Here is a 115343-nt window from a genome sequence, read left to right as displayed (position 1 = left end):
GGCCGATCTGCTCGCGGAGGTGGGACTCCTGCGCATCCAGCCGCTCGCGGTGCAGTGCATCCTGCGTCTGCGCGCGCTCCGCGTACTGCGCCGTGGTCTGGGCAACCTGCTCCTCGGCGAGCCGCTCCGTGCGATCCAGCTGCTCGCGCAGCGCCGTGACCGTGGCCTCCGCGGCGGCGAGGCGCGCGGCCTCGCCAGCGCGACCCGGCGCATCCACCCCGGAACGGGCGCGCGACACGGCGAGCCCGACCACCGCGCCCACGACCAGGCCGATGACGAGGCCGACGAGCAGGGCGATGACGGGATCCATGCGTGCAGTGTGCCAGCGGCCCCCGACACGGCAGGGACGCGCGTCGGCGGGTGGCCGAGCGGAGGATCAGGCCCAGTCGATGGGCGGCGTCGCGGCGGCGGACGCCTGCGTGACGGTCTGCGTGCGCGGCGCGCCGATGCGACCGAGGCCGACGCCCGCGGCCTCCGCCAGTCCGGCGATCGAGGCGGCCCCGTGGCGGCTGGCCGCGTGCACGACGATCGCGGCGCACGCCCGCGCATCCGCCAGCGCCTCGTGGTGCGAGAAGTCCTCGAAGCCCGCGGCCCGCGCGGCGACCGGCAGCCGGTACGAGTCCAGCTCGTAGGTGCGGCGCGCGACCTGGAGGCTGCAGAGGTAGGAGTACGGCGGCGGGATGAGCGCGGTGGCCTTGCAGGCGCCCTGGATCACGCCCATGTCGAATCGCGCGTTGTGGGCCACGAGGCAGTCGTCGCCCGCGAAGGCCATGAGGCGCGGCAGCTGGTCGGCCCAGCCGTCGGCGTCGGCCACGTCGTCCTCGACGATGCCGTGGATCCGCGTGTTCCAGACCGAGAAGGAGTCGTGCCCCGCGGGCGGCCGGATGAGCCAGGAGGCGGTCTCGACGACGACGCCGTCGCGGACCTTCACGAGACCCACCGAGCACGCGCTCGCCGACGAGTTGTTGGCGGTCTCGAAGTCGATCGCGGTGAAGTCCAACGGCATGGGCTCGATCGTCGCACGGACGACCGACGCCCGATCTCGGGACAGCCCAGCCCGGCGCGGGCGGGGGAGGAGCCGGAGGGCCCCGTACGATGGACTCCCGTGGCTCTCACTATCGCGATCGTCGGTCTCCCCAACGTCGGCAAGTCGACGCTCTTCAACGCCCTGACCAAGAACCAGGTGCTCGCCGCGAACTACCCGTTCGCGACGATCGAGCCGAACGTGGGCGTGGTGAACCTGCCGGACCCGCGCCTCGAGGTGCTCGCCGGCCTCTTCGGCAGCGAGAAGATCCTCCCCGCGCCCGTCTCCTTCGTCGACATCGCGGGCATCGTCCGCGGCGCGAGCGAGGGCGAGGGCCTCGGCAACCAATTCCTCGCGAACATCCGCGAGGCCGACGCGATCGCGCAGGTCGTGCGCGGCTTCGAGGACGAGGACGTCGTGCACGTCGACGGCCGCGTGGACGCCGCGAGCGACATGGAGACCATCAACACCGAGCTGATCCTCGCCGACCTGCAGACCCTCGAGCGCGCCGAGCCGCGCTACGAGAAGGAGCTGAAGACGAAGCGCATCGAGCCCGTCGTGCTCGAGACCGCGAAGGCGGCGCGCGAGTGGCTCGACTCGGGCAAGCCGCTGTCGGCGTCGAAGATCGACCTGGAGCCCGTCCGCGAGCTCGGCCTGCTGACCGCGAAGCCCTTCATCTACGTGTTCAACGTCGACGAGCAGGTGCTCGGCGACAAGGCTCGCCTCGACGAGCTGGCCGCCCTGGTGGCGCCCGCGCAGGCCGTGTTCCTCGACGCGAAGATCGAGTCGGAGCTCATCGAGCTCGACCCCGAGGACGCCGCCGAGATGCTCGCGAGCACCGGCCAGGAGGAGTCGGGCCTCGACCAGCTCGCCCGCATCGGCTTCGAGACCCTCGGCCTCCAGACCTACCTGACGGCGGGCCCCAAGGAGACGCGGGCCTGGACCATCGGCAAGGGCTGGAAGGCCCCGCAGGCGGCCGGCGTGATCCACACCGACTTCGAGAAGGGCTTCATCAAGGCCGAGGTCATCTCCTACGACGACCTGGTCGAGACCGGCTCCATCGCCGAGGCGCGCTCCAAGGGCAAGGCCCGCATCGAGGGCAAGGAGTACGTCATGCAGGACGGCGACGTGGTGGAGTTCCGGTTCAACAACTGACGTGCCGGCTGGACGCGTGCGGCATGACGGCCGCCGTCGGCGCGCGCCGACAATCGTCTGAGGCATTGCCCCCCCCGAAAGGGCCCGTCGCAACCGGTGCCTGCTCGATAGGCTCTTGTTCGCAGCGATGCGCGACGAGACGGTGGACAGATGGCCCGAACATTCAGACAGACCTCACTGCGAAGCCCTGTGGAGGAGCGCGCCGGGACTATTCGCCGCGTACGGGCAGCTCAGGAGGTCGTCGGAGGGATCCGCACGGGCTTCGAGCCGATCTTGACACGCGCAGCGGCTGCCTCCTGCGGTGAGCACGGTGGGCACGAATGACGTCCGAGGCGCCCGCACAGCCGCTCAAAGCGGCCGAAATCAACCTCGGGAAGCTCTTCACCGACGACTACAACTTCGTAATTCCTGAGTATCAGCGTCCCTATACTTGGGGCCCCGAGGAGACGATGCGGCTTCTTTCCGACCTGCACGGGGCTCTGGAAAGAGATGCTGATGAACCATACTTTCTCGGTTCCGTCGTCCTGGTGAAGGATGTGGCGAATCCTCGCTCCGAGGTCATCGATGGTCAGCAACGGCTCACGACCCTCACCCTGCTGATCTCCGTGCTCCGGGATCTGGTCACGAATCAGTCGCTGCGGGGCGACATCCACAAGTTCATCGAGGAGCCAGCTGTCGAGTGGGACGACAAAGCGGCAAGTCCGCGTCTCGAGCTGCGTCCACGGGACGCGCAGTTCTTTCGTGAATACGTTCAGGTGGACGGTGCGACGGAGACGTTGGCCGGCATAAGCGACAATCTCGCGGTCACCGACTCCCAGCGTTCCCTTCGGGATAACGCCCGAGCCCTCCGGACGGAGCTGGCGACGTGGACGCAGGAAGGCCTTCAGCTTCTCTACAAGATGATGGCGAAGCGTACCTTCGTCGTCGCCGTTATCACTCCGGACCTTAATAGCGCCTATCGCATCTTCAGCGTGATGAATGCGCGAGGGCTTCCGCTCTCGCCGCCGGATATATTCAAATCACAGGTCATCGGAGCGATCGCCGAGGGTGAGCGTTCTCATTTTGCGAACGTCTGGGAGAAGCTGGAGGAAGATCTGGGACGAGAGGAGTTCGGCGACCTCTTCCTCTACATCCGCGTCGTCATGTCTCAAACGAGGGCCGTGCGCGGCCTCCTTCAGGAGTTCCCGGAGCAAGTGCTGAACGCCTACCTGCCTGATGATGGGAAGGGATTCATCCATGATGTCCTGCAGCCGTACGCGCTCGCTGACAGCAGGCTCGTGGCGCAGAATTTCACCGGTGAGCCGCGTTGGCGGGGGGTCAATGCGTGGCTGAGTAGGCTGAGTCAGCTCGATAACGACGACTGGCGACCCGTGGCATTGTGGGCGCTTCGGGAGCATGGGGATGAGGTCGAATTCTTGGACCAATTCCTCGGCAAGCTGGAGCGGCTCGCTGCGAGCATGCTGTTACGACGTGTGTACGCGACGCCTCGGGCCCAGCGATACATGGATCTCCTGAAGCAGTTGATCGCCGGCGACGGGCTCGCCAGCATGGCGTTCGAGCTCTCACCTGACGAAAAAGCGGAGACCCTGGTGCGTCTTGGCGGCGAGATCTACTTGACCCCACCGGTTCGCAAGTACGTACTGCTGCGGCTCGACTCGATCCTGGCTGACGATCCGGGGGCATCTTACGATCACAGCACGATCACCGTCGAGCATGTGCTACCGCAACATCCGGATGCTGAAAGTCGATGGCTGGCAGATTTCGACGAAGATCAATCCCGATACTGGACGCATCGCCTCGGCAACTTGCTCTTGTTGAATCGCCGGAAGAACAGTCAGGCGCAGAACTACGACTTCCAGGAGAAGAAGCGACGCTATTTCGCCTCGGACAGAGGTGTCGCTGTGTTTGCGCTCACGACGCAGGTGCTCGACGAGGGGGAGTGGACGCCCGCTGTCATCGGCCGTCGCCACGAGAAATTGATCAGCGTTCTGAGCGACGCGTGGAGACTCGCCTAGAACGGGACCGCTGAGGTGGTGGATTCCAACTCCGCGATGGTCTCGCCGACGGCGGGCGTGAGGTGATGGGCGTCGCCGCTCGGCCTCAGAAGAGGGGCCACGGCACCGCGGACTGCTGACCTGCGGGCGCCGGGAACCGAGGATCTGAGCGCAGTCGCAGACAACGCGCGCGCAGCGCCGCGACCTCCTCCGCCGTCAGCAGCCCCGCCAGCTCCCGCCCCAGCTCCGCGTCGAGCCCCGCGAGCACCCGATCAACACCCTCGAGCTCCTCAGACGACAGCGGATCCCCGACCCACCCCCACAGCACCGTGCGCAGCTTGTGGTCCTCGTGGAAGGTGAGGCCGTGGTCGATGCCGAAGCGGTGGCCGTCGGGCATGGCGAGCACGTGGAAGCCCTTGCGGTCGGCGTTGTTGACGATCACGTCGAAGACGGCCATGCGGCGCAGCGCCGGGGTGTCCTCGTGGATGAGGGCGACCGTGTTGCCCTCCTCGTCCTCGCCGCCGAGGACCGTCCGGTAGCCCGTCTCCGGGATCTCGGCCGCGGGGACCAGGTCCACGGCGTCCTGGTCGGGATCCTCGTCCTGCCAGAGCTGCACCATGCCCTCGCCCGCGGGGCCGTCGCGGAGCCACGTGCGCGGCACGACGTCCCAGCCGAGCGCCTCGGAGACGAGGTACGCGGCGACCTCGCGATGCGCGAGCACCGCGTCGGGGAAGTCCCACAACGGGTTCTCGCCGCGGATCGGCTTGTAGACGACGGCTACATCGCCGATCGTCCCGAGGAACGTCGCGTTCGACGCGGTGCGGATGCGGCCGGTGACGGTCAGCTCGCCGTCCAGCGGGTCCGTCGCCGACATCATTCGTCGGGGAAGGTGTGGACGTGCCCGTCGGGGTCGATGGGGTAGCCGCACAGCGCGCAGATCGGGCGGCCGGCGCCCACGATCTCGTGGGTGCGCTTCGCGAACGCGCGGGCCGCGCCGACGGGCATGCGCACGACGAGCATCTCGGTGTCGTCCGCGTCCACGTCGTCGTCGACGCTCGGCAGGTCGAAGTCGTCGCTGTCGTCGTCCTCCGCGAGCGGGTACGCCTCGATGACCACCTGGGCCGTCGTCGGATCCCAGCCGAGGCCCATCGCGCCGGTGCGCCAGCGCTCGTCGACGTCCTCGAGCGGGTCGTTGTCGACCAGCTCCGGGGGCGTGCTCTCCGGGATGCTGAAGGGGTTGCCCTCGACGGTGACCAGCTGGTCGAGGATCTCGTCGATCTTCTCGGCGAGGAGCGCGGACTGCTGCTTCTCGAGGGCGATGGTCACCAGCTGCGGGCCGGATCGCACCTGGAAGTAGAACGTGCGCGCGCCCGGGAGGCCGATGGTGCCGACCACGGCCCGGTCCGGCCAGTCGAATTCGAGGGCTCGTGTGGGCATGCGTCCACTCTAGGCGCGGTGGATCACGGCGTCGTGTGCCCGGCGCCGCCGCCCACCGGAGCGTCACCGGATCCGACGGCCGCGGCCAGCCACGAGAGGTCGCCCGCGTCGGTGTTGGTGGCGTGAACGGTCGGCCGTCCTGCGCCGTAGCGGACTATCGAGACGGACGCGGGGCCCACGTCGATGCGCTGGAACAGGTCGAGGTGCGTGCCGAGGGCGTCGGCGAGGATCGACTTGATGACGTCGCCGTGGCTGACCGCGACCCACACGGCGCCCGGCCCGTGCTCGGCCTCGATGGCGGCGTCGTGGCGGCGGATCGCGGCGACCGCGCGCGCCTGCATCCCGGCCATGGACTCGCCGCCGGGGAAGACGACCGACGACGGGTGCGACTGCACGCGCGACCAGAGGTCCTCCTTGGCGAGGTCGGCGAGGGCGCGGCCCTGCCAGTCGCCGTAGTCGCACTCGGTGAGGTCGGGGTCGACGGGCTGGACGGGCTTCGCCTGCTGCCGCTCGAGGATCCGCTGGGCCGTCTCCCAGCAGCGCTGCAGCGGGCTGGAGACGACGGCCGCGAGCGGCACGGCGGCGAGCCGGTCGCCAGCGCGGTCGGCCTGGTCGCGTCCGGTGTCGTCGAGGTCGACGCCGGGGGTGCGCCCCGCCAGGATCCCGGTCGCGTTCGCTGTGGTGCGTCCGTGCCGCACGAGGATCACTGTCGCCATGCGGCCAGCCTAACCAGCGGGTCGGCGCACGCCGGCGGGCGGGATCAGGCGTCGCTCGCCGCGGGGGCGGCGGCCTCCGGTGCGTCGACGAGCTCGTCCGCCACCGGATCCACCGACCCACCTCGCGCCTTCGTCACCACGTACAGCCCGAGAACGATGGCCCACGCGACGAGGCTCAGCACGAGCTGCGGGCGGATCTCGGGATCCAGCGCCATCTGCACGAGCACCGCGACGATCCCCGCGACGGTGAGGATCGAGAGGCCCGGGAACAGCCACATACGCACGACGAGACCCGAGGATCCGGTGCGGCGGCGGAGCACGATCTGCGAGATCGCGATGAGCAGGTAGACGAACAGGATGATCGCGCCGGAGGAGTTGAGCAGGAACAGGAAGACGGTGTCGGGGGAGACGGCCGCGGCGATCACGCAGAGGAAGCCGACGACCGACGAGAGCAGGATCGCCGCGCGCGGCACGCCACGGGGCGTCACCTGCACGAGCCGCGCCGGCGCCTCCCGCCGGCCGGCGAGCACGAAGAGCATGCGCGACGCCGTGTAGAGGCCGGAGTTGAGGCACGAGAGCACGGCCGTGAGCACGACCGCGTTCATCACGTCGCCCGCGAACGGGATGCCCATGCGGTCGAACGCGCTCACGAAGGGCGAGGCGCCGAGCTCGGTGGAGTCCCACGGGAGGATCACGGCGAGCAGGAACAGGGAGCCGACGAAGAAGAGCGAGATGCGGAGGATCACGGAGTTGGTGGACTTCCGGATCGCGGTCGCCGGGTCCTTCGACTCGGCCGCGGCGATGGTGGCGATCTCCGCGCCGACCATGGAGAAGATCACGACGACGACCGAGGAGAAGATCGCGCCGACGCCGTTCGGGAAGAAGCCGCCGTGCGCGGTGAGGTTCGAGAAGTCGGCGGAGCGACCCGGCCAGATGCCGAGCACGTACAGCCCGCCGAGGCCGAGGAACAGGATGATGGCGGCCACCTTGATCCCCGCGAACCAGTACTCGAACGCCCCGAAGGCGCCGACCGAGAAGAGGTTGGTGGCGGTCATCAGCGCCATGAGCGCGAGGGACAGCAGCCAGAGCGGCGCGTCGAACCAGTAGGTGAGGGCCTTCGCGCCGGCGACCGCCTCGAAGCCGACGACGATGACCCAGAAGTACCAGTAGAGCCAGCCCATCGAGAAGCCGGCCCAGCCGCCGAGGGCGTGCCGGGCGTAGTCGGCGAAGGATCCGGTGCTGGGGTTCGCGGTCGCCATCTCGCCGAGCATGCGCATCACCAGGATGATGAGCACGCCCGAGATGGCGTACGTGATGAAGGCGCCGGGACCCGCGCCGTTGATGACGACGCCGGATCCGACGAAGAGTCCGGCGCCGATCACCCCGCCGATCGCGATCATGCTGAGCTGTCTCTGCGTCAGTCCCTTGTGCAGCTGGGGTGCGGGTGCCATGAGGGCCTCCGTGCGGGTCGGCGTTCTCGGGTGGGGGATCCTCCCGCTCGGACGCGGGGCGTCGGGCGGGAGGTGCTCAGCAGGATACGCACGCTATCGATACCGCCGCGAAGTGTTCACACGGGCTTTACATTCGGACGCCGGGCGTCGCTGCCTCTGGCGCGGCCTCCGCCATGGACGACCACGATCCGTGGTCCGCGGAGGACGATGGCCGGAGGATCACACGACGAGAGGCGAGACGATGGCACAGGAGACGCAGGCCGGGTGGTACGACGACGGCTCGGGCACCATGCGCTGGTGGGACGGTACGCAGTGGACGGACACGGTGCAGCCGCCGCCTCCTCCCGGGTACGGACCGGCTGTGGCGACCACGTCTGCCGGTCCTGCGGCAGCATCGGCCTCGGGCGCGGCAGCGCGCACGCGCGGCAAGGAGTACGTCGTCCTGCAGACCATCCTCAAGGAGAAGGTGTGGGGGACCGGGTCCGGCAACCTCACGGAGCTGGAGAACGCGATCAACGCGCAGGCCGCCCGCGGTTACCGGCTGCACACCATCTCGACGGCGGTGTCGGGCAGCAAGGGGCTCGGCGGTGGCGACCGGATCCAGGCGACGATGGTGTTCGAGGCGATCGACTGACGGCTCGTAGCATGGCGGCATGATCCGCCGCCCCCTCGTCGCCTCCGCCCTCGCCCTCGCGCTTGCGGCCGCGCTGACCCTCGGCGGGTGCACCGCGACGGACCAGCTCGCGAGCGGCTTCCTCTCGGGCGACGGTGCCGGGTCGCGCGACGACCGCGTCACCGAGTTCCCGGTGGGGGAGCGGGGCGACCCCATCTCCTTCCGCGCGCCGGATGCATCCGGCGCCGAGGTGACCGCGGAGCAGTTCCGCGGGAAGGTCCTCGTCGTCAACTTCTGGTACGCCGCTTGCGGTCCGTGCCGCCTCGAGGCGAAGGACCTCCGCGAGGTCAGCGCGGCGACGACGGACACGGCGACGTTCCTCGGCGTCGACACCAGCGACTCCGCGGATACCGTCACGTCGTTCGTGGACGCCTACGACATCCCCTACGCGAACGTGCTCGACGTGGAGGACGACGCGGTGCAGCTCGCCTTCGCGGCCCGCACCGCGCCGAACGCGACGCCGTCGACGCTCGTGCTCGACCCGGAGGGCCGCGTCAGCTCGCGGATCCTGGGGCCGGTGGACCCGAGCACGCTCACGACGCTCATCGCGACGGCGGCCGCGACGCCGCAGGGCTAGTCCGCTACCCCCGCCCGCGCACCGTCGGCCGGCAGATCAGCACCGGGCACGGCGCCGAGTGCTGCACGCGCGAGGCCGTGCTGCCCAGCAGGATCGTCGCGGTGAGGCCGCGGCTGCCGGCGGCCATCGAGATCAGGCCCGCAGAGAGGTCCTCGGCGGCGCGGATGATCTCGGTGGCCGGGGAGCCGCTGCGCACGTCGCGGTGGATGGTGGGCCCCCAGCCGTCGAAGACCGCGGCGACCACGTCGACGGCGGCCTCGGCGTCGCGCCGGTAGCTGAGCTCGGTCTGGCCGGTCGCGCGGCGCGGGCCGAGGTCGTTGGCGAACGGCGCGGCGGCGTACGGGCTCACGACCGCGAGCACGGTGACCTCGGTGATCTCGCGGGAGTCCGCGATCACCTGGAACTGGCGGGCCGCCTGCAGCGACGCCTGGGACCCGTCGGTGGTGACGATGACGTGCACGGCTCAGACCTCCCTGTCGGTCGGGCCCGCCGCCGCGACGCCCGCGGCGGCCTCGAGATCCGGCTTCTTCGCGCCGAACGTGCGTTGGGCGAGGTAGAGCACGAGCCCCAGCGCGAGCAGGCCGCCGACCCAGAACAGCGCGCCGGGGTCGTCGACGAGCGTGTAGATCAGCACGGCGACGTTGCCGAGGATCCCGACGAGGAGCAGCGGCGTGTTCGCGCGGTACGTGTCGTCGGTCTCGTCGTGGCCGCGCAGCTTGAGGCACGCGACGATCACGAGCGCGTAGATGAAGAGGAGGAACACCACGGTGATCGTGGCCAGGCGGTCGACGATGTCGAGCCGCTCGTCCTCGGGGATGCCGGCCTGGCTGGAGCGGATCGCCGCGCCGATGATGAGGAGCGCGGCCACCACGGCGCCGCCGAAGATCAGCGCCACGTACGGGCTGCGACGGGCCGGGTGCACCTTGGCGAAGATCGCCGGGACGACGTTCTCGCGGGCCATGCCGAACAGGATCCGCGACTGGGCCACCACGGTCACGAGCGCCGTGTTGCTGATGGCGACCATCGCGATGACGGCGAAGACCACGAGCATCACCGCAGCGGGGATGAAGAAGAGGTCCGCGCGGATCACCTCGAGGAGCGTGTTGCCGGCGAGGTCGCCGATGGGCACGACGAGGGCCGCGGCCATGGAGACGAGCACGTAGACGACGCCGGCGGTCATCATGCCGCCGATGAGCGCGCGGGGGAAGGCGCGCGACGGGTCGATGGTCTCCTCGGCCACGTTCGCGGCGTTCTCGAACCCGGTCATGGCGAAGAACGCGAGCGAGACGCCGGCGAGCACGGCCAGCACCGCGGATCCGGGGCCGCCCTCGACCTGGAACTGGAGCAGCACGGCCGGGTCGCCGACCCCCTCGGCCAGCGCGATCACGCCGATGGCGACCACGATGATCAGGCCGCTGATCTCCACGAAGGTCATGACCACGTTCGCGACGACGGACTCGGTGATGCCGATGAGGTTGATGGCCGTGATGACGGCGACGAACGCCACCGCGATGCCGGTCGTCGCCCAGATGGCGGACTCGGGCAGGCCCACCAGGTCGGCGAGGTAGCGGACGAAGCCGGCCGCCAGGGATCCGACGGCGGCCATGTTGGCGCTCAGCATGCAGATGGTGATGAAGAACGTGAGCACGGGGCTCCGGAACGCCTTGTTGATGTAGAGCGAGGCGCCGGCGGCCTGAGGGTACTTGGTGACGAGCTCGGCGTACGCGAGGCCCGTGATGGTCGCGATGGACACCCCGACGAGGAACGCCATCCAGAACGCGCCGCCCACGGCCGCGGCCACGAGGCCCACGAGCACGTAGATGCCGGATCCGAGGACATCGCCGACCACGTAGAAGTACAGCTGCTTGACCGTGATGGAGCGCTTCAGCTCGGATCGCGGGGGTGCCTGGGCCTCGCTCGTGTTCGCCATTTCCCCACCCTAGGGGCGTGATGGCGAGGTGGTCGAGGGGGAGGGATCGGGGGAGGGCGCGTGGAAGGTCGCGGTCAGGCGCCGTCGGCGATGCGCTGCAGCGCGCCGATCGCGCGCCGGAGCTCGCCCTCGTCGACGGGCGGCTGCACGGAGGCGCAGGCCCCGCGGATCCAGCCGATGCGGGCGCGCATCACCGTCTCGAGGAGCTGCCGGCCGGGGGGCCCGACGACGAGGCGCGACCCCTCCCCATCCGACTCCTCCACGAGGATCCGCCGCTGCAGCAGCGCCGCGAGGCTCGGCACGAGGGCCGCGCGCGAGGTGCGGGTCCACATGGAGAGCGACTGGCGGTCCACCTGCATCCCGGTGGCGACGACGCGCAGCAGCTGGATCTGCAGCCCGGTGAGGCCCTCCCAGGCGTCGAGGGTGGCGGCGTCCATGAGGTCGAAGACGGTCGCCATCGAGGCGATCAGCTCCTCGTGCGTGCTCGGGTCCGACACGGCGCTCCTTCGGCGAAGCGGATGGGGGAGCAGGCCGACCGCCTGCTCGTCGGGAGGAAAGCTACCCATCAGGACCGTTCCCGGTCCAGAGGCGCGGGCGTCAGGTGACGCTGGATGGCATCAGGGGATACTGGGACGAGGTGCGCCGCCTCACGAGGGCGGACGCGGGGACGGGGAGGTCGCATGAGCGCGATGGTCGACACCGGGCGGGCGCGCGCATGACGCCCCGGATCCGCGCGCTCCTCCTCACGGGGATCATCACGGGCCTGACGATGGCGATCGTCGCGGTCGCGCGCCCCTGGACGCGCGAGGACGAGCCCGACGACTGGGTGGTGCTCCGCTTCGAGGCGGGCGAGGCGGCCTCCGCGTACGAGGCGTTCGAGTCGCTGGCCGCCACCGAGACCGCGGGCGACGATGCGCTGCAGCTGCTCGAGGCCGGATGGATCGACGGAAACGAGTTCGGCGACGGCTCCTACGACGTGTACTTCGTGGGACCCGACCGCCGCATCATGTGGGAGGTGCTCGAGCCGATCTTCGCCGAGGCGCCCGTGCCGTGGACCTCCGTCGAGCTCCGCCGCGGCCTCGAGGACCAGGCGCCCGTGGTGGTGCGGGCGGCGCGCTGAGCGGGTCCCGCCCGGCTCCCGCGGGTGACGCTGTCGGCCCTCGCGCCTAGCGTCGGGGCATGACGTCGAACGGATCCGCCCGATGCCGCGCCGAGGCGTGCGCCGCTCCCGTCGAGCCCGGCGCGCCCGTCCCGCTGTGCGCGGCGCACCTCGTGGCCGCGGCCGCGTGGGCGGAGCGCGAGCACGGAGTGGAGGACGTGCTGCCGTCGCCGTGCCCGGCCTGCGGATCCCGCCTGGGCGTGCGGCATCCGTCGGGCTGGCTGTGCGCGGTGTGCGAGTGGCGGCACGGCGACCACCCGGACGGCGAGCTCGCGCCGCCCCGGGTCGACGTCGTCTACTACATCCGCTTCGGCGACCGCATCAAGATCGGCACGAGCGCGAACCCGCGGCAGCGGCTCGTCACGCTCCGGCACGACGAGCTGCTGGCGTTCGAGCGGGGCGGGCGGGCCGTGGAGCGGGCGCGGCACGCGCTCTTCGCGCGGCAGCGGTTCGCGCGCACCGAGTGGTTCGGGCTCGACGACGAGCTGCGCGCGCACGTCGCCGCGCTCGCCGCGGGGCAGCCGGATCCGTGGGAGCTGCTCGCCCGCTGGCGGAGCGAGGCGCTGGCCCTGCGGGTCAGCTGAGGCGGGCGCGCGCGCTTCATCCGGCTGCGGCCGACGGCGGCACCTCCCGCAGGTAGGCGTCCACGAACAGCGGGCCGCGGATCTCGCGCAGCCGGTCGAGGAGCTGGTCCACCGTGCCGCGGGTGAGGCCCGAGACGCAGAGGTCGTAGGGGCCGAGGGGCGGCAGCCGGCCCGTGCGGATGCGGATCACCTCCCAGCCGGCGGCCCGCAGCGCGCGGTCCTTGCGCCGGTCGGCCTCCTCGCGGCGGCCCACGTGCTCGAGGCCGTGGCGGCCGGTGGAGTCGTACTCGATCGCGACGCGCAGCTCCGGCAGCAGGATGTCGGGCCACGCCTCCAGGTGCTCGAAGAACGGGCGCGCGAGCCGCACGGCGGTGAGGCCGGGCGTGTGATCCAGGCGCGCGGCCAGATCCTGCCGCAGCCGCTCCTCGACGGCGGACGCCGGCGGCGGCGCGCACGCGCTCGCGAACGGCTCGCCGACCGGGAAGTCGGGCGTCTTCGTGCAGACGCCGGGGGAGCGGCGGGGACGGGTGGGCGTCGTGGCCGCGGCCGACGACGGCGTCGGGCCCGGCGCGGCGGACGCGGATCCCCCCGCCACCGGCCCCGCCACGAGCGGCGACGCGCCGGGCCACCGCACCTGGTCCGCCATCGGGAGCGCGGGCGTGCGCGGCGCCGCGGCCTCCGCGCAGTCCGGGCACCACGACGAGCGTCGGCGCTCGCGGCCCGGACGCCTCCGCTGCTCCTCGGGCGTGGCGACGAAGACGTGCCCGACGTCGCACTGCCAGGTGAGGAGGACGTCGGCCGCGGGCGGCACCTGCGTGAGCGTGATGCCGCGGTTGAGCTCCGGGTGGTACTGCCGGATGAGCACGGGGAACGACGCCCACGCCTCCCGGTACGTGCCTTTCGGGTACGGCACATCGAGGCCGCGCGACCAGCGGCGCCGCGCCCACCACGCATCCACCGGCTCGGGCATGCCGTCACGCTAGGGGCGACCACCGACGTCCCCCTAGCCTGGGGCGATGCCCGATCTCGCGACCGACCGCCTGCTCCTCCGCCGCTTCACGGAGGCCGACGCGCCCTTCCTCCTCGACCTGCACGCCCGGCCCGAGGTGATGCGGTGGATCGGCACCGGCCAGGTCCACGCGGATCCCGCGCAGGCCGTGGCGCGCGCCGCCCGCTACGCCGCCCTCGACCACCCCGTGCGCGGCATCTGGGCGATCGAGGACCGCGACGGCGGCGCGCTCCTCGGCACGCTGCTGCTCAAGGACCTGCCCGCGTCGGCCGCGCCCCTCGCCGGCGACGACCCCGCCCCGCGCGACGAGCCGGAGGACGGCGAGACCGAGATCGGCTGGCACCTGCACCCGGACGCCTGGGGTCGCGGCGTCGCGACGGAGGCGGCGAAGCGGGTGCTCGCGCACGCGGCCGAGGGCGGGCTGACGCGCGTGCTCGCGGTGACGAACCCGGCGAACGCGCCGTCGCAGGCCGTGTGCCGCCGGATCGGGATGCGTCCCCTCGGCCGCACGCGCGCCTATTACGACACGGAGTGCGCGCTCTTCCGCGTCGACCTCCCCTAGGCGCCGCGCGCGCCGGCCCCGGCCGCCTCAGCTGTCGCGCTCGCGCGCCTTCCGGGTCTCGCGGTCGTTCGCCTTCCGGATCCCGTCCACCAGCTCGTCCTTCGTCATGCGGCTGCGGCCGGGCACGTCGAGGCGGCGGGCCACGTCCATGAGGTGCGCCTTCGAGGCGTTCGCGTCGACCCCGCCGGCCGTGCCCGCGCCGCGCTCCTCGGCGCCCGCGTCCGACGGGCCCGCCGACTCCTTGGGCTCCCAGTGGTCGCCGACCTTCTCGAAGCCGTGCTTGAGCGCGGCGTAGGCGGTGCGCTCGGCGCGCTCGCCGGATCCGTACTGCTCCTCGGCCGCCGCGTGCGCCGCCGCCCAGGTGGCCTGCGCGTGCTCGGGGGAGCGGCGGATGGTGCTCGGCATGTCGTCGTCGGGGGCCACGGATCCTCCTGGTGTCGCGGTGCGCCGCCTCGCGCGGCCGTCGTCCCCGCTCTGCCCGCCCCGGCCGGGGAGGGGCGGGTCAGCTCGCCCGGAGCGCGATCTCCAGCGTCGTCCACGGCAGCATCGCGCACTTCACGCGGCCGACGTAGCGCGAGACCCCGTCGAGCGCGACGGCGTCGCCGAACTCCTCCGGGTCGAGGTGGGACGCGCCGCGGCTCCGCATGACCTCGCGGAACGCGGCGATGCGGGCGTGCACCGTCTCGAGGCTCGCGTCGTCGAGCACGCCGACGAGCATCGACGCGGACGCCTGCGAGATCGCGCAGCCGTGGCCCCGCCACAGGATCTCGGCCACCCGACCGTCCTCGACGCGGATCCCGAGGGTGATCTCGTCCCCGCACGTCGGGTTCACCTGGTGCGCGTGCATCGGCCACCCGGTGGGATCGCCCGTGCCCTCGGGGGTGCGCGAGTGGTCGAGGATCAGCTCCTGGTACAGCGCGCCGCCGCCGGACGCCGGGGCGCTCACCGGCCGGCCCCGAAGAACGCGGCGGCGTCCTCGACGCCCTGCAGCAGCAGGTCGATCTCGGCGTCGGTCGTGTGCAGGGTCCCGCTCGCGCGCGTGGACGCGGTGAGGCCGAGCCTGCGGTGCAGCGGCTGCGCGCAGTGGTGCCCGACGCGCACGGCGATGCCGCGGTCGTCGAGGATCTGCCCCACGTCGTGCGCGTGCACGCCCTCGAGGTCGAACGCGGCGAGGCCGACGCGATCGCCGGCGGGGCCGAGCACGCGCACGCCCTGGATCCCGGACAGGCCCGCCACGAGCCGCGCGCCGATGCGCCGCCCGTGCTCCTGGATCCGGTCCATGCCGACCGCCTCGAGGTAGTCGACCGCGGCGCCCAGCGCGACGACCTGCGAGATGCGCTGCGTCCCGGCCTCGAAGCGCTGCGGCGGCGGCAGGAACTCGGCCGCCTCCATCGTCACGGTCGTGATCATCGACCCGCCCGTGAGGAACGGCGGCAGCGCCTCGAGCACCGCGCGGCGCCCGTAGAGCACGCCGATGCCCGTGGGCGCGAGCATCTTGTGGCCGGAGAAGACGGCGAGGTCGACGTCGAGGGCGCGCAGGTCCACGGGCAGGTGCGGCACGGACTGGCAGGCGTCGAGCACGACGAGGGCGCCCACCTCCCGCGCCCGGGCGACGACGGGACCGAGCGGCGCGATGCCGCCGAGCACGTTGGAGACGTGCGCGAGCGCGACGATGCGCGTGCGCTCCGTGATGACGTCGCCCAGGGTCTCCAACCGGAGCGCGCCCTGGTCGTCGACGGGGATGTGGCGCAGCCGGGCGCCCGTGCGGAGCGCGAGCTGCTGCCACGGGATGAGGTTCGCGTGGTGCTCCGACTCCGTGACGACGATCTCGTCGCCCTCCCGCACGCGGATCGACGCCGGCGCCGCCGCGCTCCCGAGGCCGTACGCGACGAGGTTCAGGCCCTCGGTCGCGTTGGAGGTCCACACGATCTCGCCCGCGTCGACGCCCACGAAGCGCGCGACCTTCTCCCGCGCCTCCTCGAACTCCTCGGTCGCGAGGGCCGCGAGCGTGTGCGCGCCGCGGTGGACGGCGGCGTTGCGGTGCTCCAGGTACGCGCGCTCCGCGTCCAGCACCTGGCGCGGCTTCTGGGAGGTGGCGGCCGAGTCGAGGTACACGAGCGGGTGGCCGTTCACCTCCGAGTCGAGGAGGGGGAAGTCGCGGCGGATCCGGTCGATCTCGTCGGCGGACAGGCCGGCGGATCGCGCCTGGCCGTCGCCGGGGGCGTCCTGGGGGGCGATGTTCATGTCCCGAGTCCATCGTGCCGCGGCCCCGGGCGCAACACGGGCACCGGCGCGGCGTCACGGACGTCGCCCGGCCGTCGGCCCGGGCGCGGGGGATGATGGACCCATGGCGTCTCCGCACCACCCCCGCACCCCGTCCCTCCTCCGTCGCGCCGCGCTCGCCGCGGGCGCCGCCGCGCTCGTGCTCGGCGGGGCGCTGATCCCGGCGGGCGCCGCGTCCGCGCACGACCGGCTCGTGGGATCCACCCCGGCCGCCGACGCCACCGTCACGGACGAGCCGGGCACCATCGCGCTCGACTTCAGCGAGGACCTCCTCGCGCTCGACGCGCAGAACTCGGGCTTCGCGATCCAGGTGGTCAACTCCTCCGACGGCTCCTTCCACGAGGACGGCTGCATCGCGGTCGACGGATCCACCGCCACGACCCGCATCGCGCTCGGCACGGCCGGCACCTACCAGGTCACGTGGCGCGCGGTCTCGAGCGACAGCCACCCCATCGACGGCACCTACTCCTTCACCTACGCGCCGACGGGCGACACGACGGGCACCCCGGCGATCATGGCGGCCCCGGCCTGCGGCGACGCGTGGGCGGGCAGCGCGGCCACCGCGACGCCGGAGCCCGAGGGCACCATGACGACGCAGGGCGCCGAGTCCGTCGCGCCCGCGCCCACCTCGGACGCGCAGTCCGGCGCGTCCGTGCCGCTCGCCGAGACGGCCGAGACCACGCCCGTGTGGGTCTTCGTGCTCATCGGCCTCGTGATCCTCGCCGCCGCCGTGCTCGTGGTGGTCGGCGTCGTGCGGCGCTCGTCGCGCCGGTTCCCCGGGGAGGACGGCAGCGTCGGCGGACCGTACGACGGCGCCGACGACCCGCGCTAGCGGGTCCGGCCTAGGCCCGGTCGTCCCCGCCGAGCGCGCGGCGCAGGGCCGTGAGGTCGTCTCCGTCGAGCGTGCCGGCGAAGCGCAGCAGCGCGGCCTCGCGGTCCTTCGTGGCCGCGAGCGCGCCCGACATGAGCGACGCCGCGTGGTCGGTTCGCGACCGGGCGGGCGCGAACGTGAGCGCGCGCGCTTCGTCCGAGCGCGTGACGAGGCCCTTCTGGCCGAGCCGGTCCAGCACCGTGAGCACGGTCGTGAGCGCGGGGCGCGGATCCGGGATGCGAGCCACGACGTCCTTGGCCGTCAGCGCCTCGTCGGCATCCCAGAGGGCGTCCATGATCGCGGCCTCGAGCTCGCCGCGGGGGCGCTGGCGTCCGATCGACACGGGCGTCTCCCCTCGGGACTCATGGCGGGTGGAAGAGACGATCCTAACTCCGCGCGCGGCCGCGACGGCGCCCGGGCGGGCGGCCCCGATCAGCGGCTGCCCCACCGGATCGGGCACGATGGACCCATGACCGATTCACAGGACCGAGAGCCCACCCCCCTCGAGCAGGCCATCGCGCGCGGCCAGGCGGGCGAGTCCGACATGACCGCCGTCCTCACCGAGTTCATCAACACGACGGTCGTCGTGCCCACCGCCACGCCCCTCACGCCCGAGACCGATCAGCTCCAGCCCGTCCTCTTCGACCGCGACGGCGTGCCCATGCTCGCCGCGTTCACGCACGAGGACCGGATCGACGAGAAGGTGACGAGCGTCGCCGACCACGTCGCGACGATCCCCGCCGCCGAGCTCGTGCAGGCCATCCCGGAGGGCACCGGCCTCGTCATCAACGTCGGCACCACCGACGGCTTCGAGATGATGCCCGAGGGCGTCGCGCAGCTCGCCGACGACGTGCGCCGCGTCATCGACCAGGAGGAGGACGGCGCGCCGCAGGCACCCGCCGCGCCCGCGCCCGACGCGATCTGATCCCGCCGGTCGACCCGACCACCCGACGCCGCCGCATCCACCCGGATGCGGCGGCGTCGTCGCGTCCGGGTCGGGTCGGCCGCACGGGCGGGATCGACCGGGAATCGTCACACGGCCGAAACGTCCCGCTCGATATGCTTGGCCACGAACACACGGCCGCGCACGCATCGCGGGAGAGCTCCTCCGGGAGCACCGAAGGAGCAAGCCTCCCCGCCAATCTCTCAGGTCCACGTACCGCGATGCACTGGCCACTCTGAAAAGCAGCCGTCCCGCACGGCTCGCCCACGGTGAAAGCCCCGTCCTCGGACGGCGCGAAGCTCTCAGGCACATGACAGAGGGGGAGTCCCGCACCCGGCGCCCGCGCCGGTCACGACCGGAGGACTCCATGACCGACGCACCCGCCGAGACCGCGCCCGACGCGGCGACCGCGGCCCCGCCCCGCCGATCCCCGCTGCACGCCGTGCACGAGGCGGCCGGCGCCTCCTTCACCGACTTCGCCGGCTGGCTCATGCCGGTGCGCTACACGAGCGACCTCGCCGAGCACCGCGCCGTGCGCGAGGCCGCCGGCATCTTCGACATCTCGCACATGGCCGAGATCGCGGTCGAGGGGGAGGGCGCCGCCGCGTTCCTCGACTCCGTCCTCGCCGGCAAGCTCTCCGCCATCGCCGAGTGGCAGGCGAAGTACACGCTGCTGCTGGATCCCTCCGGCGGCATCGTCGACGACCTCATCGTCTACCGCACGGGCGAGGAGTCCTTCCTCGTCGTCGCCAACGCGGGCAACCACGATCCCGTGCTCGCCGTCCTCGCCGAGGCCGCCGCGGGCAGGGACGACGTGGAGGTCGACGACGCGAGCGACGACGTCGCGCTCATCGCCGTGCAGGGCCCGGTGTCGCGCGCGATCCTCGAGGCCACCGCCGGGCTCGAGACCGAGACGCCCCTCGAGGCGCTCCGCTACTACCGCGCCACGGCGGCGCGCTTCGCCGGGCAGGACGTGCTCGTCGCCCGCACCGGGTACACGGGCGAGGACGGCTACGAGCTGTACGTCGCGACCGAGGACGCCGTCGCCCTGTGGGAGGCGCTCGTCGCCGCGGGCACCCCGCTCGGCCTCCTGAACACCGGCCTCGCCTGCCGCGACACGCTCCGCCTGGAGGCGGGCATGCCGCTCTACGGCCACGAGCTCGGGCTCCACACGCTGCCCGTGCAGGCCGGCCTCGGCAAGGTGGTCGCGCTCGGCAAGGAGGGCGACTTCCGCGGGCGCTCGGCGATCGAGAAGGGGCCGGATCCCGTCGCCCGCGTGCTCGTCGGCCTCGTCACCGAGGGCCGCCGCGCGCCCCGCGCCGACTACCCCGTCTACGCCGAGGAGGCCGCGGGCGACTCCGCCGAGGCGCTCGAGGCCGTGATGGAGGCCACCGAGGGCGCCGTCGGGCCCGTCGGCATCATCACGAGCGGCGCCCTGTCGCCCACGCTCGGCCACCCCGTCGCCATGGCGTACGTGGATCCCTCGCTCGCCGCCCCCGGCACGCGCCTCACCGTCGACGTCCGCGGCACGCGCGTGCCCGCCACCGTCGTGACCCTCCCCTTCTACTCGCGAAAGGCCCTCGCATGACCGATCAGACCAGCCTCCAGTACACCGCCGAGCACGAGTGGGTGCAGGTCGACGGCGACGTCGCGACCGTCGGCATCACGGCCTACGCCGCCGACAAGCTCGGCGACGTCGTCTTCGTCGAGCTGCCCGCCGTGGGCGACGAGCTCGCGGGCGGCGAGGTCGTCGGCGAGATCGAGTCGACCAAGTCGGTCGGCGAGCTGTTCGCGCCCATCGACGGCACGGTCACGGAGGTCAACGACGACGTCGTGGCCTCGCCCGACCTCGTCAACAGCGACCCGTTCGGCGCCGGCTGGCTCGTGAAGGTCCGCTTCGAGGCGCTCCCCGCGCTCCTCAGCCACGACGAGTACGTCGCGCTGGTGGGCGAGTGACCGCCGTCGACGCCGGCACGCGCCCGGCCACCCCGGCTCCCGCCTCCGCACCCGACATCGCCGAGGAGTCCTCCACGTTCGCGCACGGCGCGTTCGGTGCCCGCCACATCGGCATCGACTCCGAGGCCCGCGCCACCATGCTCGCCGCTCTCGGCCACGACTCGATCCCGTCTCTCCTCGCGAAGGCCGTGCCCGAGACGATCCAGGTCGACCGCTTCCGCACCGACGGCGACTCCGTGCTGCCCGAGGCCGCCACCGAGCGCGACGCCCTCGCCGAGCTCCGCCGCATCGCGAGCCGCAACCGCGTGCGCACGTCGATGATCGGCCTCGGCTACCACGACACCATCACGCCCGCCGTGATCACCCGCAACGTGCTCGAGAACCCGAGCTGGTACACGGCCTACACGCCCTACCAGCCCGAGATCTCGCAGGGCCGCCTCGAGGCCCTCATCAACTTCCAGACGATGGTCGCCGAGCTCGCCGGGCTCGCGACCGCGAACGCGTCCATGCTCGACGAGTCCACCGCCGTCGTGGAGGGCATGCTGCTCGCGCGCCGCGCGTCCAAGGCGAAGACGAGCGTGTTCCTCATCGACGCCGACGCCCTGCCGCAGACGCGCGCGCTCCTCGACAGCCGCGCCGCCGCGCTCGGCATCGAGCTGGTCGCGCACGACCTCGCCACGGTGGATCCGGCCGAGCTGCCCGACGCGTTCGGCGCCTTCATCCAGTACCCGGGCGCCTCCGGCCGCATCTTCGACCCGAGCGCCGTCATCGCGCGCGTGCACGCCGCGGGCGGCCTCGCGGTCGTCGCGGCGGACCTGCTCGCCCTCACGGTCATCACCTCGCCCGGCGAGCTCGGCGCGGACATCGCGGTCGGCACCTCGCAGCGCTTCGGCGTGCCCATGGGCTTCGGCGGTCCGCACGCGGGCTACCTCGCGGTGCGCGCCGGCCTCGAGCGGCAGATGCCCGGCCGCCTCGTCGGCGTCAGCCAGGACGCGGCCGGCCACCCCGCCTACCGCCTCTCCCTGCAGACGCGCGAGCAGCACATCCGCCGCGAGAAGGCCACCAGCAACATCTGCACGGCGCAGGTGCTCCTCGCCGTCATGGCCTCGATGTACGCGGTCTACCACGGGCCGAAGGGCCTCCGCGTGATCGCGCGCCAGGCGAACCGGGGCGCCCGCCGCCTCGTCCGCTCGCTGGCGACGGTCGGCGTCGAGCCCATCCACGCCGCGTACTTCGACACCGTGCGCGTCTCCGTGCCCGGCCGCGCCGACGAGATCCTCGCCGCCGCCGCCCGAGGCGGGGTCAACCTGCTCCGCGTGGACGCCGACACGCTCGGCTTCAGCGTCGACGAGGCCACGCGCCCCGAGGACCTCGCGGCCGTCGCGCGCGCGTTCGGCGCCGAGCTCGCGGAGGACGAGGGCGCGGCAGGTGACCTGTCGTCGATCCCCTCAGGCTCGATCCGCACGAGCGAGTACCTCACGCACGCCGTCTTCTCCACGCACCGCTCCGAGACCGGCATGATGCGCTACCTCAAGCGCCTCTCCGACAAGGACTACGCGCTCGACCGCGGCATGATCCCGCTCGGCTCCTGCACCATGAAGCTCAACGCCGCCACCGAGATGGAGGCGGTGACCTGGCCCGAGTTCCAGGCCATCCACCCGTTCGCGCCGGCCGACGACGTCGAGGGCTACCTCGAGCTGGTCCTCCAGCTGGAGACCTGGCTGGCCGACGTCACGGGCTACGACACCGTGAGCCTCCAGCCGAACGCGGGCAGCCAGGGCGAGCTCGCGGGCCTCCTCGCGATCCGCGGCTACCACCTCGCCAACGGCGACACCCAGCGCACGGTCTGCCTCATCCCGCAGAGCGCCCACGGCACGAACGCGGCCAGCGCCGTGCTCGCCGGGATGCGCGTCGTGGTCGTCGCGTGCGACGAGCTCGGCAACGTCGACCTCGACGACCTGCGCGCCAAGATCGCGGCGAACCGCGACGAGCTCGCCGGCCTGATGATCACCTACCCGTCCACCCACGGCGTCTACGAGCACGAGGTCGGCGCGATCTGCGAGGCCGTGCACGAGGCCGGCGGCCAGGTCTACGTCGACGGCGCGAACCTCAACGCGCTCCTCGGCTTCGCCCGGTTCGGCGACTTCGGCGGCGACGTCTCGCACCTCAACCTGCACAAGACGTTCTGCATCCCGCACGGCGGCGGCGGGCCCGGCGTCGGCCCGGTCGCGGCGAAGGCGCACCTCGCGCCCTTCCTGCCCGGCCACCCGCAGGCGCAGCGCAACGTGCACGCGCTCGTCCAGGACGGGGTCGTCTCCACGATCGAGCACGGCGGCGCCCCGGTGTCGGCGGCCCCGTACGGATCCCCGAGCATCCTGCCGATCAGCTGGGCCTACGTCCGCATGATGGGCGCCGAGGGCCTCAAGCAGGCGACCGGCGCCGCGGTGCTGTCGGCGAACTACATCGCCGCGCGTCTCCGCGACCACTACCCCGTGCTCTACGCGGGGGAGGACGGCCTGGTCGCGCACGAGTGCATCCTCGACCTGCGTCCGCTGACCGCCGCGACCGGGATCACGGTGGACGACGTGGCCAAGCGCCTCGTCGACTACGGCTTCCACGCGCCCACCATGAGCTTCCCGGTCCCGGGCACGCTCATGGTCGAGCCGACGGAGAGCGAGGACCTCGCCGAGGTCGAGCGCTTCATCGCCGCGATGATCGGCATCAAGCAGGAGGCCGACTCGGTCGCCGCGGGCGAGTGGCCGGCCGACGACAACCCGCTCCGGAACGCGCCGCACACGGCCGAGTCGGTCATCGCGGGGGAGTGGACGCACGCGTACACGCGCGAGCGCGCCGTCTACCCGGTGTCGACGCTCGTGCGCGACAAGTACTGGCCGCCGGTGCGCCGCATCGACCAGGCCTACGGCGACCGCAACCTGTTCTGCGCCTGCCCGCCGCCGGAGGCGTTCGCCTGATCGCCTGATCCGCGCGCGCCTCCGGGCGCGGCACCGCACCACCGTCGAGGGCGGCGGGACCACCCGGTCCCGCCGCCCTCGCGTCGTCCGCCCCCGGCGCGACCCGTCCCGTTCACCTCACGTCCACCGGTCATGGTCAAAGCGTCGACGGCGGATGCCTACTGTGGGCGCTGCGTCCACGGATCCCGATCGGATCCCCGACCCGGGCGCGGAGACGAGCGCCACCCGTGAGCACCCCCGGCCGGACCATCGTGTTCGACTTCGACGGCACCGTGTCCCTCGGCGACGGTCCCGTGCTCCGCTACGCCCACCACGTGGCCGAGACGCTGGCGGTCGACGCCCGTCCGCGGTTCGCCGCCGCCGTGGCCGCCGGCCTCCCGCACGTCGGCAGCGAATCGGGGGCGGTCGACGGCTACGCGCTCGTGCAGGGCCTCGCCGCCGACCACGGTGTGCCGGCCCGGCTCCTGTCCGCCGCCTTCCTCGCGAGCCGCGCCGAGCTCGGCGGCCCGCACGCGCCCGTCCTGCCGCCCGCCGGACTCGCCTCCTTCCTCGTCGGGATCGCCGGTCGTGTCCGCCGCGTCCTCGTGACCAACTCGCCCGCCTGCCGGATCCCGGAGGCGCTCGCCGCCCTCGGCCTCGACGACGCCTTCGACGAGGTCGTCACGGGTGCGGGCAAGCCCGCCGGGATGGACGCCGTCCTCGACCGCGTCGACCCGGGTCCCGGCGCGGGCCTCCCCGCCGCCCGCCTCCTCAGCGTCGGCGACCTCTGGGTCAACGACCTGGAGCCCGCCCACGCCCGCGGGTTCAGCACCGCGCTCGTCGGCCCCGGCTCGTCCGACGACGCCCGCCCCACCTTCCGCGCCGCCACCGTCGCCGACCTCTACGACGACATCGACGCGTGGCTCGACGCCGCCCCCTCCTCTCCTCCCGTCCCCACCTCCGCAGCTCCCCACGGAAAGCAGATGCACGCATGAAGAAGCCCGCCCTCCCGCTCCTCGTCATCGGAGCCGTCGCCGCCCTCGCGCTCACCGGCTGCTCCGCCGGCGCCGGTTCCGACGCGTCCGGCACGCCCGCGGCCGCCGCGGATCCCACCTCCCTCACGCTCGCGCTCGTCCCGTCCCAGGACCAGGACGGCCTCGTGCAGACGGCCGCGCCGCTCACCGACATGCTCACGAAGGCCCTCGGCATCCCCGTCACCGGCGTGGTGTCGAAGGACTACCAGGCGGCGGTCGAGGCGATGGGCGCGGACCAGGCGCAGATCGGCTTCCTGCCCTCCCTCCAGCTCTGGCAGGCGAGCGACATGTACGACGCGAAGGTCGTGCTCCAGACCGAGCGCAACGGCAACATCACGTACCCCGCGCAGTTCATGACGAACGACCCCGACAAGTACTGCGACGACACCCCGGTCGACCGCGACGGGATGCTCTTCTGCAACGGCGCCGACGCGCTGTCGGGTCCGCAGGGCCTCGACTCCATCACGAAGGTGAAGGGCGCGAAGGTCGCCGTCCTCGGCCCGGGGTCGCCCGCCGGATACATCTACCCGATGCTCGCGCTCAAGGACGCCGGGCTCGACACCGACTCCGACATCCAGCAGATCCCCGTCACGGCCAACGACGCCTCGGTGCTCGCGGTCTACAACGGCGACGCCGAGGTCGGCTTCAGCTTCTGGGACGCCCGCACCGTCGTGAAGAAGGACAAGCCGGACGTGGGGCAGAAGGTCGTCGTCTTCGCGATGACGGACGAGATCCCGAACGACGGCGTCGCGGTCTCCGGGAAGCTCTCGCCCGAGCTGCAGCAGCGGATCACCCAGGCGCTCGAGGACTACTCGGCCACGCCCGAGGGGTCGGCGGCCCTCACCGCCATCTACTCCATCACGAAGCTCGCGCCCGCCGACCCGTCCTCGCTCGACGTCGTGGCCCGCGCGGCGCAGTCGCTCGGTCTGCAGTAGCCCATGCCCGCCACCCGCTCCCTCGCCCAGGCGGACGCCCTCGCGTCCGCCTCCGCGCCGTGGGCCGTCCGCCTCCGCGGCGTCACGGTCCGGTACCCCAACGGCGTCGTCGCGCTGAAGGACGTCTCCCTCGACATCGCCGGCGGCGAGATGGTCTCGATCGTCGGTCTGTCCGGATCCGGGAAGTCGAGCCTCATCCGCACCATCAACGGCCTCGTCCCCGTGTCCTCGGGCGAGGTGGAGGTGGGCGGCACGCGCGTCGACGGCCTCGCGGGTCGGCGCCTGCGCGCCCTCCGCGGCGACGTCGGCATGATCTTCCAGGGCTTCAACCTCGCCACCCGCACGAGCGTGCTGAACAACGTCCTCGTCGGACGCCTCGCGCACACGCCCGGCTGGCGCACCTTCCTCGGGCGTCCCACGGCGGCGGACCGCGAGATCGCGTTCCAGGCGCTCGAGAGCGTGGGGATACTCTCCAAGGTCTGGGACCGCGCCTCCACCCTGTCCGGCGGCCAGCAGCAGCGCGTCGCCATCGCGCGGGCGCTGGCGCAGCGGCCCCGGCTCGTCCTCGCCGACGAGCCCGTCGCGAGCCTCGACCCGCCGACCGCGCACGGCGTCATGGGCGACCTGCGCCGCATCAACCGCGAGCTCGGGATCACGGTGCTCACCAACCTGCACCTGCTCGACCTCGCGCGCGAGTACGGCGACCGCATGATCGGCCTCCGCGCCGGCGAGGTCGTCTACGACGGCCCGGCCGCGACCGCGGGCGACGACGTCTTCGAGGCCATCTACGGCCGCTCGATCCGGCCGGAGGACACCCTCGGATGAGCGTCCGTGAGCTGCCGCCGCGTCCGGCCGGGCGCTGGCGGCCCTGGGTCGCGCTCGCCGTGGTGCTCGCCATCACGGCGATCGCGATGAGTCCGCAGCTGGGCGTCGCGTTCGGGTTCGACGCCATCGCGCGCAACTGGCGCAACGGCGCGGACAAGCTCGTCCGGCTGGTCCAGCCCGACTGGGCCTTCTTCCCGCGCACGGTCGCGCCGATGCTCGAGACGCTCGCCATGGCCGTCATCGCGACGGTCGCGGGCGCGGCGGTCGCGCTGCCGCTCAGCCTGTGGGCGGCGCGTCTCACCAACCCCCATCCGGTGAGCCGGGGGATCCTCCGCGCGATCCTCAACGTCGTGCGCGCGGTGCCCGAGCTGCTGTACGCGTCGCTGCTCGTCGCGATGGTGGGCGTCGGCGCGCTGCCCGGCATCATCGCGCTCGTCCTGTTCAACGTCGGCATCATCGTGAAGCTCGTCTCGGAGGCGATCGAGTCGAACGACGCCGGGCCGCTCGAGGCCGGTCGCGCGGCGGGCGGGACGCGGATGCAGGTCGACCGCGCCCTGGCGCTCCCGGACGTGCTGCCCGGCTTCATCGGCCAGACGCTCTACGTGCTCGAGCTCAACGTGCGCGCGTCCACCGTCCTCGGCCTGGTGGGAGCGGGCGGCATCGGCCTCCTCATCGACGCCGTGCGCACCTTCTACCGCTACGACCAGCTGGCCCTCATCGTCCTCGAGATCCTCGTGATCGTCGTCGTCATCGACCTCGTCTCGAACGAGATCAGGAAGAGGATCGCATGAGCCTCGCCGTGCCCGTCCGCCCGCGCCGTCCCGGCCGCGCCCTCGCCGCGGCGGGCGTCACCGTCGTCGTGGTCGTCGCGTGCTGGTCGGCCGACATCGCGTGGGACCGCCTCGCCGACCTGCCCGCCGAGGTCGTCCGCTACCTCTGGCTCATGTTCTCCCGCCCCGACTGGTCGAAGCTGCCGGAAGCCCTGGCCCAGACCTGGGTCTCCGTGCTCATGGCCTGGGTCGGCACGGTCCTCGGCATCGTCGTGTCGGTGCCGCTCGCGTTCGTCGCGGCCCGCGGGTTCGCGCCCGCCGCCGTGCGCTGGCCGATGCGGATCCTGTTCTCGGCCATCCGCGCCGTGCCGGAGATCATCACCGCCATCATCATCCTGTCCGTCACCGGGCTCACCCCGCTCACCGGCGCTCTGGCGCTCGCCGTCTCGAGCATCGGCACCCTCGGCAAGTGGGGCTACGAGTCCGTCGAGGGCGTGGGCAGCGGCCCGATCGAGGCGGTGCGCGCGGCCGGCGGCGGCGCGTGGTCGATCATCCGCTGGGGCGTCTGGCCGCAGGCGAGCGGCGAGTTCCTCTCCTTCTGGCTGTACCGGTTCGAGATCAACGTGCGCGCGTCGGCCGTGCTCGGCCTCATCGGCGTCGGCGGGATCGGCGACATGCTCACCTCCTACACTCAGTACCGGGAGTGGTCCACCGTCGGCGTGCTCCTGATCGTGGTGGTCGCCGTCACCATGTCGATCGACGCGATCTCCGGAGCGATCCGCCGCCGGATCACCGAGGGGGCGAGGGTCCGTGCAGTGGAGTGACGACGTCGGGCCCACCACGCGCATCGCGACCGTGGTCAACGCCCTGCAGCCGAGCGAGCGCCGGGTGGTCGAGCTCATCGTCGACGACACCGAGGGCGTGGTGGAGATCACCGCGCAGGAGCTCGCCGACCGCGCGGGCGTCGCGCGGTCGACCGTGATCCGCTCCTGCCAGAGCCTCGGCTACCGCGGCTACCCGCAGCTGCGCGTCGCGCTCACCCGCGAGCTGGCCCGCAGCTCGGCGCGCGCCTCGACCGCCGCGGGCGACGGGGCACACGGCACCAGCGCGCTCGGCCGGATCCGCTCCGACCTCGACGCGCTCGCCACCGCGCTGCCCCGGGTCGCCAGCGTCCTCACGGAGGCGGAGGTGGAGGACGCCGTCACGCGCGTCGTCGGCGCCCGTCGGCTCGTCATCGTCGCCAGCGGCCTGTCCTCGCCGCTCGCCCTCGACCTCTCGATGCGGCTCACCGCCGTGGGCCGCCCGGCCGAGCACGTCGCCGACCCCATCGGCCAGCAGATCGCCGTCAGCCGCCTCGGCGCGGACGACGTGGTGCTGGTGATCAGCGGCAGCGGGGCCAACGAGCTGAGCCTCCGGGCCGCGCGATCCGCCCGGGCCTCGGGCGCGGGGATCGTCGCGGTCACCTCGTTCGCGACCTCGCCCATCGGCGCCCTGGCCGACGTCGCCCTGGTCGTCGCGCCCGCGAAGGCCGGCTTCCGCCACGAGGTGGAGCACACCTCGCGCATCCCGCACGTCATCGTCCTGGAGTCGCTCGTGGAGATCGTCGCCGATCGGCTGGGCGCGACCGCGGCCGACACCCGCGCGGGCGTGCTCGCCATCCTCAGCGACGCGCTCAGCGACTGACCGCGTGCCGGGCGCCTCGACGGAGGCGCCCGGCACGCGCCCCTAGTGCTCCGTCGCCTTCTCGGCGCCGTGCCCCGTGAGCGACCGCACGCCCATCTCGGCCGCGACGAGCGGATCCTCCTTGCGCGTGGAGGTCACCGTCCCGATCCAGCCCAGCAGGAACCCGACGGGGATCGACACGATGCCGGGGTTGCTCAGCGGGAACCACGAGAAGTCGGCCCCCGGGATCATCGACGTCTCCGCCCCCGACACCACGGGCGAGAACGCGATCAGCACGAGCGCCGTCCCGAGCCCGCCGTACATGCTGAGCACCGCGCCCCGCGTGGAGAACCGCCGCCAGTAGAGCGAGTAGAGGATGGTCGGCAGGTTCGCGCTCGCCGCCACCGCGAACGCGAGCGCCACGAGGAACGCGACGTTCTGCCCGTTCGCGCCGATGCCCGCGATGATCGAGACGATGCCGATCACGACCACCGTGATCCGCGCGACCCGCACCTCGCCGTTCGCCGAGACCTGCCCCTTCTTGATGACGCTGCCGTACACGTCATGCGCGAACGACGCGGCCGCCGTGATGGTGAGCCCGGCGACCACCGCCAGGATCGTGGCGAAGGCGACGGCGGCGATGATCCCGAGCAGGACCGGCCCGCCGAGCTCGAGCGCCAGCAGGGGAGCGGCGGAGTTCACGCCGCCGGGGGCCGCGAGGATCCGCTCGCTCCCGAGCAGCGCGCCCGCGCCGTACCCGAGCACCAGGGTGAAGAGGTAGAAGATCCCGATGAGCCAGATCGCCCAGACGACGCTGCGGCGCGCCTCCTTCGCCGTCGGCACCGTGTAGAAGCGCATGAGCACATGGGGGAGGCCCGCCGTGCCGAGCACCAGCGCGAGCGCGAGCGACAGGAAGTCGAGCTGCGTGATCCCCGTCACGCCGTACTGGTTGCCGGGCTCGAGCACGGGCTTGTCGGCCGCGTCCGCCGCGGCGCCCAGCAGCGTCGAGACGTTGAACCCGTGAATCGCGAGCACCCACACGGTCATCACGGCGGCGCCCGCGATGAGCAGGCACGCCTTGATGATCTGCACCCAGGTGGTGCCCTTCATCCCGCCGACGAGCACGTAGACGATCATCAGCGCGCCCACCACGGCGATGACGAGCGACTGCCCCAGCCGGTCGTCGATCCCGAGCAGCAACGAGACGAGCCCGCCCGCGCCCGCCATCTGGGCGAGCAGGTAGAAGAAGCAGACCGCGAGCGTCGTGGTCGCGGCCGCGAGCCGCACCGGGCGCTGCTTCAGCCGGAAGCTCAGCACGTCGGCCATCGTGAACTTGCCCGTGTTGCGCATGAGCTCCGCCACGAGCAGCAGGGCCACGAGCCACGCGACCAGGAACCCGATCGAGTAGAGGAACCCGTCGTACCCGTTGATGGCGATGGCACCGACGATCCCGAGGAACGACGCCGCCGACAGGTAGTCGCCCGCGATCGCCGTCCCGTTCTGCGGGCCGGTGAACGAGCGCCCGGCCGCGTAGTAGTCCGCGGCGGTCGAGTTGTTCCGGCTCGCGCGGAACACGATCACGAGCGTGATGACCACGAACGCCCCGAAGATCGAGATGTTGAGGACCGGATCCCCCGTGTCGGTCGTGGGCGTCGTCGCCATGACGGCCGTGCCCGGCGCGATCACCGTCGGCCGCCCTTCCGGCGCTTCGGCGGGGTGGATCCTCGCGGCCCGTCGAGCGCCACGCGCTCCCGCTCCTCCAGGTCGGCGCGGATCTCCGCGGCGATGGGGTCGAACCGCGAGTTGGCGCGGCTCACGTACCAGGTCGTGATCGCGAAGGTCGTCACGAACTGCCCGAGCCCGAGCAGGATCCCGAGGTTCACGTTCCCGATGACCGGCGTGGACATGAACTCGTGCGCGTAGTCCGACAGCAGCACGAACGCGAAGTACCAGACGAGGAAGGCGACGGCCAGCGGGAAGACGAAGCTGCGGTGCGCGCGCTTCAGCTCCCGGAACCGGGCCGAGTCCTCGACCTCCCGGTAGTCGACGGCCGGCCGGGGGTCCCCGAACGGATGAGCGGCGTCGCCCATGTGATCTCCTCGAGATACGGCCGCACCTCGTCGTGCGGCGTTCCCAGGTTAGGCACAGGCGCGGGTGATCCGCCAGGGTCGCGCCCCCGGATCCTGCTCGGACGCCCGTCAGGCGAAGAGCCCGGGGAGCAGGGCCAGCGCGACGGGGTAGCCCACGAAGCTCACGATGTCGAGGATCAGGTGCGCCACCACGAGCGGCGCCGTCCGGCCGAAGCGCACGTAGCACCAGCCGAACACGACCCCCATCGCCACGTTCCCGAAGAACGGCCCGTAGCCTTGGTACAGGTGGTAGCTCCCGCGCAGCACGGCCGCCGCGACGATGACGCTCCACGCGCCGAGCCGACCGTGCCCCCAGCCGAGCTCGCGCAGCCGGGTGAAGAGGTACCCGACCACGATCACCTCCTCCTGCAGCGCCGCGCGGAGCGCCACGAGCACCAGCACCGGCACCGTCCACCAGTACGAGCCGAGGGCGGTCGGCACGACGTCGACCGTGATCCCGAGCGCCCGGCCCGCGAAGTACAGGCCGAGCCCCGGCACCCCGATGAGCGCCGCGAGGCCGAACCCGGCGGCGACGTCCCGCCCCGGGCGCGCGAGGTCGAGCCCGATCCGGCGGAACGCGCTGCGCCCCGGCTGCCACAGCAGGAAGAGCACGAGGGCGACCGGCACGAGCGCCGTCGCGATGTCGAGCAGCTGGTACAGGAGGTCGAACGCCTGCCGGTCGTTCAGGCTCTGGTTGATCGTGGCGCTCTGCGAGCCGAGCGCCTCCGGCCGCGTGGACAGGTCGACGATCCGCAGCACCGAGTAGACGGCGCTCGCCCCGAGGGAGAGTCCGAGCACGATCGCGATCTCCCACCGCAGCCGCGTCCGCTGCGCGCGCCCGAGCTGCGGGCGGGGAGCGGCGTGGATGGCGGGAGCGTCGGGCACGGGCCGATCCTAGGCGCGCGATGTCGACCGGCCGCCCGCCGGCCGGACGTGGCCGGGGAGGCCCCTGACGACGCGATCCGTCGCCGAGAGCGGCAGGAACGCGCGATCCCGGCCGTCGAGACGCACGGATCCGGACCGCGACGCGTGGATCCGCGCGTCTGAGTTACCGGTATGTAACGTTTGGGCCCAGTTTTTGCAAAGACTCCCAGCCGAACCTAGGGTCATTCTTATCTGCGCGGTCGACCGCACGCACGGTGGGTCCGCGCCATTCCCATGCACAGGAGGAACCTTGAAAATCAGACGCCTTGCAGCGGCTGGTGCCGTCATCGTCTCCGGTGCCCTCGTCCTCAGCGGCTGCTCTGCGCCCGCCCAGGAGTCCGAGGTCATCGCCGGCACTGAGATCACCGTGGCCTGGAACGACCCGTTCCTCGAGTACAACAACGCGTCGGCGACGGGCAACGCGACCGCCAACACGAACATCGTCTACCTGACGAACCGCTCCTTCAACTACTACGACGACGGCCCGTCGCTCGTGAAGGACACCGACTTCGGCAAGTACGAGAAGGTCTCCGACGACCCGCTCGTCGTGAAGTTCACGATCAACGAGGGCGTCAAGTGGAGCGACGGCACCCCCGTCGACGCCGCGGACATGCTCCTCAACTGGGCTGCGAACACCACGAACGTCAACACGACCGAGGACGTCACGACGAACGAGGACGGCACCGTCACCACCGGCGACGACCAGGTGTTCTTCAACTCCGGCGCCGTCAAGGACACCCGCCTCGGCCTGGTCACCAAGACCCCCGAGATCGGCGACGACGGCCGGAGCCTCACCTACACGTACGACCAGCCGTACGTCGACTGGGAGGTCGCGACCGGCAACGGCGTCGGCGTCTCCGCGCACGGCACCACGCAGCTCGCGTTCCCCGACGAGAACCTCTCGCCCGAGGACGCGAAGAAGAAGCTCATCACGGCGATCCAGGACAAGGACGCCAAGGTCCTCGCCCCGGTCTCCAAGGTCTGGAACGACGGCTACCGCTACTCGGACATGCCGACCGAGCCGCAGAAGACCCTGAGCGACGGCGCCTACACGATCACCGACCTCAAGGCCGACCAGTACATCACCCTGACGGCCAACAAGGAGTACACCGGCGACAAGAAGCCGAAGTACGAGAAGATCACGGTCCGCTTCATCTCGGACCCGCAGGCGCAGATCCAGGCACTCTCCAACGGCGAGGTCCAGATCGCATCCGGCCAGCCCACGGCCGACCTCCTCCAGCAGGTCCAGGGACTCAGCGGCATCGAGTACAAGGGCCAGGCCGAGGGCACGTACGAGCACGTCGACCTGCAGGTCACCAACGGCGGCCCGTTCGACCCCGCGAAGTACGGCGGCGACGCCGACAAGGCCAAGCTCGTCCGCCAGGCGTTCTTCAAGACGCTGCCGCGTGAGGAGATCCTCGACAAGCTGATCAAGCCCCTCCAGGAGGACGCGGAGCTCCGCAACTCGAACGTCTTCGTGCCCGGCACGCCGAACTACGACGCCTCGGTCAAGGAGAACGGCTACGCCGACCAGAAGGTCGACATCGAGGGCGCCAAGGCGGATCTCGCGAAGGCCGGCGTCACGGGCACGATCGATGCCCGCGTCATCTACGGCCAGGGCAACACGCGCCGCCAGCAGGAGTTCGAGCTCATGCGCCAGTCCGCGGCCCAGGTCGGCATCAACCTCATCGACGTGAACAGCGCCACGTGGGGTGCCGACCTCTCCAGCAAGACCGACTCGTACGACATCGCCCTCTTCGGATGGCAGTCCACGAGCCTCGCGGTCGGCGAGTCCGGCCCGAACTACCAGACCGGCGGCATCAACAACTACTACGGCTGGTCGAACCCCGAGGTCGACGACCTCTTCAAGAAGCTCGACACGGAGACCGACACGGACAAGCAGCGCGATCTGCTCATCCAGGCCGAGACCCTCATCCAGCAGCAGGGCTGGACGACGCCGATCTTCCAGTTCCCGGGCCTCACCGCCTGGAGCGACACGGTCTCGGGCGTCAAGCCGGCATTCCTCTCGCCGACCTACTTCTGGAACTACTGGGAGTGGGCCCCGGCGCAGGCTGCCGCGAAGTAGCACGACAGCAGTGAACGCCGTCCCCTGAACGGGAAGGCGCGAGGGTGCCGAGGCCGCCTGGTCTCGGCACCCTCTCCATGTCCGTTGCCGATTCGTGATCCGCGGATCCGGCCGCGTATGCTCTCGTCGGGCCGGGTCACGAGCCCTGGCCGAACACAGAAAGGGACGTCGTCGCCCTGTGCTTACCTTCGTCTTGAGACGTCTCGTCGCGTCGTTCTTCGTCCTCCTGGGCGCCAGCTTCATCATCTACAACCTGGCCGCCAACTCGGGTGACCCACTCGTGGACCTGCGCGAGAGCCCGTCGCCCAACCGCGACGCCCTCATCGCCGCCCGCACCGACCTGCTCGACCTCGACGTCCCGTCGCCCCTGCGTTACTTCCTGTGGCTGGGCGGCGTGTTCAAGGTCTTCATCGGCCAGATCGACCTCGGCAAGGCCATCGACGGCCGCGAGGTCAACGACCTCATCGCCAACGCCGCGGGCCAGACCATCCAGCTCGTGACGATCGCCACGGTCATCGCCGTGCTCATCGGCATCTCGATCGGCATGACGACGGCGCTCCGCCAGTACAGCGGCTACGACTACACGGTCACCTTCGCGTCGTTCCTCTTCTTCTCCCTGCCGATCTTCTTCGTCGCCGTGCTGCTCAAGCAGTACGTGGCCATCGGCTTCAACGACTTCCTGGTGGATCCGTCGATCCCGCCGATCATGATCGTGGTCCTGTCGCTCGTCTCGGGCTTCGTCTGGATGAGCATCATCGGCGGCGACCCGAAGCCGCGCCTCATCGTGTTCGGCTCGGCCATCGTCATCACGGCCGTCGTGCTCACCTACCTCACGCTCACCGGCTGGTTCTCGCGCCCGGGCCTCGGCATCGTCCTCATCGCCGCCCTCGGTGCGCTCGTGGCCGTCCTCATCACGTCCCTCTCGACGGGCCTGCGCAACCGACGCGCGTTCTACTCCGCGCTCGCCATGGCGGTCCTCGGTGCCGCGCTCTGGTACCCGCTGCAGTTCGTGCTGACCGTCTCCGCTCCCTGGTGGATCACGATCGTGCTCATCGTCGCGTTCGTCGTGATCGGCGTGGTCGTCGGCTACGTCGTCGGCCAGAACGACAAGCCCATCGTCGCGCGCGGCGCCGGGATCACCGGCGGCCTCGTCGCGCTGCTGATCATCGTCGACCGTGTCATGCAGGTGTGGCCGGACTACGTGACCAACACGCGCGGCCGCCCCATCGCCACCGTCGGGGCCGTGACCCCGGGGCTCAACGGCTCCGTGTGGCAGGGCATGCTCGACAGCTACACGCACCTCCTCCTGCCGACGATCGCGCTCCTGCTGATCTCCGTCGCGAGCTACTCGCGCTACTCGCGGGCGAGCCTCCTCGAGGTGATGAACCAGGACTACGTGCGCACCGCGCGGGCGAAGGGCCTCACCGAGCGCACCGTGATCATGCGCCACGCCTTCCGCAACGCCATGATCCCCGTCGCGACCGTCATCGCGTTCGACGTGGGCGGGCTCATCGGCGGCGCGGTGATCACGGAGACGATCTTCGCCTGGAAGGGCATGGGCTCCGTGTTCCAGGAGGCCCTGAACAAGACCGACCTCAACCCGCTGATGGGGTTCATCCTGATCACGAGCATCCTCACCGTGGTCTTCAACATGCTGGCCGACATCCTTTACTCGGTCCTCGATCCTCGAATCCGGGTGAGCTGACACATGTCCAACGCACTGATGGGGAATCCCAACGACCCCCACAACGACCCGAGCCTGCCCGAGGGCGGCAACTCCGAGCTCACGATCGAGCAGCGGGAGGTCGAGGGCCTCAGCCAGGGCACCGTCGTCCGCCGCCGGTTCCTCCGCCACAAGGGCGCGATGACCTCGGTCGTGGTCCTCCTGCTGATGGCGATCCTCGTCTACTCCTCCGTCGGGATCCAGTTCTTGGGCATCCGCATCCCCGGCTGGTGGATGTGGAACTACGAGGACGTCGCGCCCATCGTCGACGGCGGCAACCCCACGTGGACCCTGCCGTTCCAGTTCGGCGTGCACCCCTTCGGCCAGGACGAGATCGGGCGCGACATCTTCGCCCGCGTCATGCGCGGCACCCAGCAGTCCATCGTCGTGATGGTCCTGTACGGCATCATCGCCGCGTTCCTCGGCATCGTGATCGGCGCCCTCGCGGGCTTCTTCCGCGGCCGTGTCGACTCGCTGCTCATGCGCTTCACGGACCTCATCATCGTGATCCCGGTCATCGTCATCGCGGCGGTCCTCGGTCAGACCTTCGGGAGCCTCGGAGCGGCCGTGCTTGGATTGGTCCTGGGCGTGGTCGGCTGGCCGAGCCTCGCTCGCTTGGTGCGCGGCGAGTTCCTCAGCCTCCGCGAGCGAGAGTTCGTCGACGCGGCCCGAGTCGCCGGGGCGTCGAATAGCCGAATCGTGTTCCGGCACATCCTGCCGAACGCCATCGGCGTGGTCATCGTGTCGACGACCCTGCTCATGAGCGCGGCCATCCTGCTCGAGGCGGCGCTGTCCTTCCTCGGCTTCGGCATCAAGAAGCCCGACGTCTCGCTCGGGCAGATCATCAACGAGTACCAGGGCGCGTTCGCGACCCGTCCGTGGCTGTTCTGGTTCCCGGGCCTGTTCATCATCATCATCGCGCTGACCATCAACTTCATCGGCGATGGACTGCGCGACGCGTTCGACCCGCGCCAGCGCCGCATGCCGGGCGGACAGGGCCCCTACAAGCAGATGTTCGCGATGCTCACCGGCCGGACCCGCCGCGAGCAGGGCCCGACGACGGGATCCGGCGCCGAGGGCGTCCGTGTGCCGCCGGCCGTCGGCTCGGTGCGGTCCGACGCCCAGGCGGATGGTGCCACCGACGGCACCACGCCGGATGGCACGGACGGCCGATGACGAGCACCGCGACGGACGGGTCGGCTGTCGTCGGCCCGTCCCGTCCCCGGGGGCCGCTCCCGGTCTCAGACCAGGGCGGTCACGACCGTCGCGACGGCCAGCGCGGCCAGCACGGCGATCTCCGCCCAGTGCGTGCGCACGCGTCGGTCCTCCTCCTCGACCGGGCCGCCCAGGTGGCCCGCCTCGGCGAGGTCGGCGAGGCGCCTGCGGATCACCGTGGCCGCATCGCCCGAGTCGGTCCGGGGCAGGTCGCCGCGGCGCGCGTCCTGCATCATCGCGCTGAGGTCCGGCTGGTACCGCTCCTCCTTCGTGGTGATGTAGGCGTTCGAGTGGCGGCCGGGCGCCGGAGCGGCCCAGGCCGTGACGCGCTCGTGCGCGGTCGTGATGTTCAGGGCCCACTTGGTGTCGACCTCGCGGATCGCGGGCCACGACATCTCGTGCGTGCGGAAGACGTTGCGGATCTCGACGCCCTCGGTGGCGATGCGCACGCGCGGCGCCCAGAAGACGAGCCACGAGGTGTAGGCCAGCAGCAGCGGGCCCCACACGGCCGTCGGGAGCAGGTCGGCACGACCTCCCACCACGGTGCTCACGAGCACGACGACCACGATCGCGGAGACGATCACGGTCAGCAGGCGGCCGAACGACGGGCGGATGACGACGGGCTGATCCATGGCCACATCGTCCCACGGCCCGCCTCGACGCCCCTCGACACCCCCACTTCCAGCAGCCAGGAGTACGCAGCATGAGCGCTCACGCGAACGGGTCCGACGCGATCGTCCCCATCCTCGAGGTCTCCGGCCTCGGAGTCGACTTCTGGGTCGGCGACGAGTGGATCCCGGCGGCCGTCGACCTCGACTACAAGGTCAACCCGGGCGAGGTGCTGGCGATCGTGGGCGAGTCCGGCTCCGGCAAGAGCGTCAGCTCCATGTCGCTGCTCGGCCTCCTGCCCAAGAACGGCCGGGTCCAGGGGAGCGCCAAGCTCAAGGGCGTCGAGATGGTCGGCGCCGACCAGGCCACCCTGCGGAAGGCGCGCGGCAACGACATCGCCGTGATCTTCCAGGAGCCGATGACGGCGCTCAACCCCGTCTACACGGTGGGCTTCCAGATCGTGGAGGCCCTGCGCGTCCACAACTCGATCATCCCGTCGGCCGCCAAGGTGCGGGCGCTGGAGCTGCTGAAGCTCGTCGAGATGCCGGATCCCGAGAAGGCGTTCGACTCCTACCCGCACCAGCTCTCGGGCGGCCAGCGCCAGCGCGCGATGATCGCGCAGTCGCTGTCGTGCGACCCCGACATGCTCATCGCCGACGAGCCCACGACGGCGCTCGACGTGACGATCCAGGCCGAGATCCTCGACCTGCTGCGCAAGCTCCACCAGCGCCTCAACAGCGCGATCGTGATCATCACGCACGACATGGGCGTGGTCGCCGACCTCGCGACCAACGTCATCGTGATGAAGAGCGGCCGCATCGTCGAGCGCGGATCCGTGCGCGAGATCTTCCAGTCTCCGAAGGACCCGTACACGAAGCAGCTGCTCGCCTCGGTGCCGCACCTCGGCACGGGCGAGGCGGCGCAGGTCGAGGTCGCCGCGCGCACCACGGAGCCCGCCATCTCCCTCAAGGAGGTGGACATCGACTACCCGAAGCTCGGCCGCGTGCCGGCGTTCCGGGCCGTCACGGGCGCGTCCTTCGACATCCACCCCGGCGAGGTCGTCGGCGTCGTGGGCGAGTCGGGATCCGGCAAGACCACCATCGCGCGCGCCGCGGTGGGCCTCCTGCCCGTCGCGGGCGGCGAGCTCATCGTCGCCGGACGCCGCATGACCGGCATCTCGGCGAAGGACCTCCGGGCCGTGCGCCGCGAGATCGGCATCGTGTTCCAGGACCCGGGCTCCTCGCTGAACCCGCGCTGGCCCATCGGCCAGAGCATCGGCGAGCCGCTCGAGCTCTCGGGGCAGTTCTCGAAGAAGCAGCAGAGCGACCGGGTCGAGGAGCTCCTCGAGCAGGTCGAGCTGCCGCGCAGCTTCCGCAACCGCTACCCGAACGAGCTCTCCGGCGGACAGCGCCAGCGCGTCGGCATCGCGCGGGCGCTCGCGCTCCGGCCCAAGGTGCTCGTCGCCGACGAGCCCACCTCGGCGCTCGACGTGTCGGTGCAGGCCCGCGTGCTCCAGCTGCTGCAGGAGATCCAGAAGGAGCTCCAGTTCGCGTGCCTGTTCGTGAGCCACGACCTCGCGGTGGTCGACCTGCTGGCCGACCGCATCGTCGTGATGAACCACGGCAAGATCGTGGAGCAGGGTCCGACCGAGTCGATCCTGCGGAACCCGCAGCACCCGTACACGCAGAAGCTCATCGCCGCCGTGCCGCTGCCCGACCCCGACCAGCAGCAGGAGCGCCGCGAGCTCCGCGAGGCCCTGCGCGACCAGCAGCCGCCCGCGGCCTGATCCGCGCCCGCACGACCCGGCCCGCCGTCCGACGCACCCCCTCGCGAGGGTGCGCGGGCGGCGGGCCTCGTCGTGCGATGTTCTTGCCCCTTGGGGATAACCTGCGCCGCTTTCCGAAACGAGGTTATATCTTCCCGACATCGACGGGCAGCCGACGGATCGATGCTGACGCGTGCGGCCTCTTTGCGTCCTACTAAGTCAGCCGGGTACGCGGCTCGAATACGCGGACGCACGGCCTGTTGAGTCTCGAATAATTCCTAGAAGGGTCTAACATGACGAATTCAATCACGGTAAGTCCGGCACGGGATCGGCGGCGGGTGACGAGTAAATTTAGCGCAGGGCTTGTTGGGGCTTGCGCTCTTGCGCTCTTCGCCGTTCCAGCGTCCGCCTCTGCGGTTGGGGAGGGAATTGGGCCGGGTGGTGTGCGAACCGCCCATTGCCCTGCGGGTAAGATCGTGCAGCTCGAGTGGCAGAATACCGGCGACGTCGACCTCTACGGAACGCCCGGGCAGCACTTGAATCTCAATGATTATGTGGCCACATATCACGAAGGGAATAACTCTTACAACACCGGAGTCTCTGATTTCACGTGGGGGTACGGCAACACAAGCACCGGTTCTATAGTCGATGGAACAAGTACTTTCACTTGTGTGAACTTCAGGGTCTGACCGCGCGGCATGGATCGCCTACGGTTCTATCCGTTTCCCATTGGCGAGCGCGGGCGGAGAGGCCTGTCGCGCGGAAGGCTTGCTGACTGGATCCAATCGGCTCTGGCTTCCGACGCAAAACAGTGAGCTTTGGCTTAAGACGGGATAATCACCAATATGATACCGACGCAGTTGTCGGTGTTGCCGCTAGCGGGCGACCGTGTAGTCGGCTCGTTCGGTGGGGTGGCAAGTCTTCGAAATTGTGATTGTGAACTCAGGGATATTTTGTGACGGATCTATCGAAGGCCCTTCGCGCTCGAGAGCGTCGTCGGGCGGCAAGCCCGATCATCGCCAGCGTCCTAGGGGCGTGCGCTCTCGCTGTGCTGGCTGTTCCCGCGTCGGCCTCGGCGGCCGGTCAAAGCGCTGTCCGCACCGCTCAGTGCCCTGTGGGCAAGACCGTTCAGCTGCAGTGGGAAAACACGGACTACGTCGACCTATATGGGACTGCTGGTCGGCAGCTGGATCCCGTAGATTACATCGCGCGCTATCACGCGGGGAGTAATTCTTACAACACGGGAGCATCCGTGTTCACCTGGGGGTTCGGTGCATCCAGCACCGGTGATGTGACTGGCGGAACCGGCACGTTCATCTGCGTGAGCTTCAGGCCGTGACCGCGGCCTGATCCGCCCCCGCGCCACCGGGCCCGCCGTCTCGCGCACCCCCTCCCGGGGGCGCGCGGGCGGCGGGCCCCGTCATGCCGCTCGCGTAGGATCGACGGCGATGGACAGCGACACGCGAGGCCCCGGGGCCGCTCGAGCCCGGCGCCCGCGAGGGATCCGCCGGGTCGTCCGCGGCGCATCCGCCGCCGTCGCGCTGGTGCTCGTCGCCGGCCTCGCCGCCTGCTCGCCGACCACCGGGATGGTCGCCGACACGGAGATCCGCGCCGCCGTCCCGAACTCGTTCACGTCCTACAACGCGGCGTCGCGCACGGGCGGCACCGCGGGCAACGAGGAGATCGTGCACGCGACGAACTCGCGCTTCTCCGAGGTCTCCGCCGACGGCACCGTCGCCACGGACCCGGGCTACGGATCCGCGCAGGTCGTCTCGCGTGACCCCCTCACCGTGGAGTACACGGTCGCGGAGGGCGTCCGCTGGTCCGACGGCGAGCCCGTCGACGCCGCCGACCTCCTGCTCGCCTGGGCCGCCGGATCGGGCGCGCTCGACACCCCGGGGTTCGACCCGGCCGGCTACGTGGACGAGGCGACGGGCGGCTACACGGGGCCGCTGCCCGAGCAGACCGTCTACTTCGACGCGGCGGCGGACGAGACGCTGACGCATGTCACGCGCACGCCCGAGATCGGGGACGGCGGCCGGTCGATCACCATGGTCTTCGACGAGTACACGCCGGACTGGCGCCTCGCGTTCGAGGTGGGCCTGCCCGCGCACGCGGTCGTGCAGCTCGCGCTCGACATGTCGAGCCCGGGCCGCGCGAAGCAGACGCTCGTGGATGCCGTGCAGGATCGCGCGCCCGAGCTGCTCTCGCCCATCTCCGACGCCTGGAACCGCGGCTTCGGCGTGGCCGAGATCGCCGCGCACCCGGATCGCGCCGTGGGCTCCGGCCCGTACGCCATCGAGTCGATCGACCCGGGCACCTCCATCACGCTGCGCGCCAACCGCTTCTACACGGGGCTGCATCGCCCGTCGGTCGAGCGGATAGTGGTGTCCACGATCGAGGACCCGGACGCCGCCGTCGCCGCGCTCCAGGCGGGCGAGGTCGACGTCATCGCGCCCCGGGCCGACGCCGAGGTGTCCGACGCCCTGGCCGGGACGGACGGCGTGCAGGTGGTGCGCGGCGCCTCCGACACCTGGGAGCGGGTTGACCTGCAGACCCTCGGCGCGCGCGACGCGGCCATGTCGGACGTGGCGGTCCGCACTGCCTTCCTCTCCACCGTCCCGCGCGACGCGATCGTCCGGGCGGCCGCGCTGCCGGCGGACCCCGACGCCGCGACGCGCGACTCCTTCGTGCTCGCGCCCGGCGCGGAGGGGTACGCCGACCAGGTGCGCGCCAACGGATCCAGCCGGTTCGACGACGTCGACCTGAACGAGGCCCGGCAGCTGCTCGCCTCGGTCGGACGCACCGCCCCCGAGGTCTGCGTGCTCTTCGACCCCGCCGACCCCCGTCGTGTCGCCGCATTCGATGCCATCCGCGGATCCGCCGAGAAGGCCGGCTTCGTGGTGACCGACTGCTCGACGCCGCAGTGGGAGAGCGTCCTCGACCAGCCCGGCGCCTACGACGTCGCGCTCCTCTCCTCCGAGGACGCCTACCCGTCCGTCGCCGGGATCCGCGCCGCGCACGAGGCCCGCGCCGACGCCCGCGACGGCCAGGCGACGGCCGACCCGGACGTCGCGTCCCTCTTCGCCACGCTCAGCCGCACCGAGGACGAGGACGCGCGCGACGAGCTCCTCCTACGCCTGGACCGCCGCATGTACGGCGACCGCGCCGGCCTCCCGCTCTACCAGCTGCCCGCGCTCGCGGCCATGCGCGACACCGTCGGCGGGGTGCAGGTCTCGCCGCACCAGGCCGGGATCCTCGACGACGCCTGGCGCTGGACCCTGTCTCCCGACGCTCCCTGAGCCCGGCTTGCGTCGGCACGGTAGGCTGTAGGTCGCTGGGAATAGCAGACGGCGGCTCTTCGCCCTCCTCCCTTGATGACAAGGCCGGCACCCTCTCCACTGAAGGACAGCACTATGGCGCTAGTCGCGCGCAACGACCTCCGCAATGTGGCCATCGTGGCCCACGTGGACCACGGCAAGACGACCCTGGTCGACGCCATGCTCAAGCAGACGAACTCGTTCGACGCCCACTTCGAGGGCGAGGACCGGATGATGGACTCGAACGACCTCGAGCGCGAGAAGGGCATCACGATCCTCGCGAAGAACACCGCGGTGCTCTACAACGGGAAGCACGCCGACGGCACGCCCATCGTCATCAACGTGATCGACACCCCGGGTCACGCCGACTTCGGCGGCGAGGTCGAGCGCGGCCTGTCCATGGTCGACGGCGTCGTGCTCCTGGTCGACGCGTCGGAGGGCCCGCTGCCCCAGACGCGCTTCGTGCTCCGCAAGGCGCTCGAGGCGAAGCTGCCCGTGATCCTCCTGGTCAACAAGACCGACCGCCCCGACGCGCGCATCGACGAGGTCGTGGCCGAGAGCCAGGACCTCCTCCTCGGCCTCGCCTCCGACATGTCGGACGAGCACCCGGACCTTGACCTCGACGCCATCCTCGACGTGCCCGTCGTCTACGCGTCCGGCCGCAACGGCGCCGCGAGCGCCAACAAGCCGGAGAACGGCACGCTGCCCGACAACGACGACCTCGAGCCGCTCTTCAAGGCGATCCTCGACCACGTCCCGGCGCCCACCTACGACGACCAGCACCCGCTGCAGGCCCACGTCACCAACCTCGACGCGTCGCCGTTCCTCGGCCGCCTCGCCCTCCTGCGCGTCTTCAACGGCACGCTCAAGAAGGGCCAGCAGGTCGCCTGGGTCAAGCACGACGGATCCGTCAAGAACGTGAAGATCACCGAGCTCCTCATCACGAAGGCGCTCGACCGCTTCCCGACCGAGTCCGCGGGCCCCGGCGACATCGTCGCGGTCGCCGGCATCGAGGACATCACCATCGGCGAGACGCTCGCCGACCCGGACGACGTCCGACCGCTGCCCACCATCACGGTGGACGACCCGGCCATCTCGATGACCATCGGCACCAACACCAGCCCGCTCATCGGCAAGGTGAAGGGGCACAAGCTCACCGCCCGCATGGTCAAGGACCGCCTCGACCGCGAGCTCATCGGAAACGTCTCCATCAAGCTGGTCGACATCGGTCGCCCGGACGCGTGGGAGATCCAGGGCCGCGGCGAGCTCGCGCTCGCGATCCTCGTGGAGCAGATGCGCCGCGAGGGCTTCGAGCTCACCGTCGGCAAGCCGCAGGTGGTCGTCAAGCAGGTCGACGGCAAGGTGCACGAGCCCTACGAGCACCTCACCATCGACTCGCCCGAGGAGTACCTCGGCGCGATCACGCAGCTCCTCGCCGCCCGCAAGGGCCGCATGGAGGGCATGGCGAACCACGGCACCGGCTGGGTCCGCATGGAGTTCGTCGTGCCGTCGCGCGGCCTCATCGGCTTCCGCACGGAGTTCCTCACGATCACGCGCGGCGCCGGCATCGCCAACGCCGTCTCGCACGGCTACGAGCAGTGGGCGGGCGAGATCACGACCCGCGTCAACGGCTCCATCGTCGCCGACCGCGCGGGCGTCGCCACCCCGTTCGCCATGGTGGCCCTGCAGGAGCGCATGTCGTTCTTCGTGGAGCCGACCCAGGAGGTCTACGAGGGCATGGTCGTCGGCGAGAACTCGCGCGCCGACGACATGGACGTGAACATCACCAAGGAGAAGCAGCTGACCAACATGCGTCAGTCCACCTCCGACTCCTTCGAGCGCATGACGCCCTCGCGGCGGCTCACGCTCGAGGAGTGCCTCGAGTTCGCCCGCGAGGACGAGTGCGTGGAGGTCACGCCCGAGTTCGTGAGGATCCGCAAGGTCGAGCTCGACGCCAACGCCCGACAGCGCAAGACGTCGCGACTGAAGAAGCAGAACGCGTAGCGCAGCATGACCCCGACGAGCCCGTCCGTCCGGCCCCTCCGCAGGAGGGGACTGGTGGCCGGGCTCGTCCTCGTCCCGGGCCTCGTGCTCGCCGGATGCAGCCAGGTCGGCGACGTCGTCCGCGACGCCGCGCACGAGGGCGTCAAGCAGGTGCGCCACAGCGTCGAGGACGTGATCGGCGACACGCTCGGCAAGGTGCAGGTCTCCACGGACGGCCACGTGCCCCCCTCGTTCCCGTCGGATGCCGTGCCCTTCGCGGACGGCAAGCTGCTCGGCGGCGGAGCGGCGCCCGAGGGCGCCGGCTGGGTGGCGCAGGTCGCCGTGCCGGATGTGGAGGGCGGCTTCGCGGACGCGCAGGCGCGGCTCGAGGCGGCCGGCTACGCGTCGAGCGAGGTCGCGAGCGACGCGCAGAGCGGCTACGGACGGTTCACGACGGACGCGTACTCGGTCATCGTCACGGTCTCGGCCGATCTCGGATCCCCGGTCGCCACGTACGTGGTGCTGCCCGCGGGCTGAGACCCGCCGGGTCCCGGGCCACGGCCGCCGGACGCGGCCCGCCGCCCGCCGGCTCAGGAGGCGAAGAGCGTCTCGCCGACGTAGCCGTCCCGCGAGGCGCCCGGCGGCACCGCCCAGATCCCGCTGCCCACGTGCCGCAGGTACTCGTTCATCGCGTCGCGGGCGAGGCTCCGCTGGATGGGGATGAACTGGGTCCGCGGATCCCGCTGGAACGCCAGGAAGAACAGGCCCGCGTTCAGGCGGCCGAGGTCGTCGTTGCCGTCGACGAAGTTGTAGCCGCGGCGGAGGAGCACGGCGCCGTCGTTCTGGTCCGGATGCGCGAGGCGCACGTGCGATGCCGGGTCGATGAGCGGGGCGCCGGCGCGACCCGTGGCGTGGAAGTCGGGCGCGGTCGTCTCGGAGCCGCCGCTGAGGGGCGCGCCGGATCCCTTCGTGCGGCCGACCACGCGCTCCTGCTCGCGGAGGGCCGAGCGGTCCCAGGTCTCGATGGTCATGCGGATGCGGCGGGCGACGAGGTAGGAGCCGCCCTGCATCCACGCCTCGGCCGGGGAGGAGCCCGCGTCCGCCCAGACGTGGTCCTCGACCTGGCGCGTGTCCTCCGACTTCACGTTCGCGGTGCCGTCCTTGAAGCCGAACAGGTTCCGCGGCGTGACCTGCGCGCGGCTCGTCGACGAGGTGCGGCCGAAGCCGAGCTGCGACCACCGGATGGACGCGCGGCCGAACGCGATGCGCGACAGGTTGCGGATCGCGTGCACGGCCACCTGCGGGTCGTCGCTGCACGCCTGGATGCAGAGGTCGCCGCCCGTGGCCTGCGGGACGAGCGCCTCGCCGGGGAAGCGCGGCAGGTCGACGAGCGCGGCGGGGCGGCGGTCGGCGATGCCGAAGCGGTCGACGCCGTCGGCGCTCGTGAAGAGCGTCGGGCCGAGGCCGAACGTGATGGTGAGGCCGGCGGGCGGCAGGTCGAGCGCCTCGCCCGTGTCGTCGGGCGGGGAGTCGTAGGGGCCGTCGACGGCGCCGAGGGCGCCCGCGGATCCGCCCGCCGTCATGCGCGCGGCCGCGGCGCTCCAGTCCTCCAGGAGCGAGATGAGGCCGGCGCGGTCGATGTCGGCGACGTCGAACGCGGCGAAGTGGAGGCGGTCCTGGGCGGGCGTCGTGATCCCCGCCTGGTGCGCGCCGTGGAACGCGTAGGTCGCGCCGCCCGCGGCCTGGCGCGCGCCCGCGAACGCCCGGTCGGCCACGACGCCGCCCGCGGAGCCGACCAGGCCGCCGCCGAGCGCGCCCGCGCCGAGGAGGCCGAGGATCCCGCGGCGGGAGATCCCGACGGGTGCCGCCGGAGCGGGAGCGTCGGCGGCCGTCGTGGCGTCGTGGTCCGTCATCAGCCGACGAGCGCGCCGGTGAGCTTCGACAGCGGCTCGGCCAGCGCGTTGACGCCGTCCGCGAGGCCCTTGACCTGCTCGGTGGTCAGCTTGTCGTAGGTCGTGAAGCCCTTCTCGAGCGAGCCGTAGGCCGCGAGGTCCTTCTCGAGCGACGCGAACTGCGTGTCGAGCGTGGCCACGAGCTGCGGGTCCTTGGGCGCGACGATGTCGCGGACGCCCTCGTACGCGACGCGCGCGCCCTCGAGGTTCGCCTGGAAGTCCCAGAGGTCGGTGTGCGACCAGGTCTCCTCCTCGCCGGTGATCTTGCCGGAGGCGACCTCGTCCATCAGCCCGACGGCGCCGTTGGAGACGGTGGAGATGTCGACCGAGAAGCCGTCCGCGTGCACCGCGTCGTAGAGCTTCTGCGTGTCCGCGGTCAGCTCCTGGGCGAAGTGCGCGCGATCCGCGGCGCCGAGCGGCGTGTAGACGTCGCCGCCGTTCGCGTCGGGCGAGGGCTGCCAGAGGTCCTTCTCGATCCGGTGCCACCCGGTCCACTCGGTGCCGGGCTCGACGTCGGCCTCGCGGAAGTCGATCTCGGGGTCGAGGTCGCCGAACGACTCCGCGACGGGCTCGACGCGCTCGTAGTACGCGCGGGCCGTGGGGTAGAGGGCGCGCGCCCTGTCGTCGTCGCCCGCGAGGTACGCGTCGGCGAACTCCTGCGTGGCCGGGAGGAGGCGTCCGACCTGGTCCTTGACGTAGGCGAGGTACGCGGCGGCCGCGTCCTGGCCCTGCTGCTCGGCGTCGCCCGCGAGTGCGACCTGGTCACCCGTGACGGTGAAGGGCGCGCGGCCCACGCCGTCGCCCACCATGCCGGGCTTGCAGACGGTGAAGTAGCTGCCGGGCTGGGCGGTGAGCACGAGGTCGCGCTCGATCCCGGGGCTCACGTTCTCGACCTCGCCGACGATGCGGAGGCCGTCGTCCGCGAGCAGGTAGAACTCGGTCACCTGGTCGGTGGAGTTCGTGACGTGGAAGGAGACCGTGCCGCTGGGGGCGGTCGCGGCGGACACGGTGCACGCGTCGGCGGAGCTGTCGACCGTGAGCTGCGTGACGCCGGAGTCGGCGCCCGCCGCGCCGGCGCCGGCGTCGGCGGATCCGGTCGGGGTGTTCGCGACGCAGCCCGAGAGGGCGAGGGCGGCGCCGGCCAGCAGGGCGGCGGCGGGGAGGGTCGAGCGCTTCATGGGACCTCGGGGGTGCGGGCCGGCGGAGCCGGGCGGTGGATGGGGCGGGGAGCGGGAGGGCGGCGGAGTCGCGCGTCAGCGCGTGACGGTGGCGTCGGCGACCCGCGCGGGGTCGCCGACGGCGGGTGCATCAGGAGCGGCGGCGGCCGGCGCGGCCGGAGCCGGGCGCATCCGCCGTCCGCGCCGCGCGAGCGTGAGGTAGACGACGAGGGTCGGCACCACGTACAGCACCCACGTGATCGCCTCGAGCCAGGTGGTCGCGGGGGAGAAGTTGACGGTGCCCTTGAGGAGCGTGCCGTACCACGATCCGGGCGGGACGGCGCCGGAGACGTCGAACGCGAGCGCGCCGATGCCGGGGAGGATCCCGGCCTCCTGCAGGTCGTGCACGCCGTACGCGAGCACGCCGCCGGCCACGACGATGAGGAGCGCGCCGGTCCAGGTGAAGAAGCGCGCGAGGTCGATGCGGAGCACGCCGCGGTAGACGAGCCAGCCGAGCGCGACCGCGGTGACGAGCCCGAGGCCCGCGCCGACGAGCGGCATGGTGGTCGCGCCCGTGGCCTGCACGGCCGACCAGAGGAACAGGGCCGTCTCGATCCCCTCGCGGCCGACGGCGAGGAAGGCGACGGCGACGAGGCCCCACGCGGCGCCCGCGATCGCCCGGTCGACGGCGCCCTGCAGCTCGGAGCGCATGTCCTTCGCGGTGCGGAGCATCCAGAACACCATCCAGGTGACGAGGCCCGTGGCGACGATGGAGAGGGATCCGCCGATGGCCTCCTGCGCCTCGAACGTGAGGCCGTAGGCGCCGTAGGTGAGGATCGCGCCCACGGACAGGGCGAGGATGGCCGCGAGCCCGACGCCGAGCCAGAGCCGGCCGAGCACGTCGCGGCGGCCGATCTTGACGACGTAGGCGATGAGGATGGTGACGACCAGGGCGGCCTCGAGGCCCTCGCGCAGGCCGATCAGGTAGTTCGCGAACACGCGTGCGCCTCTCCGGGCGGCGGGCGCGCGGGGACGCGCCCTATTGCTGGCTGTGGGGAAATTAAGGTGAGCCTTGCCTTACCTCGTGCACAGTAGCGCGGGGGCGGGAGCGCGTCCAGTCGGCCGTCCCCGGTGCGCGCCCAGGGAGCGGCGCGCGGCCCGCGGCTAGGATCTGCGGATGACCTCCGGCACGTCCCGACGCCCCGATCGGGCCGCCCGCACCGCCCGCCCCGAGCGCGAGCACGTCGTCTTCGTGCACGCCCACCCCGACGACGAGAGCATCGTCACGGGCGGCACCATCGCGCAGCTCGTGCGCGACGGCGTGCCCGTCACCGTGCTCACCTGCACGCGCGGGGAGCGCGGCGACGTGATCCCCGACGACCTCCGCCACCTCGAGGGCGACCTGCGCGCGCTCGCCGCCCACCGCGAGACCGAGCTGGCCGACGCCATGGCCGCCCTCGGCGTCACCGACCACCGCTTCCTCGGGGATCCCGACGCGCGCTGGCGCGGCCTCGAGCCGCGCCGCTACGTCGACTCCGGCATGGAGTGGGGCGACGACGGCGTGCCCGTGGCGCTGCAGCCGCTGGATCCCGACTCGCTGTGCGCGGGCGACGGGGCCGACGAGGCGCGCGACGTGCTCGCGGTCATCGCCGACGTGGACGCCACGAGCCTCATCACCTACGACGACCACGGCGGCTACGGGCACCCGGACCACAAGCGCACGCACGTCATCGCGACCTGGGCGGCGGAGGAGGCGGGGATCCCCGCGTACCTCATCACCACGACGGAGTCCTCGGCCCGCGAGGCCCATGAGCGCGTGGCGGCGCGCGGCCGGTTCCCGGCACCGGATCCGCGTCCGGCCGGCATGCTCGTGCTGCCGGACGACGCCGTGGACGTCGCGATCGACGTCGCGGAGGCCCTCGACGCGAAGACCCGCGCCATCGCCGCGCACCGCACGCAGGTCGTCGTCGACGGCGACCAGTTCGCGCTCTCGCACGGGATCGGCGAGCCCATCGCGGCCGTCGAGCTGTTCCGGATCCACCGGCCGGCGGGCGCCGCGGCCGACGACGGGGTGCCGCGGCCCCCGCGCGGCGTGCAGCGCGCGGGCACGGCGGTCGCGTCGCTCGCGCTCGGCCTGCTGGTGGGCGCGGTGGGCACGGCCGCGCACCGGGCGACGCTCCCCGTGGCGGGGATCGCGCTGCCGGTCGGCCTCGTGCTCGCGCTCGCGACGCTCGCGTGCCTGCTGGTCGCCTACCGCCTGCTCCTCGTCGACCGCCTGCACGCGCTCTGCCTCGGGCTCGGCGTCGTCGCGGCCGTCGCGGTGCTCGGCACGCGCGGACCGAGCGGATCCGTGCTGTTCCCCGACGACGGGATGAGCCAGGTCTGGGCCGTCGCGCCCGCCATCCTCGTCGCGGCGGTCCTCGTCTGGCCGCGGTTCTCCTCGCGCGCACCCGGTCCCGACGCGCGCCCGGATGCCGCTGACGCCGCGGGATCCGACGCCCCGGCCCCGGCCGGGACGCCCTCGCGGCCCGCGTAGACTCGTCGGGCCGCACCGCTCCCGGAAGGACCCGCCCGAAGTGACCTACGTCATCGCCCTGCCCTGTGTCGACGTGAAGGACCGCGCCTGCATCGACGAGTGCCCGGTGGACTGCATCTACGAGGGCGAGCGGTCGCTCTACATCCACCCGGACGAGTGCGTCGACTGCGGCGCCTGCGAGCCGGTCTGCCCCGTCGAGGCGATCTACTACGAGGACGACCTGCCCGAGAAGTGGTCGGACTACTACACGGCCAACGTCGAGTTCTTCGCCGAGATGGGATCCCCGGGCGGCGCGACCAAGGTCGGCGTCACCGCCGGCGACCACCCCGTGATCGCCGCGCTCCCCATCCAGAACAGCTGACGCGCGTGGCCCTCGGCGAGCTCCCCGACTACCCCTGGGACCAGATGGCCCCCTACGCCGAGCGGGCGCGCCGGCACCCCGACGGCATCGTCGACCTGAGCATCGGGTCGCCCGTCGACCCGACCCCGACGCTCATCCGCGACGCGCTCGCCTGGGCGACGGACGCGCACGCGTACCCCACCACCGTGGGCACGCCGGAGCTCCGGCAGGCGATGGTCGACTGGCACGCACGGCGCCGGAACGCGACGCTCGGCACCGACCAGGTGCTGCCGACCATCGGGTCGAAGGAGATGGTGGCCTGGCTGCCGTTCATGCTGGGCCTCGGCGAGGGCGACGCGGTCGTGCACCCGCGCGTCGCGTACCCGACCTACGAGATCGGCGCGGCCCTCGCGGGCGCCGAGTCCGTCCCCGCGGACGACCCCGCCGACTGGCCCGCGCACACGCGCCTCGTCTGGCTGAACTCGCCGGGCAACCCGGACGGCCGCGTCCTCGGCCTCGTGGAGCTGCGCGCCGCCGTCGCCCGGGCTCGCGAGCTCGGCGCCGTCATCGCGAGCGACGAGTGCTACGCCGAGCTCGGCTGGGAGGGGGAGTGGGCCGACGGGCCGACGCCCTCGATCCTCGACGCGCGCGTCGTCGGCGACGACCACTCCGGCGTCCTCGCGCTGTACTCGCTGAGCAAGCAGTCGAACCTCGCCGGGTACCGGGCCGCGCTCGTCGCGGGCGACCGGGAGCTGATCGCCCGGCTGATCCGCGTCCGCAAGCACGCGGGGCTCCTCCCGCCCGCGCCGCTCCAGCACGCCATGACCGTGGCGCTCGGCGACGACGACCACGTGCGCGCCCAGCGCGAGCTCTACCGCGCGCGCCGCGACGTGCTCCGACCGGCGCTCGAGGACGCCGGCTGGCGCATCGACGCCAGCGAGGCCGGCCTCTACCTCTGGGCGACCCGCGGCCGGGACGCCTGGGAGGGGATCGCGGAGCTCGCCGACCTCGGGATCCTCGCGGGCCCCGGCCCGTTCTACGGCGACGCCTCGCCCGCGCACGTGCGCCTGTCGCTCACGGCGACGGACGAGCGCATCGCCCAGGCGGCGGCGCGGCTCCGCGCGGGCGCTGCCGCGGCGCCCACCGCGTAGCACGACCTCCAACGGATCCGGCCGGATGCTGGCGGAGGCGACAGTGTCCAGGTCAGCCCTTTAGGCTGTAGTCGGCTCGGAATCCGACGCCGCGACGGCGCCACGAGCGTCCGGCGGCGCGCATCCCTCCCGGGCCACCCACCCAGACTCGAGGAGGCGCCGTGACCGATGGCGGGCAGCAGGCGGACGACCGACCGAAGGCGGACGAGCCCCAGGCGGAGCAGAAGCCCACGGCGACGCTGACGTACCCGGGCGGACGGGTGGAGTTCCCCATCCTCCCCGCGGTCGACGGCGCGTCCAGCATCGACATCTCGGCGCTCACGAAGAAGACGGGCCTCACGACGCTCGACAACGGCTTCGTCAACACCGCGTCGACCCGCTCGGCCATCACCTACATCGACGGCGAGCAGGGGATCCTGCGCTACCGCGGCTACCCCATCGAGCAGCTGGCACGCCAGTCGAGCTACCTCGAGGTGGCGTGGCTCCTCATCCACGGCGAGCTCCCCACGAGCGACGAGCTCGCGGGGTTCGAGGACGACATCCGCCGCCACACGCTCCTGCACGAGGACTTCAAGGGGCTCTTCCGCGCGCTGCCCACGAACGCGCACCCCATGTCGGTGCTGTCGAGCGCGGTCTCCGCGCTGTCCACCTACTACGAGGACTCGCTGAGCGTCCACGACCCCGAGCAGGTGGAGATCTCGACGCTCCGCCTGCTGGCCAAGCTGCCGGTCATCGCGGCGTACGCGCACAAGAAGAGCCTCGGCCAGGCGTTCCTCTACCCGGACAACTCGCTGAGCTTCGTCGACAACTTCCTCCGGCTGAACTTCGGCAACAACGCGGAACGCTACGAGGTGGACCCGGTGGTCAGCCGCGCGCTCGAGCGCCTGCTGATCCTGCACGAGGACCACGAGCAGAACGCGTCGACGTCGACCGTGCGGCTCGTCGGATCCACCGAGGCGAACATGTTCTCCTCCGTCTCCGCCGGCATCGGCGCGCTCTTCGGGCCGCTGCACGGCGGCGCGAACGAGGCCGTGCTCGCGATGCTCGGCCGCATCCGCGACTCCGGCGAGGGCGTCGACCGCTACGTCGAGCGCGTGAAGAACAAGGAGGACGGCGTCCGCCTCATGGGCTTCGGGCACCGCGTCTACAAGAACTTCGACCCGCGCGCCCGCCTCGTGAAGGAGAGCGCCGACGAGGTGCTCGCGGCCCTCGGGATCCAGGACCCGCTGCTCGACATCGCCAAGGAGCTCGAGGCCGTCGCGCTCGCCGACGACTACTTCATCGAGCGCAAGCTCTACCCGAACGTCGACTTCTACACGGGCGTCATCTACAAGGCGATGGGCTTCCCCACGCGCATGTTCACGGCGCTGTTCACCATCGGGCGCCTGCCCGGCTGGATCGCGCACTGGCGCGAGATGAACGAGGACCAGGCCACCAAGATCGGCCGTCCGCAGCAGCTCTACATCGGCCAGCCCGCGCGCGACCTGCCGCCGCGCGACTAGCCCGACCAGCACGATCGTCGCTCCCGAAGAGGGGGCGTCCGGAGGTCGCCGACCCGTGTACCCGCGCGGATCGGCGACCTAGACTCGTCTCACAGCGAGAGATCAATCCGCCGCCCGCAACAGCCCCTGCCGTCGGTCCCGACCCGAAGAGGGGGCCATGGCCAGACGCCTGCCGTCCGCCCCGCCGGTGCTGCCGGGGTTCACCTACGTGACGGTCCTCGGTTCCGGCGGCTTCGCCGACGTGTTCCTCTACGAGCAGGACATGCCGCGGCGCCAGGTCGCCGTGAAGGTGATGCTCGCGGAGATCGTGACCGACCGCCTGCGCGCGATGTTCCGCGCCGAGGCCGACCTCATGGCGCAGCTCAGCGCCCACCCCTCGGTGCTCACCGTGCACCAGGCGTCCGTCGCGGCCGACGGCCGGCCGTACCTCGTGATGGAGCTGTGCTCGTCGAGCCTCAGCGACCGGTACCGGCGCGAGCCGCTGGGCGTCGCGGAGGTGCTGCGCGTGGGGATCCGCATCGCGAGCGCCGTGGAGACCGCCCACCGGGCGGGCGTGCTGCACCGCGACATCAAGCCGGCGAACATCCTGACGACGGCGTTCGGGCACCCGGTGCTCAGCGACTTCGGCATCGCCTCGACGCTCGAGGACGCCGCCGCGACCGATGCGGTCGGCCTCTCCATCCCGTGGTCGGCGCCCGAGGTGCTCGCCGACGAGAGCCCGGGCACCGTGCGGAGCGAGGTGTGGTCGCTCGCGGCGACGGTGTACTCGCTGCTCGCCGGGCGCAGCCCGTTCGAGGTGCCGGGCGGGCAGAACGCGCCCGTGGACCTCGTGGCGCGGATCCAGCGGGCGCGGCCCCTGCCGACGGGGCGCGCCGACGTGCCCGAGCGGCTCGAGCTGGTGCTGCGCCGCGCGATGTCCCGGCAGCCGGACGCCCGGCCCGAGTCGGCGCTCGCGTTCGTGCGCGAGCTGCAGGCGGTGGAGGCGGAGCTGCGGCTCGCGCAGACGCCGCTCGAGGTCGCGAGCGAGGAGTGGGCGTCGGCCGTGGCGGCCTCCGCGGACGAGGACGACGACCCGACGCGCGTGCGCGGCATCGTGCAGGTGGATCCGGGGACGACCGGGCCGCGCGGCATGCCCGGCCTGCGGCGCGCCCGGCGGAAGGCGGCGCCCGCCGGCGTGCGCGCGACGGGAGGGGCCGCGCGTCCCGGGGCGCCGGCGACCGTGTCCGAGCCCGTGCGCGCGGGATCCGCGTCCACCTCGCTCGGCCGGTCCGGATCCGGGCCCGTCGGCGCGTCCACCCCGGCGCGACCGGGCGTCCCCGGCCGGCGCGCGTTCCTGGCCCGGCACCGCGTCGCGTTCGCGGCGGCCGCTGCCGGCGCGATCGCCGCGAGCGTGGGCGTGGGCGTGCTCGTCGGCGGGTCGGGCGGCGGCACCGCGACGCGCGACATCCCGGTCGTGGGCGCGATCCAGGCGTCCCCCGCCGCCGACGGCGTGCTGTTCTCCTGGAGCGACCCCGGGCTCGGCGCCGACGACGCGTACCAGGTGGTCCGCGACGGCGGGCTGCCGAGCACGCAGCGCGACACGACCTTCCGGGTGACGGCGGGCGCGTCGGAGGCCGCGGGCACGGGCGAGCGCGCCTGCATCCGCGTCACGGTCACGCGCGACGGCATCGCCGGGGCCGCGTCGACCGAGAAGTGCGCGGAGCTCCCGCGATGATCCGCGAGTGGATCCGCCGCCACCGCCAGGCCGCGACGACCGTCACCGGCGGGGCCGTCGTGCTCGCCCTCCTCACGGGCTTCGCGCTCGTCTCGGACGGCTACCAGGCGCAGCGCGTCGACCTCGACGACGGGTCCGTGTGGGTCGTCAACTCCGCGCAGCAGGCGATCGGCCGCGCCAACACGGCCGTGCTCGAGCTCGACAGCGTCGTCGACTCCCGCAGCGAGGACATCGACGTGCTGCAGGCCGGATCCACCGTGCTGCTCGCGGACCGCGGCAGCTCCCGCCTCGACGTGGTCGACGACGCGACGAGCGAGGTGGTCGACACCGCGCCCCTGCCCGCGGGCGCCGAGGTCATGCTGGCGGGATCCCGCGCCGCGATCCTCGTGCCCGCGACGGGCCAGCTGTGGCTCGTGCCGGTCGCGGGCCTCGCGGCGTTCGACGCCGCGAGCCCGCCCACGCTCACCCTCGGCGCCGACGCCGTCGCGTCGATGGGCGACGACGGCACGCTCCTCGTGTACTCGGCCGCAACGGGCACGCTGTCGCGGATCGAGGCCGCCACCGACGACACGGTGCGGGCGACGGTGGACGTCGGCCCCGTCGGCGCGCCCGCGGACGCGGCGGCCGACGCGCCCGCCGACCCGACGGCGGCCCTCGCCGGCGAGACCGTCCAGGCGGGGGATCCCGGGCGCCCGGCCGGGCAGCGCCTCGCGCTCACGTCCGTCGACGGGCACTGGGCGCTGTACGACGCCGACGCGCGGGCCCTCCTCGTCGACGGCCGGGCGGTCGACCTCGCCGGATCCGTGGCCGCCGACGCGCGCGTCGCCCTCCAGCGCGGGTCGTCGGCGGGCAGCGGCGTGCTCCTCGCGCACTCGGGCGGACTCGTGGACGTGCCCGTCGCGGGCGGGGACCCGGTCGTCGTGACGGGCGCCGTGCGCGGGGAGCCCGCGCGACCCGTCCGCGTCGCCGGCTGCGAGTACGCGGGCTGGACCGACGGATCCGGTTGGCAGCGGTGCCTCGCGCCCGCGGCCATCGCGGGCGAGGACGCGGAGGACGCGCGCCGCACGACGGCGGGATCCACGAGCGGCCTCGGGTCCATGCCCGCGCGGGCCGCCCTGCGCTTCCTCGTCGACGGCGCGCGCGTGGTGCTCAACGACACGCGCGGCGGCACCGCCTGGGCCGTGCAGCTCGGCGCGGGCCTCATCGACAACTGGTCGGACCTCATCGACCGCGACCGCTCCGACACCGTCGTCGAGCAGAACACGGCGGACACGCCGCCCGAGACCGACCGCGTGCAGCAGCCGCCCGTCGCGGTCGACGACGACCTCGGCGCGCGCCCGGGCCGCACGACCGCGCTGCCCGTGCTCCTCAACGACCACGACCCGAACGGCGACGTGCTCGTGATCGACTCCGTGACGCCCGTGGACGCGGCGGTCGGCGCGGTCGACATCGTGGACGAGGGCCAGGGCCTCCAGCTCGCGCTCGCCGCGGGCGCGACCGGCACGGTGCGGTTGTCCTACGTCGTGAGCGACGGACGCGGCGGCACCGCGACGGCCGACGTGCGCGTCGCCGTCCGCGCGCCCGACGAGAACGCGGCGCCCGTGCAGGTGCGGCCCGCGACGGGCACGGTCGCGGAGGGCGACCGGCTGCAGACCGACGTGCTGGGCGGCTGGTACGACCCCGACGGGGATCCGACGTACCTCACGCGCGCGAGCGTCGCCGCGCCCGACGCCGTCAGCTGGAAGCCCGAGGGCCGCGTCGTCTACACGGACGCCGGGGCGGGCGGCGACACGCGGACCGTCGCGCTGCAGGTGTCCGACGGCCGCGAGGAGGGCTCGGGCGCGCTGGTCGTCACGGTGCGCCGCGCCGGGGACGTGCCGCTCGTGGCCGAGGGGTTCGTCGTGCAGGCGTCGCTCGGGCGCGAGATCACGGTCGAGCCGCTGACGCACGCGCGCGGCGGGAGCGGCGCGATCCGGCTGGCGGCCGTGCCCGCGCGCGCCGGGGTGCAGATCACGCCGGACCTCGAGGCCGGCACCTTCCGCCTCCAGGGCGGCCAGGCGGGCACGCACCTGCTCGAGTACACCGTGACCGACGGGCGGACGAGCGCCACGGGCACCGTGCGGGTGGAGGTGCGCGGCGCGCCCGCGTCCGACGGCCGGCCGGTGACCGTTCCGCACACCGTGTTCGTGCGCGCGCTCCAGACCCAGGACGTGGACGTGCTCCAGGCCGACTTCGACCCCGCGGGCGGCGTGCTCGTGATCACCGACGCGATCTCGCCGGAGGACGCGGTGGGCGTGCGCGCGGAGGTCGTCGGGCAGCGGCTCGTGCGGATCAGCCTGACGCGGCCGCTCGACGGTCCCGTGGACGTCGCGTACCGCGTGAGCAACGGCGTCGCGGAGGCGACCGGCGTGATCACCGTGATCGAGGTGCCCGAGCCGGCCGTCCGCCAGCCGCCCGTCGCCACCGACGACCGCGTGGCCGTGCGCGTGGGCGACGCCGTCGACATCCCCGTGCTCGCCAACGACGAGCAGCCCGACGGCGACCGGCTGCGCCTCGACCCCGTGCTCGTGGACCCGCTGCCCGAGGGGGCCGGCCTCCTCGTCGCGAGCGAGGACCGCCTCCGCTACCTCGCGCCCGACCGCACGGGCGACTACACCGCCGTCTACCGGGCCGTCGCGCCCGACGGCCAGTGGGCGACCGCGACGCTCACCGTCTCCGTGCGCGAGGCCGACGTCGCGACCAACGCGGCGCCCGTGCCGCGCCCGCTGACGGCGCGCGTGCTCGCGGGGGAGACCGTGCGGATCCCCGTTCCGCTCACCGGCATCGACCCCGACGGCGACTCGGTGCGGCTCCTCGGGCAGGACACCGGGCCGGAGAAGGGCCAGGTCGTCGAGGTCGGGCCGGACTGGATCGACTACCAGGCGGGCGACTACTCCACGGGCACCGACGCGTTCGCGTACGCCGTGGTCGACGGGCTCGGCGCCCGGGCGACCGGCACGATCCGCGTGGGCATCAGCACGCGCGTCGAGGGCGCCAGGAACCCCGTCGCGACCGCGGACACCGTGGCCGTGCGGCCCGGCCGCGTGCTGCGCGTGCAGGTGCTCGCCAACGACACGGACCCGGACGGCGGCGCGCTCTCGCTCGTGTCGGTGCGGCCGCAGGCCGAGGGGCTCGTCGCGGGGCTCGACGGCGACACCGTGCGCGTCGTCGCGCCCGACGCCGCCGGGCGCTACGGCTTCGTCTACGGCGTGCGCAACGCGCGCGGCGGCAGCGACGAGGCGTTCCTCACCGTGATCGTGGATCCCGCCGCGCCGCCCACCCGCCCGATCGCGCGCGACACGGTGCTCCAGCTCTCCGACGTGCTCGACCGGTCGAGCGTCGACGTCGACGTGATGCGCAACGTCTTCTCCGCGGAGGGCGACGCGTCGTCGCTCGTGCTCTCCGTGGTCGCGGGGTACGACGACGTGGCGCGCGTGACGCCCGACGGCCGGATCCGCGTCGAGGTGGGGGACGAGCGCCGCATCGTCCCGTTCACCGTGGCGCAGCCGGACGACCCGTCGATCTCCGCGACGGCGTTCGTCTGGGTGCCCGGCTTCGCGGACACGCTGCCGCAGCTCCGCGTCGGCCAGCCGCGGCCCACCGTCCCGAGCGGCGAGCGGCTCGTGGTCGAGCTCGACGAGCAGGTGGTCGCGGCGGGCGGGCGCGCCGTGCGCATCGCGGATCCGAACTCGCTGTCGGCGACGCACGCCGACGGGCCCGTGGAGCTCGTGGACGAGGACACCGTCGCGTACCGGAGCGAGCCGGGGTACTTCGGGCCGGCGGCGATCTCCTTCACGGTGACCGACGGATCGGGAGCGGGCGGGCGCACGGCCGCGCTCGTCCTGCCGATCACGGTGACGCCCACCGAGAACCAGCCGCCCGTGTTCACGGGCGCGGTCATCGACCTGGAGCCCGGGCAGTCCAAGGACGTGGACCTCGGCCGCCTCACCACCTACCCGTACCAGGACGACCGCGGGCAGCTCGCGTTCGCGCTGGAGGGGGCCGTCGCCGCCGGGTTCCGCGCGGCGATCGACGGCGGCACGCTGCGCATCTCGGCCGACGAGGGCGTCGCGACGGGCGCGGCCGCGTCGTTCCCGGTGAGCGTCCGCGACGCCACGCAGACCGGCCGCGCCGGCCGCGTGGACCTCCGCGTCGTGCCGTCGACGCGCCCGCTCGCCCAGCCCGCGACCGACGAGGGCATCGTCACCCGCGGATCCTCCACCTCGATCGACGTGCTCGCCAACGACCAGGCGGGCAACCCCTTCCCGGGCACGCCGCTCACGGTCGCCTCCATCCGCGGCGCCGACGGCGCGAGCCTGTCCGGCGTGACCGTCACGCCGTCGGAGGACCGCGCCACGCTCGCCGTGCGCGCGTCCGCGGACGCCGAGCCCGGCGACGTGCGCGTGCAGTACGAGGTGCGCGACGCCACGGGCGACGCGGGGCGGGCCGCGTTCGGCACCGTCGTGATCCACGTGCAGGACCGCCCGAGACCGGTCTCGGCGCTCCGCGCCTCCGGCTTCGCCGACCGGTCCGTCACGGTGGCCTTCGAGCCGGGCGCCTTCAACGGATCCGCCATCACCGGCTACCAGGTGCGCGTGCTCCGCGGCGGCACGGCGACCGCGACCGTCACCTGCCCGTCGACGACCTGCACCGTGCCGACGCCCGGGAACGGCCCCGCGAACTCGGTGCAGGTGGAGGTGTCGGCCGTGAACGGCGTGGGCGCCTCGGAGCCCGCGTCGATCTCGGGCCTGTGGTCGGACGTGCTCCCGGCCGCGCCCGCCGGCCTCGCCGTCGAGCCGCTCGTCGACGGGCTGCGCCTCTCGTGGCAGCCGTCGGCCGTGCCGTCGTCGTCGAGCCCCGTCACGCAGTACGTCGTGGGCGTGGGCGGCATCGCCCGGCAGGTCGCCGCCGACGCCACGAGCGTCGAGGTGCGGGATCCGTCGCTCGTCGCCGAGGTCCCCGTCGCCGTCTCCGTGGCCGCCCGCAACAGCGCCCAGGTGCAGGACGCGACCGCGTGGCTCGCTGCCACCGCGACCGGCACGCCGCGCGGCGCCCCGACCGCGACCGGCGCGCCCGCGGCGGTGGCCGACCCGGCCGACGAGACGCGCGTCACCGTCTCGTGGCCGGCGTTCCAGGGCCGGGGCGTCGACGGGATCCGCTACCTCGCCGCCGCGTACGCCCCGGGATCCGCGCCCGGCTGCTCCGTGCCGACCGAGGGCGTGTCGCCGTGGTCGGCGGAGCACGGACCCGCGGTCGAGGTGGGCGGCGCGACCAGCCACGTCTTCACGGGCCTCGCCCCCGACCAGCCCGTCGCCTTCGCGGTGCTCGCCGCCAACAGCCAGGGCTGCACGGTCGTCGAGGCCGGCCAGCTCACGCCGCGCACGGCGCCCTCCACGCCCGTCGTCCGCGTCGACCTGCCGAGCCCCGGCCGCGCGGACGACGGCGTCTTCCGCGCGGTGCTGGCCGACGCGAGCTACCGGCCGGGCAGCGCGTCCGCGTCCGCGCAGCTGCTGTACCGGGTCGACGGGCAGGGCGACGGCGTTCCCGTCGGCGTCGGCCAGGCCCTCACGCTGCCGCGCACGGGCACGGGCGCGACGATCCAGGTGCGCGTGGTCGAGGACTCCGGGGACGGGCGCCCGCGCTCGAGCGGCTGGTCGGATCCCGTCTCCGCCGGCACGGCCGTCGACGCGCGCGCGGGCGACGTGCGCTCGACCACCGACGAGGCCGGCGTCACGACCTTCTCCTGGACCTCGATGCCGCCGGCCGCCGGGCGCGGCGCGCGCGTCGCGGACGGCGGCGGGTACGCGCGCAGCGAGTGGCGCTGCGGCGGCCAGGGCGCGTGGACCGACGCGTCGTCCGGCGCCGCCGGATCCTGCCGCGTCCCCGCGGGCGGTGAGCGGATCCTGGAGGTGCGCGTCACCGCGAACTCGGGCACGCTGTACACGTACGCCCACCGAGGATGACGGCCGTTCCCGCGGCTCCGACGCCGGACCCGAGGCCGCACCCGAGAGGCACCACCCCATGACGATGACCGCCGACGAGGCCCGCGCCTTCCAGGACGAGTTCGCGCGGCTCGTGCGCAACGTGGAGCAGGTGCTGCTCGGGAAGTCGCACGTGGTGCGCCTCGCGTTCACCGCCATGGTCACGGGCGGGCACCTCCTGCTCGAGGATGTGCCCGGCACCGGCAAGACCTCGCTCGCGCGCGCCATGGCGCAGACCGTCGACGGCACGCACAGCCGCGTGCAGTTCACGCCCGACGTGCTGCCCGGCGACATCACGGGCGTCAGCGTCTACGACCAGCGCACGGGCGACTTCGAGTTCCACCGCGGTCCGGTGTTCGCGAGCATCGTGCTGGCCGACGAGATCAACCGCGCGAGCCCGAAGACCCAGTCGGCGCTCCTCGAGGTGATGGAGGAGGGCCGCGTCACGGTCGACGGCACGCCCTACGACGTGGGCCACCCGTTCATGGTCATCGCCACCCAGAACCCGATCGAGCAGGCCGGCACCTACGCGCTGCCCGAGGCGCAGCTCGACCGGTTCCTGCTGCGCACCTCCATCGGGTACCCCGACCACGAGTCGATGCTGCGGATCCTGCAGGGCGCCGCCGTCAGCGCCCACGACGTGACGCTCGCGCCCGTCGCGACGGCCGCGTCCGTGCGCGCGCTGCAGGAGCGCGCGGGGACCGTGCACGTGGATCCCGCGGTCGCGGACTACGTGGTGCGGCTCGTCGACGCCACCCGCACGGCGCCCGAGGTGCGGCTGGGGGCGAGCGTGCGCGGCGCCCTCGCGCTCGTGCGCGCGTCCCGCACCTGGGCCGCCGCCGACGGCCGGCACTACGTGGTGCCCGACGACGTGAAGGCGCTCGCCGAGCCCGTGCTCGCGCACCGCCTGCTGCTGGATCCCGAGGCCGAGTTCGACGGCGTGACGCCCACGAGCGTGCTGTCGCAGATCCTGATCGAGACCGCGCCGCCGCGCGACGGGCACGCGGGTGCGGCGTCGGGGACCGGCGGGCGTGCCGCGGGCTCCCACGCCGCGGGCGCGCGGCCGGCCGGATGAGCGCGGTCGGGGCGCGCGGCCGGGCCGCCGCCCCGGATCCCGCCGCCGCGCCCGTGCCCTCCGCCGCGCCCGGTGCCGTCCCGCCGCCCGCCGACGCCGTGCCGCCGCGGAACGCGCTCGCGCGCCTCGTCGCCGTCGTCACCCCGCTCGGCCGGGTCGTCGCGCTGGCCGCGGTCGTCGCGGGCGCCGTCGGCTACGCGCTCGGCTGGCGCGAGCTCGTCGCGGTGGCCTGGACCGGCGTCGCCCTCGGGGTCATCGCGCTGCTGCACCTCGTCGGGTCGTCGGGCGTCGAGGTGTCGCTGCGCCTGCCGCGCGACCGCGTGGTCGCGGGGGAGCGCGCGCCCGCGACCGTCGCCGTGCGCAACCCGCTGCGCCGTCGGGCCGTGGGGCTCACGGTGGAGGTGCCGGTCGGATCCGGCCTCGCCGAGGTCCACGTGCCCTCCCTCGCGCACGGCCACTCCCACGAGGACGTGTTCGTCGTGCCCACCTCCCGGCGCGGCGTGATCGCGCTCGGCCCCGCCCGCATCGTCCGCGGCGACCCGATCGGCCTGGTGCGACGCGAGTCCGCCGAGGCCGCCGCGACCCGGCTCCTCGTGCACCCGCGCACGCTCGCGATGCCCAGCACCAGCACGGGCTTCGTCCGCGACCTCGAGGGCCGCGCCACGCGCGACCTCACCGACAGCGACGTGTCCTTCCAGTCGCTCCGCGAGTACGTGCCCGGCGACCCGGTGCGGCACATCCACTGGCGCTCGACCGCGAAGACCGGCGTGCACATGGTGCGGCGGTTCGAGGAGACCCGGCGGAGCCACATCATGGTCGCGCTGTCGCTGCACGCGGGCGACTACGGGGACGGCACGGCCGCGGCGGTCGCGGACGCGGCGGGCTCGGCGGGCGTCCCCGCGGGCGGCACCACGGTCGCGGCCGGGTCCGCGGCGGGCGCGCTCGCCGGGTCCACGGCCGACGCCGAGTTCGAGCTGGCCGTGAGCGTCGTCGGATCCCTGGGCGCGCGCGCCATCGCCGACGCGCGCACCGTCCAGGTCGTCGCGAGCGCCGACCGCGCCGCCGGGCGGGCGCGCACCCGCCGCCCGCCGACCGCGCCCACCCTGCCCGGGCTCGCCCGCACGGTGGCGCGCTCCGGCCCGCCCGGATCCCGCTCCGGTCGCCTCCGCCGCCTCGCCACCGTCACGCGCGACCGCCTCCTCGACGACCTCGCCGAGATCGCCGCGTCCGACCGCGCGGCGTCGCTCGTCGAGCTGGCCCGCGCGGCCGCCGACGAGGTCGCCGGCGTCTCGGTCGTGTTCCTCGTCTGCGGGACGGGGGCGGCGCCCGCCCGGATCCGCGCGGCCGCCGTCGGCTTCCCGCCCGGCGTGCAGGTGGTCGCGGTGGTGTGCGACCCCGAGGTCGAGCCCGGCCTCCGCCGCCTCGGCGACCTGTCGGTCCTCACCATCGGCTACCTCGACGACCTGCGCGGCGCCCTCCAGCGGAGCGCGTCGTGAGCGCGCGGGGCGCGGGGAGCCCGGGGACCGCCGGCCGCCCGGCTGCCCGCGGCGCCGCCCGTCCTCCCCGCGTCCCCGCCGGATCCCGCGATCCCGGCCGCACCCTCGTCCCCGTCCTCGCGATCACGCTCCTCACCGGTGTCGCCGCCGCCGCGTTCTGGCCCGTCTACCGCGACGCGTCGTTCGTGCGCATGACGGGGGTCACGCTCGTCGCCGGCGCGCTCGTCCCGATCGCGGGCGCCCGGTTCCGCTGGGGGAGCGCGGTCGTGGCGTCCGCGATCCTGGTGGCCTTCCTCGCGCTCGGCGTGCCGCTCGCGGTGCCGACCGGCGCGGTCGACGGCTGGCGGCCCACGCTCGCGGGCCTCGGCGAGCTCGTCGAGGGCGCGTCCCTCGGCGTCGTGCGGCTCGTGACCATCGCGCTCCCGGTCGGCGACTACCAGGCGCTGCTCGTGCCCGCGTTCGCGCTCGTGCTGCTGGGATCCGTGATCGGCGTGTCGGTCGCGCTGCGCACCCCGCGGCCCGAGCTCGCGGTGATCCCCTCCCTCGTGATCCTCGTCGTCGCGGCCGCCCTCGGCCCCGACCGCAGCCAGGGCCCCGACGCGCCCGAGACCACCGGGCTCCTCGTCCCGGTCGCGCTGGCGTGGCTCGCGGCCGCGCTGCTGTGGATCGCGCGCTGCCGCTGGCGTCGGCGCCACCGCGCGGTCCGCCGCCTCGGCCGGCAGGCGGGGATCCCGGTGGAGTCGGCGTCCGACCGGCGCCGCTCGGGCACGCGCGCCGGGATCTCCGCAGTCGTCGTGCTCGCGGCCGCCCTGGTCGCGGGCGTCGCCGCCACGGCCGCCGCCCCGCCCGACGCGTCCCGCACGGGCCTCCGCTCCACGGTCGAGCAGCCGTTCGACCCGCGCGAGCAGGTCAGCCCCCTCTCGTCCTTCCGCACCTACTGGAAGGCGCCGACGGTGGACGACACGCTGCTCACGGTGGCGGGCCTCCCGGCCGGAGGACGGGTGCGCCTCGCCGCGCTCGACACCTACGACGGCGTCGTCTACGGCACGGGCGGCGCGCGCGGCAGCGTCGACGCGTCGCGCACGGGCCAGGCCTCCGGCACGTTCGCGCGCGTGCCGTACCGGCTCGACCAGACGGGCGTGGTCGGCGACGACGTCACCCTCGACGTCGTCGTCGACGCCTACCGCGGCGTGTGGCTGCCGGGTGCGGGCCGCCTCGAGCGCATCGCGTTCGCGGGCGACGACGGCGGGCGCCTCGCCGACTCCTTCTACTACGACGACGCGACCGCCACCGGCGCCGTGATCGGCGGGCTCGCCGCGGGCGACGCCTACGAGATCGAGGCCGTCGTCGCGTCGACGCCGCCGCTCGAGGCGCTCGCCGACGAGCGCCCGGGCGACGCGGTGGCCCCGCGACCCACGGGCGTGCCCGACGAGGTCGCCGCGCGCGTGCAGGCGTCCACCGCGGCTCCCGACGGCGCGACGGCGGGTGGCACGGACGCGGGGGCCGGCACGTCCGCGTCGCCCGGCGCGCAGCTCGTGGCCGCCGTCTCGTCCCTCCGCGCCGACGGCTACGTCAGCCACGGCGTCGGCGACGCGCCCTTCAGCCGGTCGGGCCACTCGGCCGAGCGGATCGCGGAGCTCCTCACGACGCGCCCCATGCTCGGCGACGCGGAGCAGTACGCGGTCGCGGCGGCCCTCATCGCCGACGACATCGGCTTCCCGGTCCGCGTCGTGATGGGCTTCGCGCCGGGCGAGGCGGCCGTGCGGGAGGCCGACGGCGGGCCGGTGCCGATCCGGGGGTCCGACGTCACCGCCTGGGTCGAGGTCGACACGGCGTCGTCCGGCTGGGTCGCGGTGGATCCGAACCCGCCCGTCCGCGACGTCCCCGACGCCCTGCCCGACGAGCCCACCGAGGTCGCGCGCCCGCAGACCGTGCTGCCGCCGCCGGTCGAGGAGCAGGCCGAGCCCGAGGACCGCACGCCGCCGGACGCGAGCCGCGACGACCGGCCGGAGGCGGATCCCGCGCTGCAGGCCGTGCTCGCCGCCGTGCGCGTCGCGGGCTGGTCGCTCCTCGGGCTCGGCCTCGCGGCGTCGCCGTTCCTCGCCGTGGTGGGCGCGAAGGCCGCGCGCCGGCATCGGCGGCGCCGGGCGGACGCGGCCCGCGACCGGGTCGGCGGCGCCTGGGACGAGTTCCACGACGGCGCGCTCGACCGCGGCCTCGTGCCTCCCGTCGCGGCCACCCGGCGCGAGGTGGCGCGGCTCGTGGGCGTGGGCGGTGCGCGCGGGCTCGCGGACGTGGCCGACGAGTCGGCGTTCGCGCCGGGCGACGTGCCGGATCCGCTGGCCGACGCCGCCTGGCGCCGCGCCGACGAGCTCGCCGTGCGCATGGACGCGGGCAGGACCCGTCGGCAGCGGCTCCGGGCGATGGTGTCGCTCGCGTCGCTGCGGGGTGCGCGGGGTGCGCGCGGACGCGGGCCGGGTGCGCGGCCGGGGCGGCGTCCTCCCCGGCCCTGACGGCTCCTCCCCAGGGCGCGGTCGCGCCGTCCGTCCCCGGCGCGTGGCCGGCCCACCCTGGCGTCACCGCGCGCATGGTGTCCTCGCCCGGTGGACATCGCCCCGCCCCCGTCGCCCGCGCCCGCTCCGCCGCCGCCGTTCCCCGTGCTCGGCGTGGCGGCGCCCCTCGTCGTCAGCGTCGCCGTCTGGGCGGTCACCCGCTCGCCGTACGCGCTGCTGTTCGCGGCGCTCGGGCCGGTGGTGGCGGTCGCGGGCGTCGCGGACCAGCGCATCTCCGGCCGCCGCGCGGCCCGCCGCGTCGACCGCGAGTCCCGCGCCGCGGTCGCGCGGTTGCACGTCGAGGTGCGGGCGCGGCTCGCGGCCGCCCGCGCCACCCTGCGATCGCGCGCTGCGTCCGCGCGCGAGATCCTCGACGGCAGCGCCAACCCCGCCCTCCTCTGGCGGGCGGATCCGGGCGTCGACGGCGCGCTCCCCATCGTGCTCGGCACGGGCGACGTGTCGAGCGGCATGGTCTGGCGGGGCGATCCGGACGCGCTCGTGCCCGCCGCCGACTGCCGGGACGGCGCCGGGGCGCTCCGGCGCCTCCTGCGGCGGTGCGCGACCCTGCCTCGCGATCGGGGCGCACCGGGGCACGCCCGGTCCGCAGCGGTCGTCCCGGGCGCCCGCGCCGCGGGGCACCGCCCGGGGCGGTGGGCGGATCTCGTCCGCTGGGTCCCCGACGCGCCCGTCCTCGTCTCCGCCGCCGGCGGCCTCGGGCTGCGTGGCGTCCCCGCCCTCGTCGCGCCGGTGCTGCGTGGCGTCGTCGTCCAGCTCGTGCACGCCCTCCCCCCGGACGACCTCCGCATCGCCTCCCGCCCGGCCGGGCCCGAGTGGGACTGGCTCGAGCGGCTCCCGCACGCGGCAGGCGGGCTGCGCGAGGAGGTGCCCGGCCCGGACGGCCCGGCCGCGACGGGCCCCGCCCCCGGCGAGCCGGGTGCCGGGGCGATCCGGCTCGTGCTCGGCACGCGCGAGGTCGTGCTCGCCGCGGCGCCGCGCGTCGAGTCGCTCCCGGCCGCGTGCCGCACGGTGCTCGACGTCCGCAGCCCCGGCACGGCGCGGATCCTCGCGGCCGACACCGTGTCCGAGGGCACGGACGCGCCCGCCTCGGCGCCCGCTGCGCACACGCTGCCACCGGACGTCGAGCGCATCCTCCCGTCACCCCGGCTCACCCGCACCGGCCTGGTGCGTCCCGACCTCGTGTCGCTCACGGAGGTGGAGCGCCTCGCGGACGAGCTCGCCGACCTCGCGCGGCGGCGCGGGCTCGCGGCGGCGCGGGCACCGCTCCCGGTGCGCGTGCCCTTCGCGGATCTGCCGGTCGGGGCGGCCTCCTCCCCGGCGCCGGCGAGCGGCCCGGCCCGTGGCCCCGACGTCGGCCAGCCCGCGGCACCTGCGCGTCGTCCGCGCACGCTGGCGGCGACCATCGGCGTCGGGCACGCGGGACCCGTGGCCGTCGACCTCGTCGCGGACGGCCCGCACGCGGTCGTCGCGGGCACCACCGGCAGCGGCAAGAGCGAGCTCCTCGTCACGTGGATGGCGGCGCTCGCCGCGGCGCATCCGCCGGAGGAGGTCACCGTGCTCCTCGTCGACTTCAAGGGCGGCGCGGCGTTCGACCCGCTGCTCGTGCTGCCGCACGCCGTCGGCCTCGTCACCGACCTCGACGGCCAGGGCGCGCGCCGCGCGTTGGAGAGCCTGCGCGCGGAGGTCCGGCATCGGGAGCGCGTGCTCCGCGACGCCGGTGCGCGCGACATCGACGACCCGGCCGCGGCGGGCCTCCTGCCGCGCCTCGTCATCGTCGTCGACGAGCTCGCCGCCCTCCTCGCCGACCAGGACGGCCTGCACGAGGTCGTCGCCGACATCGCCGCGCGGGGCCGCTCGCTCGGCATGCACCTGGTGCTCTGCACCCAGCGCCCCGCCGGTGTCGTGCGCGACGCGGTGCTCGCCAACTGCGACCTCCGCCTCTCCCTCCGCGTCAACAACGACGCCGACAGCCGGGCGCTCCTCGGCACGGTCGAGGCGGCGCGCCTCGCCGACGCACCCGTGGGCCGGTGCCTCGTCGGAGCGCACGGCGTGCCGGCGCGCCCCTTCCAGGTGGCGGTCACGACGCCCGCCGATCTGGCCCGCATCGCCGCCGCCCGCGCGACGGCCGCTCCCGTCCCGCGCCCGTGGCTGGATCCGCTGCCCGCGTCGGTCCCGTTCGCCGACCTCGCCACGGTGCCGCCCCTCGAGCGGAACGGGTCCGCGACGCCCGACAGCGGTGCCCCCGCGGTCCCGTTCGCCCTCGTCGACCTGCCCGCGGAGCAGCGGCGGGCGACGGCCGTGTGGTGCCCGGCGGCCGACGGCCACCTGCTCGTCGTCGGCGGTCCGGGATCCGGCCGCAGCACGTGCCTGCGCACCATCGGGGCGTCGGCCGCGGCCGCCGGCCTCGAGGTGCTCCCCGTGCCCGCGGACGCGGAGGGCTGCTGGGACGCGATCGCCGCCGTCCTCGCCCGCATCCGCGATCCGCGCGGCCCGCGCGTGCCCCTCGTCGTGCTGGCCGACGACCTCGACGTCGCCGTCTCCCGCCTGGAGCCCGAGCACCAGGCCGCCCTGCTCGAGGGGCTGGCCGCGGTCGTCCGGGAGGGACCGCACGCCGGGGCGGCGCTGGCCGTCTCGGGTCGTCGGGCGGGCGGACCGCTCCAGGCGGTGGCGGCTGCCGCGGGGCCGCCCGTGGTCCTCCCGCTCCCGAGCAGGCAGGAGCACGTGCTGGCGGGTGGCGAGAGCCGCCTCTTCGACGCCCGCGCGACGCCGGGTGCGGGGGAGTGGCGCGGCGAGCGCATCCAGGTGGCCCGGCCGCCCGCGGTCGAGGTGTCCTCCGGCCGGTTCGCCGAGGCGTCCGGCCCGCCGGGGCTCGTCGACCCCGCGCCCCGCGTGGTCCTCGCAGGCGGGGCCGTCCACGCGCTCGTCACGCCGTCACCCGTCGGGGCGGTCGCGCGCCTCCGGGAGACCGGGATCGACGCGGTCGAGGCGGCCCGGCTCCCTCCGGCCTGGTCCTCGGACCAGCCGTTCCCCGCCGCGGTCGTGGATGGCGTCGGCGCGCCAGCCGCCGTCCGCCCGCACGCCGCCGTCCGCCCGGGCGTGCACGACGGCAGCCTCCGCGGTGCACGCCCCCGGGTCGTGGTCGGGGATCCCGACGCCTGGCTGATGCGCGGCCCGCTCCTCGCGGACCTCCGGCGCACGGGCGACATCGTCCTGGATGGCTGCACGCCACGGGACGCGCGCACGCTCCTCCGCCTCCGCACGGTGCCGCCGCCGCTCGCGCCGATCCCCGGGCGGGCCTGGCGGGTCACCCCGGATGGCGACGTCCGTCGGTGCTCGTGGCCCCCGGAGGCGCCCTGGCCGCCGGGCGAGCCCGCGCAGGCAGGCGCGGCAGAGGCGGCGGCGCCAGCCGTCGGAGGCCGCGCTCACGCGGCCGGTGTCAGCCGATGAGCGTCGGCGACACGCGGATCTCGCCCACCGGCACGCCGCCGCCGAGCACCTGGAGGTCGAGCTCGGGGCGCACGCGCTCCACGTCGTCCCGCGAGATCGCGCCCGCCTCGGCCAGCAGCTCGAGCGCCACGATGGTGGACGCCCGCAGGCTGCCGTCGAGCGTCTTCGAGGCCACGGTCGTGCCGTCGGGAGCGGTCATGATCATGATCCCCTCGGCCCCGCCCTTGGCGAACAGGCCGAGCCGCTCGATCACGACGGTGTTCGCGCGGCCGGGTCCGTCGATGGCCCAGCCGTGGGCGCGCACGGCCGCGGTCAGCGCCGCCGCGTGCCGGTACAGGGCGAACGGCGAGCCGGGCGCGGAGGTCGCGATGCGGTGGATCCCCCGCGCGAGCGCGGTCAACGACATCGCGTGCACGGGCGCGCCGCACCCGTCGATGCCCGTCGTGGCGATCCGCTCGCCCGTGAAGCGCTCGACCACGTCGCGGATCCGCACCTGCAGGGGGTGGTCCGGGTGCAGGTAGTCGTCGGTCGACCAGCCGTTCGTCACGCAGGCGAGCAGCATCGCGGCGTGCTTGCCGGAGCAGTTCATGGAGATCGGCGACGCGGGGATCCCCGCGCGCACGAGCTCGTCGCGCGCGGCCCGGTCGAGCGGCCAGTCGGCAGGGCAGCGCAGCGCGGACTCGTCGAGCCCGGCCTTCGCGAGGATCCCGCGCACGACCTCCACGTGCCGGGCGGTGGCCGCGTGGCTGGCCGTCGCGAGCACGTGCTCCTCCTCGGTGAGCTCGGCGCCGCTCGCGAGCACCGCGAGCGCCTGGAACGGCTTCATGCTCGAGCGCGGGAAGACGGGCGTGGTCGCGTCGCCGACCTCGCGCCGCACCTCGCCGGCGGGCGACAGCACGACGGCCGCCCCGATGTGGCGCGACTCCACGAAGCCGCTGCGCTCGAGCACCGCGAGCTCCACGGCGCCCCGGACGGGGATCGTCTCGACGGCCGTCGCCATCAGAGCGCCCGGAACGCGTCGGCGATCACGCCGAGGGCGTCGTCGAGCAGCTCCTCGGCGATCGCGAGGCTCGGCAGGAAGCGCAGCACGTTCCCGTACGTGCCGGCGGTGAGGATGATCACGCCGTGCGCGTGGCAGTACGCCGCGATCGCCGCCACCGCGTCCGCGTTCGGCTCCTTGGTGGTGGATCCGGTGCCCGGCTGCACGAGCTCGATGGCGATCATCGCGCCGATGCCGCGCACGTCGCCGATGATGTCGTGCTCCCGCTGCAGCTCGGTGAGCGCCCCGTGCAGGTGGTCGCCGATGCGGGTGGCCTCCGCGAGCAGGCCGTGCGTCTCGATGGCCTCGAACACGGCGACCGCGGCCGCCGCGGCCACGGGGTTGCCGCCGAACGTGCCGCCGAGCCCGCCCGGGAGGGCGGAGTCCATGATCTCGGCGCGGCCGGTCACGCCCGCGAGCGGCAGGCCGCCCGCGATGCCCTTGGCCGTCAGCACGAGGTCGGGCACGAGGCCGAGGTGCTCGCTGGCGAAGAAGCGGCCGGTGCGCGCGAGCCCCGACTGGATCTCGTCCGCGATGAAGACGACGCCGTTCGCCGTGCACCACTCCTGGAGCGCCGGCAGGAAGCCGTCGGCGGGCACCATGAAGCCGCCCTCGCCCTGGATGGGCTCCGCGACGACGCACGCGAGGTCGGTGGCGCCGATCCGCTTCTCGAGGTACGAGATGGTGCGGGCCGCGGCCTCGGCGCCCGAGAGGCCGTCGTGATACGGGTACGAGCTCGGTGCGTGGTACACGTCGCCCGCGAAGGGTCCGAAGCCGGTGCCGTAGGGCGACGCCTTGTAGTTCATGGCCATGGTGAGGTTCGTGCGGCCGTGGTACCCGTGGTCGAGCACCGCCACCGCGCGGCGGCCGGTGTGCTTGCGCGCGATCTTCACGCCGTTCTCCACGGCCTCCGCGCCCGAGTTCACGAGCACCGTGCGCTTCTCGTGCGTGCCGGGCGTGTGCTCCGCCAGCAGCTCCGCCACGCGCACGTACTCCTCGTACGGCGTCACGGTGAAGAGCGTGTGGATCACGTCGCCGAGCTGCGCGGTCGCGGCGTCCACGACCTCCTGGCGCGTGTGGCCGACGGTGGTCACGCCGATCCCGGCGCCCAGGTCGATGAAGCGGTTGCCGTCCACGTCCTCCACGATCGCGCCGTGCGCGCGGGAGATGTAGACGGGGAGGAGGGAGGAGACGCCGGGCGGCACCACGCGCTTCCGGCGCTCGTGCAGCTCGCGCGAGAGCGGGCCGGGGATCTCCGTCACGATGCGTCGCTCCTGCGGCACCTGCGGGCGCGCGTCGCGGTCGGGCGCGGCGGGGGAGTCGGAGGCGGAGCCGGCAGGGGCGCCGGCGCGGGCGGAGTCGAGGGTGTCTGTCATGATCCGGCGAGCCTACCCGCGCGGGCAGCGGGATCGGGAGGGCCCGAGGCCCCGTTCGCTAGCGTGGGCCCATGCAGATCGAGCACCGGTACGCCCTGTCCCTCGAGTGGACCGGCGACCGTGGATCCGGCACGTCGGACTACCGCTCCTACGGTCGCGACCACGTCGTGCGCGCCGCGGGGAAGCCCGAACTGCTCGGATCGGCCGACCGCCCGTTCCGCGGGGACGTCGACCGCTGGAACCCCGAGGAGACCCTCATCTCCGCGCTCGCCCAGTGCCACCTGCTCAGCTACCTGCACGCGGCCGCCATGGCGGGCGTGGTCGTCGTCGACTACCGCGACGAGCCCACCGGCACCATGCGGCAGACGGACGACGGCGGCGGGCACTTCGTCGAGGTCACCCTGCGGCCCGTCGTCACCGTGCGGGATCCCGCGCACGTCGAGCTCGCGACCTCGCTGCACGCGGGCGCATCCGAGCGCTGCTTCATCGCGTCCAGCGTCAACTTCCCCGTGCGCCACGAGCCGCGCACGGTGCTCGCGGCCGACGCGGGCGCCTGATCCGACGCGCCGCGTCGCGCGCCCGGCGAGCGGATGCGTGCCGTCGCGTCCGCGCTTGTCAGGCGGACCCCGGCCGGGTCGGGCAGACTGTGCGAGTCCCTCCCACAAACCTGGTGCGTCCGGCGCGCCGACGAAAGCGACTCACGTGAAGCGACGCATCCCCCTCACCCTGGCCGCGGCCGCCATCCTCGCGCTGTCCGCCTGCTCCAGCAGCGGCACGCCGAACGCGGATCCGTCCGCGAGCCCGACGGCCGGCGCGCGCACCGCGGGGGCCTCCTGCATCGACACGCCCTCGGGCGACGCGTCGAAGTCGGTCAAGGTCTCCGGGGACTTCGGCAAGGCCCCCGAGGTCACGGTCGACGCCCCGCTCACGGTCGACACGACCGAGCGCACCGTCGTCACGCAGGGCGACGGCGCGGAGGTCGGCGCGGGCGCCACCGCGAACATCGCGCTCGCCGCCTACAACGGCACGACCGGCGAGGCCATCGCGCAGCTCGCCTACAACGCGGACTCCCCGCTCCCGGCCACGCTCGACGACAGCGCGCTCGTCCCCGGCGTCGTCCGCGCGGTCGAGTGCACCACGGTCGGATCGCGCATCGTCGCGGTGGTCCCTGCCGCCGACGGATTCGCCGCCGAGCAGGCGTCGACGCTCGGCCTCGGCGCCGACGACCCCATCGTCATCGTGGTCGACGTGCTCAGCCAGGTCCCCACGCGCGCCGACGGCGCGGACCAGCCCGCGCCGGAGGGCTTCCCCACGGTCACCCTCGCGGACAACGGGGCGCCCACCATCACCATCCCGGACGCGGCACCGCCGACGGAGACGAAGATCGCGAACCTCAAGGTCGGCGACGGCGCCGAGGTCACCGACGGCGCGAACGTCACGGTGCAGTACACGGGCATCAACTGGAACACCAAGAAGGTCTTCGACTCGAGCTGGGACAAGGGCGCCAAGCCCGTCTCGTTCCAGACGAGCGGCGTCATCCCCGGCTTCACGAAGGCGCTCGTCGGCCAGAAGGTCGGCTCGCAGGTCATCGCGATCATCCCGCCCGCCGACGGCTACGGCGACAAGGGCTCCGGCGCGGACATCGGCGGCACCGACACCATCGTGTTCGTCGTCGACATCCTCGGCACCCAGTCCGCTCCGGCCCAGTAGGACGAGCCGTGCGCCGCGTCATCATCCTCGGATCCACGGGCTCCATCGGCGTGCAGGCCCTCGAGGTCGTCGCGCGCCACCCGGAGCTGTTCGAGGTGGTGGGGCTGGGCGCCGGCAGCAAGCGCGAGGCGCTCGCCGAGCAGGCGCGCGTCGCGGGCGTCGAGCACACGGCCCTCGGGGCGGACGAGGCCGAGCAGCTCATCCGCTCGGTCGATGCCGACGTGGTGCTCAACGGCATCACCGGATCCGTGGGGCTCGGCCCCACGCTCGCCGCGTTGGAGGAGGGCCGCACCCTCGCCCTCGCCAACAAGGAGTCGCTCATCGTCGGCGGCGAGCTGGTGCGCGGTCTCGCGGCGCCCGGCCAGCTCGTCCCCGTCGACTCGGAGCACTCGGCCATCGCGCAGGCGCTCCGCGGCGGGACGGCCGAGGAGGTCAGGCGCCTCGTCGTCACCGCGTCGGGCGGCCCGTTCCGCGGCCGCTCGCGCGCCGAGCTCGCCCACGTCACCCCGCGCGAGGCGCTCGCGCACCCCACCTGGGACATGGGCCTCGTCATCACGACGAACTCGTCGACGCTCGTCAACAAGGGCCTCGAGGTCATCGAGGCGCACCTGCTGTTCGACGTGCCGTACGAGCGGATCGACGTGGTCGTGCACCCGCAGTCGATGATCCACTCCATGGTCGAGTTCATCGACGGGTCGACGCTCGCGCAGGCGTCCCCGCCGGACATGCGCCTCCCCATCGCCCTCGGGCTGAACTGGCCGCACCGGATGCACGACGTCGGCGTGCCCATCGACTGGACCCGCGCCGCGACGTGGACCTTCGAGCCGCTCGACGACGACGCGTTCCCCGCCGTGCTGCTCGCCAAGCAGGTGGGGGCCGCCGGATCCACGTACCCGGCCGTCTACAACGCGGCGAACGAGCAGGCCGTGCAGGCGTTCCACGCGGGACGGGCGGGGTTCCTCGACATCGTCGACACCATCCGCCGCGTCGTCGACGCCCACGCCCCGGCGTCCGGCCGGCTCACGCGCGCGTCGCTGGCCGAGGCGGAGCGCTGGGCGCGCGCCGAGGCCGACCGCGTGCTCGGGGTCTGACCCGACCCTCCCGGGGATCCGACGCCGCACGCTGACGCCGCGGATCGCCCGGATCGCCCGGATCCGACCCGCGATCCCGGACGGGCTGGCGCGCTCAGCCCGGGGCGCGCGTTCCCCGGCTCAGCCGTTCCCCGGCTTGCCGGGCCCGCCGTTGCCGTTGCCGTTGCCGTTGCCGTTCCCGGGGGCGCCCGGCCCGGCGTCCCCGCCGCCCGGGGCGCCGGGTCCGTCGTCGCCCGGCGTCGGGCTCGCGCTGGGCGTGGGGGCCGGCGTCGTCGTCCGCGTCGGGCTCGGCGTGGGCGACGGCGAGGGCGTCCGCGAGGGGGACGGCGACGGCGACGGGCTCGGCGACGTCGACGGCGTGGGGGTGGTCGCCGCCGCGTCGCGGGCCGCCTCGAGCTGCGCCCGCACCGCGTCGATGCGCGCGATGACCTCGTCGTGCCGCGCCTGGTCGATGGATCCGTCGGCGAGGTCGGCCTCGACGGCCGCCCGCAGCTCCTCGAGCTGCGCGAGCGCCTTGGCGTAGTCGCCGTCGGCGGACGACTGCGTGACGGACTGCGTGCGCTGCTGCAGGTCGTCGAGCGCGCGGTCCTCCGGCGTCGACGATCCCGCGCAGCCGGCGAGGAGGAGCACGGCGGTGGTCATGGTCGCGAGGCCGAGGACGGCACGCCCGCGGAGCGCGCGCCGTCCGGAGCCGGGCGTCGGGCGGGTCGATGTGCGGATCACGGGGCGTCCTCCACGCTCTTCTGCAGCTCCTCGAGGCTGGCGCCGAGGGGACCGGGGACCGACGGGTAGGCGGTGTCGTGGGTCTGCAGCGACTGGACGGTGACGACGCCCACGACCGCCGCCGCCGCGATCAGCACGGACACGACGGCGATGCTGATGGCCCGGCCGCCGCGGCGCTTCGCCGGGACGCGATCCGCGCCGGAGCGACCCGCCGGGGACGTGATCGCCGTCGGGTCGTCGCCGCGCGCGACGGGCGCGGCCATCGCCGCGGCGAACCGCTCGGTCCGGGCGTCCCGATCCGCGGACGGCGCGAGGTCGGCGGCAGCCCCCGCTCCGGTGTGGGCGGCCGCGGCCGCGGCCGCCGGCATCACCCGCGTGGACGTGGCCGTCGGCGCGTCCACCGCGGACCCGGGCGCTCGCCCGGTCCGCAGCTCCGCGGCGACCTCGCGCGCGGTGGGCCGCGTCGCCGGATCCCGTCGGGTCATGCGTCCGAGGAGGTCCACCCACGAGGCGCCGAGGCGCGCGGGGATCTCCGGGTCGCGCACCACGCGCGCCATCGTCGACTCGGCGGCCGTGCCCGGGAACGTGCGGCGGCCGGTGAGGCACTCGAGGAGCACGAGGCCGAGCGCGTACACGTCGGTCGGGGCGCCCACGTCCTCGCCGAGCGCCTGCTCGGGGCTGAGGTAGCTCACGGTGCCGACGATGGATCCGGTCGACGTGAGGCGCGTGCCGTCCACGAGGCGGGCGATGCCGAAGTCGGTGAGCTTGGCGGCGGCCGGCTCGTCGTCCTCCTCGGGGCGCGCGAGCAGCACGTTCGCGGGCTTCACGTCGCGGTGCACGACGCCGCGGCGGTGGATGTAGCCGAGCGCGTCGCTCAGGATCCCGCCGATGCGCGCGACCTCGGGGCCGGGCAGCGGCCCCTCCTTCATGCGGTCGGCGAGCGTGGTGCCGTCGACGATCTCCATGACGATGAAGGCGAGCACGCGGTCGCGGACCACATCGTCGCCCACGTCGAAGAGGGTCACGAGGCCGGGGTGGCTGAGGCCCGCGAGCATGCGCACCTCGCCCTCCTGGCGCTCGACCTCGGCGGGGTCGGCGGAGTCGGTCGCGAAGACCTTGACGGCGACCTCGCGGCCGAGCGTCTCGTCGGATGCGCGGTACACGGTGGCCATGCCGCCGCGTCCGAGCAGACCGCTGATGCGGTAGCGGCCGGCCAGCAGGGTGCCGGCGAGCGGGTCGGGCCGTTCTCCGGGCATGGGCGCACCTCTCGTCACGGGCTCCCAGACTAGCCCGGGGCTCCTGAGCGCGGCCCGCCCGACGCGGGCCGTCCTCGGCGACTGGCTGCCTGCGGATCCGCGCCACGGCGGCGTCCGCCCAGGGTCCGGGAGGTAGCCTCTCCCACCATGGACGGCGTCTTCCTCTACATCCTCGGGGTGCTCATCATCGTGGTCGGCGTCGCCGTGTCCATCGGCCTCCACGAGGTCGGGCACCTGGTGCCCGCGAAGCTCTTCGGCGTGCGCGTCACGCAGTACATGATCGGCTTCGGGCCGACGATCTTCAGCCGCCGCAGGGGCGAGACCGAGTACGGCGTGAAGGCCATCCCGCTCGGCGGCTACATCTCCATGATCGGCATGTTCCCGCCGCAGAGCTCGCGCGCCGGCACGAGCAGCACGGGGATCGCGCAGCTCGTCGGGCCCGACAGCCGCCGCGGCGCCGACGCCGCATCCCCGGCCGCCCCCGACGGCGACGACCGCGCCGGCCGCGGCTTCTTCGACCTCCTCGTGCAGGACGCGCGTCAGGCCAGCGCCGAGAGCGTCGGCGACGAGGAGGACCGCGCGTTCTACAAGCTGCCCGTCCCGAAGCGCATGGTCATCATGCTCGGCGGCCCGGCGATGAACTTCCTCCTCGCGATCGTGCTGTTCGCGATCGTGCTCTGCGGCTTCGGCGTCACGACGCCCACCACCACGGTCGGCCAGGTGAACGCGTGCATCGTGCCCGCCGGATCCACCGCCTCCGCCGACGCCGCCACCTGCCCCGCCGGCGCCCCCGAGGCCCCGGGCGCGGCGGCCGGCCTCCAGCCCGGCGACACGATCGTCAGCATCGACGGCACGCCGGTCACCGCGTGGGACCAGGTGACGAGCACGGTCCAGGTGTCCGCGGGCAAGGAGCTCGACGTCGTCGTGGAGCGCGGTGGCGCCCGCCAGACGCTGGCCATCACGCCCGTGCTCACGGAGCAGGCCGTCATCGGCCAGCGCGGCGCCCCCGAGGTCGACGAGCAGGGGAACCCGGTCACGCGCGAGGTCGGCCTCATCGGCTTCAGCCCCACGCAGGCCGTGCAGCAGCAGCCTCTCTCCGCGGCCTTCACCACCACGGGCGAGAACATGGCCGCGGTCGGGAACCTCATCCTGAACCTCCCGCAGCGCCTGGTGGACGTCGGTCGTGCCGCGTTCGGCGGCGGCGAGCGCGACCCGAACGGCCCGATGAGCGTCGTCGGCGTCGGCCGCGTCGCCGGCGAGATCGCGAGCCTCGACGAGACGCCCGTCGCGTCGCGCGCCTCGGCCATGATCGGCCTGGTCGCCTCGCTCAACGTGGCGCTCGGCATGATCAACCTGCTGCCGCTCCTGCCGCTCGACGGCGGGCACGTGCTCGGCGCGATCGTGGAGGGCGTCCGCCGCTTCTTCGCGAAGATCCGCGGCCGGCGCGACCCGGGCCCGGTCGACGTCGCGAAGCTCATGCCGCTGACGTTCGTGGTCGTCATCGTCTTCGGCGCCATGAGCGCCCTGCTGATCTTCGCCGACCTGGTGAACCCCGTCCGGCTCACCTGACGTCGCCCAGCGCCTGACCCCGCCCCGCGCCTGACCCCGCCCCGCGTCCGACGCCGTCCGCGCCCCCGACGCACCGGGCGCGCAGGAATCGGACGTAGGCTCTTCCCGTGCCAGCAGTCAATCTCGGAATGCCGAAGGTCCCTGAGGTCCTCGCGCCCCGCCGCAAGACCCGTCAGATCAGCGTCGGCAAGGTGAAGGTGGGCGGGAACGCCCAGGTCAGCGTCCAGTCGATGACGACCACGCAGACCACCAACATCAACGCGACGCTCCAGCAGATCGCCGAGCTCACGGCCACCGGCTGCGACATCGTGCGCGTCGCGGTGCCGCACCAGGACGACGCGGACGTGCTGCACATCCTGGCGAAGAAGAGCCAGATCCCGATCATCGCGGACATCCACTTCCAGCCCCGCTACGTCTTCACGGCCATCGACGCCGGCGTCGGCGCGGTGCGCGTGAACCCCGGCAACATCCGCAAGTTCGACGACCAGGTCGGCGCCATCGCGAAGGCCGCCAAGGCCGCGGGCACCTCGATCCGCATCGGCGTCAACGCCGGATCCCTGCACCCGAGCCTCCTGCAGAAGTACGGCAAGGCCACGCCCGAGGCGCTCGTCGAGTCCGCCGTGTGGGAGGCCAGCCTCTTCGAGGAGCACGACTTCCACGACTTCAAGATCTCGGTCAAGCACAACGACCCCGTCATCATGGTGAAGGCCTACCGCCTGCTCGCCGAGCGCGGCGACTGGCCGCTCCACCTCGGCGTCACCGAGGCCGGCCCCGCGTTCCAGGGCACCATCAAGAGCGCCACGGCGTTCGGGATCCTGCTCTCCGAGGGCATCGGCGACACCATCCGCGTCTCCCTCTCCGCGCCGCCGGCCGAGGAGGTGAAGGTGGGCCTGCAGATCCTGCAGTCGCTCAACCTCCGCGAGCGCAAGCTCGAGATCGTCTCCTGCCCGAGCTGCGGCCGTGCCCAGGTCGACGTCTACTCGCTCGCCGAGCAGGTCACCGAGGGCCTCAAGCACGTCAACGTGCCGCTGCGCGTCGCCGTCATGGGCTGCGTCGTGAACGGGCCCGGCGAGGCCCGCGAGGCCGAGCTCGGCGTGGCGTCCGGCAACGGCCGCGGGCAGATCTTCGTCAAGGGCGAGGTCATCAAGACCGTCCCCGAGGCCGAGATCGTCCAGACCCTCATCGAGGAGGCCAACCGCCTCGCCGCGGAGATGCCCGCGGGATCCATCGGCAGCCCCGAGATCCTCGTCTAGCCCCACCCCTCCCCACCCGCCCGCGCAGGCGGCCGTGCGTCCGCGCGCGCCGGCTGCGCGTAGGCTCTGCTAGTCGTCCGCCCGGCGGACCGCCCCACGAACTGAGGATGCTGTTGAACGGTAACGCCACTTTCCGGCATCGGAACACCTCCCTGCTGGGGCTCGCCAGCGTCCTCGCCCCCCACACCGTCACGTCGGTCGAGATCGACGACCGCCTCAAGCCCGTGCTCTCCCGGCTCCGTCTCCCCACCGGACTCCTGCAGCGCGTCGCCGGCGTCCTCGAGCGCCGCAACTGGGACACGTCGATGTCCTTCGACGCGGCCGCCACCGAGGCCGGGCGCATGGCGCTCGCGCAGGCCGGCGTCCAGCCGTCGCAGATCGGGCTGCTCATCAACACGTCCGTGACCCGTGCGCACCTCGAGCCGAGCGTCGCCGTCAGCATCCACAACGGCCTCGGGCTGCCGTCCTCCGCCCTCAACTTCGACATCGCCAACGCGTGCCTCGGCTTCGTCAACGCCATGACGCTCGCGGGCCACCTCATCGACTCGGGCCAGATCGACTACGCGATGATCGTCGACGGCGAGGACGCCGGCGAGATCCGCCACAACACGGTCGCGCGCCTGCTCCGCCCGGAGACCACGCGCGCCGACTTCCTCAGCGAGTTCCCGAGCCTCACGCTCGGCGCGGGCGCCGCGGCGGCGGTGCTCGGCCGCACGAGCGACCACCCCGAGGGGCACCGGATCCTCGGCGGCGTCACGCGCGCCGCCACCCAGCACCACGAGCTCTGCATCGGCGACGTGGACGGCATGTTCACCGACACGAAGGAGCTGCTCCGCGGCGGGATGGAGCTCGTCGTCGACGCGTGGAAGGAAGCCGCGCAGGACGACTGGGACTGGTCCGACATGGACCGCTACATCCTCCACCAGGTGTCGGACGTGCACACGAACGCGATCGTCAAGGCCGCGAAGCTCGACAAGTCGCGCGTGCCGCTCACGTACCCGCGCTACGGCAACGTCGGTCCCGCGAGCATCCCCATCACGCTCGCCGAGCAGGCGGACAGCCTCAGCCGCGGGGATCGCGTGCTCTGCATGGGCGTGGGCTCCGGCCTCAACACGGCCATGACCGAGATCCTCTGGTAGCCGCGGCGTGAGCGCGTCGACCGCGGTCGCCCCGGCGACCGTCCCCGTGGCGGGCCCCGACGGGCGGCCGCTGCCCGGCCTCGACCCCGCCTGGTCGCGCGTCGTGCGCGCGGGCGGGCACGGCTGGCACCTGCTCGACACGGGAGAGCGGCTGGCCGCGACGGGCGCGCCCGTCGCGGGGACCATCCTCTGCGTGCACGGCAACCCGACCTGGTCGTACCTCTGGCGGGGCATCGCGGCGGAGTCGCTGGCGCGCGCCGAGCGGGATCCGTCGGCACCGGCCTGGCGCGTTGTCGCCGTCGACCAGCTCGACATGGGCTTCTCCGAGCGGACGGGCACGGCGCGCACCCTGCCGACGCGGCTCGACGACCTGCAGGCGCTCACGGACGAGCTGGGCCTGTCGGGATCCGGCGCCACGGCGCCCGTGGTCACCCTCGGCCACGACTGGGGCGGCGTCGTCAGCCTCGGCTGGGCGCTCCGCAACCGCGGCGTGCTCGCCGGCGTCATGGCGCTCAACACGGCCGTGCACCAGGAGGAGGGCGTGCCCATCCCGTGGCCGCTGCGCCTCGCGCTCGCGACGGGGATCCACGACGCCGCCACGCGGGGCACGCCCGGGTTCCTCGCCACCACGCTCGCCCTCGCGCACCCGCCGCTGGACCCGGCCGTGCGCCGCGCGTTCGCCGCGCCGTACCGAGGGGCGTCCCGCCGCGCCGGGATCCGCGGCTTCGTCGCCGACATCCCCGTCGGCCCAGCGCACCCCAGCCACGCGACCCTCACGTCCATCGCCGAGGGGCTCCGCGACCTCGACCTGCCGGCCCTGTTCGTCTGGGGCCCGCGCGACCCGATCTTCAGCGACGTCTACCTCTCCGACCTCCTCGAGCGCCTGCCGCACGCCGACGTGCACCGCGTCGAGGGCGCGGGCCACCTCGTCGCCGAGGACCACGACTACGCGTCGACCGCGCTCGACTGGCTCGCGGACCGGATCGCGCCCGGATCCGCGCCCGCCGCGCGTCCCGCTCCCGCGGCCGACCGCGACGCCGCGCCGGTCCGCCTGCTCGGCGCCCTCCTCGAGGAGCTGCGCGACAGCGACGACCCCGTCCTCGTGGAGATGGCGCCGCGCGGCGGCGGCGGTCCGCGCACCGTCTCCTGGCGGCTGCTCGCGCGCCGCGTCCGCGAGATCGCGGCGGGCCTCCACGCCCGGGGGATCCGCGCGGGCGACCGCGTCTCGCTGCTCGTGCCGCCGGGCGCCGACCTCACCGCCCTCCTCTACGCGTGCCTCCGCATCGGCGCGATCGTCGTGGTCGCCGACGCCGGCCTCGGCGTGAAGGGCCTCGGACGCGCGGTCGCGGGATCCCGTCCCGACATGGTCGTCGGCATCCCCGCCGGCCTCGCCCTCGCGCGCACCCTCGGCTGGCCGGGGGAGCGGATCTCCGTCACGACCCTCGCGCCGCCGGTCGCCCGCGCGCTGGGGGTCGCGGCGAGCCTGCCGGAGATCGCCCGCGGGGGCCGCGCGCAGGTCCTCCCGCCCGAGCCCGCGGCCGACGACGACGCCGCGATCCTCTTCACCTCGGGATCCACCGGCCCCGCCAAGGGCGTCGTCTACACGAACCGCCAGCTGGCCGCCCTCCGCGACGTCCTCGGCTCCCGCTTCGACGTGGGCGTCGGCACGGGCCTCGTCGCGGGCTTCGCGCCCTTCGCGCTGCTGGGCCCCGCGCTCGGCGCGACGAGCGTCACGCCCGACATGGACGTGACCCGCCCGCGCGACCTCACGGCATCCGCCCTCGCGGTCGCGGCCCGCGCGGCCGACGCCACGGTCGTCTTCGCGTCGCCGGCGGCGCTGGCCAACGTGGTCGCCACGGGCGACGCGCTCACGGCCGACGACCGCGCGGCGCTCGGCCGGGTCCGGTCGCTGCTCTCGGCCGGCGCCCCGCTCGCGGAGGCGCTGCTCACGCGCGCCGCCGCGCTGATGCCGGCCGCCGAGGTCCACACCCCCTACGGCATGACCGAGGGCCTGCTGCTCACCGACGTGACGCTCGAGGGGATCCGCGACGCCGCCCGCCGCGGCGACGCCGGCGTCTGCGTGGGCACGCCCGTCGACCCGGTGGACATCCGCATCAGCCCGCTCGACGCCGACGGCGCCGCGACCGGAGCGCTCACGTCCGAGCCCGGCGTCACGGGCGAGATCGTCGCCGCCGCCCCGCACGTGCACGACCGCTACGACCGCCTGCACGTGACCGACCGCGCGGCCCGCCGCGACTCGGCCGACGGGATCCGCCGCCACCGCACGGGCGACGTCGGCCACCTCGACGCCACGGGCGCGCTCTGGGTCGAGGGCCGCCTGCCTCACGTGATCACCACGTCCGCCGGCGTGCTCACCTCCGTCGGCCCCGAGCAGCGCGCCGAGACCGCGCCGGGCGTCGGCCGCGCGGCCGCCGTGGGCGTCGGGCCCGCGGGCGTGCAGCAGCTGGTGCTGGTCGTGGAGACCACGCCCGCCGCGCGACGCGTCGGCCTCGCGGACCCCGGCCTCGCCGCCGCCGTGCGCGCCGCGGTCGGCGTCCCGGTCGCCGCCGTGATCGTCGTCCCCGTCCTGCCGACCGATGTCCGCCACAACTCGAAGGTCGATCGCGCGGGGCTCGGCCGCTGGGCGGCCGGGATCCTCGCGGGCGGGCGGGTGAGCGCCCCGTGATCGTCCTCGTCACGGGCGCGAGCGGGATGCTCGGCCGCGCCGTGGCCGAGCGACTCGCCGCCGCCGGACATGCCGTCCGCACCTTCCAGCGCCAGCCGTCCGGCCTCGCGGCGAGCGGCACGGAGCCGGTGCCGGGATCCGTCGTCGACCTCCGCGGCAGCGTCACGGACCAGGCCTCCGTCGTCCGCGCCGTCGACGGGGTCGACGCGGTGATCCACCTCGCCGCCAAGGTCTCGCTCGCGGGCGACCCCGCCGACTTCCGCGCCGTCAACGTCGAGGGCACGCGCGGGCTCCTCCGGGCGGCGCGCGCGGCGGGCGTCTCCCGCTTCGTCCACGTCTCCTCGCCGTCGGTCGCGCACACGGGCCTCTCGATCACGGGCGACGGCGCCGGACCCGCGGACCCGGTGCGCGCCCGTGGCGACTACGCGCGCACCAAGGCCGAGGGCGAGCTCATCGCGCTGGCGGCCGACGATCCCGCGATGCGCGTGCTCGCGGTCCGCCCCCACCTCGTCTGGGGCCCGGGCGACACGCAGCTCGTCGCCCGCATCGTCGACCGGGCCGCCCGCGGACGCCTGCCCCTCCTCGGCCACGGCGCCGCGCTCATCGACACGGTCTACCGCGACAACGCCGCCGACGCGATCGTCGCCGCGCTCGACGCCGCGGACACGGCGCACGGTCGCGCCTACGTCGTCACCAACGGCGAGCCGCGCCCGGTGGCCGAGTTGATCGCGGGCATGTGCCGCGCGGCCGGCGTGCCCGCGCCCCGGATCCGCGTGCCCGCCGCCCTCGCCCGCGCCGCCGGGGGAGCGGTGGAGCGCGTGTGGGCCGTGCGCCCCGGATCCGACGAGCCGCCCATGACCCGCTTCCTCGCGGAGCAGCTCTCCACCGCGCACTGGTTCGACCAGCGCGAGACCCGCCGCGCGCTCGGCTGGACCCCGGCCGTCTCCCTCGACGAGGGCTTCGAGCGCCTCCGCCTCTCGTACGCCGTCGCGCGCTGAGCGGGCCCGGGCGGATCGCTAGGCTGATCCGGTGTCCACACGCCTCTCCAAGCTCTTCGTCCGCACCCTCCGGGAAGACCCCGTCGACGCCGAGGTCGCCAGCCACCGCCTCCTCGTGCGCGCCGGCTACATCCGCCGCCAAGCCCCCGGCATCTTCGCCTGGCTGCCGCTCGGCCTCCGGGTCAAGAACAAGGTCGAGGCCATCGTCCGCGAGGAGATGGAGCGCATCGGCGCCCAGGAGGTGCACTTCCCCGCGCTCCTGCCCGCCGAGCCGTACCAGGCGACCGGCCGCTACGACGAGTACGGCCCCGGGATGTTCCGCCTCGAGGACCGCAAGCGCGCGCCCATGGTGCTCGCGCCCACGCACGAGGAGTTCTTCGCGCTGCTCGTGAAGGACCTCTACTCGAGCTACAAGGACCTGCCCCTGTCGATCTACCAGATCCAGGACAAGTACCGCGACGAGGCCCGCCCCCGCGCCGGCATCCTCCGCGGCCGCGAGTTCACGATGAAGGACGCCTACTCCTTCGACCACACCGACGCCGGCCTCGCCGTGAGCTACCAGGCCCAGCGCGACGCCTACGAGCGGATCTTCCAGCGCCTCGGCCTCGAGTACGTCATCGTCGCCGCCGACGCGGGCGCGATGGGCGGGTCCAAGAGCGAGGAGTTCCTGCACCCCACGCCCATCGGCGAGGACACGTTCGTGCGCAGCCCCGGCGGCTACGCGGCCAACGTCGAGGCCTTCACGACGCTCGTCCCCGAGGCGATCCCCATCGACGGGCAGCCCGCCGCGCGCGTCTTCGACTCGCCCGACACCCCCACGATCGCCACCCTCGTCGACCTCGCGAACGCCCGCGAGCCCCGTGAGGACGGCCGCGCCTGGACCGCCGCCGACACCCTGAAGAACATCGTCCTCGCGCTCACCCACCTGGACGGCACGCGCGAGCTCGTCGTCGTCGGGATCCCCGGCGACCGCGACATCGACCTCAAGCGCGCCGAGGTGGCTTTCTTCCCCGCCGAGGTCGAGCCCGCCACCGAGGGTGACCTCCAGAAGCAGCCCGGCCTCGTGAAGGGGTACATCGGCCCGTGGTCGCCCGAGGGCCCCGTGCTCGGATCCACGTCGGCCACGAAGGTGCGCTACCTCGTCGATCCCCGCGTCGTCGACGGCAGCTCGTGGATCACGGGCGCCAACGTCGCCGGGAAGCACGTGCTCTCGCTCGTCGCCGGACGCGACTTCACGCCCGACGGCGTGGTCGAGGCCGCGGACGTGCGCGACGGCGACCCCGCGCCCGACGGCTCCGGCCCGATCAGCACCGCGCGCGGCACCGAGATCGGCCACGTCTTCGAGCTCGGCCGCATGTACGCGGAGGCCCTCGGCCTCAAGGTGCTCGACGAGAACGGCAAGCTCGTCACCGTCACGATGGGCTCCTACGGCATCGGCATCACGCGCAACCTCGCGCTCGTCGCCGAGGCCACGCAGGACGGTCGCGGCCTCCTCTGGCCCGCGTCCATCAGCCCGTTCGACGTGCACGTCGTGATGACCGGCAAGGGCGACGAGATCGCCTCCGCATCCGAGGAGCTCGTCGACGCGCTCGACGCCGCGGGCCTCGACGTGCTCTTCGACGACCGCCCGAAGGTGTCGCCCGGCGTGAAGTTCGGCGACGCCGAGCTCATCGGCGTGCCCACCATCGTCATCGTCGGCCGCGGCGCCGTCGACGGCATGGCCGAGCTCTGGGACCGCCGCACGAACGAGCGCACGCCCGTCGCGCTCGCCGACGTCGTGGGCGCGCTCACCGCCGACCGCTGATCCGCACCGCGCCCCCGCTCGAGGCTGCCCGACCCCTCCCGGTCGGGTAGCCTCGAGTGTTTCCAACCGAATAGAGGAGTCGCACCGTGGACATCGACCTGAGCGTCTTGCGCCTGATGGAGCGCGAGCGCGAGATCCCGTTCGAGGAGCTCGTCTCGATCATCGAGCAGGCCATCCTCACCGCCTACCTCAAGCACACCGACCAGGCCGACGCCAAGCCCGTCGCCGACGGCGTGCCCCCCGCCCGCGTGCACCTGGACCGCAAGTCCGGCCACGTCTCCGTGCACGTCCCCGAGCTCGACGAGGACGGCCTCGTCATCGGCGAGTCCGAGGACAGCCCGAGCGACTTCGGCCGCATCGCCGCGTTCGCCGCGAAGCAGGTCATCAACCAGCGCCTGCGCGACATCGGCGACGACCGCATCCTCGGCGAGTTCAAGGGCCGCGAGGGTGACATCGTCGCGGGCGTCATCCAGCAGGGCCCGAACCCGCGCATGATCCACGTCGACCTCGGCACCATCGAGGCGATCCTGCCGCCCGAGGAGCAGGTGCCCGGCGAGAAGTACGTGCACGGTTCACGCCTGCGCGTCTACGTCACGAGCGTCTCGCGCGGCGCCAAGGGCCCGCAGATCACGGTCTCGCGCACGCACCCCTCGCTCGTCCGCAAGCTGTTCGCGCTCGAGGTGCCGGAGATCGCGCAGGGGCTCGTGGAGATCGTGTCGCTCGCCCGCGAGGCCGGCCACCGCACCAAGATCGCGGTGCGCGCGACCGAGCCGGGCATCAACGCCAAGGGCGCCTGCATCGGCGAGCTGGGGCAGCGCGTCCGCGCGGTCACGGCGGAGCTCAACGACGAGAAGATCGACATCGTCGACTACTCCGAGTCGCTGCCCGTGTTCGTCGGCAACGCGCTCTCGCCCGCCCGGGTCACGAGCTCGTTCGTCATCGACCAGGCGACCAAGGCCGTCCGCGCGCTCGTGCCGGACTACCAGCTGTCGCTCGCCATCGGCAAGGAGGGCCAGAACGCCCGACTCGCCGCCAAGCTGACGGGCGCGAAGATCGACATCCAGCCCGACTCGATCCTCGAGGGCGACGACTGAGCGCCGCCCGCCAGGACCCGGCCTCCCCGCCGCCGGACGGAGGGGGTAGTATGGATCCGGTAAGAACGTGCGTCGGCTGTCGTCGACGTGCCCCGAGGTCCGCTCTTCTGCGGATCGTCGCCGATCCCCCCACCCGCTCCCTCGTCCTCGACGAGCGCGCGGTCAAGGGCGGCAGGGGCGCGTGGATCCATCCGACCATCGAGTGCATCGACAGAGCGATCGCGCGGCGTGCCTTCGGGCGGGCCCTGCGGAGCGACGCGGCGCTCGACCCCGCAGCTCTTGGGGGACTACGAGAGCGGCTCGCGGCCCAGCCGAGCGCGCGAGCATCCGAGAGAACAGGCTGAACGGCACATGGACAACTAATGAGCGGCTCGAAATGAGATCCGTCCAGCACTAGCGGTCCCCTCCTGCCTGGGAGAGGACCCCCAGACAGGAGAACAGTGGCAAAACCACGCGTACACGAGATCGCCGCCGAGATCGGCGTCGACAGCAAGACCGCACTCGCCAAGCTCAAGGAGATGGGCGAGTTCGTCAAGGGACCGTCGTCGAGCATCGAGCCCCCCGTGGCCCGCAAGCTCAAGGCGGCCCTCGAGGCGGCCGGCGTCACCGGACAGGCTTCGGCTCCCGCCGCAGCCCCCTCGTCCGCCCCGCGGCCCGGAGCCCGTTCGTCGGCCCCGAAGCCCGGCGGACGCCCCACCCCCGGCCCGCAGCCCACGGCCGCTCCCGAGGCGGAGGCGCCCGAGGCGTCCGACGTGCCGGTCCCGGCCCAGCCGCTGACCGTCGCGGAGCGCCAGGCCCAGGCCGAGGCGAGCCGCAAGGCCGCCGCGGAGGAGAAGGCGCAGGCCGAGAAGTCGGCCGCGTCGGCCACCCCCGACGCGCCGGCCGCCGAGACCCCGAGCGCCCCGCGCCCGGACGCCGGCAGCGCGTCCGCCCCCTCGAACGGCATCCCGCGCCCCGGGATCCCGCGTCCGGCGGCCCCGCGCCCCGGCAACAACCCCTTCGCGAGCAACCAGGGCATGGGCACCAAGCCCCGCCCGGGCAACAACCCGTTCGCGAGCAACCAGGGCATGGGCCAGCGCCCCGCCGCGGGAGCCGCAGGCCCCCGTCCGGCCGCTCCCCGTCCCGGATCCCCCCGCCCGGGCGCCCCGCGCCCCGGCGGCGTCGGCCAGGGTGCACGCCCGGCCGGCTTCGGCCAGCGTCCCGCGGGTGCGGGTCGTCCCGGCGGAGCACCCGGCGGAGCGGGACGCCCCGGCGCCCCCGCGGCCGGCGGCTTCCAGCGTCCGGCCGGCGGCTTCGCCGGTCGTCCCGGTGGCGGCGGCCGTGGTCGCGGCCCCGGCGGCGGCACCGCGGGTGCCTTCGGTCGCGGCGGCGGCAAGAGCAAGTCGCGCAAGTCGAAGCGGACGAAGAGGGCCGAGTTCGAGCTGCGCGAGGCCCCGTCGCTGGGTGGCGTCAGCGTCCCCCGCGGCGACGGCAACACCATCGTCCGCCTGCGTCGCGGCGCGTCCATCTCGGACTTCGCCGACAAGATCGACGCGAGCCCCGGCAACCTGGTGACCGTGCTGTTCCACCTCGGTGAGATGGCCACGGCGACCGAGTCGCTCGACGAGGCCACCTTCGAGGTGCTCGGCACCGAGCTCGGCTACAAGATCCAGGTCGTCTCCCCGGAGGACGAGGACCGCGAGCTGCTCGAGGGCTTCGACATCGACCTCGACCAGGAGCTCGAGGACGAGGACGACGACGTGCTGGAGATCCGGCCGCCCGTCGTCACCGTCATGGGCCACGTCGACCACGGCAAGACGCGCCTGCTCGACGCCATCCGCAACGCCAACGTCATCGAGGGCGAAGCGGGCGGCATCACGCAGCACATCGGCGCGTACCAGGTCTGGGCGCCGCACGAGGGCTACGAGCGTGCCATCACCTTCATCGACACCCCGGGCCACGAGGCGTTCACCGCCATGCGCGCCCGTGGTGCGCAGGTCACCGACATCGCGATCCTCGTGGTCGCGGCCGACGACGGCATCATGCCGCAGACGGTGGAGGCCCTGAACCACGCCCAGGCGGCGAACGTGCCGATCGTGGTCGCGGTCAACAAGGTCGACAAGGAGGGGGCCAACCCCGCCAAGGTGCGCCAGCAGCTCACCGAGTACGGCCTGGTCGCCGAGGAGTACGGCGGAGACGTCATGTTCGTCGACGTCTCGGCGCTCACCGGCAAGGGCGTGGAGGACCTCCTCGAGGCCGTCCTGCTCACCGCCGACGCCGGCCTCGACCTGCGCAGCAACCCGAACAAGGACGCGCGCGGCGTGGCCATCGAGGCGCGCCTCGACAAGGGCCGCGGTGCGGTCGCGACCGTCCTCATCCAGTCGGGCACGCTCCGCGTGGGCGACGCCATCGTTGCGGGCACGGCCTACGGCCGCGTCCGGGCGATGATGGACGAGAACGGCGACGCGGTCCACGAGGCCTACCCCTCGCGGCCCGTCCAGGTCCAGGGCCTCTCGTCGGTCCCCGGCGCGGGCGACACCTTCCTCGTCACCGAGGAGGACCGCACCGCCCGTCAGATCGCCGAGAAGCGCGAGGCCGTCGAGCGCAACGCCCAGCTGGCCAAGGCCCGCAAGCGCATCAGCCTCGAGGACTTCACGCGTGCGCTGGAGGAGGGCAAGGTCGAGTCGCTCAACCTCATCATCAAGGGCGACGTGTCCGGTGCCGTCGAGGCGCTGGAGGAGTCGCTCATGAAGATCGAGGTGGACGACTCCGTGCAGCTGCGGATCATCCACCGCGGCGTCGGAGCGGTCACCGAGAGCGACGTCAACCTGGCGACGATCGACAACGCGATCATCATCGGGTTCAACGTCCGCCCCGACCCGAAGGCCCGTGCACGTGCGGCTCGCGAGGGCGTCGACATCCGCTTCTACAGCGTCATCTACTCGGCGCTCGAGGAGATCGAGTCGAGCCTCACGGGCATGCTCAAGCCCGAGTTCGAGGAGGTCCAGTCCGGCGTCGCCGAGATCCGCGAGGTGTTCCGTTCCTCCAAGTTCGGCAACATCGCGGGTGTCATCGTCCGCTCGGGCACCATCACCAGGAACGCCAAGGCGCGGGTCATCCGCGACGGCGTGGTGGTGGGCGACAGCCTGGCGATCGAGTCGCTGCGCCGGTTCAAGGACGACGTGTCCGAGGTCCGCACGGACTTCGAGGCGGGCATCGGCCTCGGCAAGTTCAACGACATCCAGATCGGCGACGAGATCGAGACGATCGAGATGAAGGAGAAGCCGCGGGTCTGACCCCGGCCGATCCGGGCCCCGCTCCCCACCAGGGGAGCGGGGCCCTCCCCGTCCCGCCACCCGCGGGGCACGAGCACGACGCCGGACGAGCACGCCCGGCGAGCAGCGTCACGGAAGGACGTCGACCATGGTCGATCACGCGAGGGCCAGGAAGATGGCCGACCGCATCAAGGAGATCGTCGCGCGCAAGCTCGACCGGGGGATCAAGGACCCGCGTCTCGGATTCGTGACCGTCACGGACGTGCGCGTCACGGGCGACCTGCAGCACGCCAGCATCTTCTACACGGTCTACGGCACCGACGAGGAGCGCGCCGACACGGCGGCCGCCCTCAAGTCCGCCACCGGCATGCTCCGCAGCGAGGTGGGAAAGAACATCACCGCGCGCCTCACGCCGTCGCTCGAGTTCATCCTCGACGGCGTGCCCGAGAACGCGGCCGCGATCGACGCCCTCCTGGAGGAGGCCCGCCGCCGCGACGCCGACGTGCAGGCGCAGGCGAAGGCCGGCGTCTACGCCGGCGAGGAGGACCCGTACGTCAAGCCCCGCGTAATCGGGGAGGACGAGGACGACGACGACGAGGACGAGGACGGCGACGACGACCGCCCGGCGCCCGGGTACGAGCCCGCGCAGTGATCCATCCGGCCGGTCGGCGTCCGCGTCGGCCGGCCGCCGTGCGTCAGCTCGGCAGGGCGTACGTGCCGTCGGGCTGGCGCACCGCGAGCCCGTCGGCGAGCAGGCCGTCGAGCGCGCGTTCGCGCTGCACGGGCTCCGGCCACGCCGTCGCCAGGTCGGCCGCGCTCACGGGGGAGTGGCTCGACCGCAGCTCGGCGAGCAGGAGGCCGCGCACCTGGCGGTCGGATCCCTCGTACTTCTTCTGCACCACGCGCGCCGGCCCGTCGTAGGCCGGGTACCCGGCGGCGCGCCACGCGCACAGGTCGCGCACCGGGCAGTCGTCGCAGCGCGGCGCGCGCGCCGTGCAGACCACCGCGCCGAGCTCCATCGCGCCCGCGTTGAACAGGCGCGCCTCGGCGAGGTCGTCGGGCAGCTGCGCCTCCATGGCGGCGAGGTCGGCCTTCGTGCGCGCGGGACCGGGATCGCCCTGTCCGGCGACCGCGCGCGCGAGCACCCGGCGCACGTTGACGTCGACGACGGGGTGCCGGTGCCCGAACGCGAACGCCGCGACCGCGCGGGCCGTGTACGGGCCGATGCCAGGCAGGTCGAGGAGGGCGTCGACGTCCTCGGGCACCACGCCGCCGTGCCGCTCGACGATCGCGACCGCGCACGCGTGCAGGTTGAGCGCGCGCCGCGGGTAGCCGAGCCGGCCCCACGCGCGGACGGCCTCGCTCGCGGGCGTCGAGGCGAGGGCTGCCGGCTCGGGCCAGCGCGCCAGCCACTCCTCCAGCCGCGGGATCACGCGGACCACGGGCGTCTGCTGCAGCATGAACTCGCTGACGAGGATGCCCCAGGATCCGAACCCCTCGTGCCGCCAGGGCAGGTCGCGGGCGTTCTCCCGGAACCACGCGGTGATCCGGGGGGCGAGGGCGGTCTCCGGCATCCGGACAGCGTACGAGACGATGAGCCTAGGCTCGGCCCATGCCCCTGTACCGCGCCTCCCGCGCCGAGGTCCTGGCCTCGCTCGCCGACGAGTTCCTCCACAACTACGGCCGGGGGCGCGCGTTCCTCGCGGTCGACGGCGGGCCGCTCGCGGATCCCGTGGGCGTCGCGCACGACCTCGCGGACGTGCTGCGCGCGGACGGGCGCGGGGCGCACGTCGCCCGGGCCGCCGACTTCGCGCCCGACGGCGGCGCCGTCGACGCGGACGCCCTCCGCGACGGGCTCGTCCGGCCGTTCCGGAAGCCCGGAAGCGCGTTCGCGTTGCGGCCCGGCGGCGACGCCGTGACCGACGCCCCCGACGACGCGGTGCTGATCGTCGCGGGCGACGCCCTCCAGGCCCCGGAGCTCCGCGGGCTCTGGAACGCCGTCGTCTACCTCCTGCTGCCCGACGAGCCGCTCGCGACCTCGGGCGGCGACGCCGGATCCGCCGCGCAGGAGGCGCACGCGCGCTACGTCCGCCAGGTCAACCCGCGCCGGGCCGCGACCATGATCGTCGACGTCACCGATCCCGAGCTCCCGCGCCGGGTCTTCGCCGACAGCTGCTGACCCGCTCCGCACCGCGTCGATCGCGCGGGCGGGGGATCAGCGCGGCACGAGCCGCGCGAGCTCCGCGGGCGAGATGTGCCGCCCGCTGGCCTCCACGCCGTGCACGAGCTGCACCAGCGCGGCGTTGACGCGCGCGTCCTGTCCGGCGCCGGGCGCGAGGGCCGCGACCGCGCCGTTGAGGTGGTCCACCTCCGTGGGGCGGTTGCGGCGGATGCTCTGCAGCGTCGACCCCGGATTCGGCACCTGCCCCATGTCGCGGGCGAGCGAGACCGGCAGGCGCTCGGCGAGGGGGAGCGGCAGCGACGCGAACAGCCGGAGCCTGCTGTGGGTGAGGCCGCCGAGCCGGCCGAAGGTGACGCCGCGCGCGAGGCCCGTGCGCACGGTCTCCCGCATGGCGCGCGTGACGATGCGCCGCAGCACGGGCTCGGCGATGACCGCCTGCACGCTGAGGCCGGTGACGGCCGGCACGGCGTTGATGCCGTTGATGACGAGCTTGGTCCACTGGGCGCCGCGGAAGTCGGCGGCGACCGTGACGGGCATCACGGGATCCAGCACCTCGCGCACGAGGGCGACGCCGGCGCCCTCGGGGCCGTCGGCCGTGCCGATCTGGATGCCCGCGGGCGAGGTGACGGTGACGAGCCCCGGCTCGGAGAGCGACGTCGCCGCGAGGGCGAGCCCGCCGACGACCTGCGAGCGCGGCAGGCACTCGACGCCCATCGTGATCGCGGAGAGGCCGTTCTGGACGACGAGCACGGGGATCCCGCGGAGCCAGCCGGCGTTCTCCGTCATGGCGTCGCGCGCGTCGGCGATCTTGGTGGCGACGATCGCGAGCTCGGGCGGGCGACCCAGCCGCTCGGCCGCCGCGACGCGCGCGACGTGGTCGCCGTAGCCGCCGGCGAGGCGCAGCCCGCGGTCCTGGATCACCCGGAGGTGCGGTCCGCGCGCGGTGACGTCGACCTCGTGTCCGGCGCGCTCGAGCAGCGCGGCGAGGGTGCCGCCGACCGCGCCCGCCCCCAAGACACCGATCCGCACGCGTCCTCCTCCGACGGATCCGATCCTATTCCGGACGCCTCCGAGGGAGCCGGGCGGGCGCCCGGGCACGGCATGATGGTGGGCGATGGAAACCCCGACCCCCCGCGCCGCGCCCTCCACCGCGAGCGGCCTGCTGCTCATCGACAAGCGCGGGGAGTGGACGAGCCACGACCTCGTGGCCCGCACGCGTCGCCTCGCGGGCACCCGCAAGGTCGGGCACGCGGGCACGCTCGACCCGATGGCGACCGGCCTCATGATCCTCGGCGTCAACAGCTCCACGCGCCTGCTCACGTACCTCGTCGGCCTCGACAAGGAGTACCTGGCGACGATCCGCCTCGGCCGCGCCACCACCACGGACGACCGCGAGGGCGAGGTCGTCTCCCGTGCCGAGCCCGGCCGCATCCGCGACCTCGCCGTCGCCGACGTGGAGCGCGCCATCGCGGACCTCCGCGGCACCATCTCGCAGGTGCCGAGCGCCGTGAGCGCCATCAAGGTCGACGGCAAGCGCGCCTACGCCCGCGTCCGCGCCGGCGAGGAGGTCGAGCTCGCCGCGCGCGAGGTCACCGTCTCCGCGTTCGACGTGCTGCGCTTCGACGCGGTCGAGGCGGAGGAGGGCGAGGAGGACGGCGCGCAGCTCGACCTCGACGTGCGGATCACCTGCTCATCCGGCACCTACGTGCGCGCCCTCGCGCGGGACCTCGGCCGCGCGCTCGGCGTCGGCGGCCACCTCACCGCGCTCCGCCGCACGCGCGTGGGCCCCTTCCACGTGGACGACGCGGTGCCGATCGACGAGATGGTCGTCGCCGACCGCCTCATCCCGCCGGCCGACGCCGCCGCGCGCCTCTTCGACGTGCTGCACCTCACGGAGCAGGAGGCCGTCGACCTCGGCCACGGGAAGAAGCTCACGACGCCCGACGAGGCGCCCACGGAGGATCCGCTCGCCGCGGTCGCGCCCGACGGCCGGCTCGTGGGGCTGGTCGGCTTCCGCGGCCGCACCGGCACGTCCATCGTCAACTTCCCGGCCGACGACCGGGGCGCGTCGTGATCGGCTGGTTCACGGTCGCGCAGATCGCCGTCGCGGTCGTCGCGGGCGCGCTGTGCCTCGTCGTCGGCGCGATCGGGCGGAAGCCGAGCGACCTCACGGTGCTGCCGACCGCGCTCGTCGAGGTGCTGCTCGTGGTCCAGCTCGTCATCGCGATCGTCGCGCCCGCGGTCGGCAACCCGCCGTCGGGCAGCCTCATCGAGTTCTACGCCTACCTGCTGAGCGGCCTGCTGATCCCGCCGCTCGCGGTCTTCTGGGCGCTCGTCGAGCGCACCCGCTGGAGCACGATCATCCTGGGGGCCTCGTGCCTCGCCATCGCGATCATGGTCTACCGGATGGACGTCATCTGGAACGTGCAGTCCGCGTGACCGCCCTCTCCCTCGGGTAGGGGATAATCGCAGGTGCCATGACTGACTCCCGTACCTCGCGCATGACCGGTCTCGGACGGGTCCTGGTCTTCTTCTACGGGCTGCTGGCCCTCGCCGCGACGGGCCGCTCGGTCACGCAGATCCTCACCAAGTTCGACGAGGCGCCCGTCGCGTACGCGCTCTCCGCGCTCGCCGCCGTGGTCTACATCGTCGCGACCGTCGCGCTGGTCGCGCCCGCGCGCACCCCGGAGGCCGCGCGCCGCTGGTACCGGATCGCGTTCGCCACGATCGCGTTCGAGCTCGTCGGCGTGCTCGTCGTCGGCACGCTGAGCCTCGTCGACTCCCAGCTCTTCCCGCACGACAGCGTGTGGTCGGTCTACGGGTACGGCTACGTGTTCATCCCGCTGGTGCTGCCGGTGCTCGGCCTGTGGTGGCTCCGCAGCGGGGGTCGCTCGCGCGTGAGCGCCGTCGACGAGCGCCCCGTGGCCGGGGACCGCTGACCGTGCTCGTCGTCCACGACCCGGCCGAGGTGCCGGGCGGCTTCGGGCCGAGCGCCGTCACCATCGGCAAGTTCGACGGCGTGCACGCGGGCCACCGCGCGGTGATCCGGCGCCTCCTCGGCATCGCCGCCGACGAGGGCCTGTCGTCGGCCGTCGTCACGTTCGACCGCCACCCCGCCGCCCTCCTCGCGCCCGCCGCGCGGCCGCAGAGCCTCGTGAGCAACCGGCAGAAGATCGAGCTGCTCGCCGAGCTCGGCGTCGACGCGACCCTCATGCTCCCGTTCGACGAGCGCCTCCAGCGGCTGAGCCCGGAGGAGTTCGTCCGCACGGTGCTGGTCGACGCCCTCGGCGCCCGCGTCGTGCTCGTGGGGGAGGACTTCCGCTTCGGCGCGCAGGGCGCGGGCGACGCCGCCAAGCTCACGCGCCTGGGCGAGCGCCACGGCTTCCGCACGGTCGTCGTGGGCGACGTCATGCCCGACGGCAGCCGCAAGGTGTCGTCCACGTGGATCCGCGACCTCATGGACCGCGGCGACGTCGAGGCCGCCGCGGAGCTGCTCGGCCGCGCGCCCGCGGTCCGCGGTGTGGTCGTGCACGGCGAGAAGCGCGGCCGCGAGCTCGGGTTCCCCACGGCGAACCTGTCACCCGAGGCCGAGGGCCTCATCCCGGCCGACGGCGTCTACGCGGGCTGGCTCCGCGACGGCGACCGCACGTACCCGTCGGCCATCTCTGTCGGCACCAACCCGACGTTCGCGGGCGTCCGGCCGCGCGTCGTGGAGGCGTTCGTGCTCGACGAGACGCTCGACCTCTACGACCACGAGGTCGAGGTCGTGTTCGTCTCCCGGATCCGCGGCATGGTCGCCTACGAGGGGCGCGAGCCGCTCATCGCGCAGATGACGGACGACGTGGTGCGCACCCGCGAGGTGCTCGGGGCCTAGGCGGCGCCGGTCGCGTCGGCTGCCCCGGCCTCCGGCGTGGCCGCCGCGTCGCCCTGCGGGCGGGGCGTGCGGCCGAAGAGGTACATGATCAGCGTCGACGCGGTCGCCTCGATCACGGGACCGTGGCCGACGCTCCAGCCGGCGTCCGACGCGCGCAGCGTCCGCGCCCGCAGCACCCCGCGGACCTGCGCGGGCGCGATCGCGGCGCGCGCGACGGCGACGGCGCCCGTCGCGCGGTGGTCGAGCTCCAGGTCCGCCGTGAGCGCGTGCGCGATGTCGAAGGCGTGCACGACCACCTCGAGCAGCTCGGGCAGGCGCTTGCGGCCCTTCCCCGCGCGCTTGTCGGCGGCGATGGCGCGGATCCGGGCGACGAGCTCCTCGGGGGAGCGCGCGGCCTCGTCGGCGCTGAGGTCGTCCATCACGTGCATGGGGTTGAGGTGCGGGCGGCGGCGCATCGAGCCGACGGCCGTGCGCACCATGGCGGCGTTGCTCGCGCCGACCCGCCAGACGATGTGGCCGGCGACGTCGCGGACGGTCCAGCCGTCGCACATGCTCGCGGCCTCCCACCCGTCGGCGTCGAGGGACGCGAGGAGGTCGGCGGTGCGGTCGAGGACGTCGGCGATCTCCGCGCTCCAGACCCCGGTCACCTTCGCCTCGGGCTCGGACGCGCGCTGGCTGAGGGGCAGGTGCCGGGAGATCTCGCTCATGGCCGAGAGCATATTCCGGCCGCCGTAGAATCTGGTGGTGACGACGACTCCCGCAGCTCCCCGCGCGGGTGCGCTCCTCGCCCTGGTCGGCATCGTGCTGGTCGCCCTCAACCTCCGCACGGCCGTCGCCGTCTTCTCGCCGATCGTCGACCAGATCGGCCGCGACGTACCGCTCGACAGCGTCTCCATCGGCGTCCTCGGCGCGCTGCCGCCCGTGTGCTTCGCGCTGTTCGGGCTGCTCGCACCCGCGATCTCGCGCCGCATCGGCCTGGAGCTCACCGTGGTGGTGGGCCTCGTGGCCATGGTCGTCGGGCACCTGCTGCGCGCCGGATCCGACACCGTGGTCGTCTTCGGCGTCGGCACGGTCCTCTCGCTCGCGGGCATGGGCCTCGGCAACGTGCTCCTGCCGCCGCTCGTGAAGAAGTACTTCCCCGGCCGGATCGGGCCGCTCACCTCGCTCACCACCGTGATGCTCTCCATCAGCACGGGTGTGCCCTCGCTCGTGGCCGCGCCCCTCGCCGACAGCGCGGGCTGGCGCGTCGCGATCGGCGCGTGGGCCGCGGTCGCGGTCGTCGCGCTCGTGCCGTGGATCGCCCTGCTCGTCAACCACCATCGCGACACCCGCCGCGAGCGCGCCGCCGCGGCCGCGCTCGACCAGGTCGAGGAGGCGCCCATAGCCGTCACCGGCCGCGTCTTCCGCTCGCCGGTCGCATGGGCGCTCGTGGGGATCCAGTCCGCCTCGTCGTTCAACGCGTACGCGATGTTCGCGTGGCTGCCCGCGCTCCTGCAGGACACCGCGGGGCAGTCGCCCGTCGCGTCCGGCGCGCTGCTCGCCGTCTTCGGGTTCATGGGGCTGCCCGCGGCCATCGTGATGCCGCTGCTCGCGGCGCGCATGAGGAACGTCGGCATCCTGATCCAGGTCGGCGTGCTCTTCTTCGTCGTCGGCTACGTCGGCCTCCTGGTCGCGCCCGCCGCGGCCCCGCTGCTCTGGGTGGCCGCCGCCGGATCCGGCCCGCTGCTGTTCCCGCTGGTCTTCGTGCTCATCAACCTCCGCACCCGCACGCACGGGGGAGTGGTCGCGCTGAGCGGCTTCGTGCAGGGCATCGGCTACTCGATCGGCGCGATCGGGCCGCTCATGTTCGGCGTGCTGCACGAGCTTTCCGGCGGCTGGACCGTGCCGCTGCTCATGCTGTTCGTCATGGTCGCGGTGGCGTCCGCGTCGGGCTTCTACCTCGCCCGGCCACGGATGCTCGAGGACACCTGGGACCGCGCGCCCCGCGAGGCCGCGCGCGAGGGCTGACGCGCGACGGATCGCGTCGCGTGCTCCGTTCACCTCCCGACAGCCCGCCGTCCATCCGGGGTCCATCGCCCGTCGCATTGATTCGGCACCGTGGGAAATCCACGCGCACGGCGACACGGAGGACACGGATGACGAACGACGCACGCACGACGGTGAGCCGCAGGGGCTTGCTCCAGACCGGCGCGGTGGTCGGCGCCGGCGCCGCCATCGCCGCTCTCGGACCCGCACCCGCCGCCCGCGCCGCCCGCGCTGCCGGTGCGCCCGCGAAGGTCGGCGGCTACCTCTGGCTCGAGGGCGACCACCACGTCCACACGCTCTTCAGCAACGACGGCAAGTACCGCGTGCGCGACCACATCCGCCAGGCCGTCGCCCGCGGCGTGCAGTGGATCGTGCTCACCGACCACGGCAACACGGCGCACTCCACGAAGGGCAGCGTCGACGCGATCACGCCCCTCATCGAGGAGGCGCGGAAGGAGTTCGGCGCCGACATCGTGATCTTCCACGGCCTCGAGTGGAACATCCCGGGCGCCGAGCACGCGACCGTGTTCGTGCACCCGCAGGGCGACGCGGTCGGCGTGCTCAAGGAGATCGAGGACCGCTGGGACGCCCGCGTGAAGGGCACGCGCGACGGCACCCCGGCGAACGAGGCGCTCGCGCTCGAGGGGATCCGCTTCCTCGACCAGGCCGTCGCGTCGCGCCGCGTGAAGGACGCCGCGATGCTCCCCAACCACCCGTCGCGCCAGGGCATCGACTCGCCGCACGAGCTGCGCGCGTGGCAGGACGCGGGCCCGCGCGTCGTCCTCGGCATGGAGGGCGCGCCCGGCCACCAGGCGGGCGGTCTGCCGTCCCCGCACAGCACGGCCGGCGGGCGCGGCCTCTACGGCAACTCCCGCGGCACGTACTCCTTCCCCGGCTACCCGGCCGAGTCGTACCGCACGTGGGGCGGCTTCGACTGGGTCACGGCCACGGTCGGCGGCGTCTGGGACTCGATGCTCGCCGAGGGGCGGCACTTCGTCGTCACGGCCACGAGCGACAGCCACAACGTCTACCTCGACACCACCGAGGTCGGCCCGGGCAGCGACTACGAGCGCGACGGCCGCATGGTGGATCCCGTCTACCGCGGTGGCGTCGACACCGACGAGAACGACTTCTGGCCCGGCCACTACAGCCGCACCCACGTGGGCGCCGTCCGCCAGGACCACACGTCCGTCCTGGATGCCATCCGCGCCGGCCGCGTGTGGGTGGACCACGGCGGCCTCGTCGACTCGATCGACGCGCGCCTCGTCCTCGAGCGCGGCCGAACCATCCCGCTCGGCGGCACGCTCATCGGCAAGCGAGACCGCAGGGTGACCGTGACGGCCGACATCATGACGGCGTCACGTCCCAACCCCGCCGGCTTCGTGCCCGAGCTCGCGCGCGTGGACGTCATCGTCGGCCGCATCGACGGCCCTGCCGCCGATCGCGACGCGACGACGGCGCCGGACACGCGCGTCGTCGCGCAGCTCCCGGTCGCGCGGCTCACGGCGATCCCGGGCGGCTACCGGCTGTCCCAGGAGATCACCCCGCCCGGCGACCGCTTCTACGTGCGCCTGCGCGGCACAGACGGCAAGCGCCAGCAGCCCGGCTTCCTCGGCGCGGCGATCGACCCCGCCGGCCCTGCCATCGACGTGCTGGGTGACGCGGACCCGTGGGAGGACCTCTGGTTCTACACGAGCCCGCTCTACGCCGAGCTGTCCTAGCGGCGCGCGGCGGCCGTCGGGAGGGGTCGGGGGATCCGCCCGGCGACCGCCGTCAGAAGCTCGGGACCATCTCCCGGCGGTGCACGAGCGCGCCCGCGCCGATGATCGGGCCGTCGGAGGAGAGGCCGGAGGGGACGACGCGCGTCTTCGTGACGAAGCCGAACTGCTCCCGGAGGGCGATGGGCTCGCGGATCATGTCGAAGAGGTCGGGCGTGACGCGGCTGAACCCGCCGCCGATCGCGACGACGTCGAGGTCCACGAGCGAGCTGGCCGACGCGATGGCCCGGCCGATCGCGAGGCCCGCCCGCCGCACCGCCCGCACCGCGATCTCGTCGCCGTCGCGGTAGCCGGCCGCGAGGTCCTCGCCGGTGGATCCCGTCCACCCCTGCGCGCGGGCCCACGCGACGCTCTTCGGTCCCGACGCGATCGCCTCGACGCAGCCGCGGCCGCCGCACGTGCACGGGTCGTCGAAGCCGGCGACCTCGACGTGGCCGATGTGGCCCGCGTTGCCCGTCGAGCCCGCGGCGGTGCGACCGCCGAGGACGAGCCCGCCGCCGATCCCCGTGGAGACGATCATCCCCATCACGTGGTCGTGGCCGCGGCCGGCGCCGACCCAGTGCTCGGCGAGCGTGATGGCGAGGCCGTCCATCTGCAGCGTGGTGGGCACGTCGGGCGTGAGCTCGGCGAGGCGGTCGCGCAGCGGGTAGTCGCGCCAGGCGGGCACGTTGAGCGGCGAGACGAGGCCGTGCGGCACGTCGACGGGACCGGCCGCCGCGAGGCCCGTGCCGACGAGCTCGGCATCGGCGGGGAGGACGTCGAGCGCCTGGCGGGCGACCCCGAGGACGGCGTCGAGCAGCTCGTCGGCGGATCGCTCCGGCCCCGTCGGGCCGCGGAATCGGCTGCCCTCGAGCACGCGGCCCGCGTCGTCCACGAGCGCCGACTCGACCTTGGTGCCGCCGAAGTCGACGGCGAGTGCGAGCGTGCGAGGCATCTTCGTCCTGTCCCGGTCCCGGATCCGCCCGTCGACCGGCGTCCAGGATACGGGCGGCCCGGTGGCCCTCCGCGAGACGCGCGGCCCGCGGCCCGGATGGCATCGATCCCCATCCCCCTGACACCTGTGTGGAATTCACGGACCCGACCGGCGGTCGGCATCTAGGCTCTCCACGTGGATCCCGAACACACCCCCGGACAGGCCCCTCGCGAGGCGTCCGACCCGCGCGCCGACGGCGCGACGCCCTCCCGCCGCGGCGGCGCCCCCGCCCTGGAGCACACCGACGCCGCCGAGTCGCGCCTCGCCTCCCGCGAGCTCGACGAGGGCATGCCCGACTCCGCCGGCCTCGACGACGACCGGTCGGTCGACCCGGAGTCCGATCGCACCCGGTTCCCCGCCCTGCCCGGCGCCTTCCTCTCGGAGGCCCTCGAGAACACGGTCTTCCTCCCGTACGAGTTCGTCTTCCGCCGGCTCATCGACCTGCCCGCGCTCATCGTCTGGGACGCGGTCACCGACGCCGACATGGTCTCCGGCTGGCTCGCCGAGGCGTCCATCGAGCAGGGGGACGGCGGCGAGTTCTGGTTCGAGTGGATGTCGGTGCCCGACCGCAGCCTCTCCTCCGCGGCCGGCGGCGTGGTCACGCGCTTCGAGGAGGGGCGCGCGGTCGACTACACGTTCGTGCACGAGGGCGAGGTCTCGGCGCGCTTCCTGATCCGCCTCCAGGAGGTTCCCGGCGGCCCGCGCGACCGGCAGACGGAGCTCAGCGTCACGGTCTCCGGTTTCATGCCCGCGGGCATCGCGAACGTGCTGAAGGCGAGCTGGCGCCTGCACCTCGACCTGCTCGAGGACCTCGTCCACGGCCGCCCGGTCGACTGGTCGACCTGCGAGGCCGAGCATGGCGCGACCTGGCGCCGGTACCTCGCCGAGCTCGAGTCCGCCGAGGGCTGATCCCCGGATCCCGCCCACCGTCCGTCCCGGCACCTGGGAGCCGCTTGCCAGGCTGATTGCCTAGCGTGAGGGAATGACATCGCCGAGCGCCGCCTCCCGTCTCGCCCTCGTGACCGGAGCGACGGGGTACATCGGCGGTCGGCTCGTGCCCCGCCTCCTCGAGGCCGGCTTCCGTGTGCGGGTGCTCGTGCGGGATCCCCGCCGGCTCACCGACGTGCCCTGGCGCGACGACGTCGAGGTGGTGCGCGGCGACCTCTCCGACGCGTCCACCCTCGTGCCCGCGGTCGACGGCGTCGACGTCCTCTACTACCTCGTGCACGGCATGGGATCCCAGGGCGACTTCGCGTCGTCGGAGCGCGCCTCCGCCGAGCACGTCGCGACGGCGGCGAAGGCCGCGGGCGTGGGGCGCATCGTCTACCTCGGCGGGCTGCACCCCGACACCCCGCAGCTCTCGAAGCACCTCGCGAGCCGCAAGGCCGTCGGCGACGTGCTCCTCGCGAGCGGCGTGCCGACCATCGCGCTGCAGGCGGGCGTGGTCATCGGATCCGGCTCCACGTCGTTCGAGATGATCCGCCACCTCACCGAGGTGCTGCCGTTCATGCCCGCGCCCGGCTGGGTGCGCAACTTCATCCAGCCCATCGCGATCCGCGACGTCCTCTACTACCTCGTCGCCGCGGCCGACCTGCCCGACGACCTCAACCGCACCTTCGACATCGGCGGCCCCGACGTGCTCCGCTACGGCCAGATGATGAACGGCTACGCGGTCGAGGCCGGGCTGCCGCAGCGGCCCATCGCCTCCATCCCGATCTTCGCCCCGCGCCTCGCCGCGCACTGGGTCAACGTCGTCACGCCGATCCCGCGCACGCTGGCCGTCCCGATCATCGAGTCGCTGCAGTACGACTGCGTGATGGGCGAGCACGACATCTCCAACTACATCCCCGACCCCGACGGCGGCCTCACCGGCTACCGCCGCTCCGTGCGGCTCGCGCTCGGCCGGATGCGCGACGGCGTCGTCGAGACCAGCTGGAAGGACTCCGCCGTGGTCGGCGCGCCCAGCGACCTGCTGCCGAGCGACCCCGAGTGGTCGGGCCACACCGTCTACCTCGACCTCAAGGAGCGCGCGACCGACGCGGCGCCCGAGGACCTCTGGGCCGTGATCGAGGCGATCGGCGGCGACAACGGCTGGTACTCCCTGCCGGTCGCCTGGGCTGCCCGCGGCTGGATGGACAAGCTCGTCGGCGGGGTGGGCCTCCGCCGGGGCCGCCGCAGCGCGACGACCCTGCAGACGGGGGACGCCCTCGACTTCTGGCGCGTCGAGCACATCGAGCGCGGATCCTCGCTCCGGCTGCGCGCGGAGATGAAGCTCCCCGGCGAGGCCTGGCTCGAGCTCAGCTCCACGCCCCGCGAGGACGGCGGCAGCGACTACCGGCAGCGCGCGATCTTCTTCCCCTCGGGGCTGGCCGGCCGGCTGTACTGGTTCTCGATCCTGCCCTTCCACGGCGTGATCTTCACGTCGATGGCCACGCGCATCACCGCGAAGGCGCTCGCCGCGACCGAGCGCCGTGAGGCCGAGCGCGCCCTCGAGGGGGCCGCACGGTGAGCCGGAGGATCGGGGCCCCGCGCATCGGCCTGATCCTCCTGACCATCGTGGGCATCGCCCTCGCGTCGGCCGGCCTCGCGACCGCCGTGACGATGAGCGTGTCGGCGCCCGTGCAGGCCCGCGCCGACCTCACGAGCATCGCGGGCGACCCGTCCGCCGCCTCGCGGACGCCCTCGGCGAGGAGCACGCCCGAGCCCGCGGCCTCCGAGGCGTGGAAGCCCGTGCCGGTCGACGCGGCCGGGGACCGCGGCATCACCGACCTCACCGACGGCGCCGCCTCCCGCGTCACCATCGACGTCCTCGGCATCCCCCTGAACCCCGGGCAGGCGGGTGCGCTCGTGGCCGCGATCCTGTCCCTCCCGCTCCTCATCGCGGTCGCCGTGCTCGTGCTCTCCCCGCGCCGCCGTCGCTGGTGGCGCCGGGTCGCGCGCCGGCAGCACGGCTGAGGCCGGGCGTCGCCCCGGTGACTTCCGCGGGCGCGGGGACCATGATGGGCACGACGAGAGGTGGATCCATGGCACCGCGCACGCGCACGACCGTCCTCCTGGGCGACAGCCTCACGGGGGACGGCGGCTGGGGCGGCATCGTGCCCGGTCCCGACGGGGACGACGGGGACGACGGCCGGTCGCGGATCGTGGACCTCGGCCGGGCCGGCCAGACCACCGACGACGTGCTCGCGCTCCTGCCCGACGCGGTGGCCGCGGATCCCGCGACGGTCGTGCTGTCCTGCGGCACCCACGACCTCGGCGCCGCGCGCCGCGGTCCCGAGGAGACCGTGCGCGGGCTGGAGACGATCCTCGCCCACCTCCGCCGCGACCTCCCGACGTCGCGCATCGTCGTGCTGTCGGTCCCGCCGCGTGGGCGCGAGCACGCCGAGCGGATCCGGATCGTCAACGTGCACATCCGCCAGTACGCGCCGGCGGTCCGTGCCGAGCACGTGGACCTGTGGCCGGCTCTCGGCTTCGGCGACGGGGAGCTCGCGCCCACCCTCACGGACGACCGCCTGCACCTGAACGACGACGGGGCGGCGGCGGTCCGCGCGGTGCTCGCGCCCGTCCTCGACGCGCGCGACGAGGGCGACGACGAGGACGACGACGCCGCTGACGCCGCCGACGCCGGGGATCCGGCCCGCTCCTAGCGGTGGGTCCCGGCGGGTGCGGGCGAGCGCAGACCGCCCACGCCCGTGAGGACCACGCCGAGCTTGCGCCGCCACCAGTCGCGCGGCGTCGCGGCGGATCCCGTCGAGACCTCGCCCGAGAAGCGGGCGGTGACGCGGTCCATCGTGCCGAGGGCGTCGCGCTGGGCCGCCTCCTCGCGCGCGTGCAGCGCGTCGGGAGCGCCCGCGGAGTGCGCGGGTCCGCCGCGCCGGGATGCGGGGGAGGGCGCCGCGGCGTCGGCATCCGCGGCGTGGTCGGCGGCGATCCCGTCGGCGGCGAGCGCGAGCAGCCCGCGTCCCACGGTGGCCGGCAGCGTGGCGTCCACGATGGGCGACGACGACGCGGGCCGGTCGGTCGCGCCGCCGCCCGCGGCGTGCACGCGCTCCCATCCGACGTAGGACTCGACCCCGATGTCGAGCACGGTGTCGAGGGCCAGCACGGCCTCGGCCTCCGCGAAGCCCATCCGGGTGAGGTCGCGGATCGCCCCGGTGAAGCGCAGCACGACCTGGTCGGGGGCCGCGTCGAGGTGGTGGATCGCGCTGGCGAGGCCGGGGTGCCGGTCGTACATGTCCCAGATGCGCGCGACGGCCTGCTCGAGGTAGGTGCGCCACGAGGTGTCCTCGGCGGACTCGAGCACGGCGGCGGGGACGTCGGGGACCTCCGGCCAGTCCATCCGCGCGATCGCCGTGTCGCAGGCGAGGAGGACGATGTCGTCCCTGCTCGCGACGTGCCGGTACAGCGTCGAGTGGTCGACACCCAGGCGGTTGGCGAGCGAGGTGAGGGTGAGGGTGCTGAGGCCGACCTCGAGGGCCGCCTCCGCGATGAGCCTCCGCGAGACGCGCGCGGGTCTTCCGACCCGACCGGCTGGCCGATCCATGGCGTCGATCCTACCGTGGCGGCGCCAGTGATTTGGGCCCAAAGGATCCCTTGGACGGGCGGCGCGTGACGGGGCGGGACGGGACGCCGGTCGCGCGCCGCGGCTAGCGTGGGAGCATGCCCGACACCCGCACCCCCTTCACCGAGCTCGACGAGTTCATCGCCATCCCGCGCCTCGGCGGCCTCGTGCTCTCGCCCGACGGGCGCCGCGCGGTGCTCACCGTCACGACCCTCGACACCGCGAGGACCGGCTACCGCCACGCCCTCTGGGTCGTGCCCGCGACGGGCGGCGGCGTGCCGCGGCGCCTCACGCGCTCGACGACGAGCGAGGCGGGCGCGGCCTTCACCGCGACGGGCGACCTCCTCTTCGTCTCCTCCCGGCCCGACGCGGACGACGCCGACGGGAAGGACGCCGCGCAGCTGTGGATCCTCCCGGCAGCCGGCGGCGAGGCCCGCGCGCTGACCCGGCTCGCCGGCGGGGTGGACGGCATCGCCGCCGTCGCGCGCGACGCGTCCACCGTGATCCTGCAGGCGCCGCTGCTGCCCGGATCCGCCTCGCTCGAGGCCGACGCCGTGGCACGGAAGACGCGGTCGGACCTCCAGGTGAACGCGGTCCTGCACGAGAGCTACCCCGTGCGCTACTGGGACCACGATCTCGGCCCCGACGAGCCGCACCTGTTCGCGCTCGACCTCGCCGACGCGCTCGTGGAGGAGCCGGCGCGCCCCACGACCGCGGACGCCGCCACCGCGCTCGCCGCCGAGGCCGCGACCGAGGACGGCGGGTCCGCGGCCACCGCGCCCGCCGCCACGGCGCAGCCGTACCCGACCTCCCTGCCGCGTCCGCGCGACCTCACCCCGCGACCCGGGCGCACGCTGGAGCACGCGGCCGCCGCGCTCTCGCCCGACGGCCGCACGCTCGTGGTCGCGGTCGGCGTGAAGGAGCGCCGCGGATCCCGGCAGGCGCTGGTGTCGATCGACGTCGCGACCGGGGAGCGCACCACGCTCCTCGACGTGCCCGACGTCGACCTCGGGATGCCCGTCATCAGCCCGGACGGCGTGCTCCTCGCCTACGTCCGCACCGAGCGGGCGACGCCCGCCGCGCCCACGCAGCAGGAGCTCTGGGTGTCCGCGCTCGACGGGTCCGACGCCCGCCGCGTGGCCGCCGGCTGGGACCGCTGGCCGTCGTCGCTGCGGTTCGACGCGGACTCGCAGGCGCTCGTCGTCACCGCCGACCAGGACGGCCGGGGACCGGTCTTCCGCATCGGCCTCGACGACTCCGTCACGCAGCTCACGACCGACGACCACTCGTACACGGACGTGCAGGTCGACCGCGAGACCGGCGACGTGCTCGCCCTCCGCTCCTCGTGGATGGCGCCCGCGCACCCCGTGCGCGTGTCGGCCGACGGATCCGTGACCGAGCTCGCGACGCCCGCGCCCGTCCCCGCGACGACCGGCACCATGACGGAGGTGGAGACGACGGCCGCCGACGGCGCCCGCGTGCGCGGCTGGCTGCTGCTGCCGGACGGCGCGTCGGCCGAGGCGCCCGCGCCGCTGCTGCTGTGGATCCACGGCGGCCCGCTCAACAGCTGGAACGCGTGGAGCTGGCGGTGGACCCCGCAGGTGATGGTGGCGCGCGGCTACGCGGTGCTGCTGCCGGATCCCGCGCTGAGCACCGGCTACGGCCTCGACTTCATCGCGCGCGGCTGGGACGCCTGGGGGGAGGCGCCCTTCACCGACCTCATGTCCATCACCGACGCCGTCGAGGCGCGCGACGACATCGACGAGACGCGCACGGCCGCGATGGGCGGCTCGTTCGGCGGCTACATGGCCAACTGGGTCGCGGGCCATACGGACCGCTTCCGCGCGATCGTCAGCCACGCGAGCCTGTGGGCGCTCGACCAGTTCGGGCCGACCACCGACTCGTCGCAGTACTGGCAGAGCATCTTCTCGGCGGAGGGTCTCGACCGGAACTCGCCGCACCACTCCGTGCGCGACATCGTGACGCCCATGCTCGTGATCCACGGCGACCGCGACTACCGCGTGCCGATCGGCGAGAGCCTGCGCCTCTGGTCGGAGCTCGCCGAGCACCACGCGGCCGACGACGGCACCACGCCGCACCGGTTCCTGGTCTTCCCGGACGAGAACCACTGGGTCCTCAAGCCGCAGCAGTCGGTGGTCTGGTACCGGACGGTGCTCGCGTTCCTCGACCAGCACGTGCACGGTGCGGAGTGGAAGCGGCCCGAGGTGCTCGGCTAGGGCCGGAGCCGGTTCAGCCCAGGAGCGCGGCCAGCTGCCCGAGGTCGGTGACGGCCAGGTCGACGGGATCCGCCGCGGACGGCCGTTCCGCTCCGGGTCGCGCGACGTACGCGGTGCGGAAGCCGTGGCCGGCGGCCGCGCGCAGGTCCCACGGGTGCGCGGCGACGAACAGCGTGCGGACCGGATCCAGGTCCAGTTCGCGGATCGCGTGCCGGTACGCGGCGGGCGCGGGCTTGAACGTGCGCACGGATCCCGTCGACAGGACCGCGTCCCAGCCGATGCGCCCCGCGTGCGCGATGCGGGCGAGGGAATCGAGTTCGCCGTTGCTGAGGCCGGCGACGAGGCGCGAGCGGCGGAGAGCGGCCGTGCCGTCGGCGACGTCCGGCCAGGTCGGGAATCCGCGGTCGACGTCGGCCGCGAGCGCCCGCGTCGCCTCCGACGCCGTCCCGCCGTGCCGGACGACCGCCTCGTCCGCGGCGTCGACGACGAGCTCGCGGTGCGGACGCCAGGGCGCCTCCCCGGTGACGACGGCGTCCATGCGCGCGGCGAGCAGCCCGCTCCAGGTGCGACGGAGGTCGTCCGAGGAGGGCAGCCGGGCCTCGGCGGCCACGAGGCGCGCGGCACGCGCCCAGGCGGGGTCCTCGTCGACGAGGGTGCCGATCACGTCGAAGAGGATCGCGTCGATGCGGTCGGGGTCGAGCGGCGCGGGGTCCATGGATCGCAGTCAAGCACCGCGACCGTCCCGCGTCACGGCCGTCGGCGTGCGGGATGATGACGGCATGCCCGCGCACGACGAGACCGTGACCACGCTCCTGCGGGCTGCGCACGCGGTGGACGCGCGCGGCACGACCGACGACGTGTGGGTCCTCCTCGACGGCGACGCGATCGCGGCGGTCGGCGCGGGACGCGATGCTCCGCCCGCCGACCGGGCCGTCGACCTCGGGGACGCCACGCTCGTCCCCGGCTTCGTCGACCTGCACGTGCACGGCGGCGCGGGGGGATCCCACGACGACGGTGCCGAGGGGATCCGCGCGGCCGTCGCGCTGCATCGGCGGCACGGGACGACGCGCTCCGTGCTGAGCCTCGTCGCGGATCCGGTGCCCCACCTGGCGCGCTCGCTCGACGCGATCCGCCGGGCGATGGCCACCGACGCCACGATCGTCGGCGCGCACCTCGAGGGGCCGTTCCTGTCGCCGCACGCGGCCGGTGCGCACGCGCGCGAGCACCTGGTGGATCCCACGCCCGCCCGCATCGAGGCGCTGCTCGAGGCCGGCGAGGGCGTGCTGCGGCAGGTCACGATCGCGCCCGAGCTCGACGGGGCGCTCGACGCCATCCGACGGCTGGTGGGCGCGGGCGCGGGCGTGGTCGCGGCCGTCGGCCACACCACGTGCTCGGGCGACGTGGCGCGGGCCGCGTTCGACGCCGGCGCGACCGTGCTGACGCACGCGTTCGACGCGATGCCCGGGATCCACCACCGCGAGCCCGGCCCGATCATGGCGGCCGTCGCCGACGAGCGCGTGACGCTCGAGCTGATCCTCGACGGCGTGCACGTGGATCCCGCGGTCGCGGGCCTGCTGCTCCGCCTGGCGCCGGGCCGCGTCGCGCTCGTCACCGATGCGATGGCGGCGGCCGGATCCGCGGACGGCCGCTACCGCCTCGGCTCGCGCGACGTGGACGTGCGCGACGGCATCGCCCGGCTCGCGGGCACGGAGACGATCGCGGGCTCGACGCTCACGCAGGACCGGGCGCTGCGCATCGCGGTGCGCGACGTGGGCCTCGCCCTGCCGGACGCGGTCGCGGCGCTCACCGTCGTGCCGGCGCGGGCGCTGGGCCTCGACGCGCACCTCGGCCTGCTGCGCGCGGGATCCGCCGCCGACGTCGTGGCGCTCACGCCCGACCTCCGGGTGTCCCGCGTGTGGGCCGCGGGCGTCGAGGTGCCCGGCGCCGCGGCCGCGACGCCCGCGCCTCAGGCCTCGTCGCGGTAGACCACCCGGCGCTCGCCCGCGCGCACGACCGCGGTCAGGCGGTTGCCGGCGGGCGGGAGCGGGCAGTTCATCCAGTCGGAGAAGCCGCAGGGCGGGACGACCGCGCGCGTGAAGTCGAGCGTCACGGGTCCGTCGCCGTCGGGGCGGGGGAGGAAGAGGAAGCGGCTGGGCGCGTAGCTCTCGCGGCCCGTGGTGGCGTCGGCGAAGACCAGCTGGAGGCGGTCGCCGTCGGCGAACGCGCTGAGGCGCACCTCGGTCCCCTCGACCTCCACCACGATGTCGCCGGGCACGGGCAGCTCGCGCGTGCGGCCGGCGTCGGCGATGTGCTCGAAGGGGATCACGCGGTCGTCGTCGACGCGCTCGAAGCGGCCCTCGAGGATCCACTCGGGCGCGTAGGGGAAGACCTCGATGTCCTCGAACGCCTGGTTCTTGGGGGACGCCGAGTCCCACAGCCGGTAGCCGTGCTCCGGCTCGCCGGTGTCGAGCGAGATGCGCTCGATGCGCGTCAGCTGGACGGTGTCGGGCTGGCCCTCGAGCGCCTCGAGGTCGCTGACCTCGTGGCCGGGCTCGAGCCAGGTCGTCTGGATGAGCGCGAGGCTGCCGAACGGGCTCGTCACGGCGGCGAGGCGGGCGCGGTGCCAGGCATCGTATGCGGCGAGGGCGGCAGGGTCGGCGGCGGCGGGGCGGGCGGGATCGGTCGTCGTGTCGGTCACATGAGGGTCAACGCCCCCGGCGCGGTCGCATTCCCGAGGCGCCGTGCGGGCGCCGCGCGGAGGTCGCGCGGAGGCGGCGGGTATTGACTGGATCCACCGACGGAAAGGACGCACCCATGGCACGCACGGTCGCCGACCAGCTCATCGCCCAGCTCATCGAGGCGGGGGTGAGCCGGATCTTCGGGGTCGTCGGCGACAGCCTCAACCCCGTCGTCGACGCGGTGCGGCGCACGGGCGGGAGCCGCAAGGGCGGCATCGACTGGATCCACGTGCGGCACGAGGAGGCGGGCGCGTTCGCCGCGTCCGCCGAGGCGCAGCTCACGGGCAAGCTCGCCGTGTGCGCCGGCTCCTGCGGCCCCGGCCACCTGCACCTCATCAACGGCCTCTACGACGCGCACCGCTCGGGCGCGCCCGTGCTCGCCATCGCGAGCCACATCACCACGAACCAGATCGGGTCCGGCTACTTCCAGGAGACCCACCCCGACCGTCTCTTCGTGGAGTGCTCGCACTACACGGAGATGATCTCGACCGCCGTCCAGGCCCCGCGCGTCGTCGACCAGGCGATGCGGCACTCCCTCGCGCTCGGCGGCGTCAGCGTGATCACGCTGCCCGGCGACGTCGCCGAGTTCGAGGCGGAGGGCGAGGCGCCCGCGTTCTCGCTGCCGCGGCGTCCCGCGATCGTGCCGGCCGAGGAGGACGTGCGCGCGCTCGCCGCCGCCATCGACGACGCGGGGAGCGTCGCGATCTTCGCGGGCCGCGGCGCGGGATCCGCGCACGCCGAGCTCATGGAGCTGGCCGACAAGATCGCGGCGCCGGTCGGGCACTCGCTGCGCGGCAAGGACGTGATCCAGCAGGACAACCCGTTCGACGTCGGCATGACGGGCCTCATCGGCTACGGCGCCGCGGCCGCCGGCATCGCGGGTGCCGACCTGCTGATCCTCATCGGCACCGACTTCCCCTACGACCAGTTCCTGCCAGGCAAGGAGGTGCGGACCGCGCAGATCGACATCGCGCCCGAGCGCCTCGGCCGCCGCACCGACGTCGACATCGCGATCCACGGCGACGTGCTCTCCACGATCCGCGCGGTGCTGCCGCTCGTCGAGCGGAAGACCGATCGGCGCTTCCTCGAGAAGCTGCTCAAGGAGCAGGACAAGAAGGTGGAGCAGGTCGTCGGCGCGTACACGACGAAGGCGGAGAAGCTGCGGCCCATCCACCCGGAGTACGCGGCCAGCATCCTCGACGAGGTCGCGGGCGACGACACGGTCTTCACCGCCGACACCGGCATGTGCAACGTGTGGAGCGCGCGCTACCTCACCCCCAACGGGCGCCGGCGGATGATCGGCTCGCTCGTGCACGGGTCCATGGCGAACGCGCTCCCGATGGCGATCGGCGCGCAGGTCGCGTACCCGGAGCGGCAGGTCGTCTCGGTCTCGGGCGACGGCGGGCTCGCGATGCTCATGGGCGAGCTCGTCACGGTCGCGGCGTACCAGCTGCCCGTGAAGGTCGTCGTGTTCAACAACTCGACGCTCGGGCTCGTGAAGGTCGAGATGCTCGTCGACGGGATCCCCGACTTCGGCGTCGACGTGCCCATGGTCGACTACGCCGCGGTGGCGTCCGCGCTCGGGATCCACTCGCAGCGCGTCGAGGACCCGGCCGACATCCGCGGCGCGCTCGAGGCCGCCTTCGCGCACGACGGGCCCGCGCTCGTCGACCTCGTGACCGACCCGATGGCGCTCTCGATCCCACCGGAGATCACGGCCGCGCAGGTGAAGGGCTTCGCGCTCTCGATGTCGAAGATCGTGATGAACGGCGGCGTCGGCGAGGCCGTGAAGCTCGCCCGCTCGAACCTGCGGAACATCCCGCGGCCGTGAGCGGTTCCCCCGACGTCCCATCGCCCGTCCCACCTCGAGGAGAACCCATGTCCCAGCCCGTCGTCGTCACCGCCGTCTTCACGCCCGTCGAGGGCAAGCACGACGAGGCCGTCGCCGCCCTGTCCGCCGGCATCGCGGAGGTGCACGAGGAGGAGGGCTGCGAGGTCTACGCGATCCACGACGCTCCCGACGGCACCATCGTGATGCTCGAGAAGTGGTCGTCCGTCGAGGACCTCGAGGCGCACGGCGCGGGCGAGGCCGTCGCCCGGATGGGCGCGTCGCTCGCCGGGCTCATCACGGGGCCCGCCGTCGTCACGCGGCTCGCGCCGATCCCGGCGGGCTCGGAGCTGCAGGGCGCGCTCTAGGCGTCGGGGGAGGGACGGCACGGGCGGGTCCCGCATCCGACAGGGTGGGCGCATGCCTCCACGTCGATCCAGGGTCCTGAGCCGCCTGCCCCTCGCGTTCGCGGTCGCCGTGGTCGTGCTCATCGGCGGGACGATCGCGGCGACGCCGTCCCTCGAGCGCGCCGGCCTGCTCGACGTCCCGCCCTCGCCGCAGCGCTACGCCGACATGGCCGTGGACCTCATGGTCGACGGGCTCCAGGCGGATCCCGCCCGCGTCGCGGAGGTCCGGGCGCAGGTGGACGCGCAGGCCGCCCGGGCGCGCACCTACGCGGGCACGTACCCGGCGCTCTCCGGGGCCGCGAAGGAGCTGGGCGGGGAGCACAGCTCCCTGCTCGGACCCGTGGATGCCGCGGCCCTCTTCGGCGACAGCCCTCCGGTGTCGGCCGCGGCCGAGCCGCGGCCCACGGTCACGACGGCCGAGGGGATCACGACCATCGTCGTGCCCGCGATCGTGGGCGGCGACGACGCGTCCCGCCAGCGCTACATCGACCAGGGCGCACGGGGTCTCGTGGCGGCGGCACCCGCGACCACCCGCGGCTGGGTCGTGGACCTCCGCGGGAACCACGGCGGGGACATCTGGCCCATGCTCGCCGCGCTCTCGCCGCTCCTCGACGAGGGGCAGGTGATGTCGTTCGAGGACGCGGGTCGCTCGGAGCCCGTCACCGTCGCGGGCGGTGCCGTCGCCAAGGGCGGAGACGTCACGGCGACGAGCGACGCGGGTCGGGTGCCCGGGGGCGTGCCGATCGCCGTCCTCACCGACGGCACGACCGTGAGCTCGGGCGAGGCCGCCGCGATCGCGTTCGTCGGCCAGGCGGGCGTGCGGTCGTTCGGGCAGCCGACCTACGGCTTCAGCACCGGGAACGCACCGCGCGCCCTGCCCGACGGCGCGATCATCAACCTCACGGTCACGGTCGACGCCGACCGCACGGGGAAGCGCTACGGCGGTCCCGTCGTGCCGGACGTCACGGTCGACGACGCCGGGATCACCGCCGCGGTCGACGCCTGGTTCGACGCCCCGCGGTAGCCGGCACCGCTCAGCCCACCTCGACCAGCGTGATCCCCGCCGAGCGGTCGCCCGACGCGAGCGCCTCGAGCGCGGCCGGCGCCTCGTCGAGGGTGATGCGGTGCTCGACGAGCAGCTCCGGGCGGAGCGCGCCCGACGCGACCAGGGCCATCAGCTCGGCGTAGTCGTGCGCGGGCATGCCGTGGCTGCCGTGCAGGCTCAGCTCCTGGCTGATGACGAACGGCACGGGCACCGTCGGCTCGTTCGCGAACAGGCCGATCTGCACCTGACGGCCCGTCGGCGCGAGGGCGAGCAGGCTGATCCGGAGCGTCGACTCGCGGCCGAGCGCCTCCACGGAGACCTGCACGCCGTCGGGGGAGACCGCGTGGATCGCGTCGAGCACGTCGAGCTCCGACAGCTCCGAGGAGTCGATCGTGTACTCGGCGCCGAGCTCCGAGGCGCGCGCGAGGGCGGCGGGATCCACGTCGACGGCGATGACCTCCGCGCCCACCGCGACGCCGATCATCACGGCGCTGAGGCCCACGCCGCCGCAGCCGATGACGAGGAGGCGCTCGCCGCGCTGGATCCGGGCGCGGTGCACGAGCCCGCGGAACGCCGTCGCGAAGCGGCAGCCGAGGAGCGCCGCCGCGCCCGCGTCGAGGTCGTCGGGCACGGGGATGAGGTTCACGTCGGCGTCGTGCAGCGCGACGAGCTCGGCGAAGGATCCCCAGTGCGTGAAGCCCGGCTGCGTCTGGTCGCGGCACACCTGGCCGTTCCCCGCGCGGCACTCGGCGCAGCGGCCGCACGCGCAGACGAACGGGACGGTGACGCGGTCGCCCACCCGGAAGCGCGTGACCTCGGGTCCGACCTCGTGGATCCGCCCGACCAGCTCGTGGCCCGGCACCTGCGGGAGCGCGATGCCGTCGTCGTGGCCGAGCCAGCCGTGCGCGTCGCTGCGGCAGACGCCCGTGGCCTCGACGCGGACGACCACGCCGGCGGGGGAGGGGGCGGGATCCGGCAGCTCGCGGACGACGGGCGTCTCGCCGAACCTCTCGTAGACGACGGCGCGCATGCGGGCTCCTCGGGTCGGGGCGGGACGGGTTCGTCCACGCTACCGAAGCGCCGGGCGGTCTCCGGACGCCGCCCTCGCGCGGGCGGTGGCACGCCCGCGACTCAGCGGGCCTCGGTGGTCGCGTGCACGTCGAGCGAGTCGAGGTACCCGGCGTTGCCGCGGATCGCGGGGAGGTAGCGCTGCAGCTCGTCGTCGGGCACGTGGTCCGCCACGATCCGCAGCGCGCTCGCGAGCGCGGCATCGGGCCGACCGGCCGCGTGCAGTGTCCTGCCCGCTCCTGGCGCGCGCTGGCAGACCGGGCCCTCCGTGGTGTCCTGTCCGCTCCTGGCGCGCGCTGGCAGACCGGGCCCTCCGTGGTGTCCTGTCCGCTCCCGGCGCGCGCTGGCAGACCGGGCCCTCCGTGGTGTCCTGTCCGCTCCCGGCGCGCGCTGGCAGACCGGGCCCTCCGTGGTGTCCTG

General features: G+C 73.8%; 97 protein-coding genes and 1 riboswitch (1 of these 98 only partly in view). Of the genes, 64 read left to right on the top strand and 33 right to left on the bottom strand.

Annotated features, from left to right (window positions below; all coding sequences use genetic code 11):
• Together ITJ40_RS14105 and ITJ40_RS14100 are read right to left on the bottom strand one after the other, a co-directional pair.
• Nucleotides 1-310 carry the beginning of a DNA recombination protein RmuC gene (locus tag ITJ40_RS14105; protein ID WP_194667674.1) on the bottom strand. 1070 nt of this gene lie to the left of the window's left edge, so only the first 310 of its 1380 coding nucleotides appear in the window; it begins with the start codon at nucleotides 308-310; its stop codon lies off the left edge, out of view.
• Nucleotides 311-376: 66 nt separating this feature from the next.
• Nucleotides 377-1006 carry a 3'-5' exonuclease gene (locus tag ITJ40_RS14100; protein WP_194667673.1) on the bottom strand — a complete coding sequence of 210 codons (630 nt, stop codon included), beginning with the start codon at nucleotides 1004-1006 and terminating at the stop codon, nucleotides 377-379.
• A gap of 99 nt (nucleotides 1007-1105) precedes the next feature.
• Between ITJ40_RS14100 and ychF the strand changes: the two genes are divergently transcribed.
• Nucleotides 1106-2179, top strand: a complete 1074-nt coding sequence (gene ychF, locus ITJ40_RS14095; RefSeq protein ID WP_194667672.1) for a redox-regulated ATPase YchF — start codon at nucleotides 1106-1108, stop codon at nucleotides 2177-2179.
• 320 nt (nucleotides 2180-2499) lie between these two features.
• Complete coding sequence (locus ITJ40_RS14090) at nucleotides 2500-4194, top strand: DUF262 domain-containing protein (RefSeq protein WP_194667671.1); 1695 nt, start codon at nucleotides 2500-2502, stop codon at nucleotides 4192-4194.
• An 85-nt stretch (nucleotides 4195-4279) separates the two neighbouring features.
• Here ITJ40_RS14090 and ITJ40_RS14085 read toward each other — a convergent pair whose 3' ends face one another.
• The 4 genes from ITJ40_RS14085 to ITJ40_RS14070 are packed head-to-tail and all read right to left on the bottom strand — an operon-like array spanning nucleotide 4280 to nucleotide 7777.
• Nucleotides 4280-5047, bottom strand: coding sequence for an SCO1664 family protein (locus ITJ40_RS14085; protein WP_194667670.1), 768 nt, complete (start codon nucleotides 5045-5047; stop codon nucleotides 4280-4282).
• Entirely contained in the window at nucleotides 5047-5610 is a 564-nt protein-coding gene (locus ITJ40_RS14080) for a DUF3090 domain-containing protein (protein ID WP_167603736.1), read from the bottom strand. Before ITJ40_RS14080 ends, ITJ40_RS14085 begins: the two co-directional genes overlap by 1 nt.
• Before the next feature lie 23 nt (nucleotides 5611-5633).
• Nucleotides 5634-6326, bottom strand: a complete 693-nt coding sequence (locus tag ITJ40_RS14075; protein WP_194667669.1) for a histidine phosphatase family protein — start codon at nucleotides 6324-6326, stop codon at nucleotides 5634-5636.
• 44 nt (nucleotides 6327-6370) lie between these two features.
• Complete coding sequence (locus ITJ40_RS14070) at nucleotides 6371-7777, bottom strand: amino acid permease (RefSeq protein WP_194667668.1); 1407 nt, start codon at nucleotides 7775-7777, stop codon at nucleotides 6371-6373.
• Between the two features lie 241 nt (nucleotides 7778-8018).
• Between ITJ40_RS14070 and ITJ40_RS14065 the strand changes: the two genes are divergently transcribed.
• Complete coding sequence (locus ITJ40_RS14065; RefSeq protein ID WP_194667667.1) at nucleotides 8019-8411, top strand: DUF4177 domain-containing protein; 393 nt, start codon at nucleotides 8019-8021, stop codon at nucleotides 8409-8411.
• A 19-nt stretch (nucleotides 8412-8430) separates the two neighbouring features.
• A complete protein-coding gene (locus ITJ40_RS14060) occupies nucleotides 8431-9027 on the top strand; it encodes a TlpA disulfide reductase family protein (protein WP_194667666.1) in 597 nt (198 codons plus the stop codon).
• Nucleotides 9028-9031: 4 nt separating this feature from the next.
• Here the strand turns inward: ITJ40_RS14060 and ITJ40_RS14055 are convergent, their stop codons facing one another.
• From ITJ40_RS14055 to ITJ40_RS14045, 3 genes are all read right to left on the bottom strand, one after another.
• Nucleotides 9032-9487 carry a universal stress protein gene (locus ITJ40_RS14055; RefSeq protein ID WP_194667665.1) on the bottom strand — a complete coding sequence of 152 codons (456 nt, stop codon included), beginning with the start codon at nucleotides 9485-9487 and terminating at the stop codon, nucleotides 9032-9034.
• A 3-nt stretch (nucleotides 9488-9490) separates the two neighbouring features.
• Nucleotides 9491-10957, bottom strand: a complete 1467-nt coding sequence (locus ITJ40_RS14050) for an APC family permease (protein ID WP_194667664.1) — start codon at nucleotides 10955-10957, stop codon at nucleotides 9491-9493.
• A 74-nt stretch (nucleotides 10958-11031) separates the two neighbouring features.
• A complete protein-coding gene (locus ITJ40_RS14045; protein ID WP_194667663.1) occupies nucleotides 11032-11454 on the bottom strand; it encodes a MarR family transcriptional regulator in 423 nt (140 codons plus the stop codon).
• A 218-nt stretch (nucleotides 11455-11672) separates the two neighbouring features.
• Here ITJ40_RS14045 and ITJ40_RS14040 point away from each other — a divergent pair, with 218 nt between their 5' ends.
• Nucleotides 11673-12077 carry a hypothetical protein gene (locus tag ITJ40_RS14040; RefSeq protein WP_194667662.1) on the top strand — a complete coding sequence of 135 codons (405 nt, stop codon included), beginning with the start codon at nucleotides 11673-11675 and terminating at the stop codon, nucleotides 12075-12077.
• A 59-nt stretch (nucleotides 12078-12136) separates the two neighbouring features.
• Nucleotides 12137-12700: a GIY-YIG nuclease family protein gene (locus tag ITJ40_RS14035; protein ID WP_194667661.1), complete on the top strand. Its 564-nt coding sequence runs from the start codon at nucleotides 12137-12139 to the stop codon at nucleotides 12698-12700.
• 16 nt (nucleotides 12701-12716) lie between these two features.
• On the opposite strand, the gene ITJ40_RS14030 is transcribed toward ITJ40_RS14035, so the two are convergent.
• A complete protein-coding gene (locus tag ITJ40_RS14030) occupies nucleotides 12717-13670 on the bottom strand; it encodes a zinc-ribbon domain-containing protein (RefSeq protein ID WP_194667660.1) in 954 nt (317 codons plus the stop codon).
• A 46-nt stretch (nucleotides 13671-13716) separates the two neighbouring features.
• Here ITJ40_RS14030 and ITJ40_RS14025 point away from each other — a divergent pair, with 46 nt between their 5' ends.
• Entirely contained in the window at nucleotides 13717-14271 is a 555-nt protein-coding gene (locus ITJ40_RS14025) for a GNAT family N-acetyltransferase (protein WP_194667659.1), read from the top strand.
• Nucleotides 14272-14298: 27 nt separating this feature from the next.
• Here the strand turns inward: ITJ40_RS14025 and ITJ40_RS14020 are convergent, their stop codons facing one another.
• The 3 genes from ITJ40_RS14020 to ITJ40_RS14010 all read right to left on the bottom strand — a co-directional run bounded on the left by ITJ40_RS14020 (nucleotide 14299) and on the right by ITJ40_RS14010 (nucleotide 16515).
• A complete protein-coding gene (locus ITJ40_RS14020; protein WP_194667658.1) occupies nucleotides 14299-14694 on the bottom strand; it encodes a ChaB family protein in 396 nt (131 codons plus the stop codon).
• Between the two features lie 79 nt (nucleotides 14695-14773).
• On the bottom strand, nucleotides 14774-15217 hold the full coding sequence (gene sufU, locus ITJ40_RS14015; protein ID WP_194667657.1) for a Fe-S cluster assembly sulfur transfer protein SufU: 444 nt from the start codon (nucleotides 15215-15217) through the stop codon (nucleotides 14774-14776).
• A complete protein-coding gene (locus ITJ40_RS14010; protein WP_194667656.1) occupies nucleotides 15214-16515 on the bottom strand; it encodes a SufS family cysteine desulfurase in 1302 nt (433 codons plus the stop codon). Before ITJ40_RS14010 ends, sufU begins: the two co-directional genes overlap by 4 nt.
• Nucleotides 16516-16618: 103 nt before the next feature.
• Between ITJ40_RS14010 and ITJ40_RS14005 the strand changes: the two genes are divergently transcribed.
• Nucleotides 16619-17386, top strand: a complete 768-nt coding sequence (locus ITJ40_RS14005) for a copper resistance CopC family protein (protein ID WP_194667655.1) — start codon at nucleotides 16619-16621, stop codon at nucleotides 17384-17386.
• A 10-nt stretch (nucleotides 17387-17396) separates the two neighbouring features.
• On the opposite strand, the gene ITJ40_RS14000 is transcribed toward ITJ40_RS14005, so the two are convergent.
• Complete coding sequence (locus ITJ40_RS14000; RefSeq protein WP_194667654.1) at nucleotides 17397-17768, bottom strand: BlaI/MecI/CopY family transcriptional regulator; 372 nt, start codon at nucleotides 17766-17768, stop codon at nucleotides 17397-17399.
• 126 nt (nucleotides 17769-17894) lie between these two features.
• Between ITJ40_RS14000 and ITJ40_RS13995 the strand changes: the two genes are divergently transcribed.
• From ITJ40_RS13995 to ITJ40_RS13950, 10 genes are all read left to right on the top strand, one after another.
• A complete protein-coding gene (locus ITJ40_RS13995; RefSeq protein ID WP_194667653.1) occupies nucleotides 17895-18350 on the top strand; it encodes an SseB family protein in 456 nt (151 codons plus the stop codon).
• A 160-nt stretch (nucleotides 18351-18510) separates the two neighbouring features.
• Nucleotides 18511-18597: riboswitch (glycine riboswitch) on the top strand.
• 138 nt (nucleotides 18598-18735) lie between these two features.
• Nucleotides 18736-19956: a glycine cleavage system aminomethyltransferase GcvT gene (gene gcvT / locus ITJ40_RS13990; protein WP_194667652.1), complete on the top strand. Its 1221-nt coding sequence runs from the start codon at nucleotides 18736-18738 to the stop codon at nucleotides 19954-19956.
• Complete coding sequence (gene gcvH, locus ITJ40_RS13985; RefSeq protein ID WP_086521930.1) at nucleotides 19953-20324, top strand: glycine cleavage system protein GcvH; 372 nt, start codon at nucleotides 19953-19955, stop codon at nucleotides 20322-20324. Before gcvT ends, gcvH begins: the two co-directional genes overlap by 4 nt.
• Entirely contained in the window at nucleotides 20321-23296 is a 2976-nt protein-coding gene (gene gcvP / locus ITJ40_RS13980) for an aminomethyl-transferring glycine dehydrogenase (RefSeq protein WP_194667651.1), read from the top strand. Before gcvH ends, gcvP begins: the two co-directional genes overlap by 4 nt.
• A gap of 227 nt (nucleotides 23297-23523) precedes the next feature.
• Entirely contained in the window at nucleotides 23524-24270 is a 747-nt protein-coding gene (locus ITJ40_RS13975; RefSeq protein ID WP_194667650.1) for an HAD family hydrolase, read from the top strand.
• Nucleotides 24267-25244: a phosphate/phosphite/phosphonate ABC transporter substrate-binding protein gene (gene phnD, locus ITJ40_RS13970; protein ID WP_194667649.1), complete on the top strand. Its 978-nt coding sequence runs from the start codon at nucleotides 24267-24269 to the stop codon at nucleotides 25242-25244. Before ITJ40_RS13975 ends, phnD begins: the two co-directional genes overlap by 4 nt.
• Before the next feature lie 3 nt (nucleotides 25245-25247).
• Nucleotides 25248-26069: a phosphonate ABC transporter ATP-binding protein gene (gene phnC, locus ITJ40_RS13965; protein ID WP_194667648.1), complete on the top strand. Its 822-nt coding sequence runs from the start codon at nucleotides 25248-25250 to the stop codon at nucleotides 26067-26069.
• Nucleotides 26066-26860: a phosphonate ABC transporter, permease protein PhnE gene (phnE, locus tag ITJ40_RS13960; protein WP_194667647.1), complete on the top strand. Its 795-nt coding sequence runs from the start codon at nucleotides 26066-26068 to the stop codon at nucleotides 26858-26860. The genes phnC and phnE (ITJ40_RS13960) overlap by 4 nt, the downstream gene beginning before the upstream one ends.
• On the top strand, nucleotides 26857-27663 hold the full coding sequence (phnE, locus tag ITJ40_RS13955; protein ID WP_194667646.1) for a phosphonate ABC transporter, permease protein PhnE: 807 nt from the start codon (nucleotides 26857-26859) through the stop codon (nucleotides 27661-27663). Before phnE (ITJ40_RS13960) ends, phnE (ITJ40_RS13955) begins: the two co-directional genes overlap by 4 nt.
• Complete coding sequence (locus ITJ40_RS13950) at nucleotides 27650-28522, top strand: MurR/RpiR family transcriptional regulator (protein WP_194667645.1); 873 nt, start codon at nucleotides 27650-27652, stop codon at nucleotides 28520-28522. Before phnE (ITJ40_RS13955) ends, ITJ40_RS13950 begins: the two co-directional genes overlap by 14 nt.
• A 42-nt stretch (nucleotides 28523-28564) precedes the next feature.
• Here ITJ40_RS13950 and ITJ40_RS13945 read toward each other — a convergent pair whose 3' ends face one another.
• The 3 genes from ITJ40_RS13945 to ITJ40_RS13935 form a co-directional block, all read right to left on the bottom strand.
• Entirely contained in the window at nucleotides 28565-30163 is a 1599-nt protein-coding gene (locus tag ITJ40_RS13945; protein ID WP_194667765.1) for a cation acetate symporter, read from the bottom strand.
• 20 nt (nucleotides 30164-30183) lie between these two features.
• Complete coding sequence (locus ITJ40_RS13940) at nucleotides 30184-30591, bottom strand: DUF485 domain-containing protein (protein WP_194667644.1); 408 nt, start codon at nucleotides 30589-30591, stop codon at nucleotides 30184-30186.
• A 108-nt stretch (nucleotides 30592-30699) separates the two neighbouring features.
• Nucleotides 30700-31515, bottom strand: coding sequence for a CPBP family intramembrane glutamic endopeptidase (locus ITJ40_RS13935; protein ID WP_194667643.1), 816 nt, complete (start codon nucleotides 31513-31515; stop codon nucleotides 30700-30702).
• Between the two features lie 289 nt (nucleotides 31516-31804).
• Between ITJ40_RS13935 and ITJ40_RS13930 the strand changes: the two genes are divergently transcribed.
• The 3 genes from ITJ40_RS13930 (at nucleotide 31805) to ITJ40_RS13920 (ending at nucleotide 36539) form a co-directional block, all read left to right on the top strand.
• On the top strand, nucleotides 31805-33640 hold the full coding sequence (locus ITJ40_RS13930) for an ABC transporter family substrate-binding protein (protein ID WP_194667642.1): 1836 nt from the start codon (nucleotides 31805-31807) through the stop codon (nucleotides 33638-33640).
• 178 nt (nucleotides 33641-33818) lie between these two features.
• Entirely contained in the window at nucleotides 33819-35345 is a 1527-nt protein-coding gene (locus tag ITJ40_RS13925; protein WP_194667641.1) for an ABC transporter permease, read from the top strand.
• A gap of 18 nt (nucleotides 35346-35363) precedes the next feature.
• A complete protein-coding gene (locus ITJ40_RS13920) occupies nucleotides 35364-36539 on the top strand; it encodes an ABC transporter permease (protein ID WP_228512460.1) in 1176 nt (391 codons plus the stop codon).
• A gap of 65 nt (nucleotides 36540-36604) precedes the next feature.
• Here the strand turns inward: ITJ40_RS13920 and ITJ40_RS13915 are convergent, their stop codons facing one another.
• Nucleotides 36605-37210, bottom strand: a complete 606-nt coding sequence (locus ITJ40_RS13915; RefSeq protein WP_194667639.1) for a PH domain-containing protein — start codon at nucleotides 37208-37210, stop codon at nucleotides 36605-36607.
• Between the two features lie 71 nt (nucleotides 37211-37281).
• Between ITJ40_RS13915 and ITJ40_RS13910 the strand changes: the two genes are divergently transcribed.
• From ITJ40_RS13910 to ITJ40_RS13895, 4 genes are all read left to right on the top strand, one after another.
• Nucleotides 37282-38973 (top strand): ABC transporter ATP-binding protein, encoded by a 1692-nt coding sequence (locus tag ITJ40_RS13910; protein WP_194667638.1) that lies wholly within the window; start codon nucleotides 37282-37284, stop codon nucleotides 38971-38973.
• Nucleotides 38974-40400: 1427 nt separating this feature from the next.
• Nucleotides 40401-42254 carry an ABC transporter substrate-binding protein gene (locus ITJ40_RS13905; RefSeq protein WP_194667637.1) on the top strand — a complete coding sequence of 618 codons (1854 nt, stop codon included), beginning with the start codon at nucleotides 40401-40403 and terminating at the stop codon, nucleotides 42252-42254.
• 114 nt (nucleotides 42255-42368) lie between these two features.
• Nucleotides 42369-44276, top strand: coding sequence for a translational GTPase TypA (typA, locus tag ITJ40_RS13900; RefSeq protein ID WP_194667636.1), 1908 nt, complete (start codon nucleotides 42369-42371; stop codon nucleotides 44274-44276).
• Nucleotides 44277-44330: 54 nt separating this feature from the next.
• Nucleotides 44331-44792, top strand: a complete 462-nt coding sequence (locus ITJ40_RS13895; protein WP_370532063.1) for a hypothetical protein — start codon at nucleotides 44331-44333, stop codon at nucleotides 44790-44792.
• A gap of 53 nt (nucleotides 44793-44845) precedes the next feature.
• On the opposite strand, the gene efeB is transcribed toward ITJ40_RS13895, so the two are convergent.
• The 3 genes from efeB to efeU all read right to left on the bottom strand — a co-directional run bounded on the left by efeB (nucleotide 44846) and on the right by efeU (nucleotide 48363).
• Nucleotides 44846-46168 (bottom strand): iron uptake transporter deferrochelatase/peroxidase subunit, encoded by a 1323-nt coding sequence (gene efeB / locus ITJ40_RS13890; protein ID WP_194667634.1) that lies wholly within the window; start codon nucleotides 46166-46168, stop codon nucleotides 44846-44848.
• On the bottom strand, nucleotides 46168-47385 hold the full coding sequence (efeO, locus tag ITJ40_RS13885; RefSeq protein WP_194667633.1) for an iron uptake system protein EfeO: 1218 nt from the start codon (nucleotides 47383-47385) through the stop codon (nucleotides 46168-46170). The genes efeB and efeO overlap by 1 nt, the downstream gene beginning before the upstream one ends.
• A gap of 75 nt (nucleotides 47386-47460) precedes the next feature.
• Nucleotides 47461-48363: an iron uptake transporter permease EfeU gene (gene efeU / locus ITJ40_RS13880; RefSeq protein ID WP_194667632.1), complete on the bottom strand. Its 903-nt coding sequence runs from the start codon at nucleotides 48361-48363 to the stop codon at nucleotides 47461-47463.
• Between the two features lie 178 nt (nucleotides 48364-48541).
• Here efeU and ITJ40_RS13875 point away from each other — a divergent pair, with 178 nt between their 5' ends.
• The 10 genes from ITJ40_RS13875 (at nucleotide 48542) to ITJ40_RS13830 (ending at nucleotide 69215) form a co-directional block, all read left to right on the top strand.
• Nucleotides 48542-49900 carry a PIG-L family deacetylase gene (locus tag ITJ40_RS13875; protein ID WP_194667631.1) on the top strand — a complete coding sequence of 453 codons (1359 nt, stop codon included), beginning with the start codon at nucleotides 48542-48544 and terminating at the stop codon, nucleotides 49898-49900.
• Between the two features lie 40 nt (nucleotides 49901-49940).
• Nucleotides 49941-50261, top strand: coding sequence for a ferredoxin (fdxA, locus tag ITJ40_RS13870; RefSeq protein WP_194667630.1), 321 nt, complete (start codon nucleotides 49941-49943; stop codon nucleotides 50259-50261).
• 5 nt (nucleotides 50262-50266) lie between these two features.
• Nucleotides 50267-51391, top strand: a complete 1125-nt coding sequence (gene dapC / locus ITJ40_RS13865; protein ID WP_194667629.1) for a succinyldiaminopimelate transaminase — start codon at nucleotides 50267-50269, stop codon at nucleotides 51389-51391.
• 161 nt (nucleotides 51392-51552) lie between these two features.
• A complete protein-coding gene (locus ITJ40_RS13860) occupies nucleotides 51553-52893 on the top strand; it encodes a citrate synthase (RefSeq protein ID WP_194667628.1) in 1341 nt (446 codons plus the stop codon).
• A gap of 157 nt (nucleotides 52894-53050) precedes the next feature.
• Nucleotides 53051-54607 carry a serine/threonine-protein kinase gene (locus ITJ40_RS13855; protein WP_194667627.1) on the top strand — a complete coding sequence of 519 codons (1557 nt, stop codon included), beginning with the start codon at nucleotides 53051-53053 and terminating at the stop codon, nucleotides 54605-54607.
• Entirely contained in the window at nucleotides 54604-60609 is a 6006-nt protein-coding gene (locus ITJ40_RS13850) for an Ig-like domain-containing protein (protein ID WP_194667626.1), read from the top strand. Before ITJ40_RS13855 ends, ITJ40_RS13850 begins: the two co-directional genes overlap by 4 nt.
• Nucleotides 60610-60667: 58 nt before the next feature.
• Nucleotides 60668-61702: a MoxR family ATPase gene (locus ITJ40_RS13845; protein WP_194667625.1), complete on the top strand. Its 1035-nt coding sequence runs from the start codon at nucleotides 60668-60670 to the stop codon at nucleotides 61700-61702.
• Entirely contained in the window at nucleotides 61699-63198 is a 1500-nt protein-coding gene (locus ITJ40_RS13840; protein WP_194667624.1) for a DUF58 domain-containing protein, read from the top strand. The genes ITJ40_RS13845 and ITJ40_RS13840 overlap by 4 nt, the downstream gene beginning before the upstream one ends.
• Nucleotides 63195-65711 (top strand): transglutaminase domain-containing protein, encoded by a 2517-nt coding sequence (locus tag ITJ40_RS17475; protein WP_370532062.1) that lies wholly within the window; start codon nucleotides 63195-63197, stop codon nucleotides 65709-65711. The genes ITJ40_RS13840 and ITJ40_RS17475 overlap by 4 nt, the downstream gene beginning before the upstream one ends.
• 90 nt (nucleotides 65712-65801) lie before the next feature.
• Nucleotides 65802-69215: an FtsK/SpoIIIE domain-containing protein gene (locus tag ITJ40_RS13830; RefSeq protein WP_194667623.1), complete on the top strand. Its 3414-nt coding sequence runs from the start codon at nucleotides 65802-65804 to the stop codon at nucleotides 69213-69215.
• Here the strand turns inward: ITJ40_RS13830 and ITJ40_RS13825 are convergent.
• Together ITJ40_RS13825 and gabT are read right to left on the bottom strand one after the other, a co-directional pair.
• Complete coding sequence (locus ITJ40_RS13825; RefSeq protein WP_194667622.1) at nucleotides 69205-70215, bottom strand: asparaginase; 1011 nt, start codon at nucleotides 70213-70215, stop codon at nucleotides 69205-69207. The two genes, ITJ40_RS13830 and ITJ40_RS13825, sit on opposite strands and share 11 nt — an antisense overlap.
• The gene (gabT, locus tag ITJ40_RS13820) at nucleotides 70215-71630 is read right to left on the bottom strand and encodes a 4-aminobutyrate--2-oxoglutarate transaminase (protein ID WP_194667621.1); all 1416 of its coding nucleotides are present in this window, start codon (nucleotides 71628-71630) and stop codon (nucleotides 70215-70217) included. The genes ITJ40_RS13825 and gabT overlap by 1 nt, the downstream gene beginning before the upstream one ends.
• A 71-nt stretch (nucleotides 71631-71701) precedes the next feature.
• Here gabT and ITJ40_RS13815 point away from each other — a divergent pair, with 71 nt between their 5' ends.
• The 3 genes from ITJ40_RS13815 (at nucleotide 71702) to ITJ40_RS13805 (ending at nucleotide 74431) form a co-directional block, all read left to right on the top strand.
• The gene (locus ITJ40_RS13815) at nucleotides 71702-72187 is read left to right on the top strand and encodes an OsmC family protein (protein WP_194667620.1); all 486 of its coding nucleotides are present in this window, start codon (nucleotides 71702-71704) and stop codon (nucleotides 72185-72187) included.
• Between the two features lie 145 nt (nucleotides 72188-72332).
• The gene (locus ITJ40_RS13810) at nucleotides 72333-73340 is read left to right on the top strand and encodes an FKBP-type peptidyl-prolyl cis-trans isomerase (protein ID WP_194667619.1); all 1008 of its coding nucleotides are present in this window, start codon (nucleotides 72333-72335) and stop codon (nucleotides 73338-73340) included.
• 8 nt (nucleotides 73341-73348) lie between these two features.
• Nucleotides 73349-74431: a 1-deoxy-D-xylulose-5-phosphate reductoisomerase gene (locus tag ITJ40_RS13805; RefSeq protein ID WP_194667618.1), complete on the top strand. Its 1083-nt coding sequence runs from the start codon at nucleotides 73349-73351 to the stop codon at nucleotides 74429-74431.
• 120 nt (nucleotides 74432-74551) lie between these two features.
• Here the strand turns inward: ITJ40_RS13805 and ITJ40_RS13800 are convergent, their stop codons facing one another.
• Both ITJ40_RS13800 and ITJ40_RS13795 read right to left on the bottom strand, forming a co-directional pair.
• Complete coding sequence (locus ITJ40_RS13800) at nucleotides 74552-75154, bottom strand: hypothetical protein (RefSeq protein ID WP_194667617.1); 603 nt, start codon at nucleotides 75152-75154, stop codon at nucleotides 74552-74554.
• Nucleotides 75151-76410 (bottom strand): serine/threonine-protein kinase, encoded by a 1260-nt coding sequence (locus tag ITJ40_RS13795; RefSeq protein WP_194667616.1) that lies wholly within the window; start codon nucleotides 76408-76410, stop codon nucleotides 75151-75153. The genes ITJ40_RS13800 and ITJ40_RS13795 overlap by 4 nt, the downstream gene beginning before the upstream one ends.
• Before the next feature lie 147 nt (nucleotides 76411-76557).
• On the opposite strand from ITJ40_RS13795, the gene ITJ40_RS13790 reads away from it, so the two are divergent.
• The 10 genes from ITJ40_RS13790 to rbfA all read left to right on the top strand — a co-directional run bounded on the left by ITJ40_RS13790 (nucleotide 76558) and on the right by rbfA (nucleotide 90859).
• Nucleotides 76558-77979 carry an RIP metalloprotease gene (locus tag ITJ40_RS13790; RefSeq protein WP_194667615.1) on the top strand — a complete coding sequence of 474 codons (1422 nt, stop codon included), beginning with the start codon at nucleotides 76558-76560 and terminating at the stop codon, nucleotides 77977-77979.
• 107 nt (nucleotides 77980-78086) lie between these two features.
• On the top strand, nucleotides 78087-79232 hold the full coding sequence (gene ispG, locus ITJ40_RS13785) for a flavodoxin-dependent (E)-4-hydroxy-3-methylbut-2-enyl-diphosphate synthase (RefSeq protein ID WP_172405931.1): 1146 nt from the start codon (nucleotides 78087-78089) through the stop codon (nucleotides 79230-79232).
• A 107-nt stretch (nucleotides 79233-79339) separates the two neighbouring features.
• Entirely contained in the window at nucleotides 79340-80371 is a 1032-nt protein-coding gene (locus ITJ40_RS13780) for a 3-oxoacyl-ACP synthase III (RefSeq protein ID WP_194667614.1), read from the top strand.
• 7 nt (nucleotides 80372-80378) lie between these two features.
• On the top strand, nucleotides 80379-83057 hold the full coding sequence (locus tag ITJ40_RS13775; RefSeq protein WP_194667613.1) for an alpha/beta fold hydrolase: 2679 nt from the start codon (nucleotides 80379-80381) through the stop codon (nucleotides 83055-83057).
• Nucleotides 83054-84055 (top strand): SDR family NAD(P)-dependent oxidoreductase, encoded by a 1002-nt coding sequence (locus ITJ40_RS13770; protein WP_194667612.1) that lies wholly within the window; start codon nucleotides 83054-83056, stop codon nucleotides 84053-84055. The genes ITJ40_RS13775 and ITJ40_RS13770 overlap by 4 nt, the downstream gene beginning before the upstream one ends.
• A gap of 31 nt (nucleotides 84056-84086) precedes the next feature.
• A complete protein-coding gene (locus ITJ40_RS13765) occupies nucleotides 84087-85859 on the top strand; it encodes a proline--tRNA ligase (protein ID WP_194667611.1) in 1773 nt (590 codons plus the stop codon).
• A gap of 86 nt (nucleotides 85860-85945) precedes the next feature.
• A complete protein-coding gene (gene nusA, locus ITJ40_RS13760; RefSeq protein ID WP_045528674.1) occupies nucleotides 85946-86953 on the top strand; it encodes a transcription termination factor NusA in 1008 nt (335 codons plus the stop codon).
• Nucleotides 86954-87003: 50 nt separating this feature from the next.
• Nucleotides 87004-87297, top strand: coding sequence for a YlxR family protein (locus tag ITJ40_RS13755; protein ID WP_194667610.1), 294 nt, complete (start codon nucleotides 87004-87006; stop codon nucleotides 87295-87297).
• A 96-nt stretch (nucleotides 87298-87393) separates the two neighbouring features.
• On the top strand, nucleotides 87394-90228 hold the full coding sequence (gene infB / locus ITJ40_RS13750; protein WP_194667609.1) for a translation initiation factor IF-2: 2835 nt from the start codon (nucleotides 87394-87396) through the stop codon (nucleotides 90226-90228).
• Between the two features lie 127 nt (nucleotides 90229-90355).
• A complete protein-coding gene (rbfA, locus tag ITJ40_RS13745; protein WP_194667608.1) occupies nucleotides 90356-90859 on the top strand; it encodes a 30S ribosome-binding factor RbfA in 504 nt (167 codons plus the stop codon).
• Between the two features lie 43 nt (nucleotides 90860-90902).
• Here rbfA and ITJ40_RS13740 read toward each other — a convergent pair whose 3' ends face one another.
• The gene (locus tag ITJ40_RS13740) at nucleotides 90903-91781 is read right to left on the bottom strand and encodes an A/G-specific adenine glycosylase (protein ID WP_194667607.1); all 879 of its coding nucleotides are present in this window, start codon (nucleotides 91779-91781) and stop codon (nucleotides 90903-90905) included.
• Between the two features lie 38 nt (nucleotides 91782-91819).
• Here ITJ40_RS13740 and ITJ40_RS13735 point away from each other — a divergent pair, with 38 nt between their 5' ends.
• On the top strand, nucleotides 91820-92386 hold the full coding sequence (locus tag ITJ40_RS13735; protein ID WP_194667606.1) for a hypothetical protein: 567 nt from the start codon (nucleotides 91820-91822) through the stop codon (nucleotides 92384-92386).
• 36 nt (nucleotides 92387-92422) lie between these two features.
• Here the strand turns inward: ITJ40_RS13735 and ITJ40_RS13730 are convergent, their stop codons facing one another.
• Nucleotides 92423-93418 (bottom strand): 2-dehydropantoate 2-reductase, encoded by a 996-nt coding sequence (locus tag ITJ40_RS13730; RefSeq protein ID WP_194667605.1) that lies wholly within the window; start codon nucleotides 93416-93418, stop codon nucleotides 92423-92425.
• A gap of 85 nt (nucleotides 93419-93503) precedes the next feature.
• Here ITJ40_RS13730 and truB point away from each other — a divergent pair, with 85 nt between their 5' ends.
• The 4 genes from truB to ITJ40_RS13710 are packed head-to-tail and all read left to right on the top strand — an operon-like array spanning nucleotide 93504 to nucleotide 96263.
• Nucleotides 93504-94463: a tRNA pseudouridine(55) synthase TruB gene (truB, locus tag ITJ40_RS13725; RefSeq protein WP_194667604.1), complete on the top strand. Its 960-nt coding sequence runs from the start codon at nucleotides 93504-93506 to the stop codon at nucleotides 94461-94463.
• Nucleotides 94460-94828, top strand: coding sequence for a hypothetical protein (locus tag ITJ40_RS13720; protein ID WP_194667603.1), 369 nt, complete (start codon nucleotides 94460-94462; stop codon nucleotides 94826-94828). Before truB ends, ITJ40_RS13720 begins: the two co-directional genes overlap by 4 nt.
• Before the next feature lie 38 nt (nucleotides 94829-94866).
• Entirely contained in the window at nucleotides 94867-95328 is a 462-nt protein-coding gene (locus ITJ40_RS13715; protein ID WP_194667602.1) for a hypothetical protein, read from the top strand.
• Nucleotides 95329-95330: 2 nt separating this feature from the next.
• On the top strand, nucleotides 95331-96263 hold the full coding sequence (locus ITJ40_RS13710) for a bifunctional riboflavin kinase/FAD synthetase (RefSeq protein ID WP_194667601.1): 933 nt from the start codon (nucleotides 95331-95333) through the stop codon (nucleotides 96261-96263).
• On the opposite strand, the gene ITJ40_RS13705 is transcribed toward ITJ40_RS13710, so the two are convergent.
• Complete coding sequence (locus tag ITJ40_RS13705; RefSeq protein ID WP_194667600.1) at nucleotides 96260-96970, bottom strand: maleylpyruvate isomerase family mycothiol-dependent enzyme; 711 nt, start codon at nucleotides 96968-96970, stop codon at nucleotides 96260-96262. The genes ITJ40_RS13710 and ITJ40_RS13705 overlap by 4 nt on opposite strands.
• A 37-nt stretch (nucleotides 96971-97007) precedes the next feature.
• On the opposite strand from ITJ40_RS13705, the gene ITJ40_RS13700 reads away from it, so the two are divergent.
• Both ITJ40_RS13700 and ITJ40_RS13695 read left to right on the top strand, forming a co-directional pair.
• Nucleotides 97008-98270, top strand: a complete 1263-nt coding sequence (locus ITJ40_RS13700; RefSeq protein ID WP_370532061.1) for a CynX/NimT family MFS transporter — start codon at nucleotides 97008-97010, stop codon at nucleotides 98268-98270.
• Nucleotides 98271-98398: 128 nt separating this feature from the next.
• Nucleotides 98399-100009, top strand: coding sequence for a PHP domain-containing protein (locus ITJ40_RS13695; protein WP_194667598.1), 1611 nt, complete (start codon nucleotides 98399-98401; stop codon nucleotides 100007-100009).
• A gap of 52 nt (nucleotides 100010-100061) precedes the next feature.
• Here ITJ40_RS13695 and ITJ40_RS13690 read toward each other — a convergent pair whose 3' ends face one another.
• A complete protein-coding gene (locus ITJ40_RS13690; protein ID WP_194667597.1) occupies nucleotides 100062-101000 on the bottom strand; it encodes an ROK family protein in 939 nt (312 codons plus the stop codon).
• Nucleotides 101001-101174: 174 nt separating this feature from the next.
• Here ITJ40_RS13690 and ITJ40_RS13685 point away from each other — a divergent pair, with 174 nt between their 5' ends.
• From ITJ40_RS13685 to ITJ40_RS13670, 4 genes are all read left to right on the top strand, one after another.
• The gene (locus ITJ40_RS13685) at nucleotides 101175-101948 is read left to right on the top strand and encodes an SRPBCC domain-containing protein (protein WP_194667596.1); all 774 of its coding nucleotides are present in this window, start codon (nucleotides 101175-101177) and stop codon (nucleotides 101946-101948) included.
• A gap of 73 nt (nucleotides 101949-102021) precedes the next feature.
• On the top strand, nucleotides 102022-103548 hold the full coding sequence (locus ITJ40_RS13680; protein WP_194667595.1) for an SDR family oxidoreductase: 1527 nt from the start codon (nucleotides 102022-102024) through the stop codon (nucleotides 103546-103548).
• On the top strand, nucleotides 103545-103994 hold the full coding sequence (locus tag ITJ40_RS13675) for a hypothetical protein (RefSeq protein ID WP_194667594.1): 450 nt from the start codon (nucleotides 103545-103547) through the stop codon (nucleotides 103992-103994). Before ITJ40_RS13680 ends, ITJ40_RS13675 begins: the two co-directional genes overlap by 4 nt.
• Nucleotides 103995-104062: 68 nt before the next feature.
• A complete protein-coding gene (locus ITJ40_RS13670) occupies nucleotides 104063-104686 on the top strand; it encodes a GDSL-type esterase/lipase family protein (RefSeq protein WP_228512459.1) in 624 nt (207 codons plus the stop codon).
• On the opposite strand, the gene ITJ40_RS13665 is transcribed toward ITJ40_RS13670, so the two are convergent.
• On the bottom strand, nucleotides 104683-105582 hold the full coding sequence (locus ITJ40_RS13665) for a TetR/AcrR family transcriptional regulator (protein ID WP_194667592.1): 900 nt from the start codon (nucleotides 105580-105582) through the stop codon (nucleotides 104683-104685). The two genes, ITJ40_RS13670 and ITJ40_RS13665, sit on opposite strands and share 4 nt — an antisense overlap.
• Nucleotides 105583-105698: 116 nt before the next feature.
• Here ITJ40_RS13665 and ITJ40_RS13660 point away from each other — a divergent pair, with 116 nt between their 5' ends.
• The gene (locus ITJ40_RS13660; RefSeq protein ID WP_194667591.1) at nucleotides 105699-107837 is read left to right on the top strand and encodes a prolyl oligopeptidase family serine peptidase; all 2139 of its coding nucleotides are present in this window, start codon (nucleotides 105699-105701) and stop codon (nucleotides 107835-107837) included.
• 13 nt (nucleotides 107838-107850) lie between these two features.
• Here the strand turns inward: ITJ40_RS13660 and ITJ40_RS13655 are convergent, their stop codons facing one another.
• Entirely contained in the window at nucleotides 107851-108552 is a 702-nt protein-coding gene (locus ITJ40_RS13655; RefSeq protein WP_194667590.1) for a haloacid dehalogenase type II, read from the bottom strand.
• 64 nt (nucleotides 108553-108616) lie between these two features.
• Between ITJ40_RS13655 and nagA the strand changes: the two genes are divergently transcribed.
• The gene (gene nagA, locus ITJ40_RS13650) at nucleotides 108617-109822 is read left to right on the top strand and encodes an N-acetylglucosamine-6-phosphate deacetylase (RefSeq protein WP_194667589.1); all 1206 of its coding nucleotides are present in this window, start codon (nucleotides 108617-108619) and stop codon (nucleotides 109820-109822) included.
• On the opposite strand, the gene ITJ40_RS17470 is transcribed toward nagA, so the two are convergent.
• On the bottom strand, nucleotides 109804-110535 hold the full coding sequence (locus ITJ40_RS17470; RefSeq protein WP_194667588.1) for a DUF1684 domain-containing protein: 732 nt from the start codon (nucleotides 110533-110535) through the stop codon (nucleotides 109804-109806). The two genes, nagA and ITJ40_RS17470, sit on opposite strands and share 19 nt — an antisense overlap.
• Before the next feature lie 116 nt (nucleotides 110536-110651).
• On the opposite strand from ITJ40_RS17470, the gene ITJ40_RS13640 reads away from it, so the two are divergent.
• From ITJ40_RS13640 to ITJ40_RS13630, 3 genes are read left to right on the top strand one after another with little or no spacing between them, the layout of a single operon-like run.
• Nucleotides 110652-112406: a pyruvate dehydrogenase gene (locus ITJ40_RS13640; protein WP_194667587.1), complete on the top strand. Its 1755-nt coding sequence runs from the start codon at nucleotides 110652-110654 to the stop codon at nucleotides 112404-112406.
• Between the two features lie 47 nt (nucleotides 112407-112453).
• Entirely contained in the window at nucleotides 112454-112771 is a 318-nt protein-coding gene (locus ITJ40_RS13635; protein WP_194667586.1) for a putative quinol monooxygenase, read from the top strand.
• Between the two features lie 52 nt (nucleotides 112772-112823).
• Nucleotides 112824-113834 carry a S41 family peptidase gene (locus ITJ40_RS13630; RefSeq protein ID WP_194667585.1) on the top strand — a complete coding sequence of 337 codons (1011 nt, stop codon included), beginning with the start codon at nucleotides 112824-112826 and terminating at the stop codon, nucleotides 113832-113834.
• A gap of 10 nt (nucleotides 113835-113844) precedes the next feature.
• Here the strand turns inward: ITJ40_RS13630 and ITJ40_RS13625 are convergent, their stop codons facing one another.
• Entirely contained in the window at nucleotides 113845-114885 is a 1041-nt protein-coding gene (locus tag ITJ40_RS13625; protein WP_194667584.1) for a zinc-dependent alcohol dehydrogenase family protein, read from the bottom strand.
• Between the last annotated feature and the right edge of the window lie 458 nt (nucleotides 114886-115343).

This window comes from Clavibacter sp. VKM Ac-2872 (genome assembly GCF_015351105.1).
Lineage (GTDB): Bacteria > Actinomycetota > Actinomycetes > Actinomycetales > Microbacteriaceae > Clavibacter.
This window is presented reverse-complemented; position numbering and strand designations above follow the sequence as displayed.

What these genes read in the sequence shown, in the direction of transcription:
- ITJ40_RS14100 (WP_194667673.1), bottom strand. Translation starts at nt 1,006, where the DNA reads ATGCCGTTGGACTTCACCGCGATCGACTTCGAGACCGCCAACAACTCG.
- ITJ40_RS14090 (WP_194667671.1), top strand. Translation starts at nt 2,500, where the DNA reads ATGACGTCCGAGGCGCCCGCACAGCCGCTCAAAGCGGCCGAAATCAAC.
- ITJ40_RS14085 (WP_194667670.1), bottom strand. Translation starts at nt 5,047, where the DNA reads ATGTCGGCGACGGACCCGCTGGACGGCGAGCTGACCGTCACCGGCCGC.
- ITJ40_RS14080 (WP_167603736.1), bottom strand. Translation starts at nt 5,610, where the DNA reads ATGCCCACACGAGCCCTCGAATTCGACTGGCCGGACCGGGCCGTGGTC.
- ITJ40_RS14075 (WP_194667669.1), bottom strand. Translation starts at nt 6,326, where the DNA reads ATGGCGACAGTGATCCTCGTGCGGCACGGACGCACCACAGCGAACGCG.
- ITJ40_RS14070 (WP_194667668.1), bottom strand. Translation starts at nt 7,777, where the DNA reads ATGGCACCCGCACCCCAGCTGCACAAGGGACTGACGCAGAGACAGCTC.
- ITJ40_RS14065 (WP_194667667.1), top strand. Translation starts at nt 8,019, where the DNA reads ATGGCACAGGAGACGCAGGCCGGGTGGTACGACGACGGCTCGGGCACC.
- ITJ40_RS14060 (WP_194667666.1), top strand. Translation starts at nt 8,431, where the DNA reads ATGATCCGCCGCCCCCTCGTCGCCTCCGCCCTCGCCCTCGCGCTTGCG.
- ITJ40_RS14050 (WP_194667664.1), bottom strand. Translation starts at nt 10,957, where the DNA reads ATGGCGAACACGAGCGAGGCCCAGGCACCCCCGCGATCCGAGCTGAAG.
- ITJ40_RS14040 (WP_194667662.1), top strand. Translation starts at nt 11,673, where the DNA reads ATGACGCCCCGGATCCGCGCGCTCCTCCTCACGGGGATCATCACGGGC.
- ITJ40_RS14035 (WP_194667661.1), top strand. Translation starts at nt 12,137, where the DNA reads ATGACGTCGAACGGATCCGCCCGATGCCGCGCCGAGGCGTGCGCCGCT.
- ITJ40_RS14030 (WP_194667660.1), bottom strand. Translation starts at nt 13,670, where the DNA reads ATGCCCGAGCCGGTGGATGCGTGGTGGGCGCGGCGCCGCTGGTCGCGC.
- ITJ40_RS14025 (WP_194667659.1), top strand. Translation starts at nt 13,717, where the DNA reads ATGCCCGATCTCGCGACCGACCGCCTGCTCCTCCGCCGCTTCACGGAG.
- ITJ40_RS14010 (WP_194667656.1), bottom strand. Translation starts at nt 16,515, where the DNA reads ATGAACATCGCCCCCCAGGACGCCCCCGGCGACGGCCAGGCGCGATCC.
- ITJ40_RS14005 (WP_194667655.1), top strand. Translation starts at nt 16,619, where the DNA reads ATGGCGTCTCCGCACCACCCCCGCACCCCGTCCCTCCTCCGTCGCGCC.
- ITJ40_RS13995 (WP_194667653.1), top strand. Translation starts at nt 17,895, where the DNA reads ATGACCGATTCACAGGACCGAGAGCCCACCCCCCTCGAGCAGGCCATC.
- gcvT (WP_194667652.1), top strand. Translation starts at nt 18,736, where the DNA reads ATGACCGACGCACCCGCCGAGACCGCGCCCGACGCGGCGACCGCGGCC.
- gcvH (WP_086521930.1), top strand. Translation starts at nt 19,953, where the DNA reads ATGACCGATCAGACCAGCCTCCAGTACACCGCCGAGCACGAGTGGGTG.
- phnD (WP_194667649.1), top strand. Translation starts at nt 24,267, where the DNA reads ATGAAGAAGCCCGCCCTCCCGCTCCTCGTCATCGGAGCCGTCGCCGCC.
- phnC (WP_194667648.1), top strand. Translation starts at nt 25,248, where the DNA reads ATGCCCGCCACCCGCTCCCTCGCCCAGGCGGACGCCCTCGCGTCCGCC.
- phnE (WP_194667647.1), top strand. Translation starts at nt 26,066, where the DNA reads ATGAGCGTCCGTGAGCTGCCGCCGCGTCCGGCCGGGCGCTGGCGGCCC.
- phnE (WP_194667646.1), top strand. Translation starts at nt 26,857, where the DNA reads ATGAGCCTCGCCGTGCCCGTCCGCCCGCGCCGTCCCGGCCGCGCCCTC.
- ITJ40_RS13945 (WP_194667765.1), bottom strand. Translation starts at nt 30,163, where the DNA reads ATGGCGACGACGCCCACGACCGACACGGGGGATCCGGTCCTCAACATC.
- ITJ40_RS13940 (WP_194667644.1), bottom strand. Translation starts at nt 30,591, where the DNA reads ATGGGCGACGCCGCTCATCCGTTCGGGGACCCCCGGCCGGCCGTCGAC.
- ITJ40_RS13920 (WP_228512460.1), top strand. Translation starts at nt 35,364, where the DNA reads ATGGGGAATCCCAACGACCCCCACAACGACCCGAGCCTGCCCGAGGGC.
- ITJ40_RS13915 (WP_194667639.1), bottom strand. Translation starts at nt 37,210, where the DNA reads ATGGATCAGCCCGTCGTCATCCGCCCGTCGTTCGGCCGCCTGCTGACC.
- ITJ40_RS13910 (WP_194667638.1), top strand. Translation starts at nt 37,282, where the DNA reads ATGAGCGCTCACGCGAACGGGTCCGACGCGATCGTCCCCATCCTCGAG.
- ITJ40_RS13905 (WP_194667637.1), top strand. Translation starts at nt 40,401, where the DNA reads ATGGACAGCGACACGCGAGGCCCCGGGGCCGCTCGAGCCCGGCGCCCG.
- typA (WP_194667636.1), top strand. Translation starts at nt 42,369, where the DNA reads ATGGCGCTAGTCGCGCGCAACGACCTCCGCAATGTGGCCATCGTGGCC.
- efeB (WP_194667634.1), bottom strand. Translation starts at nt 46,168, where the DNA reads ATGACGGACCACGACGCCACGACGGCCGCCGACGCTCCCGCTCCGGCG.
- efeO (WP_194667633.1), bottom strand. Translation starts at nt 47,385, where the DNA reads ATGAAGCGCTCGACCCTCCCCGCCGCCGCCCTGCTGGCCGGCGCCGCC.
- ITJ40_RS13875 (WP_194667631.1), top strand. Translation starts at nt 48,542, where the DNA reads ATGACCTCCGGCACGTCCCGACGCCCCGATCGGGCCGCCCGCACCGCC.
- ITJ40_RS13855 (WP_194667627.1), top strand. Translation starts at nt 53,051, where the DNA reads ATGGCCAGACGCCTGCCGTCCGCCCCGCCGGTGCTGCCGGGGTTCACC.
- ITJ40_RS13850 (WP_194667626.1), top strand. Translation starts at nt 54,604, where the DNA reads ATGATCCGCGAGTGGATCCGCCGCCACCGCCAGGCCGCGACGACCGTC.
- ITJ40_RS13845 (WP_194667625.1), top strand. Translation starts at nt 60,668, where the DNA reads ATGACGATGACCGCCGACGAGGCCCGCGCCTTCCAGGACGAGTTCGCG.
- ITJ40_RS13840 (WP_194667624.1), top strand. Translation starts at nt 61,699, where the DNA reads ATGAGCGCGGTCGGGGCGCGCGGCCGGGCCGCCGCCCCGGATCCCGCC.
- ITJ40_RS13825 (WP_194667622.1), bottom strand. Translation starts at nt 70,215, where the DNA reads ATGGCGACGGCCGTCGAGACGATCCCCGTCCGGGGCGCCGTGGAGCTC.
- gabT (WP_194667621.1), bottom strand. Translation starts at nt 71,630, where the DNA reads ATGACAGACACCCTCGACTCCGCCCGCGCCGGCGCCCCTGCCGGCTCC.
- ITJ40_RS13815 (WP_194667620.1), top strand. Translation starts at nt 71,702, where the DNA reads ATGCAGATCGAGCACCGGTACGCCCTGTCCCTCGAGTGGACCGGCGAC.
- ITJ40_RS13795 (WP_194667616.1), bottom strand. Translation starts at nt 76,410, where the DNA reads ATGCCCGGAGAACGGCCCGACCCGCTCGCCGGCACCCTGCTGGCCGGC.
- ITJ40_RS13790 (WP_194667615.1), top strand. Translation starts at nt 76,558, where the DNA reads ATGGACGGCGTCTTCCTCTACATCCTCGGGGTGCTCATCATCGTGGTC.
- ITJ40_RS13780 (WP_194667614.1), top strand. Translation starts at nt 79,340, where the DNA reads ATGCTGTTGAACGGTAACGCCACTTTCCGGCATCGGAACACCTCCCTG.
- ITJ40_RS13755 (WP_194667610.1), top strand. Translation starts at nt 87,004, where the DNA reads ATGGATCCGGTAAGAACGTGCGTCGGCTGTCGTCGACGTGCCCCGAGG.
- rbfA (WP_194667608.1), top strand. Translation starts at nt 90,356, where the DNA reads ATGGTCGATCACGCGAGGGCCAGGAAGATGGCCGACCGCATCAAGGAG.
- ITJ40_RS13740 (WP_194667607.1), bottom strand. Translation starts at nt 91,781, where the DNA reads ATGCCGGAGACCGCCCTCGCCCCCCGGATCACCGCGTGGTTCCGGGAG.
- ITJ40_RS13735 (WP_194667606.1), top strand. Translation starts at nt 91,820, where the DNA reads ATGCCCCTGTACCGCGCCTCCCGCGCCGAGGTCCTGGCCTCGCTCGCC.
- truB (WP_194667604.1), top strand. Translation starts at nt 93,504, where the DNA reads ATGGAAACCCCGACCCCCCGCGCCGCGCCCTCCACCGCGAGCGGCCTG.
- ITJ40_RS13715 (WP_194667602.1), top strand. Translation starts at nt 94,867, where the DNA reads ATGACTGACTCCCGTACCTCGCGCATGACCGGTCTCGGACGGGTCCTG.
- ITJ40_RS13705 (WP_194667600.1), bottom strand. Translation starts at nt 96,970, where the DNA reads ATGAGCGAGATCTCCCGGCACCTGCCCCTCAGCCAGCGCGCGTCCGAG.
- ITJ40_RS13695 (WP_194667598.1), top strand. Translation starts at nt 98,399, where the DNA reads ATGACGAACGACGCACGCACGACGGTGAGCCGCAGGGGCTTGCTCCAG.
- ITJ40_RS13690 (WP_194667597.1), bottom strand. Translation starts at nt 101,000, where the DNA reads ATGCCTCGCACGCTCGCACTCGCCGTCGACTTCGGCGGCACCAAGGTC.
- ITJ40_RS13680 (WP_194667595.1), top strand. Translation starts at nt 102,022, where the DNA reads ATGACATCGCCGAGCGCCGCCTCCCGTCTCGCCCTCGTGACCGGAGCG.
- ITJ40_RS13670 (WP_228512459.1), top strand. Translation starts at nt 104,063, where the DNA reads ATGGCACCGCGCACGCGCACGACCGTCCTCCTGGGCGACAGCCTCACG.
- ITJ40_RS13665 (WP_194667592.1), bottom strand. Translation starts at nt 105,582, where the DNA reads ATGGATCGGCCAGCCGGTCGGGTCGGAAGACCCGCGCGCGTCTCGCGG.
- ITJ40_RS13660 (WP_194667591.1), top strand. Translation starts at nt 105,699, where the DNA reads ATGCCCGACACCCGCACCCCCTTCACCGAGCTCGACGAGTTCATCGCC.
- ITJ40_RS13655 (WP_194667590.1), bottom strand. Translation starts at nt 108,552, where the DNA reads ATGGACCCCGCGCCGCTCGACCCCGACCGCATCGACGCGATCCTCTTC.
- nagA (WP_194667589.1), top strand. Translation starts at nt 108,617, where the DNA reads ATGCCCGCGCACGACGAGACCGTGACCACGCTCCTGCGGGCTGCGCAC.
- ITJ40_RS13640 (WP_194667587.1), top strand. Translation starts at nt 110,652, where the DNA reads ATGGCACGCACGGTCGCCGACCAGCTCATCGCCCAGCTCATCGAGGCG.
- ITJ40_RS13635 (WP_194667586.1), top strand. Translation starts at nt 112,454, where the DNA reads ATGTCCCAGCCCGTCGTCGTCACCGCCGTCTTCACGCCCGTCGAGGGC.
- ITJ40_RS13630 (WP_194667585.1), top strand. Translation starts at nt 112,824, where the DNA reads ATGCCTCCACGTCGATCCAGGGTCCTGAGCCGCCTGCCCCTCGCGTTC.
- ITJ40_RS13625 (WP_194667584.1), bottom strand. Translation starts at nt 114,885, where the DNA reads ATGCGCGCCGTCGTCTACGAGAGGTTCGGCGAGACGCCCGTCGTCCGC.